General features: G+C 72.0%; 95 protein-coding genes, 1 tRNA gene and 1 other RNA gene (2 of these 97 running past the window's edge). 39 read left to right on the plus strand and 58 right to left on the minus strand.

Annotation, left to right across the window (positions count from 1 at the left end):
- Positions 1-1,568, plus strand: partial view of a penicillin acylase family protein gene (locus KZ813_RS08285; RefSeq protein ID WP_308461825.1) — the 3' portion only. The gene continues 637 nt to the left of window position 1, outside the view; the window shows 1,568 of its 2,205 coding nt (coding positions 638-2,205); the start codon falls outside the window, past its left edge; it ends in the stop codon at positions 1,566-1,568.
- A 78-nt stretch (positions 1,569-1,646) separates the two neighbouring features.
- Here KZ813_RS08285 and KZ813_RS08290 read toward each other — a convergent pair whose 3' ends face one another.
- The 6 genes from KZ813_RS08290 to KZ813_RS08315 all read right to left on the minus strand — a co-directional run bounded on the left by KZ813_RS08290 (position 1,647) and on the right by KZ813_RS08315 (position 11,138).
- A complete protein-coding gene (locus KZ813_RS08290) occupies positions 1,647-2,939 on the minus strand; it encodes an MFS transporter (RefSeq protein ID WP_308461826.1) in 1,293 nt (430 codons plus the stop codon).
- 37 nt (positions 2,940-2,976) lie between these two features.
- Entirely contained in the window at positions 2,977-4,371 is a 1,395-nt protein-coding gene (locus KZ813_RS08295) for a mannitol dehydrogenase family protein (RefSeq protein WP_219754492.1), read from the minus strand.
- Positions 4,368-5,780, minus strand: coding sequence for a glucuronate isomerase (gene uxaC, locus KZ813_RS08300; protein ID WP_219754493.1), 1,413 nt, complete (start codon positions 5,778-5,780; stop codon positions 4,368-4,370). The genes KZ813_RS08295 and uxaC overlap by 4 nt, the downstream gene beginning before the upstream one ends.
- On the minus strand, positions 5,777-6,973 hold the full coding sequence (gene uxuA / locus KZ813_RS08305) for a mannonate dehydratase (RefSeq protein ID WP_219754494.1): 1,197 nt from the start codon (positions 6,971-6,973) through the stop codon (positions 5,777-5,779). The genes uxaC and uxuA overlap by 4 nt, the downstream gene beginning before the upstream one ends.
- A gap of 67 nt (positions 6,974-7,040) precedes the next feature.
- Positions 7,041-10,112: a TonB-dependent receptor gene (locus KZ813_RS08310; protein ID WP_219754495.1), complete on the minus strand. Its 3,072-nt coding sequence runs from the start codon at positions 10,110-10,112 to the stop codon at positions 7,041-7,043.
- Between the two features lie 291 nt (positions 10,113-10,403).
- Positions 10,404-11,138: a FadR/GntR family transcriptional regulator gene (locus tag KZ813_RS08315; RefSeq protein ID WP_219754496.1), complete on the minus strand. Its 735-nt coding sequence runs from the start codon at positions 11,136-11,138 to the stop codon at positions 10,404-10,406.
- A gap of 234 nt (positions 11,139-11,372) precedes the next feature.
- On the opposite strand from KZ813_RS08315, the gene KZ813_RS08320 reads away from it, so the two are divergent.
- The 5 genes from KZ813_RS08320 (at position 11,373) to KZ813_RS08340 (ending at position 17,843) form a co-directional block, all read left to right on the plus strand.
- Positions 11,373-12,773, plus strand: coding sequence for a 3-keto-disaccharide hydrolase (locus tag KZ813_RS08320; protein WP_258046544.1), 1,401 nt, complete (start codon positions 11,373-11,375; stop codon positions 12,771-12,773).
- Positions 12,774-12,929: 156 nt separating this feature from the next.
- Positions 12,930-14,246 carry a Gfo/Idh/MocA family protein gene (locus tag KZ813_RS08325; protein ID WP_219754497.1) on the plus strand — a complete coding sequence of 439 codons (1,317 nt, stop codon included), beginning with the start codon at positions 12,930-12,932 and terminating at the stop codon, positions 14,244-14,246.
- Positions 14,247-14,256: 10 nt separating this feature from the next.
- A complete protein-coding gene (locus tag KZ813_RS08330; RefSeq protein WP_258046589.1) occupies positions 14,257-15,378 on the plus strand; it encodes an FAD:protein FMN transferase in 1,122 nt (373 codons plus the stop codon).
- Positions 15,375-16,637, plus strand: a complete 1,263-nt coding sequence (locus tag KZ813_RS08335; RefSeq protein ID WP_219754499.1) for a Gfo/Idh/MocA family protein — start codon at positions 15,375-15,377, stop codon at positions 16,635-16,637. The genes KZ813_RS08330 and KZ813_RS08335 overlap by 4 nt, the downstream gene beginning before the upstream one ends.
- Before the next feature lie 27 nt (positions 16,638-16,664).
- Complete coding sequence (locus KZ813_RS08340) at positions 16,665-17,843, plus strand: Gfo/Idh/MocA family protein (RefSeq protein WP_219754500.1); 1,179 nt, start codon at positions 16,665-16,667, stop codon at positions 17,841-17,843.
- 185 nt (positions 17,844-18,028) lie between these two features.
- Here the strand turns inward: KZ813_RS08340 and KZ813_RS08345 are convergent, their stop codons facing one another.
- The 3 genes from KZ813_RS08345 to KZ813_RS08355 all read right to left on the minus strand — a co-directional run bounded on the left by KZ813_RS08345 (position 18,029) and on the right by KZ813_RS08355 (position 23,357).
- Entirely contained in the window at positions 18,029-21,397 is a 3,369-nt protein-coding gene (locus tag KZ813_RS08345; RefSeq protein WP_219754501.1) for a glycosyltransferase, read from the minus strand.
- Positions 21,398-21,741: 344 nt separating this feature from the next.
- Complete coding sequence (locus KZ813_RS08350) at positions 21,742-22,533, minus strand: metallophosphoesterase family protein (RefSeq protein WP_219754502.1); 792 nt, start codon at positions 22,531-22,533, stop codon at positions 21,742-21,744.
- The gene (locus KZ813_RS08355) at positions 22,530-23,357 is read right to left on the minus strand and encodes a diacylglycerol/lipid kinase family protein (RefSeq protein ID WP_308461827.1); all 828 of its coding nucleotides are present in this window, start codon (positions 23,355-23,357) and stop codon (positions 22,530-22,532) included. Before KZ813_RS08355 ends, KZ813_RS08350 begins: the two co-directional genes overlap by 4 nt.
- Before the next feature lie 170 nt (positions 23,358-23,527).
- Between KZ813_RS08355 and KZ813_RS08360 the strand changes: the two genes are divergently transcribed.
- Positions 23,528-23,869, plus strand: a complete 342-nt coding sequence (locus KZ813_RS08360) for a hypothetical protein (RefSeq protein ID WP_219754503.1) — start codon at positions 23,528-23,530, stop codon at positions 23,867-23,869.
- Positions 23,870-23,902: 33 nt separating this feature from the next.
- Here the strand turns inward: KZ813_RS08360 and pncB are convergent, their stop codons facing one another.
- The 4 genes from pncB to KZ813_RS08380 all read right to left on the minus strand — a co-directional run bounded on the left by pncB (position 23,903) and on the right by KZ813_RS08380 (position 27,458).
- A complete protein-coding gene (pncB, locus tag KZ813_RS08365) occupies positions 23,903-25,210 on the minus strand; it encodes a nicotinate phosphoribosyltransferase (RefSeq protein WP_219754504.1) in 1,308 nt (435 codons plus the stop codon).
- A 265-nt stretch (positions 25,211-25,475) separates the two neighbouring features.
- Entirely contained in the window at positions 25,476-26,120 is a 645-nt protein-coding gene (locus tag KZ813_RS08370) for a DUF1190 domain-containing protein (protein WP_219754505.1), read from the minus strand.
- 7 nt (positions 26,121-26,127) lie between these two features.
- Positions 26,128-26,544 carry a DUF350 domain-containing protein gene (locus KZ813_RS08375; protein WP_219754506.1) on the minus strand — a complete coding sequence of 139 codons (417 nt, stop codon included), beginning with the start codon at positions 26,542-26,544 and terminating at the stop codon, positions 26,128-26,130.
- A gap of 272 nt (positions 26,545-26,816) precedes the next feature.
- Positions 26,817-27,458 (minus strand): DUF2491 family protein, encoded by a 642-nt coding sequence (locus tag KZ813_RS08380; RefSeq protein WP_219754507.1) that lies wholly within the window; start codon positions 27,456-27,458, stop codon positions 26,817-26,819.
- A gap of 88 nt (positions 27,459-27,546) precedes the next feature.
- On the opposite strand from KZ813_RS08380, the gene KZ813_RS08385 reads away from it, so the two are divergent.
- From KZ813_RS08385 to KZ813_RS08395, 3 genes are read left to right on the plus strand one after another with little or no spacing between them, the layout of a single operon-like run.
- On the plus strand, positions 27,547-27,987 hold the full coding sequence (locus KZ813_RS08385) for a YjfI family protein (protein ID WP_219754508.1): 441 nt from the start codon (positions 27,547-27,549) through the stop codon (positions 27,985-27,987).
- Between the two features lie 28 nt (positions 27,988-28,015).
- Complete coding sequence (locus KZ813_RS08390; RefSeq protein WP_219754509.1) at positions 28,016-28,756, plus strand: PspA/IM30 family protein; 741 nt, start codon at positions 28,016-28,018, stop codon at positions 28,754-28,756.
- A gap of 8 nt (positions 28,757-28,764) precedes the next feature.
- Positions 28,765-29,934, plus strand: coding sequence for a glutathionylspermidine synthase family protein (locus KZ813_RS08395; RefSeq protein WP_308461828.1), 1,170 nt, complete (start codon positions 28,765-28,767; stop codon positions 29,932-29,934).
- 219 nt (positions 29,935-30,153) lie between these two features.
- Here KZ813_RS08395 and KZ813_RS08400 read toward each other — a convergent pair whose 3' ends face one another.
- From KZ813_RS08400 to KZ813_RS08410, 3 genes are read right to left on the minus strand one after another with little or no spacing between them, the layout of a single operon-like run.
- Complete coding sequence (locus tag KZ813_RS08400; RefSeq protein WP_219754510.1) at positions 30,154-31,935, minus strand: methyl-accepting chemotaxis protein; 1,782 nt, start codon at positions 31,933-31,935, stop codon at positions 30,154-30,156.
- Positions 31,936-31,961: 26 nt separating this feature from the next.
- A complete protein-coding gene (locus tag KZ813_RS08405) occupies positions 31,962-34,007 on the minus strand; it encodes a TonB-dependent receptor plug domain-containing protein (protein ID WP_219754511.1) in 2,046 nt (681 codons plus the stop codon).
- Between the two features lie 2 nt (positions 34,008-34,009).
- The gene (locus tag KZ813_RS08410; RefSeq protein ID WP_219754512.1) at positions 34,010-34,528 is read right to left on the minus strand and encodes a YfiR/HmsC family protein; all 519 of its coding nucleotides are present in this window, start codon (positions 34,526-34,528) and stop codon (positions 34,010-34,012) included.
- Positions 34,529-34,690: 162 nt separating this feature from the next.
- Here KZ813_RS08410 and KZ813_RS08415 point away from each other — a divergent pair, with 162 nt between their 5' ends.
- Positions 34,691-35,371: a response regulator transcription factor gene (locus tag KZ813_RS08415; protein ID WP_219754513.1), complete on the plus strand. Its 681-nt coding sequence runs from the start codon at positions 34,691-34,693 to the stop codon at positions 35,369-35,371.
- Positions 35,372-35,373: 2 nt separating this feature from the next.
- Positions 35,374-36,705 (plus strand): sensor histidine kinase, encoded by a 1,332-nt coding sequence (locus tag KZ813_RS08420; protein ID WP_219754514.1) that lies wholly within the window; start codon positions 35,374-35,376, stop codon positions 36,703-36,705.
- Between the two features lie 206 nt (positions 36,706-36,911).
- Here KZ813_RS08420 and KZ813_RS08425 read toward each other — a convergent pair whose 3' ends face one another.
- From KZ813_RS08425 to KZ813_RS08440, 4 genes are all read right to left on the minus strand, one after another.
- Positions 36,912-39,464, minus strand: coding sequence for a TonB-dependent receptor (locus KZ813_RS08425; RefSeq protein ID WP_219754515.1), 2,553 nt, complete (start codon positions 39,462-39,464; stop codon positions 36,912-36,914).
- Between the two features lie 172 nt (positions 39,465-39,636).
- Positions 39,637-40,041, minus strand: coding sequence for a winged helix-turn-helix domain-containing protein (locus tag KZ813_RS08430; RefSeq protein WP_219754516.1), 405 nt, complete (start codon positions 40,039-40,041; stop codon positions 39,637-39,639).
- A 26-nt stretch (positions 40,042-40,067) separates the two neighbouring features.
- Positions 40,068-41,387 carry a cystathionine gamma-synthase family protein gene (locus KZ813_RS08435; protein WP_219754517.1) on the minus strand — a complete coding sequence of 440 codons (1,320 nt, stop codon included), beginning with the start codon at positions 41,385-41,387 and terminating at the stop codon, positions 40,068-40,070.
- Between the two features lie 20 nt (positions 41,388-41,407).
- Entirely contained in the window at positions 41,408-41,800 is a 393-nt protein-coding gene (locus tag KZ813_RS08440; protein ID WP_219754518.1) for a hypothetical protein, read from the minus strand.
- A gap of 427 nt (positions 41,801-42,227) precedes the next feature.
- Between KZ813_RS08440 and KZ813_RS08445 the strand changes: the two genes are divergently transcribed.
- Positions 42,228-44,558, plus strand: coding sequence for a TonB-dependent receptor (locus KZ813_RS08445; protein WP_219754519.1), 2,331 nt, complete (start codon positions 42,228-42,230; stop codon positions 44,556-44,558).
- 93 nt (positions 44,559-44,651) lie between these two features.
- Here KZ813_RS08445 and KZ813_RS08450 read toward each other — a convergent pair whose 3' ends face one another.
- Positions 44,652-47,861 carry an efflux RND transporter permease subunit gene (locus tag KZ813_RS08450; protein WP_219754520.1) on the minus strand — a complete coding sequence of 1,070 codons (3,210 nt, stop codon included), beginning with the start codon at positions 47,859-47,861 and terminating at the stop codon, positions 44,652-44,654.
- A 15-nt stretch (positions 47,862-47,876) separates the two neighbouring features.
- Positions 47,877-49,046 (minus strand): efflux RND transporter periplasmic adaptor subunit, encoded by a 1,170-nt coding sequence (locus KZ813_RS08455; protein ID WP_219754521.1) that lies wholly within the window; start codon positions 49,044-49,046, stop codon positions 47,877-47,879.
- 208 nt (positions 49,047-49,254) lie between these two features.
- Between KZ813_RS08455 and KZ813_RS08460 the strand changes: the two genes are divergently transcribed.
- Positions 49,255-49,944 (plus strand): SIMPL domain-containing protein, encoded by a 690-nt coding sequence (locus tag KZ813_RS08460; RefSeq protein ID WP_258046546.1) that lies wholly within the window; start codon positions 49,255-49,257, stop codon positions 49,942-49,944.
- 274 nt (positions 49,945-50,218) lie between these two features.
- Here the strand turns inward: KZ813_RS08460 and KZ813_RS08465 are convergent, their stop codons facing one another.
- The 3 genes from KZ813_RS08465 to KZ813_RS08475 form a co-directional block, all read right to left on the minus strand.
- Positions 50,219-50,476, minus strand: a complete 258-nt coding sequence (locus KZ813_RS08465) for a GlsB/YeaQ/YmgE family stress response membrane protein (RefSeq protein WP_219754523.1) — start codon at positions 50,474-50,476, stop codon at positions 50,219-50,221.
- Positions 50,477-50,585: 109 nt separating this feature from the next.
- Positions 50,586-50,885 (minus strand): CtrA inhibitor SciP, encoded by a 300-nt coding sequence (gene sciP / locus KZ813_RS08470; protein ID WP_219754524.1) that lies wholly within the window; start codon positions 50,883-50,885, stop codon positions 50,586-50,588.
- A 109-nt stretch (positions 50,886-50,994) separates the two neighbouring features.
- The gene (locus tag KZ813_RS08475; RefSeq protein ID WP_219754525.1) at positions 50,995-51,177 is read right to left on the minus strand and encodes a hypothetical protein; all 183 of its coding nucleotides are present in this window, start codon (positions 51,175-51,177) and stop codon (positions 50,995-50,997) included.
- Between the two features lie 108 nt (positions 51,178-51,285).
- Between KZ813_RS08475 and mnmA the strand changes: the two genes are divergently transcribed.
- Together mnmA and KZ813_RS20360 are read left to right on the plus strand one after the other, a co-directional pair.
- Positions 51,286-52,383: a tRNA 2-thiouridine(34) synthase MnmA gene (gene mnmA, locus KZ813_RS08480; protein WP_219754526.1), complete on the plus strand. Its 1,098-nt coding sequence runs from the start codon at positions 51,286-51,288 to the stop codon at positions 52,381-52,383.
- Between the two features lie 106 nt (positions 52,384-52,489).
- Complete coding sequence (locus KZ813_RS20360) at positions 52,490-53,197, plus strand: FadR/GntR family transcriptional regulator (protein WP_219754527.1); 708 nt, start codon at positions 52,490-52,492, stop codon at positions 53,195-53,197.
- Positions 53,198-53,522: 325 nt separating this feature from the next.
- Here KZ813_RS20360 and KZ813_RS08490 read toward each other — a convergent pair whose 3' ends face one another.
- Positions 53,523-55,253, minus strand: coding sequence for a class I adenylate-forming enzyme family protein (locus KZ813_RS08490; RefSeq protein ID WP_219754528.1), 1,731 nt, complete (start codon positions 55,251-55,253; stop codon positions 53,523-53,525).
- 65 nt (positions 55,254-55,318) lie between these two features.
- Between KZ813_RS08490 and lgt the strand changes: the two genes are divergently transcribed.
- Genes lgt through pgeF form a run of 4 tightly spaced genes read left to right on the plus strand, consistent with a single transcriptional unit; the run spans position 55,319 to position 58,504 of the window.
- Positions 55,319-56,221 (plus strand): prolipoprotein diacylglyceryl transferase, encoded by a 903-nt coding sequence (gene lgt / locus KZ813_RS08495; RefSeq protein ID WP_258046547.1) that lies wholly within the window; start codon positions 55,319-55,321, stop codon positions 56,219-56,221.
- Positions 56,218-57,237, plus strand: a complete 1,020-nt coding sequence (locus tag KZ813_RS08500; protein WP_444547596.1) for a class I SAM-dependent methyltransferase — start codon at positions 56,218-56,220, stop codon at positions 57,235-57,237. Before lgt ends, KZ813_RS08500 begins: the two co-directional genes overlap by 4 nt.
- Positions 57,234-57,749, plus strand: coding sequence for a GNAT family N-acetyltransferase (locus KZ813_RS08505; RefSeq protein WP_258046548.1), 516 nt, complete (start codon positions 57,234-57,236; stop codon positions 57,747-57,749). The genes KZ813_RS08500 and KZ813_RS08505 overlap by 4 nt, the downstream gene beginning before the upstream one ends.
- Positions 57,746-58,504, plus strand: coding sequence for a peptidoglycan editing factor PgeF (pgeF, locus tag KZ813_RS08510; protein WP_219754530.1), 759 nt, complete (start codon positions 57,746-57,748; stop codon positions 58,502-58,504). The genes KZ813_RS08505 and pgeF overlap by 4 nt, the downstream gene beginning before the upstream one ends.
- Before the next feature lie 111 nt (positions 58,505-58,615).
- Here pgeF and hslU read toward each other — a convergent pair whose 3' ends face one another.
- Both hslU and hslV read right to left on the minus strand, forming a co-directional pair.
- Positions 58,616-59,917 carry an ATP-dependent protease ATPase subunit HslU gene (gene hslU, locus KZ813_RS08515; RefSeq protein WP_219754531.1) on the minus strand — a complete coding sequence of 434 codons (1,302 nt, stop codon included), beginning with the start codon at positions 59,915-59,917 and terminating at the stop codon, positions 58,616-58,618.
- A 66-nt stretch (positions 59,918-59,983) separates the two neighbouring features.
- A complete protein-coding gene (gene hslV, locus KZ813_RS08520; RefSeq protein ID WP_219754532.1) occupies positions 59,984-60,550 on the minus strand; it encodes an ATP-dependent protease subunit HslV in 567 nt (188 codons plus the stop codon).
- Positions 60,551-60,674: 124 nt separating this feature from the next.
- Here hslV and KZ813_RS08525 point away from each other — a divergent pair, with 124 nt between their 5' ends.
- The gene (locus KZ813_RS08525) at positions 60,675-60,863 is read left to right on the plus strand and encodes a hypothetical protein (protein WP_219754533.1); all 189 of its coding nucleotides are present in this window, start codon (positions 60,675-60,677) and stop codon (positions 60,861-60,863) included.
- A gap of 159 nt (positions 60,864-61,022) precedes the next feature.
- Here KZ813_RS08525 and KZ813_RS08530 read toward each other — a convergent pair whose 3' ends face one another.
- The 5 genes from KZ813_RS08530 to folE form a co-directional block, all read right to left on the minus strand.
- Positions 61,023-61,430 carry a holin family protein gene (locus KZ813_RS08530; protein WP_183945288.1) on the minus strand — a complete coding sequence of 136 codons (408 nt, stop codon included), beginning with the start codon at positions 61,428-61,430 and terminating at the stop codon, positions 61,023-61,025.
- A gap of 12 nt (positions 61,431-61,442) precedes the next feature.
- Positions 61,443-61,979 carry a glycoside hydrolase family 108 protein gene (locus KZ813_RS08535; RefSeq protein ID WP_219754534.1) on the minus strand — a complete coding sequence of 179 codons (537 nt, stop codon included), beginning with the start codon at positions 61,977-61,979 and terminating at the stop codon, positions 61,443-61,445.
- A gap of 369 nt (positions 61,980-62,348) precedes the next feature.
- Complete coding sequence (locus KZ813_RS08540; RefSeq protein ID WP_219754535.1) at positions 62,349-62,693, minus strand: dihydroneopterin aldolase; 345 nt, start codon at positions 62,691-62,693, stop codon at positions 62,349-62,351.
- Entirely contained in the window at positions 62,686-63,435 is a 750-nt protein-coding gene (locus KZ813_RS08545; protein ID WP_219754536.1) for an SDR family oxidoreductase, read from the minus strand. The genes KZ813_RS08540 and KZ813_RS08545 overlap by 8 nt, the downstream gene beginning before the upstream one ends.
- Positions 63,432-64,058: a GTP cyclohydrolase I FolE gene (gene folE / locus KZ813_RS08550; protein WP_219754537.1), complete on the minus strand. Its 627-nt coding sequence runs from the start codon at positions 64,056-64,058 to the stop codon at positions 63,432-63,434. Before folE ends, KZ813_RS08545 begins: the two co-directional genes overlap by 4 nt.
- A 175-nt stretch (positions 64,059-64,233) precedes the next feature.
- Between folE and KZ813_RS08555 the strand changes: the two genes are divergently transcribed.
- From KZ813_RS08555 to KZ813_RS20365, 3 genes are all read left to right on the plus strand, one after another.
- Positions 64,234-64,506, plus strand: coding sequence for an SWIB/MDM2 domain-containing protein (locus KZ813_RS08555; protein ID WP_219754538.1), 273 nt, complete (start codon positions 64,234-64,236; stop codon positions 64,504-64,506).
- A 112-nt stretch (positions 64,507-64,618) separates the two neighbouring features.
- The gene (locus tag KZ813_RS08560; protein WP_219754539.1) at positions 64,619-65,164 is read left to right on the plus strand and encodes a hypothetical protein; all 546 of its coding nucleotides are present in this window, start codon (positions 64,619-64,621) and stop codon (positions 65,162-65,164) included.
- Between the two features lie 261 nt (positions 65,165-65,425).
- Positions 65,426-66,025, plus strand: a complete 600-nt coding sequence (locus KZ813_RS20365) for a cell wall hydrolase (protein ID WP_308461829.1) — start codon at positions 65,426-65,428, stop codon at positions 66,023-66,025.
- Between the two features lie 99 nt (positions 66,026-66,124).
- Here KZ813_RS20365 and KZ813_RS08570 read toward each other — a convergent pair whose 3' ends face one another.
- The 4 genes from KZ813_RS08570 to KZ813_RS08585 all read right to left on the minus strand — a co-directional run bounded on the left by KZ813_RS08570 (position 66,125) and on the right by KZ813_RS08585 (position 70,740).
- The gene (locus tag KZ813_RS08570; RefSeq protein WP_219754541.1) at positions 66,125-67,960 is read right to left on the minus strand and encodes a glycoside hydrolase family 15 protein; all 1,836 of its coding nucleotides are present in this window, start codon (positions 67,958-67,960) and stop codon (positions 66,125-66,127) included.
- A complete protein-coding gene (locus KZ813_RS08575) occupies positions 67,953-68,765 on the minus strand; it encodes a glucose 1-dehydrogenase (protein ID WP_219754542.1) in 813 nt (270 codons plus the stop codon). Before KZ813_RS08575 ends, KZ813_RS08570 begins: the two co-directional genes overlap by 8 nt.
- A gap of 7 nt (positions 68,766-68,772) precedes the next feature.
- On the minus strand, positions 68,773-69,906 hold the full coding sequence (locus KZ813_RS08580) for a Gfo/Idh/MocA family protein (protein WP_219754543.1): 1,134 nt from the start codon (positions 69,904-69,906) through the stop codon (positions 68,773-68,775).
- 261 nt (positions 69,907-70,167) lie between these two features.
- Complete coding sequence (locus KZ813_RS08585) at positions 70,168-70,740, minus strand: uracil-DNA glycosylase family protein (RefSeq protein ID WP_308461830.1); 573 nt, start codon at positions 70,738-70,740, stop codon at positions 70,168-70,170.
- A gap of 95 nt (positions 70,741-70,835) precedes the next feature.
- Between KZ813_RS08585 and KZ813_RS08590 the strand changes: the two genes are divergently transcribed.
- A complete protein-coding gene (locus KZ813_RS08590; RefSeq protein ID WP_219754545.1) occupies positions 70,836-71,483 on the plus strand; it encodes a sulfite oxidase-like oxidoreductase in 648 nt (215 codons plus the stop codon).
- A 14-nt stretch (positions 71,484-71,497) separates the two neighbouring features.
- Here the strand turns inward: KZ813_RS08590 and KZ813_RS08595 are convergent.
- The 5 genes from KZ813_RS08595 to ssrA all read right to left on the minus strand — a co-directional run bounded on the left by KZ813_RS08595 (position 71,498) and on the right by ssrA (position 73,956).
- Positions 71,498-71,574, minus strand: a tRNA-Arg gene (locus KZ813_RS08595).
- A 36-nt stretch (positions 71,575-71,610) separates the two neighbouring features.
- Positions 71,611-71,997, minus strand: a complete 387-nt coding sequence (locus tag KZ813_RS08600) for a hypothetical protein (protein ID WP_219754546.1) — start codon at positions 71,995-71,997, stop codon at positions 71,611-71,613.
- A gap of 10 nt (positions 71,998-72,007) precedes the next feature.
- Complete coding sequence (nth, locus tag KZ813_RS08605) at positions 72,008-72,673, minus strand: endonuclease III (RefSeq protein WP_219754547.1); 666 nt, start codon at positions 72,671-72,673, stop codon at positions 72,008-72,010.
- Entirely contained in the window at positions 72,670-73,398 is a 729-nt protein-coding gene (gene dapB / locus KZ813_RS08610; protein WP_219754548.1) for a 4-hydroxy-tetrahydrodipicolinate reductase, read from the minus strand. The genes nth and dapB overlap by 4 nt, the downstream gene beginning before the upstream one ends.
- A 217-nt stretch (positions 73,399-73,615) precedes the next feature.
- Positions 73,616-73,956: a transfer-messenger RNA gene (ssrA, locus tag KZ813_RS08615) on the minus strand.
- 45 nt (positions 73,957-74,001) lie between these two features.
- Here ssrA and KZ813_RS08620 point away from each other — a divergent pair.
- Positions 74,002-74,433, plus strand: a complete 432-nt coding sequence (locus KZ813_RS08620) for an RrF2 family transcriptional regulator (protein ID WP_219754549.1) — start codon at positions 74,002-74,004, stop codon at positions 74,431-74,433.
- Between the two features lie 271 nt (positions 74,434-74,704).
- On the plus strand, positions 74,705-76,846 hold the full coding sequence (ligA, locus tag KZ813_RS08625) for an NAD-dependent DNA ligase LigA (protein WP_219754550.1): 2,142 nt from the start codon (positions 74,705-74,707) through the stop codon (positions 76,844-76,846).
- 374 nt (positions 76,847-77,220) lie between these two features.
- Here ligA and ftsH read toward each other — a convergent pair whose 3' ends face one another.
- From ftsH to ptsP, 5 genes are all read right to left on the minus strand, one after another.
- Positions 77,221-79,203, minus strand: coding sequence for an ATP-dependent zinc metalloprotease FtsH (gene ftsH / locus KZ813_RS08630; protein WP_308461831.1), 1,983 nt, complete (start codon positions 79,201-79,203; stop codon positions 77,221-77,223).
- A gap of 64 nt (positions 79,204-79,267) precedes the next feature.
- Positions 79,268-80,269 carry a tRNA lysidine(34) synthetase TilS gene (gene tilS, locus KZ813_RS08635; RefSeq protein ID WP_308461832.1) on the minus strand — a complete coding sequence of 334 codons (1,002 nt, stop codon included), beginning with the start codon at positions 80,267-80,269 and terminating at the stop codon, positions 79,268-79,270.
- A 7-nt stretch (positions 80,270-80,276) separates the two neighbouring features.
- Complete coding sequence (locus KZ813_RS08640; protein ID WP_219754552.1) at positions 80,277-81,155, minus strand: YbgF trimerization domain-containing protein; 879 nt, start codon at positions 81,153-81,155, stop codon at positions 80,277-80,279.
- A gap of 290 nt (positions 81,156-81,445) precedes the next feature.
- The gene (locus KZ813_RS08645; protein ID WP_219754553.1) at positions 81,446-82,327 is read right to left on the minus strand and encodes a helix-turn-helix domain-containing protein; all 882 of its coding nucleotides are present in this window, start codon (positions 82,325-82,327) and stop codon (positions 81,446-81,448) included.
- A 114-nt stretch (positions 82,328-82,441) separates the two neighbouring features.
- A complete protein-coding gene (gene ptsP / locus KZ813_RS08650; RefSeq protein ID WP_219754554.1) occupies positions 82,442-84,709 on the minus strand; it encodes a phosphoenolpyruvate--protein phosphotransferase in 2,268 nt (755 codons plus the stop codon).
- Positions 84,710-84,886: 177 nt separating this feature from the next.
- Between ptsP and KZ813_RS08655 the strand changes: the two genes are divergently transcribed.
- Both KZ813_RS08655 and KZ813_RS08660 read left to right on the plus strand, forming a co-directional pair.
- Positions 84,887-86,167: a dicarboxylate/amino acid:cation symporter gene (locus tag KZ813_RS08655; protein WP_219754555.1), complete on the plus strand. Its 1,281-nt coding sequence runs from the start codon at positions 84,887-84,889 to the stop codon at positions 86,165-86,167.
- Positions 86,168-86,235: 68 nt separating this feature from the next.
- Complete coding sequence (locus KZ813_RS08660; RefSeq protein ID WP_219754556.1) at positions 86,236-86,622, plus strand: glycine zipper 2TM domain-containing protein; 387 nt, start codon at positions 86,236-86,238, stop codon at positions 86,620-86,622.
- 174 nt (positions 86,623-86,796) lie between these two features.
- On the opposite strand, the gene KZ813_RS08665 is transcribed toward KZ813_RS08660, so the two are convergent.
- Positions 86,797-89,766 (minus strand): L-glutamate gamma-semialdehyde dehydrogenase, encoded by a 2,970-nt coding sequence (locus KZ813_RS08665; RefSeq protein WP_219754557.1) that lies wholly within the window; start codon positions 89,764-89,766, stop codon positions 86,797-86,799.
- Positions 89,767-89,879: 113 nt separating this feature from the next.
- Between KZ813_RS08665 and KZ813_RS08670 the strand changes: the two genes are divergently transcribed.
- Positions 89,880-90,314, plus strand: a complete 435-nt coding sequence (locus KZ813_RS08670) for a MaoC family dehydratase (RefSeq protein ID WP_219754612.1) — start codon at positions 89,880-89,882, stop codon at positions 90,312-90,314.
- A gap of 258 nt (positions 90,315-90,572) precedes the next feature.
- Positions 90,573-91,751, plus strand: a complete 1,179-nt coding sequence (locus KZ813_RS08675; protein ID WP_219754558.1) for an acetyl-CoA C-acyltransferase — start codon at positions 90,573-90,575, stop codon at positions 91,749-91,751.
- 396 nt (positions 91,752-92,147) lie between these two features.
- On the opposite strand, the gene KZ813_RS08680 is transcribed toward KZ813_RS08675, so the two are convergent.
- A complete protein-coding gene (locus tag KZ813_RS08680) occupies positions 92,148-94,184 on the minus strand; it encodes an alpha/beta hydrolase family protein (protein WP_258046549.1) in 2,037 nt (678 codons plus the stop codon).
- 120 nt (positions 94,185-94,304) lie between these two features.
- Between KZ813_RS08680 and KZ813_RS08685 the strand changes: the two genes are divergently transcribed.
- From KZ813_RS08685 to KZ813_RS08705, 5 genes are all read left to right on the plus strand, one after another.
- Positions 94,305-95,957: a M28 family peptidase gene (locus KZ813_RS08685; protein WP_219754559.1), complete on the plus strand. Its 1,653-nt coding sequence runs from the start codon at positions 94,305-94,307 to the stop codon at positions 95,955-95,957.
- 15 nt (positions 95,958-95,972) lie between these two features.
- A complete protein-coding gene (locus KZ813_RS08690; protein ID WP_219754560.1) occupies positions 95,973-96,938 on the plus strand; it encodes an agmatine deiminase family protein in 966 nt (321 codons plus the stop codon).
- A 597-nt stretch (positions 96,939-97,535) separates the two neighbouring features.
- Positions 97,536-98,876 (plus strand): metal-dependent hydrolase family protein, encoded by a 1,341-nt coding sequence (locus KZ813_RS08695; RefSeq protein WP_219754561.1) that lies wholly within the window; start codon positions 97,536-97,538, stop codon positions 98,874-98,876.
- 352 nt (positions 98,877-99,228) lie between these two features.
- Positions 99,229-99,471 (plus strand): DUF2312 domain-containing protein, encoded by a 243-nt coding sequence (locus KZ813_RS08700; protein WP_219754614.1) that lies wholly within the window; start codon positions 99,229-99,231, stop codon positions 99,469-99,471.
- 80 nt (positions 99,472-99,551) lie between these two features.
- Entirely contained in the window at positions 99,552-100,100 is a 549-nt protein-coding gene (locus KZ813_RS08705; protein ID WP_258046551.1) for a PilZ domain-containing protein, read from the plus strand.
- 114 nt (positions 100,101-100,214) lie between these two features.
- On the opposite strand, the gene KZ813_RS08710 is transcribed toward KZ813_RS08705, so the two are convergent.
- The 5 genes from KZ813_RS08710 to KZ813_RS08730 all read right to left on the minus strand — a co-directional run bounded on the left by KZ813_RS08710 (position 100,215) and on the right by KZ813_RS08730 (position 105,605).
- Positions 100,215-101,927, minus strand: a complete 1,713-nt coding sequence (locus tag KZ813_RS08710) for an AMP-binding protein (RefSeq protein ID WP_219754562.1) — start codon at positions 101,925-101,927, stop codon at positions 100,215-100,217.
- A 40-nt stretch (positions 101,928-101,967) separates the two neighbouring features.
- Positions 101,968-102,183 carry a hypothetical protein gene (locus tag KZ813_RS08715; RefSeq protein ID WP_219754563.1) on the minus strand — a complete coding sequence of 72 codons (216 nt, stop codon included), beginning with the start codon at positions 102,181-102,183 and terminating at the stop codon, positions 101,968-101,970.
- A gap of 364 nt (positions 102,184-102,547) precedes the next feature.
- Positions 102,548-104,212, minus strand: a complete 1,665-nt coding sequence (locus tag KZ813_RS08720) for a GGDEF domain-containing protein (protein ID WP_219754564.1) — start codon at positions 104,210-104,212, stop codon at positions 102,548-102,550.
- A gap of 211 nt (positions 104,213-104,423) precedes the next feature.
- Positions 104,424-105,116 (minus strand): HAD family hydrolase, encoded by a 693-nt coding sequence (locus KZ813_RS08725; protein ID WP_219754565.1) that lies wholly within the window; start codon positions 105,114-105,116, stop codon positions 104,424-104,426.
- Positions 105,117-105,254: 138 nt separating this feature from the next.
- Positions 105,255-105,605 carry a hypothetical protein gene (locus KZ813_RS08730; protein ID WP_219754566.1) on the minus strand — a complete coding sequence of 117 codons (351 nt, stop codon included), beginning with the start codon at positions 105,603-105,605 and terminating at the stop codon, positions 105,255-105,257.
- A gap of 213 nt (positions 105,606-105,818) precedes the next feature.
- Here KZ813_RS08730 and KZ813_RS08735 point away from each other — a divergent pair, with 213 nt between their 5' ends.
- Positions 105,819-106,157: a hypothetical protein gene (locus KZ813_RS08735; protein ID WP_219754567.1), complete on the plus strand. Its 339-nt coding sequence runs from the start codon at positions 105,819-105,821 to the stop codon at positions 106,155-106,157.
- Positions 106,158-106,307: 150 nt separating this feature from the next.
- Here the strand turns inward: KZ813_RS08735 and KZ813_RS08740 are convergent, their stop codons facing one another.
- Positions 106,308-108,830, minus strand: a complete 2,523-nt coding sequence (locus KZ813_RS08740; RefSeq protein ID WP_219754568.1) for a hybrid sensor histidine kinase/response regulator — start codon at positions 108,828-108,830, stop codon at positions 106,308-106,310.
- 165 nt (positions 108,831-108,995) lie between these two features.
- Between KZ813_RS08740 and KZ813_RS08745 the strand changes: the two genes are divergently transcribed.
- A complete protein-coding gene (locus KZ813_RS08745) occupies positions 108,996-109,424 on the plus strand; it encodes a GAF domain-containing protein (protein WP_219754569.1) in 429 nt (142 codons plus the stop codon).
- A 112-nt stretch (positions 109,425-109,536) separates the two neighbouring features.
- Here KZ813_RS08745 and KZ813_RS08750 read toward each other — a convergent pair whose 3' ends face one another.
- Positions 109,537-111,132, minus strand: coding sequence for a tetratricopeptide repeat-containing sulfotransferase family protein (locus KZ813_RS08750; RefSeq protein ID WP_219754570.1), 1,596 nt, complete (start codon positions 111,130-111,132; stop codon positions 109,537-109,539).
- On the opposite strand from KZ813_RS08750, the gene KZ813_RS08755 reads away from it, so the two are divergent.
- Positions 111,131-112,441 carry an amino acid permease gene (locus KZ813_RS08755; RefSeq protein ID WP_219754571.1) on the plus strand — a complete coding sequence of 437 codons (1,311 nt, stop codon included), beginning with the start codon at positions 111,131-111,133 and terminating at the stop codon, positions 112,439-112,441. The two genes, KZ813_RS08750 and KZ813_RS08755, sit on opposite strands and share 2 nt — an antisense overlap.
- On the opposite strand, the gene KZ813_RS08760 is transcribed toward KZ813_RS08755, so the two are convergent.
- Together KZ813_RS08760 and KZ813_RS08765 are read right to left on the minus strand one after the other, a co-directional pair.
- Complete coding sequence (locus KZ813_RS08760) at positions 112,413-114,041, minus strand: phytoene desaturase family protein (protein WP_219754572.1); 1,629 nt, start codon at positions 114,039-114,041, stop codon at positions 112,413-112,415. The genes KZ813_RS08755 and KZ813_RS08760 overlap by 29 nt on opposite strands.
- Before the next feature lie 198 nt (positions 114,042-114,239).
- On the minus strand, positions 114,240-114,553 hold the end of the coding sequence (locus KZ813_RS08765) for an aromatic ring-hydroxylating oxygenase subunit alpha (protein ID WP_219754573.1). 862 nt of this gene lie beyond the right edge of the window; the window shows 314 of its 1,176 coding nt (coding positions 863-1,176); the start codon falls outside the window, past its right edge; its stop codon occupies positions 114,240-114,242.

Here is a 114,553-nt window from a genome sequence, read left to right on the forward strand (position 1 = left end):
CGCCGCGGCTCACCCGCGACGGCCACGCGCTGCTGCTGATCAACCCGCACACCAGCTTCTACTTCCGCTCCGAGGCGCAGCTGACGAGCGACACCGGGCTGAACGTCTACGGCGCGAGCACCTGGGGGCAGTTCTTCGTCTACCAGGGCTTCAACGCGCACGCCGGGTGGATGCACACCTCGTCGACCGTGGACAACGTCGACGAGTTCGCCGAGCGGGTCGAGCGACGCGGCGCCGGCTGGGCCTATCGCTACGGCGCGGCCTGGCGACCGGTCAGGGCGCGCGCGGTGACGCTGCGCTACCGCCGCGCCGACGGCACGATGGGGCAGCGGCGCTTCACGACGTGGCAGACGCACCACGGACCGGTCACCGCGGCGCGCGACGGCCGCTGGATCGCGACCGCCTTGATGTGGCGCCCACGCGCCGCGCTCGAGCAGAGCTGGCTGCGCACCCGCGCGACCGACCTCCCCGCTTACCTCGAGGTGGCCGAGCGGAAGGCCAACTCGTCCAACGACACGATCTTCGCCGACGACAGGGGCGAGATCGCCTTCCTCCTGCCGCAGTTCATGCCGCGCCGCGACGACCGGTTCGACTACACCCGCCCGGTCGACGGCAGCGACCCGCGCACCGACTGGCACGGGCTGCACGCGCTCGACACGCTGCCGAGCGTCCTCAGCCCGCGCACCGGCTGGGTCCACAACACCAACGACTGGCCGTGGAGCGCCGCGGGTACCGACAGCCCGCGCGCGGCCGATTACCCGCGCTACATGGACCAGACCGGCGGCAACGCGCGTGGCGAGCACGCCGACCTGCTGCTGCAGGGCAAGAGCGGCTGGACCGCGGAGACGCTCCGCGCCGCGGCCTACGATCCCTACCTTCCCGCGTTCGCGCGACTGCTGCCGCCGCTCGTCGCGGCGTGGCGCGCGCTGCCCGTCACCGACCCGCGCCGTGCCGCGCTGGCCGAGCCGGTCGCCGAGCTGGCGCGCTGGGACCATCGCTGGGGCGCCGACTCGGTGGCGACCAGCCTCGCGGTGTTCTGGGGCGACGAGCTGTGGCGCGAGGTCGGCGACGCGGCGCAGGCCGAGCGGGTCAACGTGCCCGACTATATCGCCACCCGGGTCACCGCACCCGACAAGCTCGCCGCGCTGGAGGCGGCGGTGGCGCGGCTCACGCGCGACTTCGGCACGTGGCGGACCCGCTGGGGCGCGATCAACCGGTACCAGCGGCTCGACGACTCGATCGCGCCGCACTTCGACGACACGCGCGCCTCGCTGCCGGTGCCCTTCACCTCGGCGCAATGGGGCAGCCTCGCCTCCTTCGGCGCGAGACGCTGGCCCGACACGCGGCGCTATTACGGGACGAGCGGCAACAGCTTCGTCGCGGTGGTCGAGTTCGGGGAGCGGGTGCGTGCCAGCGCGGTGATGGCGGGCGGGCAGAGCGGCGACCCGGGGTCGCGCCACTTCGCCGATCAGGTGGGACGCTATGCCAGCGGCGCGCTGCGGCCGATCTATTTCTACCCCGACGAGCTCGCCGGCCATGTCGAGCGGCGCTACCGGCCCGGGGAGTGAGCGCCCGCGCCTAGCGGCCTCCCCTCTCCCTGCCGTCATCCGCGTGAGTGAAGGCTGCGCTCAGGCGACAAGCCCGCCCTACGCCTTCACCTCCAAGCGCGGCACCAGCAGGTGCACCAGCAGCAGCGCCAGCAGATAGGCGCTGCCCGCCCAGACGAAGACCGGCAGATAGCTCCCCACCCGCTCCAGCACCTCGCCGACGTAGCGCGCCATGATCATGCCGCCGACCGCGCCCGCGGCGCCGCCGATCCCCATCACCGAGGCGACCGAGCGCGACGGGAAGGTGTCCGACACCATCGTGTAGAGGTTGCTCGACCAGCCCTGGTGCGCCGCCGCCGCCACGCCGATGATCGCCACCGCCGCCCACAGGCTGGATACCGTGGTGGCGAAGAAGATCGGCAGCACCAGGATCGCGCTCGCCAGCAGCGCCAGCTTGCGCCCGGCGTTGACGCTATAGCCGCGCTTGATCAGCCACGACGAGAGCCAGCCGCCGCCGATGCTGCCGACGTCCGCGAGCAGGTAGACCGCGATCAGCGGCGGGCCGAAGGTCTTGAGGTCGAGCCCGTGGCGCTTGGCGAAGAAGTCGGGCAGCCAGAACAGGAACAGGTACCAGACCGGGTCGGTGAGGAACTTGGCGACGACGAAGGCCCAGGTGCTGCGGTGGCGGAACAGCGACGCCCAGGAGGGGCGCGGCGCCGTCGCGTTGCGCTCGTCGGCGTGCTGGTCCGAGGTGATATAGGCGAGCTCCTCGGGCGTGACGCGCGGGTGCTGCGCGGGCGCGCGATAGAAAGCGAGCCACGCCGCCAGCCAGGCGAAACCCAGCAGCCCGGTGATGATGAAGGCGGCCTGCCAGCCGTAATTCAGCGCGATGACCGGCACGACGATCGGCGTCGCGATCGCGCCGACGTTGGCGCCGGCGTTGAGGATGCCCGCGGCGAGCGCGCGCTCCCTCTTCGGGAACCACTCGGCGACCGACTTGATCGCGGCGGGAAAGTTGGCGGACTCGCCCAGCCCGAGCGCGAAACGCGCCAGCGCGAAGCCGCTCGGGCTGCGCACCAGCGCGTGGAACAGCGCGGCGAGGCTCCATATCGTGATCGCGACGGCATAGCCGATCTTCGAGCCGACCCGATCGATCACCACGCCGGACGCGAGCAGGCCGATCGCGTAGGCCGCCTGGAACCAGGAGACGATCATGCCATAGTCGACCTCGCTCCAGCCGAGCTCGGTCTGCAGCGTGGGCTTCAGGATGCCGATGATCTGGCGGTCGATATAGTTGATCGTGGTGGCGAAGAAGAGCAACGCGCAGATCGTCCAGCGCACGCGCCCGCGCGGCCTGACCGCCGGCGGACTCACCTCAGCTGCTGCCCTCACTCGACCCTCCCGCGGCGGCGCGTGCCGCCCTCTCGTTTCAACCTTCGCGCAGTCTCGTGTCGAGGGCCGCGCGGTCTTCCGCGTCGGCCTGCCAGTGATCGGCGAACAGCCCGCGCTCGCCGAAGAGCGCGGCGACGATCCCGCTCTCGCCGACGTCGCGCCACAGCGCCGCGAGCCGCTCCGCCATGGGGTCGTTGACCGGCGCGCCGTCGCCCCGCACGTGGCGCAGCCACGCTGCCAGCGCGGTCAGCGTCGCGGGGCAGCGCCGGCCCTCCGCGGCGTTGGCGCGCAGGGTCGCGAGCCAGCGCTGCGGGATCTTCTGCGAGCCGTCCATCGCGATCTGGATCAGCGCGTGCGGCAGCGCCGGATTGGCGAAGCGCGCGAGCAGGGCGTCGGCGTAGGCGCCCAGGTCCTGCCCCGGCGCGGCGGTGAGGCTGGCGGCGGCCTCGTCGCGCATCAGCCGCTCGACCGTGGCGCGGACCGCCGCGTCGGCCACCGCCTGGTGGACGAACTGGTGCCCGCGCTCGAGTCCCAGATAGGCGAGCGCCGAGTGCGCCCCGTTGAGCATCCGCAGCTTGGCAAACTCATAGGGAGCGACGTCGGCGACCAGCTGCGCGCCGGCGAGCTCCCAGCGCGGGCGGCGCGTCGCGAACCGGTCCTCGATCACCCATTGCATGAACGGCTCGGTCGTTACCGCGGCGGCGTCGTGCAGCCCGATCGCGGCGGCGGTGCGCGCCAGGTCGGCGTCGCGCGCGGCGGGGACGATGCGGTCGACCATCGTCGACGGGCAGGCGCATTCCGCGTCGAACCAGCCGCGCAGCCCGGGGTCGGTGCGGTCGAGCCAGGCGCCGAGCGAGGCGGCGAGCGCGGCGCCGTTGTGCGCGAGATTGTCGCAGCTCACCAGCGTCAGCCCGCCCGCGCCGGCGTCGCGACGATCGGCCATCGCGCGCGCCAGATGGTGGTAGATCGTGCCGCCCGCCGCCTCGACCGAGACGACATCGAGCGCGCCGTCGGGGCCGCGGTGATAGCCTTTCTCGGTGACGGTGAGCGTCACGAGCGACGTCGTCGGCGCGGCGAGCACCGCCCGCAGCCGCTCGCCGTCGCGCGGCGCCACCAGCATCTCGCGCAGCGCGCCGACCAGCGCGACCCGCTCGCCCGCGGCGGAGCGCTGCGTCACCGTGTACAGCCCGTCCTGCGGCAGCAGCGCCTCGGCCACCGCGGGCGAGCGCAGCGACACGCCGGTGATCGCGAAATCGCGGTCGCCCGCCGACATGGCCGCGTCGGTGTAGACCGCCTGGTGCGCGCGGTGGAAGGCACCGAGCCCGAGATGGACGATCCCGGTTCGCTGCGCGGCGCGAGCGTAGCCCGGGCGCGCCACGCTCGCGGGGAGCTGATCGACGGTGGCGGGCGACAGCCGCTCGGCGCCGCTCACAGCTTGTACGCCTGGCGCACGAGGCCGACGGTGAGGTCGCGCGCCAGCTCGGCCGCCTCCCCCTCCTCGAGCCGATGCTCGGCGACGAGCCGCGCGAGATAATGACAGTCGATCCGTCGCGCGACGTCGTGCCGCGCCGGGATCGAGAGGAAGGCGCGCGTGTCGTCGTTGAAGCCGACGGTATTGTAGAAGCCCGCGGTCTCGGTGGTCATCTCGCGATAGCGCAGCATGCCCTCGGGCGAATCGTGGAACCACCACGCCGGCCCCAGCCGCAGGCAGGGGTAATGGCCCGCGAGCGGCGCCAGCTCGCGCGCGTAGGTGGTCTCGTCGAGCGTGAAGAGGATCAGCGTGAAGCGCGGGTCATTGCCGACCGCGTCGAGCAGCGGCCTGAGCGCTTCCACGAAGTCGATCCGCAGCGGGATGTCCGCGCCCTTGTCGCGGCCGTGGCTCTCGAACAGCGCACGGTTGTGATTGCGGTACGAGCCCGGGTGAAGCTGCATCACCATCCCGTCCTCGACGCTCATCTTCGCCATCTCGGTGAGCATCTGCGCGCGGAACAGCTCGGCGTCCGCCGCGTCCCAGCCACCGCTCGCAATGCGGCCGAACAGCGCCTCGGCCTCGCCGGCGGAGAGGTTGGCGGTGCGCGCGGTCGGGTGGCCGTGGTCGGTCGCGGTGGCACCCGCGGCGCGGAAGTCGGCGCGGCGCCGGCGGTGCGCCGCGAGATAGCCCCGCCAGCTCCACACGTCCTCGCCGGTCAGCTCGGCGAAGCGCGCCATCGCGGCCTGGAACTGCTCGTGCTCGACGTCGATCACGCCGTCGGGGCGATAGGTCGTGACGACGCGCCCACCCCAGCCCGATTCACGGATGCGGCGGTGTGAGTCGAGCGGGTCGTCGGCGCCCTCGGTGGTGGCGAGGAACTCGATCCCGAACCGGTCGAACAGCGCGCGCGCGCGGAAGGCGGGTGTCGCCAGCTGCTCGTTGATCCGGTCGTAATAGAGGTCGGCGGTGGCCGCTTCCAGCGCGAGGTCGAAGCCGAACAGCTCGGCGAAGACATGGTCGAGCCACAGCCGCGACGGCGTGCCGCGGAACAGCTTATAATGCTCGGCGAAGACGCGCCACGCCGCGCGCGGGTCGGTCGCGGGGGTGCCGGCGCGCGACGGTATGGCGAGATCGTCGAGCGCCACGCCCTGCGAGTAGAGCATGCGGAAGACGTAATGATCGGGCGCGAGCAGCAGCTCGGTCGCGTTCTGCCAGCGCGAGTCCTCGGCGAACCAGCGCGGGTCGGTGTGGCCGTGGGGGCTGACGATCGGCAGGCCGCCGATCTCGGCGTAGAGCGCGCGCGCGATGCCGCGCTGGGTCGGGTCGCTCGGGAACAGCCGGTCGGGGTGGAGGCGGAGCGGGCGCGTCATGCCAGCGCCTCCGCGCGCGCGCCCGCGGTGGCGTGGGCGACGCCGCGCTCGACGCCGCGCAGCTCGGCCAGCCCCCGCATCCGGCCGAGCAGCGAGTAGCCGGGGTTGGTCACGCGCGAGAGGTCGTCGAGCATCTGGTGCCCGTGATCGGGGCGCATCGGGATCGAGCGCCCCTCGCGCTGCTGGAGCCGGTGGACCGCGGCGACGATCGCGGTCATGCCGGCGTCGCCCTCGAGATGCGCCGCCTCGTGGAACGTTCCCCCGCGGGCATCGCCGCCCTCGCGCTGGACCGAGCGGAGGTGGAGGAAACCGATCCGCTCGCCGAGCCGCTCGACCATGCCGGGCAGGTCGTTGTCCGCGCGCGCGCCGAACGAGCCGGCGCAGAAGCACAGGCCGTTGGCGCGGCTCGGCACGCGCGCGAACAGGTCGGCGACGTCGGCCTCGGTGCTCACCACGCGCGGCAGGCCGAACAGAGCGAAGGGGGGGTCGTCGGGGTGGACCACCAGGTGCAGCCCCAGCTCCTCCGCCATCGGGCAGACCGCCTCGAGGAAGGCGACGTGGTTGGCGTGGAGCGCGACGGCATCGACTCCATCATAGGTGGCGAGCGCGGCGCGGAAGTCCTCGATCGAGAAGCTCTCCTCGCTGCCGGGCAGCCCGGCGATGATGTTGCGCTCCAGCTGGCGGCGCGCGTCGGCGTCCATCGCGGCGAAGCGGCGCTCGGCGCGCTCGATCACGTCGGCGGCATAGTCGCGCTCGGCGCCGGCGCGGCGCAGCAGGAAGAGGTCGAAGGCCGCCGCCGCCTCATGCTCGTAGCGGAGCGCGCGCGCGCCGTCGGGCAGTTCCCAGCCGAGATCGGTGCGGGTCCAATCCAGCACCGGCATGAAATTATAGGTGACGACGCGGATACCCGCGGCGGCGAGATGGCGCAGGCTCGCGCGATAGGCGTCGACCAGCTCGTCCCAGCGCGGTCCCCGCGTCTTGATCTCCTCGTGGATCGGCAGGCTCTCGACCACGGTCCAGCCCAGCCCCGCCGCGGCGATCATCGCGCGTCGCTCGGCGATCGCCGCCGCGCTCCAGACCGCGCCGTTGGGCACCTCGTGGAGCGCGGTGACCACCTCGGTGGCGCCGGCCTGGCGGATGTCGCGCAGCGCGACCGGGTCGGACGGGCCGAACCAGCGCATCGTCTGCGTCATCCATCGCATCCGCCCGTCCTCTCGCGCCATCCGCCCGCCCTCGCTATCGCCTCGAAACATCCGCGGCTCAGAACACGAAATTGACCGCCAGCGCAAAGGTGCGGCCGAAATAGGCGGTGTAAAGCGGGTCCTTGCGCACGGTGTCCACGGTGAGGCGGTTGGTCTCGTTGGTGATGTTCTGCACCTCGGCGATCAGCTTCACGTTCTCGGTCAGGTTGTACGAGGCCGAGGCGTCGACGAAGATCGAGCTGGCGTTCGAGGTGGAGTCGGCGTCGACGGAGCCGCTCGGCACCGCGGTGAGGAACGAGGCGCGATAGTTCACCGTCGAGCGGATGCTGAAGCGGCTGTCCTCATAATAGAGCGTGCCGCTCGCGGTCTCGGGCGACAGGCCGACCAGCGGCGCGGTGCGCGAGAGCGTCGGCGAGATGATGTAGTTGATGTTCGAGCGCACGCGCGTGAAATTGCCCAGCGCGCCGAAGTTCTTGAGGACGCCGGGCAGGAAGGTGAAGGGCAGCTGCACGTTCACCTCGAAGCCGCGCAGCGGCCCGCCCGGCGTGTTGTTGCTGCGCTGGACGGTGAACTGGTCGCCCGGGCGCAGCTGCGTGCCGTTGAGCAGCGACAGCGGCAGGCCGATGTCCTGGAAGGCGACGCTGGTGCTGGTCGTCTGGATGTAGGTCTCGATGTTCTTGTAGAAATAGGCCACCGACAGCAGCGAGCCCGGGCGGAAATACCATTCCAGTGCCGCGTCGAAGGTGTTGGCGCGGATCGGATCCAGGAACGGGTTGCTGAACGAGGCGGTCTGGATCACCAGGTTCGCCGAGCCCGAGGGGATCAGCTGGCCGTACGCGGGGCGCGACATCACCCGCGCCGCCGAGAGGCGCGCGATGAGGTCGGGCGTGACGTCCAGCGCCAGGTTCATCGACGGCAGCCAGTCCTCGTAGGAGCGGCTCACCTCGGAGATCACGTAGCGCGACGGATAGGCCGATCCCGCCGGCGCGGCGGTGGTGATCGGGCCATAGGTGTCGAGGCTGGTGTGGACGTAGCGCACGCCCGCGTCGCCGCGCAGCGTCACCGGCAGGATGTCCTGCGTGTCGAACTTCACCATGGCGTAGCCCGACTTGTACTTCTCGTCGACGCCGCCGTAGGTGCCCTTGGCGCACTCGATGCTGCAATAGACGTAGCTGTCGAGCCCGACGGCGTCGCGGAACTTGTCCGGGTCGACCGAGACGAAGTCCTGCAGCTGGCCGTCGAGATTCTTGCCGATGCCGGTCGTGGTGAAGGTGATGTCGGCGAGCGACACGCCGGTCGGCAGCGCCAGCGGGTTGTTGGTGGCGAGCTGCCGCTCGCGCGCGGTATATTTGTTGGTGCGATACTGGCCGCCGAACTGGACGGTGAAGCCCTGCGCGGGCTTCCAGTCGCCGTTGAGCTCGAAGGTCTTGCTGACGATCGTGTTGCGGCGGATGAAGTTGCTGAGCTGGCCGCGCTGGTCGCCGTTGGCGAGCGGCGGGCCGTACTGGAACAGCGTCGGATCGGTGGTGTCGATGCCGTAGCCGATCTTGGGGATGTCGGGATTGTCGCGGAAATCGATTGACCAGTCGCGCGTGTCGTTCGAGTCGATCGCCACCTGCAACCGGTTCACGTCGAGCCGCGACTCGTTGATGCCGGCGAGGCCGAAGACGCGGAAGCTGTCCGAGAAGCGGTGGTCGAAGTTGAGGTTGGCCTGCTTATACTCGGAGGTGAAGCGCTCGCTCTGCATCTCTGAGCGCAGGTCGACGCCGTCGAACAGGCCGTGGACCAGCGAGCCGTTGTCGTTGACCTCGATCTCGCGCACCGAGGTGAGCGGCTGGCCGTTGTTCGAGATCGCGCGACCGAAGGAGCGCGCGTCGAAATAGGTGTCGAGCCGGTCGACCTTGAAGCGCGAGTAGAGCCCGTCGAGCGAGATGTCGGTGTTGTCGCTCGGCTTCCACTGGAAGGTCAGCGAGCCCGCGATACGCTGCTGATCCTGGCTGCTGCGCACCGGGCGCGGCAGGCGCGGCAGGTAGACGCCGCCGCCCGGCCGCCCGTTCACACCGGTGCGGCTCATGATGTAATCATAGGCCGCCTGGGTGCCGGTACGCGGGTTGTTGGTGCTGCAATTGTTGGCGTCCGAGCCGATCGCGGCCCCGCTCGGCTGGGTATAGCCGACCCCTGGGCTGGTCACCGCGCCGCCCTTATAGGTGTAGCCGACGGGGGTGCAGAAGGGGAAGATCACGCCCGCGTTGGCGCTGCCATTGGGCTGGGCCAGGCCGTAGACCGTGGTCGGCACGACGTCGACCGCCGAATAGGCATATTCGTCGATGCGGCGCTTCGAATAGGCCACGCTGGCCAGCACGCCGAACGTGTCGCCGAACTGCTTCGAGACCAGCGCGGAGAGGCGCGGGTCGACGTCCTTCTTGATGTCGTTGTAGATCCCGCGCGCGGTGCCCGAGAAGACGAACGACTTCTTCTGGTCGAACGGCTTGGGCGCGCGCAGGTCGACCGTGGCGCCCAGCGAGCCCTCCTCCACGTCCGCGGAGGTCGTCTTGCGCACCGACAGCGCCGAGAAGATCTCGGTCGGGAAGGTGACGAAATCGAACGAGCGGCCGGTGGCGACACCGCCGCGGATGTCGCTGCCGCTGACCTGCGACACGCCCTCCATGCCGTTGATGCGGACGCGCGTGAACTGCGCGCCGAGGCCGCGCACCGAGATGTTGCGCCCCTCGCCGCCGTCGCCGCGCGACAGCGCCACGCCGGGGATGCGCTGCATCGACTCGGCCAGGTTAGAATCGGGGAACTTGCCGATGTCCTCGGCGACGATGCTGTCGACCGCGGCGGTCTCGGCGCGCTTCTGGTTGAGCGCGCTGTTGAGCGAGGCGCGGAAGCCGGTGACGACGATGTCGTTGATCTGCGCCTCGCCGCCTTCCTGCACCGGCGACTGCGCGCCCTGCGCGTCGGTCGCGGGCGGCGCGGCGGGGGCGCCCGCGGAGACGACGTCGCCGGTGGCGGAGGGCGGCGGCTGGTCCTGCGGCGCGGTCTGTGCCGCTGCAGTGGTCGCGATCAGCGCGGCGAGCGCGCTCGACGACGCGAACAGAGCGCATTTGTGGCGACGATAGATGCCCACATCCCCTCTCCCATAACGCGCACGCTCGTCTACGGCTCGCTGTGCGCCGGTGGCACCGTCGCCGTCTGTGCGGCATACGGTTCGATAAGGGAGAGCTAACAGCTGCAAAGCTGCCTGGCAACTGGCCTGACCAGATTGTAGGAAACAATCCTCCCCGCTCGCGGGGGGGGGGACCATGCGCAGCACGGTGGAGGGGACTTCCGCAGACGAGACGGCTCGCCGGTGGAGAGCCCGCTCCACCACCGGCTTCGCCGGCGCCCCCCCCCCGTGCCGGGGAGGAGTGAAGTCGTCTCACACCGTCCGGCGTGCCAGTGCGCGACGGCGCTGGTCGGTCTCCTTGCGCGCGCGCTCCACCGCCTCGGTCTCGGTGACGTCGAGCAGATAGTCGATCACGCGGCTGAGATGGTCGCGCATCGCGTTGCGCGCGTCGACCGGCGAGCGCGCCTCCAGCGCGGCGAGGATGCGGCCGTGCTCCGCCAGCCGGCTCTCGGTGCCGAGGCTGCCCGCCTTCAGGAGCACCTCGCGCGCCAGCGGCGAGCGGAAGCGCATGTCCCAGAAATCGGTCACCGCCGAGATGATCACCGCGTTGCCGGTCGCCTCGGCGATGGCAATGTGGAAGCGGCGGTCGGCGTCCTCGGCGACGTCGTCGCGCGCCATGTCGCCGAGCAGCGCGCGCAGTTCGGCGAGCTGCTCGGCGTCGATCTCGGTCGCGGCCACCGCCGCCACCTCGCCCTCGAGCAGGCGTCGCGCCTCGGTGATCTCGAACGCGCCGATGTCGAGCTCCTGCTCGACGTGCGGGGTCGCGGCGGCGAGCACGAACACGCCCGAACCTTTGCGCGCCTCCACCAGCCCCTGCATCTCCAGCGCGATCATCGCCTCGCGGATCGTCGGCCGACTCACCCCGAACCGCTCGGTGAGATCGCGCTCCGCGGGCAGTCGCGCGCCGACCGGATAGACGCCCGCGGCGATGTCGGCGACGATCGACTGTACGATCCTGCGGTACAATTTGCCGCCATGCTCGGCCACGCGCGTCAGCTCCTCAGCATCGCGACGCGCCCGTTCCGTCGCCCCCGGCTCGCGCTTGTTCCTCCTCTCCCCTGCCCCTCCCGTCAAGCCTTGTCAGCCTGTTATCGCGTGAAAATGCCTGACAACACCCTTGCATGTGGCCCGACCACGATCTACGCCAATGTCGCGAGAGCGTCTCGACGATCGCCTATGATGGGCCTGGATCGAGCGCCCGCGGCATGGATGAGGGGAGAGATGGTGGTTCGCACACTCGCACTGCTGGCGTTGGCCGCACTGCCATCGAGCACCCTCCCCCTCGCCGCCGCGGCGCAGGCGCGCGACGCCGCCGCGCCGTGGCGCGACCTCATGCCCAAGCCCGGTCTCGCCGGATGGCACCGCACCGGCGGCAACGCCACCTATGAGGTCGTCGGCGACGAGTTGGTCGGGCGCGCGGTAGTCGGCAAGGGCAACAGCTGGCTCGTCTCGGACCAGCTGTACGGCGACTTCATCATCGAGTTCGACGCCAAGACCGACCCGGCGCTCAACTCGGGGATGATGATCCGCGGCCAGAGCCGCCCCGACTACCGCAACGGCGTGGTGTTCGGCTATCAGGCCGAGATCGACCCCTCGTCGCGCGCTTGGAGCGCGGGGCTGTACGACGAGCAGCGCCGCCAGTGGCTCTACACGCTCGGCCGCAACGAGGCGGCGCGCAAGGCCTTCCGCTCCGGCGACTGGAACCACTATCGAGTCGAGGCGATCGGCGACCGCCTGCGCACCTTCATCAACGGCGTGCCCGCCGCGGACATCGTCGACGACACCGACGCGCGCGGCTTCCTCGCCTTCCAGGTCCACGCGTTGCCCGACGCGGTCGCCGCGAAGGGCCCCGAGGTGCGCTTCAAGGGCCCGCGCATCATCACGCAGGACCCGAGGCGCTATGCCATGCCCGAGACGCGGCTCGAGCAGCAGGGCTGGCAGTCGAACGCGCTCACCGCGGCCGAGCGCCGCGCCGGCTGGACGCTGCTGTGGGACGGGCGCTCCGCCAAGGGCTGGCGCGCGGCCAAGGGCGGCGGCTTCCCCTCGCACGGCTGGAGCATGGCCAACGGCGTGCTGACGGTGGAGAAGAGCGCGAGCGAGGCGGCGCGCGGCGGCGACATCGCCACCGCGGCGACCTATCGCGACTTCGAGCTGTCGGTCGATTTCCGCCTCTCCGAGGGCGCGAACAGCGGGATCAAATATCTGCTGCCGCCGGGGCCGAACGGCGGCGTGTCGAGCGTCGGCTTCGAGTATCAGCTGCTCGACGACGCGCGCCATCCCGACGCCAAGATGGGCCGCGACGGCAACCGGACGCTCGCCTCGCTCTACGACCTGATCCCGGCGCGTAATCTCTCGGACCCGGACAGCCCGGGCAAGCGCGCCAACCCGCCGGGCGAGTGGAACCGCGCGACGATCCTGGTGCGCGGCAACCATGTCGAGCATTGGCTCAACGGCTTCAAGGTGGTGGAGTATGAGCGCGGCTCGGCCGAGCTGAAGGCGCTGATCGCGCAGAGTAAGTTCGCGCAGATCGCGGGCTTCGGCGAGACCGCCGACGGCGCCATCCTGCTGCAGGACCACGGCGACAAGGTCGATTTCCGCTCGATCAAGCTGCGCACGTTCTAATGGTGGCGGAGCGCCTGCCAGGCGGTGCCCCGGCGAAGGCCGGGGCCCAGTCGGGGGACGCGGGTGAGTCTCACAGCGGCTTTCCCAACTGGACCCCGGCCTTCGCCGGGGCACAGAAGAAGTTCAGATCACAAGCATCCTAGGGGAGGCACCACGATGTTCGACCGCCGGACGATGATCAAGGGCGGCGCCGCGACGATCGGCGCGCTGGCGTTCACCGCCAAGAGCTACGCGCAGATCAAGGGCGCCAACGACCGCATCCGAGTCGGCATCGTCGGCGTCAACGGCCGCGGCCAGGCGCATATGAGCGCCTTCTCGAAGCAGCCGAACGTCCAGGTGACGCATTTCGCGGACGTCGACTCGACCGTGCTCGCCAAGCGCGCCGCCGAGTTCGCCGAGCGTAGCGGCACCAAGGTGAAGACCGTCGGCGACTATCGCAAGCTGCTGGACCGCAAGACGGTCGACGTGATCACCGTCGCCACGCCCGACCATTGGCACGCCAAGGTCGCGATCGACGCGATGGACTCGGGCCGCAACGTCTATATCGAGAAGCCCGTCGGCATCGCGCCGGCCGAGGGCGAGGCGCTGATCGCCGCGCAGAAGCGCACCGGGCGCGCGCTCCAGGTCGGCAACCAGCAGCGCTCCAGCGTCGAGACGCGTCAGCTGCTCGACCTGATCCGCGCCGGCGAGCTCGGCGACGTCTACGAGGCGCAGACCTGGTACGCCAACAATCGCAAGTCGATCGGCAACGGCCAGGATGTGCCGCCGCCGCCCAACCTCGACTGGAACATGTGGCAGGGGCCGCGCCCGCGCGGGCCGTATCGCTCCAATCTCGTCCACTATAATTGGCACTGGTTCTGGAAGTACGGCACCGGCGAGATCTGCAACAACGCGCTCCACGAGCTGGACGTGGCGCGCTGGCTGATGGGCGTCACCTATCCCAAGACGGTCAGCGCGCGCGGCGACCGACGCTTCTATCGCGGCGACGACTGGGAGATGTATGACACGCTCGCTCTGACGCTCGGCTATGACGACGGCCGCGTGATCCGCTGGGACGGCGAGAGCTGCAACGGCATGCTGCGCTACGGCCGCGGCCGCGGCACGCTGCTGCTCGGCACCAAGGGCTCGGCGATCGTCGATCGCAACGGTTTCGAGCTGTACGACCTCGCCGGCAAGATGCTGCGCGAGGTGAAGGCGCCGGCCGCGTCCGAGACGACCGGCACCGTCGGCGAGGGCGCGCTCGACGTGCTCCACGCCGCCAACTTCCTCGCGGTGGTGCGCGGGCAGGAGCAGGCGCTGCACTCGCCGATCCAGGAAGGGCATGTCAGCACGACATTGTGCCACCTCGGCAACATGGCCTATCGCACCGGCGGGGCGATCACGGTCGACCCGGCGACCGGCCGGCCCAACGAGGCGGCGGCGCAGAAGCTCTGGTCGGTCGACTACGAGCCCGGCTGGGAGGTACGCGCCTGAGGTGAGCGAGATGGAGGCGAGCGTCGCGCGGTTCGCCGCGATGGGCACGCGGGTCGAGCTGCACCTGTTCGGCCGCGCCGCCCCCGACGCGCTCACCGCCGCGCGCGACGCGGTGCTCGCGGTGGAGGACTCGCTGACATTGCGGCGCGAGTCGCCCGCGGTGGCACTCAACCGGGTGCTGGCGGCAGGCGGCGAGGCCGTGGTGGCGGATCCGCTGCTGTGGGAGGCGCTGCTCGCGGTGGACGCGATGTGGCAGGCGACGCGCGGGCTGTTCGACCCGTGCGTGGGGAATGGCGTGCCTGCTCGCGACTTGCGCGATGGCGTCTCCGCTCCCCACAAGCCTGTTCCCCGGCGAACGCCGGGGCCCAGTTGGGTAGGCCTCGGTGGCTCTTGCGAGACGTTCCCCACCTGGACCCCGGCGTCCGCCGGGGTGGAGCGTGAGGGGGAGGAGACGATCTCCCGCCAGCGTTTTTCCAGCGATGACGTGGCCGGCGTCGCGTCGTCATCACGGCCGCCTTCCCCACTGGGCCCCGGCCTTCGCCGGGGCACAGGCGCGCACGGCGCCAGCGACACCGCCCCCCTCCCCCGCTGGACCGCGCTCACCATCGACCGCGCCACCCGCCGCGTCGCCGCCGCGCGCCCGCTCGCGCTCGACTTCGGCGGCTTCGGCAAGGGCTACGCGCTCGATCGCGCCGTCGCCGCGCTGCGCCCCGCGGGCGTGGCGTCGGCCTTCCTCTCCGCCGGCGAGAGCTCGATCGCGGTGGTCGGCGAGCACCCGCTCGGCGGCGGGTGGCCGCTCGCGATCCCGCACCCCGAGATCGACGGCGTCTGGCTGACCGAGCTCGAACTCAGCGATGCCTCGCTCTCGGTCTCGTCCACCGTCGGCGCCGGCGCGGCCAAGCCCGGTCGCGCCGCGATGGTCCGCCCCAGCGACGGCGCGATCGTCACCCGCCGCGCCACCGCGGTCGCGGTCGCCGCCAGCGGCGCCGCGGCGGAGGCGCTCAGCACCGCCCTCCTCGTCGCCGAGGCCGCCGATGCCGCCCGGCTTCGCGCCGAGGCACCCGATCGTCGCTTCCTCTTCTCCCATGACGCGCCGCGGCGCGCCGACCGACCGATGGAACTCACCGCATGACCGACGACGATTTCGCACTCTCGCGCCGCTCCTTCCTCGATCGCGTGCTGGTCGCCTCCGCGGGCGTGGGGATGAGCGTCGCGGCGCCGTGGACCGCGCTCGCGGCGGCCGAGCCCGCCAGCGGCCCGCGCGTCCGCCTCGGCGTGATCGGCACCGGTGATCGCGGCCGCGCGCTGATCCAGAACATCAACAAGACGCGCAACTGCACCGTCGCCGCGCTGTGTGACCCGTTCGCGCCGCACATGGCCAAGGCGCGCGCGCTGGTGCCCGCCGGCACGCCCGTCTTCACCGATCACCGCGCGCTGCTGGACGCCGAGGGGGTCGACGCGGTGGTGATCGCCACCCCGCTCGACCTGCACGCGCGGCTCACGATGGACGCGCTCGACGCGGGCTATCCGGTGTTCTGCGAGAAGGCGATGGCGCGCACGATCGCGGACTGCGGCGCGATGGTCACGCGCGCGCGCCAGTGCGGCAAGGTGCTCCAGATCGGCCACCAAAGGCTGTTCAACCCGACCTATCTCAACGCGCTCAAGCGCGCCAAGTCGGGCGAGATCGGCACGATCACGCAGATCCGCGCGAGCTGGCACCGCAACCGCAGCTGGCGTCGCGACATCCCGCCCGGCGGGCAGGAGCGCGAGATCAACTGGCGGCTCTATCGCGCGCGCTCGGCCGGGCTGATGACCGAGCTGGCGACGCACCAGCTCCAGGTCGCCAATTGGTTCATGGACGGGCTGCCGACCCGCGTGATGGGGTCGGGCAGCATCTGCTTCTGGAAGGACGGGCGCGAGGTCTACGACCAGGTCGCGCTGATCTACGATTTCTCCGAGGGGCGGAAGGTGATCTACACCTCGATGCTCAACAACGCGCGCTACGGCTGCGAGGAGCAGATCCAGGGCAGCAAGGGCACGATCGAGCCCGAGCTCGGCCGCATCTACCAGGAGGTGCAGCCCGCCGCGGTCCCCGCGCTCGCCAAGATGCGCAAAGACGTCCAGGCCGGGCGCAAGAACACCGTGCCGATCGGCGGCGCCACCTGGTTCCCCGAGCTGCCCGTCACGACGCCCGGCGACTCGCTCGGCTGGGGCGAGTATGACGAGACGATGCTCCAGTTCGAGGGCTTCGGCGAGGCGGTGCGCCGCGGCAAGGAAGTGCCCGGGCTGCTCGCCCAGGCCTATTATGCCAGCGTCGCCTCGCTGCTCGGCGAGCAGGCGATCGACACCGGCCGCGCGCTCGACTGGCCGACCGACCTCGTCACCGTCTGACCTTCCTTCTCCTGAGGACCTGCTGCCATGGACATGATCGATCGCCGCCTCCTGCTCGCCGGTGCCGGGCTCGTCGGCGCCGGACTCGCCGGCGCGGCGGGGGCGCAATCGACCGCGGCGGGCAACGGCGTCTCCGCCGAGGGCGCGCCGACCGGGCCGGACCCGAGCGCCAAGAACCGCCTGCGCTTCGCGGTGATCGGGCTCGACCACTCGCACATCTACGCCATCACCGACGCGCTGATCCGCGGCGGCGGCACGTTGGTGGCGGTCCACGCGGGCGACCCCAAGCAGCTCGTCCCCTTCCGCAAGCGCTACGGCGACGTGAAGGTGGCGCGTACCGAGGAGGAGATCCTCGCCGACAAGACGATCCAGGTGGTCGCCAGCGCCTCGATCCCGAACCTGCGCGCGCCGCTGGGCGTGCGCGTGATGCGCGCGGGCAAGGACTTCCTGTCGGACAAGCCCGGCATCACCAGCCTGGAGCAGCTCGCCGAGGTGCGCCGCACGATCGCCGAGACCAAGCGCAGGTTCGCGATCATGTATTCCGAGCGGCTGGAGGTGCGCGCCGCGGTGAAGGCGGGCGAGCTGGTGCGCGCGGGCGCGATCGGGCGCGTGGTGCAGACGATCAACATCGCGCCGCACCGCGTCAGCGCGCCGAGCCGCCCCGAGTGGTTCTGGGACGTGAAATATTACGGCGGGATCCTCACCGACATCGGCAGTCACCAGGCCGACCAGTTCGTCTTCTACACCGGCTCGACCGAGGCCTCGGTGGTGGCGTCGCAGGTCGGCAATTTCGCCACGCCGCAGCACCCGCGCTTCCAGGACTTCGGCGACATGATGCTGACCGGCAACGGCGGCGCGGGCTATGTCCGGGTCGACTGGTACACGCCCGACGGGCTGCCGACCTGGGGCGACGGGCGCGTCTTCATCCTCGGCACCGAGGGCTATATCGAGCTGCGCAAATACGTCGACATCGAGGGGCGGCCCGGCGGCAACCACCTGTTCCTCGCGGACAAATCCGGCACGCGCTACATGGACTGCAGCAAGGTGCCGCTACCGTTCGGGCCGCAGTTCGTCACCGACGTGGTGGAACGCACCGAGGTGGCGCAGAACCAGGCCCAGGCGCTGCTCGCCGCCGAGCTGGTGCTGACCGCGCAGGACAAGGCGCGCACGCTGTCGGGCGCCCGCCCGCCGGTGCAGGGGGGCTGAGCGGGGGGCGGACGTGACATCATTCCTCCCCGCTCGCGGGGAGGGGGGACCGCCGGCCGTCAGGCCGGTGGTGGAGGGGGCTCTCCGCACAGCGCAGCGCTTGCGGTGAACCCCCTTCACCATGCTGCGCATGGTCCCCCTGCCCGTACCGGGGAGGATCTAGCGTGACACGAGACCCCGTCCCCTCACGCCGCCTTAGGCAGCACCTCCCTCACCGTCGGCCGCTCTACCACCGGCATCGCCACCGGCGCCGCTGCGGCATCGACGCTGCCGGTGCGCTCGAGCTTGCCCCAGCCCACCTTGGGTCCGGTCAGCGCGGCATAGACCGCGCGCAACACCACCGCGTAGAGGATCTGGCGGTAGCCGAAGCGCTGCAGCAGCAGCCGAACCGCGGGGAAGCGCGCCTCGCGACGGTCGAGCCGGAAGGCGATCCAGCCGCACGCGAGGTCGATCGCGGTGAAGGCGAGCCAGAAGGCCGCCACCGTGGCCGCGTCGCCCCCCGCCGCATCCCAGCCGCGGTCGTACACCCGCCATGCCGTCCCGCCGACGCCGGCGACCAGGCCGAGGTCGATCAGCGGCGCCACCAGGGTGAAGCCGAACTGGAACAGCAGCGCCTGCGGCAGGCCGATCCAGGCGAGCCCGCGCGGCCGCCCGCGCCCGATCAGCGCGCGATGCTTCCACAGGCACTGAAGCGTGCCGAACGCCCAGCGGAAGCGCTGCTTGAACAGCGCGCGCACCGTCTCGGGCGCCTCGGTCCATGCCACCGCCTCATTGTCGCAGGCGACCCGCCAGCCGGCGCGCTGCACCGCGATGGTGAGGTCCTGGTCCTCCGCCAGCGTGTCCTCGGGATAGCCGCCGACCTGGTCGAGCGCGACGCGGCGCCACGCCCCGACCGCGCCCGGCACCACCGTCACCGCGCCGAGCGCGGCGAGCGCGCGCCGCTCGAGCTGCTGCGCGGTGACATATTCCAGCGCCTGCCAGCGCGTGATCAGGTTGACGCGATTGCCTACCTTGGCGCAGCCCGCCACCGCGCCGATCGTGGGATCGCCGAACCAGCGCGTCAGCCTCGCGATGGTGTCCGCCTCGAACTGGGTGTCGGCGTCGAGCGCGATCACCACGTCCCCGCGCGCCTGCGCCAGCGCGGTGTTGAGCGCGCGCGCCTTGCCGCCGTTGGTCAGCGTCAGCAGCCGCACCCGCGGGTCGATGGCGAAGGCGGCGCGGACGACGTCGGAGGTGTTGTCGGTCGAGCCGTCGTCGATCACGATCACCTCGACGCGCACCGCCTCGCTGGCGAGGATGCGGCGCACCGAGGCCTCGATCACCCGCGCCTCGTTGAAGGCGGGGATCAGCACCGAGACGAAGCCCGGGACGCGGTGCGGCGCCGCGATCGGGGCGGCGTCGCGGCGTCGCCACAGCGCCAGCGCGGTGAGCGACAGCGAGCGCGCGATGCCCAGCGCGATCGCCGCCGCGAAGAGCCAGCCGAGCGAGTCGCGCAGCCACGCCGCGCTGTCGAACAGCGCCCGCGCCCCCGCGGCGCGCACGCCGGTGCCGGTGGCGAGCCGCGGCATGACCGCCTCGCGCGACAGCCCGGCCAGCGCCGAGACGGGCACCAGCTCATAGCCGCGCGCGCGCAGCCCGCGGATGATCGCGGGCAAGGCCGCGAGCGTCTGGGTGCGGTCGCCGCCCGAGTCGTGCAGCAGCACGATCTGCGCGGGGCGATCGGCGGTGCCCGCCGCGACCCCGGCGATCACGCGGCGCGCGATCGTCGCGGCGTCGGGCTTCTCCCAGTCGAGCGGGTCGACGTTGAGGCCGACGGTGAGATAGCCCAGCCGCGCCGCGACCCGGCTGGCATGGAGCTCGTCGCGCCGGTCGGGATCGGCGTCGCCGAGAAAGGGCGGTCGGAACAAGGTCATCGCGCGCCCGGTATAGGCCTCGACCAGCCGCTCGGTGGCGCGCAGCTCGAGCGCGATGTCGGCCTCGGAGCGGCGCCCCAGGTCGGCATGGGTGGTGGAATGGTTGCCCAGCTCGCTCCCCTCGGCGACGATGCGACGCAGCAGCGCCCCCTGCCCCAGCGCGTTGGCGCCGGTGACGAAGAAGGTGGCGGGCGCGCGCTCGCGGCGGAGCACGTCGAGCAGCCGCGGCGTCCAGCGCGGGTCGGGGCCGTCGTCGAACGTCAGCGCCACCAAGCGGCGGCGCGCGCCGGCGCGCTCGACCACGTCGGGGCCGGGCAGCCGCCCCCAGCGCACGTCGCGCACCAGCCCGTCGCGCGTGAGGAAGCCGCGCTCGCCCGGCGACGCCGCGGCGGCGAGGCGGAGCAGCTCGCCGTTGCCCTCGACCGCGACCGCGTTCTCCGCGGGCAAGCTCTGCCGCGCGGGCAGCGCGCCGCCGGCGAGCAGCGGCCACACGCCCGGGTCCTCGCTGCCGAGCCGCCACAGCGCCACGCCCGCGGCACCGGTGCGGCGCACCGCGGCGAGCTGGTTGGTCGCGCTGGCGGCATCGAGCAGCCAGACGTCATGCCTGGCCGCGCCGAGCTGGTAAGAGAAGTGGCTGTTGCCGCTGGCGGGGTCGAACACCGGCGCGGTGCCGGCGCGCCGCGCGATGGCCCAGGCGTCGGCGACCGAGCGCGGCTCCGTGCTGCGCCGCGTCCAGTCATAGGCGTAGCTGCCGATCGCGACGATCGCCCGGTCCGCGCCCGCGCGCGCCACCGCCTGCGCGACCACGCGCGCGAACCAGGGCTGCGACGCGATCGGCCCGGCCGCGCCGCCCATCCAATGCTCGTCATAGGCCATCAGCACGACGCGATCGGCGGCGCGCGCGTAGGCGGCGAGGTCCCAGTCGGGATCGGCGACCGGGGCGGCGAGCATCACCACCCAGCCGCGCGGCGCGAAGCGCGCGCGCAGCTCCCCGAGGAAGCGGAGATAATCGGGGTGCGCCGCCGCGGGCAGGCTCTCCAGGTCGAGCATCACGCCCGCGCCGTGCTGCGCCGCGACCAGGGTCTCGAGCCGCGCGGCGAAGGCGCGGCGCGCGCGCGCGTCGGCGAGCAGGGTGGCGGTGGCGGCGCCGTCCCACTGGCCGTCCGCGCGCGCGTTCTGCACCATCGGCAGCAGGCGCGGGCGGCGCTGGGCCGCGGCGAGCAGCGAGGTGAGCGCGGGATCGTCCTCGACGGTCACGCGATGGTCGGCGCCGGTGACGGTGGCGACGCCCGGGACGAGCCAGTCGATCTCACCCACGTGCGCGGCGAGCGAGGCGCGCGAGGGCGCGTCCCACGGCATGTAGAAGCCCATCGTCTCGCGGCGCAGCGCCGCGCCGGTCGCGGCGGGCAGCCACGCGCTGGGCACGGCGTCGACGCTGGCAACGGGAACGGCGGGGACGGCGGGCGCCAGCGCGCGCGGCGTCGTGGCGGCCGCGGCGAAGCGCGGCGCGGCGCGGTCGAGCGGCTGCACCAGCAGCGCGACGAGCAGAGCGAGCGCGGCGAGCGGCACCAGCGCCGCGAGCGCCAGCGTCGCGCGGACGCGGCGGCCGCGTCGCCCGCTGGCATCGTAGAAGATGGACACGCTCGCTGTGGCTCCCGATAGCTCGGGGCGGCGCCTAGCGATTTAGGGTAAACAAGGGGTTGCGGCGGGAGAAGGGGATGGCCGTACCGGGTGAGACGGGGAACGCTGCCACCATCCGCCCCGATCGGCGTGACAGGCTGCGCCACGGCATGAGACGGTCACGCTTCATGTCATCTCGACACGGTTCGGGATGACGGTGGAGAGCGGCACGGCTGCGACCTTGGTACATGATCCGTCCCATCTGCCGCGAGAGCGTGCTCCCGCGCGGGCAGGAGTCCCGTCATGCCGGCGGCCCTGGGCTTCGGCGTCCGCCGGAGCACGGATTCATGGCGGTGGATCAGACTCTAGCGGCCCCGTTGCCCCCGCCCCGCCGCGACCGTGCTGCTGATCGCCCGCTCGGGCTGCGGCGATAGCGTGCGCACGATCGTCTCGAAGCGATCGCCCGTCACGCGGATCTCGTTGAAGGCCGGGGGAGTCGCGCGGGTGCGCTTCGACAGGGTGCCCGCGCCGATCAGCCGCAGCGTCCAGCCGTCGCGCTCATAGGGGACGTCGAACGGATCGTGGACGTGCCCCGACAGCACCGCATGTACGCCCGCCTCCGCGAGCGCCTCCAGCGCGACGTCGCCGTTCCTGGTCTTCGCCGTGCCCCGCGTGCCGCCCTCGATCAGCGGGTGGTGCCCGGCGACGAAGATGAGATGGTCCTTGGGCACCTCCGCCACCAGCGCCAGCGTGCGACGCAGCGACCCGCGGCTCACCCGGCCCTTGGACCAGTTCCAGCGCCACTGCGCGCGCGCGGTGGTCTTGAGCGGCACCACGGCGATCCCCGCGATATCGAGCGGCTTCTCGATCATCCGCTCCACCGCGGCGTAGCGCGAGTAGGGCGAGAACAGGCGTCGGATCGGATCCCAGTAATAGGGCAGATCGTGGTTGCCGACCTCGAGCGTGACCGGCACGCCGAGCGAGCGCAGCCAGGCGCCGCCCGCTTCGAACTCGCCCGGCGTGGCGCGCATCGTAAGATCGCCGGTCATGATCACGGCGTCGGGCTGTTCCTGCGCGACCAGGTCGCGGAACCACGCCACCGCCTCGGGATCCTCGGCACCGAAATGGACATCGCTCACATGGAACAGCTTGGTCATGCCTCGGCCTTGGTCGTCAGGAAGATAGGGCGCGAACGCGCCACGCGGAGTTCGGCTGCGGCGGGTAGCTGTACCGGCTCGCCGTCGACCAGCGCGGTCACCGGGCGGCGCCCGCGCACGCGCAGCCGCGTGCGCTCGACCCGAGTCGCCGCGGACGCGGCGGACCAGTCGCCGCCGAGCCACGCGCGGCCGAGACCCGCGAGCGCGCCCCAGCCGCTCGCCTCGACCGCGACCACCACCAGCCGCTCCGCCTCGGCGCGGACGAACACCGCCTGCGCCGCGCCAGGCACGCCGTCGAGCCGCACCCGGTCGCGCCACGAGCGCTGCCACGCGTGCGAGATCGCGCGCGCGAGCGTGCGCCAGCGCCCTTGCCGCAGCCGCTCGCGCGCGGCGTTCCAGCTCGCCGCCGGGCCGAGGATGAGCCCGACCAGCGCGCGATGCTCGCCGGCCGCGACCATCGACAGCGCGACCCGAGATGCCCGGGGCGCGGCGGCGACGATCGTGGCGGGATCGGCCTCGCCGTGAAGCGCGCGGGCGAGCAGGTTCATCGTGCCGCCGGGGAGGATCAGCAACGCGCCGTCCCATTCGGCATAGGCGCGCGCGGCGGCGTTGATCGTGCCGTCGCCGGCGAGCACCGCGAGCGTGTCCGCGTCCGCGGCGTCCAGCGCGGCGGGCTGTGGCAGCGACGAGGCGGGGAAGTCGGTGCGACCGACCAGAATGGCATGGCGGTCGAGCGCCGCGAGGGTCGCTCCGAGCGCGGCCTGCGCCGAGCCCGATGCGGCGTTGACGACGAGCCAGACGCGGGGCAGCGGCGGCTCAGTCACGGCGTGATGCTCGCATCACGCGGGGCTATCGCTCCTATGCGTCACCGGCGTGACAGGAGCCAGTTCGGGTCGACGGTGTCGCCGCTGACGGGCCAATCTGCCCGGTGTCTCGGCTATACAGGGTGCGAGGTTTTTATCTTGCGGGGGCTCATGTGATGGGACGATCGGTCGTGACCCTGTTCGCGTCGTCGCTCGCCCTGACGTGCGCCGCCGCCCCCTGCGAGGCGACCGGTCTCTCTATCATGTCTTCCAAGATCATCGCCGTTCAGGTGGAAAGCGGTGTTCCCTTCATCACCTTCGACAAGGCGCTCGCCAATCCGGACAAGTGCGCCGGCGCGGGCGTGCTGACCCTGCCAGACGAGATGAAGAACCAAGCCTATTATCTCAGCCTCGCGATGACCGCGCTGGCGACGGGCAAGCCGGTCGACGCGTGGGTCGACGGGTGCGGTTGGGCACCGTGGACGGCATCGCCGACCGTGCCCAAGATCTACTCCCTCCGCATCGACGATTGAGCCGGCTCTCCCGCGACCACCGACGGCCGTCACTCAGACCCGCACCGGCTGCGCGAGCCGGCCGCTCGCGCCGAACACGCGCAGGTAGCGTTCGATCTCCACGCTCGCCCCGGTCGCCTTGGCGGGATTGTCGCTGAGCTTGACCGCTGGGCGGCCCTCCGCCTCGGTCACCTTGCACACCAGCGAGATCGGCTCAAGCCCGCCCGCGCCGTCTGGGTCGCAGCCGCGGAAATCGTTGGTCAGGTTGGTGCCCCAGCCGAAGCTCAGCCGCACGCGGCCGTGGAAGTGGCGGTACACGCGCTCGATCGAGCCGACGTCCATCCCGTCCGAGAAGATCAGCAGCTTGGAGCGCGGGTCGCGGCCGTGCTGCTGCCACCAGCGGATGATCTGCTCGCCCGCCTCGATCGGCGGCGCGCTGTCGGGGCGGAAGCCGGTCCAGTCCGCCACCCAGTCCGGCGCGGCGCGCAGGAAGGCCGCGGTGCCGAAGGCGTCGGGCAGCGCGATCAGCAGGTTGCCGCCATAATGCTGGCGCCACTGCGCGAGCACGCGATAGGGCGCGTCCGCCAGATCCGCGTCGTCGGCGGAGAGCGCCGCCTCGACCATCGGCAGCTCGTGCGCGTTCGTCCCGATCGCCTCCAGGTCGGCGTCCATCGCCAGCAGCACGTTGGAGGTGCCGATGAAGCGATCGCCCAGCCCCTCCTTGAGCGCCTCGACGCACCAGCGCTGCCACAGGAAGCCGTGGCGCCGGCGCGTGCCGAAGTCGGAGATGACGAGGTCGGGCAGCTGGCGCAGCCGGTCGACCTTGTCCCACAGCTTCGCCTTGCCGCGCGCGTAGAGCACGTCGAGCGCGAAGCGGTCGTGGTCGCGCGTCGCGGCGCGGGAGCGCAGCTCGTTGATGATGGCGAGCGCGGGGATCTCCCACATGGTCGTCTCGCACCACTTGCCCGCGAAGGTCAGCTCATATTGGCCGTCGACGCGGCGCAGCTCGTACTCGGGCAGGCGGAACGCGGCGAGCCAGGCGAGGAAGTCGGGCGCGAACATCCGCGCCTCGCCGTAGAAGCTGTTGCCCGCCAGCCAGATCAGCTCCTTCTTGGCGAAGCGCACCGTGCGCGCGTGATCGAGCTGGGCGCGCAGCTCGGCCTCGTCGATCACCTCGGCGAGGCGGACGGTGCGCGTTCGGTTGATCAGCGCGAAGGTCGCCCGCGTCTCCGGGTGGAGGCGGCGGATCATCTGCAGCATCAGCAACTTGTAGAAGTCGGTGTCGAGCAGGCTGCGGACGATCGGGTCGAGCCGGAAGCTGTGGTCGTAGGTCCGCGTCGCGATGTCGGTGACGGTGGTCATGCCGCTGGCATAAGCGGTGCGGGGTCGGCGATGAAAGGGGGTGCCTGGAAGGCGCGCCCCTTTGCCGCCGACCGCGGTCGTGGGACGCCGCGGCGCCGCCCCCTCCTCCGTCGTCCCCGACTTGTCCCGGGATCCAGCCTAACGCATGCGCCGATGCCGCTGCTCTCGCGGACCGGTGGATCCCGGGACACGTCCGGGACGACGGAGGGCAGAAGCGACCGCGCCCGTCATAGACGATCGGCCGGCGGCCCGTCTCTCGGTCACGTCACCCCCCGAACGACCGCCCCCCGCCCCAGCCCCCGCTCGACCGTGCGGAGACGCGCCCGCCGAAGCCGCCGCGCGACACCACCGAGCTGCGCGTCTGGATGCGCTGCGTCGTCACCGGCGCGGTCACCGCGCGCGAGCCGACCTGGTAATTATACCCACGCCCGCCATAGCCGCCGCCGTACAGCCACGCGCCGCCCGGCGTGTAATAACGGTCGTCGCGTCCGCTGCGGTACAGGCCCGAGTAGCGGTAGCCCGGCGCGTTGAGCAGCCGCCCGATCATGAAGCCGGTCAGCAGCGGCACGAAGAAGCTCTGCCCGCCCTCGTTGCGGACGAGGCAGTTGCCCGAGCCGAACTGGTCCTCGCACACGTCGCGGTCGGCGAAACGCGGCGCGGTCTTGCCGTCCTCCGCGGCGGCGTTCCGGGCGGCCTCCTCGCAGGTCACCTGCGCGAAGGCGCCGCTCGCCTTGCACTCGTCGACGCTCTTGAACGCGGCGACCTCGGTGGGCGCGCCGTAGCGCTCGCGCGAGACCTGCTCGTCGCTCGGCTGCGGGTCACAGGCGGAGAGCATCGCCAGCGCACTCGCGGCGGAGAGGCCGGCCGCGGCGGAGCGCAGGCGACGGCGCGGGGCGATCGAGTCGGTCATGACGACCTCAATAGGTCATGCTGGCGGCGTTGAGCAGCCCGACCGAGATCGACGTCGCGGCGGCATAGACGCCGCTGGCAACATTGCCTTCCTCGAGCCGGCGGACCATGTCGCGCACCACGACGCGGCGCACCACTAGGCTGGCGAGCACCTGGATCGCGCCCGCGAGCACCCCCCAGGCGACGAACTCGATCGGGTCGCTGGTCTCGCTCAGCGCCGAGGCGAGCGGGAGCGCGAAGCCGAGGATCGCGCCGCCGAAGGCGAGCGACGCGGCGACGTTGCCCTGCGCCACCAGCGCGCCTTCGTCGTAGGGCGTCGATCTCTGGTAGATCGCCTTGAACAGTGCGAGCAGCACGCAGGCCAGCCCGAAGGCGAGCAGGAAATGGCCCGCGCCGGCGAGATAGGCAGGAAGGTCGAGCGTCACGATGGCGTCTCCCGGGTCAGTGGCGGGGCGGAAGGTGGAAGGAGAGGCTGAGCGAAGTGCCGGAGACTAGCCCCGCACTCTCCCACCCACGTCATCCCCGCGCAGGCGGGGATCCATAAACGCTGACGGTGCGGCTCCATCGCGGACGTCCGCGCGTCTGGATCCCCGCCTTCGCGGGGATGACGGGAGGGAAGCGAGGATGACGAAAGGGAAGCGGGGATGACGAAAGGAAGCGGGGATGACGGAAGGGTAAAGGGAAGGAGCGGCCCCGCTCACGCGCTGAACTCCGCCGGCGACAGCGGCAGCCCCACCATGATGTCGTGGGTCGTGTCGCCGCCCTCGGGACTGGTCGCCACCGTGAGCAGCAGCTCCTGCCCCTCGGGCGCGAGGTCGCGCGCGTAGAGCATGCACTGCTGGCGGATATGCTTCACCGGCGCGCCGTCGCGCTCGTAGTACAGCGCCTCCCACAATTGCACCGGCGGCTGGACCCGGTCGTCGCCCTCGTACCAGTAGCGGCGGAACGGCGGCAGCCCGCCCTCGACCCACTCGGGCCGGGTCATCCGCTCGCGGAAGGCGGCGTCGTCCCAGCCGCCGCTGGCATAGGTCGACGACCAGGGGCGGAAGAGCGTGAAATCGTCGGCGTCGCTGCCGTCGGGCTGCTGGCTCACCGCCTGGAGCATCAGCTCATCGTCGGTGTAGAAGCGGTGGACATAGCCGCCGTCGTCCAGCTTGATCAGCCCCTGCGCGGTGATCTCGAGCGTGTCGCGGTCGAGCGTGAACACGCCGCCCGACAGCCGCCGCCACGCCAGCGGGTCGAGCCGCACCATCCGCCCGATCGTGATGTCGCGCACCACCGCCACGCTGGGTCGCGCCGCGTCGTCGCGCCCGCCGCCGAAGAGGCTGCCGAAGATCATGCCCTCACCCGTCGCGCCTTTCCTTGCCCACGGGTGCGGGCTATTGCGGGGGGTGTCAAGCAGGCGACAACGGCAGGAGCAGCGATCGGTGAGCGACACGGCGCGGGTATGGACGATCGGTCGCCTGGCGGACGCGCTCGGCGCGCACGGCAAGAACTCGGGCGAGGAACTGAGCGTCGAGCGGATCGAGTCGGCCGAGCCGGTCTTGCGCGTGACGATGCACGACCACGGCGATCTCGCGGTGTTCGTCAGCTGCGCGGGCGAGCAGATCGTCGTCTCGACTCTGTTGTGGCCGGTCGACGAGCAGCCCGAGGCGGACAAGTTCAACCGCTTCCTGCTCAAGGCGCAGAAGATGGTGCCGCTCTCCAACTTCGCCATCACCGAGCTGGACGGGCGCGAATATTACGAGCTGATCGGCGAGCTCTCGATCGAATCGAGCGAGCGCGAGATCCTGATCGAGCTGCGCGTGCTGGCGCAGAACGCGCTGGACGCCGCGGCCGACCTGCGCGACGCCTTCGCCGCCGCCTGACCCTCATTCCCTCAAGGACCGATACGTCATGTCGATGTGGAAGCAGTTCGTCACCCTGGTACGCGGCAGCGCGCACGAGGCGGGGCAGTCGGTGGTCGACGCGCGCGCGCTGACGATCCTCGACCAGCAGATCCGCGACGCCGGCGCGGCGCAGGCCAAGGCGCGCGACGACCTCGCCACGCTCACCGCCAAGCGCCGCCTGATCGAGAAGGACATCGAGGCGCTCGCCGCGCAGCAGGAGAAGTACGAGGCCTCGGCGCGCGCCGCGATGGCGCGCGGCGACATGGACCTGGCGCGCGAGGTGGCGCAGCGCCTCGCCACCATCGAGCAGGAGCTCGGCGGCAAGCGCCCGCAGGTCGAGGAGATGCGCGCCGCCGAGAACCGGATGCGCGGCATCATCAAGTCGGGCGACGGCAAGATCGAGTCGCTCCGCCGCGAGGTCGACGTGGTGCGCGCCAACGAGAGCGTGCAGCAGGCGCAGGCGGCGATCGCGGCCAACACCAGCGGCGCCTCGTCGCAGCTCGGCTCGGCCGCGGACAGCCTCAAGCGGCTCAAGGAGCGGCAGGCGGTGCGCGAGGAGAAGTTCCGCGCCTCGGCCGAGCTGGAGGACATGCGCACCGGCGCGGACCTCGACGCCAAGCTCCAGGCCGCGGGCCTGCTGCCCGGCTCGAGCAGCGCGGACGACATCCTCGCGCGACTGGCGGCGCCGAAAGACGGCGGCACGCCGCTGCGGCTCGATGACCGCAGCCGCGACACGTCGCGCGACTGAGCGGCGGGGTGGAGCGGGTCCTCAGCGGCGAACGTCCCGGGTGGGAGGACACCGCGCGCGCGATGGGCTTCACCTTCCATCATCTCGACGGCCAGCGTTACTGGGACGAGCGCGCTTACTACCGCTTCTCGCTCGACGAGATCGAGGCGCGGATCGAGGCGCCCTCGGGCGAGCTGCACCAGCTCTGCCTCGCGCTGGTCGAGGAGGTGGTGGCGAGCGACTCGCTGATGCAGCGGCTCGCCATCCCGGCGGCGATGCGCGACGTGGTCGCGGCGTCGTGGCGCGCGAACGCGCCCTCGCTCTACGGCCGGTTCGACTTCGCCTATGACGGGCACGGCCCGGCCAAGCTGCTCGAATATAACGCCGACACCCCGACGAGCCTGTACGAGACCGCGCTGTTCCAGTGGCAGTGGCTGGAGGATCGCGTCGCCGACGGTACGCTGCCGGGCGACGCCGACCAGTATAACCGCCTCCACGACGCGCTGCTGGAGCGGTTCGCGACGCTGTTCACGCCGCGCAGCCTGGTCCATTTCAGCAGCGTGCCCGACTCGATCGAGGACCGGCAGACGGTGCGCTACCTCGAGGAGGTCGCGCGCCAGGCCGGGCTCGACCCGCAGTTCGTCGCGATCGACCGGATCGGGGTCGATGCCGAGGGCGCGTTCGTCGACGAGGAGTCGGTGGTGATCGGCGCCCTGTTCAAGCTCTACCCATGGGAGGACATGCTGCGCGAGCCCTATGCCGCGCAGCTGCCGACGACCAAGACCTTGTTCCTCGAGCCGGCATGGAAGGCCTTGCTGTCGAACAAGGGCATCCTGCCGCTGCTATGGGAGCGCCACCGCGGCCATCCCAATCTCCTCCCCGCCGCCTTCGCCGACGACGCGGCGGCCGTCGCCGCGATCGGCCCGCGCCACGTCCGCAAGCCGCTGTTCTCGCGCGAGGGGTGGGACATCGCGCTGGTCGGCGCCGGCGACGGCGACGCGACGGCGCCGCTGGCCGGCGGCTACGGCGAGGAGGGACACATCCTCCAGGCCTATCAGCCGCTGCCGGTGTTCGACGGCCAGCACGCGGTGGTGGGCTCGTGGATCGTCGGCGACGAGCCGGTGGCACTATCGATGCGCGAGGACGACGGCCCGATCACGCGCGACCTCGCGCGCTACGTGCCCCACGCGATCACGTGAGCGGCGGGTGGCGGGAGGCCGGGCGGCAGGGTGTACCGGGCCTCGCCCTGCATAGTCTCCCCCTCATCCCCGCCCCGTCCCGTCATTCCCACGACGGTGGGAACCCAGATAGGCCGGCGTTCGCGAGGGAGCCCTATGGGCCGCGCGGCTGGATTCAGCTCAAACCGGTGCCTTGTCCCCCACCGCCCAGTCCGACGCCCCGCGTCGCCTCCCGCCCCCTCACCCCGCCAGCAGCGTCTGCGTGAAGCGCTGCGCGTCGGTCGCCAGCAGCGACAGCGTACGGTCGAGCGTACTTGAGGCGTCGCGGAAATGCTCGACCGAGGCGAGGCTGCGCTGCACCGAGGTGCCGATCCGCTCGCTCGCCGCCGCCAGCGCCTGGCTGCGCTCGCGCACCTCGCCGATCCGCGCGTTGAGCTGGTCGATCGAGCGCGCCTGACCGCGCGACATCAGCGCCACTCGCCCCGCTCCCTGGTCCAGCCCGGCGATCAGCGCGCCGAGGCTGTCGGTGTTCGACACCATCGTGCCGATCGTGCCCTGCACCGCCTCGATCGTGCGCCGCACGTCGCTGGTGGAAGCGCCGGTGCGGCTCGACAGCGACTTGATCTCCGCCGCCACCACCGCGAAGCCGGTCCCCGCGGTGCCGGCGCGCGCCGCCTCGATGGTGGCGTTGAGTGCGAGCAGGTTGGTCTGCTGCGCGATCGCGTCGATCACGTCGACGATCTGCTCGATCGTCGCCGCCTGCTGCTGCGACTGCGCCACCGCCGCCTGCGCCTCCTGGGCGTGACGGTTGATCGAGCGCGCCGCTTGGCTGGTGCCCTCCACCTCCTGGTCGATGTCCTCGAACGCGCCCGCGAGCGAGCGCGTTGCCTCGCTGGCGTCGCGCATCTCCTCGCTGAACTGATGCGCGATCGTGTCGAGTTCGACCGCGAGCGCGCGATTGCCGCCGGCCGAGTCGGTCAGGTCGCGCGCGCTGCGGTCGAGGTGCGCCATCGCCTCCTGCGCCTCGCGGATCGCGCCCGCCACCTGCTCCTCGAAGGTCTGCGCCAGCGCGCGCAGCGTCTCGCGCCGATGTGCCTCGGCCGCGCCCGTGGCGCGCGCCAGCTCCTCGTCGCGGCGGCGCTCCTGGCGGCGTGCCTCCTCGTGCAGCCGCGCGGTCTCGCGCGCCAGCCGCTCGGCCTCGCCGCGCTGCTGGTCGAAGCGCGCCAGTGCGGTCACCATCTGCCCCAGCTCGTCGCGGCGTCGCAGCGCGGCGAGGTCGGGCGTGTCGCCCGCGAGCACCGCTTCGGTCGCCGCGGCGATCCGCGTGATCGAGCGCACCGTGGAGCGGCTGATCAGATAGGCCATCGCCAGGCCCAACGCGGCCGCCAGCGACGACACCAGCACGATCGCCAGCAGCGTCGCGCGCGTGGCCAGCACCGCGCTGGCAGCGCCCGCGTCGGCGCGCGCGACCCCGGCGCGGGTCATCGCGCGCAGCCGCTGCTCCACGCGGTGCGCGTTGTCGCGGAACGGCGCCACCATCGCCGCGCTGCTGGCGAAGTCGATCTCCAGCATCGAGGTGATCACACCGACGGTGGCGCGATACTCGCCCAGGTCGGCGAGCATGCCGTCCAGCGCGGCGCGCTCGCCGGGGTGGCGATCGCGATAACGGAGCAGCTCGGCGCGGACGCCGTCGAGGTCGCGCTCCACCTTGGCGGCACGCGTCGGCACGTCGGTGGCGGGCGCGGCGGCCTTGGCGATCAGCAGGCGGTAGAGCTCCGAATCCGCCATCTCGAAGCGCAGCGCGATCGCGTTCAGCTGGCCTAGGTCGCGCATGTCGACCTGGACGATGCGGCTGACGCTGCGGTCCGCGACCACCAGCGCGGTGGCGCTCAGCACCGCGATCAGCGCGAACAGCACCAGCATCAGCAGCGGAGTCGCGGCGACCTTGGCGGTGATCGGACGGTCGGCCAGCCGCACCCGTCGCTCGACGCGATCGGCGAGCGCGGAGAGAGGAGCCAGCACGCCGGGACGGTCGCCGCGACCGCGGCTCACAGCGTCACGCGCAGGCCACCGCGCAGGCGGCGGTCGGCCGGGATCGGCGAGCCCGCAGCCCCCTTCGCGAGCGACAGATTCTCGCCCGCGACGAACAGCTCGACCGCGCGGCTCAGCCGATAGCCCGCGCGCGCGTCGAGCGCGACCGCGTCGTCGACGCGGAAGAGCAGCAGCTGTTGCATGGCCGAGAAAGCGAACTGGCGCGACGCCGAGGTGTAGCGTGCCAGCCCACTCGCGTACCAGCGCCCACCGTCGTAGCCGAGCGCGACATTGGCCTTGTGCCGCGGGGTCGTCTCGCGCGGCGACAGCGCGTAGGGGATCGGCAGCGCGGTACCGGCGAGGTCGCCGTCGGTCTGCGTCCACGTGTAGTTGACGCGCCAGTCGAGCGCCGCCACGCGCCCGCTCGCCTGCCACTCGGTGCCGTAGGTGGCATAGTCGCCGACCGCGGCGAAGCGCGCCGCCAGCACCGGCGCGGGCGTGAGGAACAGCTCCAGGTTGGGCTCCAGCCCGTCGCCGGGCGAGGCGATCGCGTCGCTGGTGTGGGTGTAGAAGGCGGTCGCCTCCAGCCGCGTCGCCCCCAGCGCGTGGGTATAGCCGAGTTCGCCGCTCCACACCGCCACGGGGCGCATGCGCGGCGAGCCGGTGACCACGATCGGCACCGGTGTGGGTACCGCCAGCGGCAGCCGGAGCCCGAAGCTGACCAGCGACGGCAGCTGATAGCCGCGGCCGCCGTTGAGCCGCACGCGGCCGTTGGCGCTGGTCTGTACCACTAGTGCGGCGTTGAAGCTCAGCCGCGTGAAGGCGCGATCGAAGGCGGCGGGGTCGTCCAGCGCGGGCTGGACGATCGCGCCGGACTGGCCGAGCCACAGCCGGTCGACCCGCGCCGCGGCGCTGATGCCGACGCGGTCTAGCGGGTGGAGGTCGAGCATGGCGTCGAGCGAGCCGACGTCGTAGGCGATCGTCTCGGCGAACTGCGCGGGACCGCGCATCCGGCTGCTACGATACTCGCCGCCGACGCGCAGCGTGTTGGCGGTGTCGAGCCGATAGAGCACCGCCGCCTTCGCCGCCACCAGCCGGTTCTCGAACGGCGCGCCGACGGAGTAGCGGCCGTCGCTGCCCTCGACGCCATAGTCGGCGTTCAGCCAGTTGACATAGCCGTTGAGCGACACGCCGCCCCAGGCGGTATCCTGGGTCAGGCCGGCGTGCACGTTGCTGCTGCGATAGCGCTGGTTGGAGAGCAACTGGCTGGGCAGATACTCGATCTGCTCGTTGCTGGCATAGCCGCCGCCGACCACCGCCTCGCCGCTGCCGACGCGTGCGCTGACCTCGCCCGAGACCTGGTCGGCACTGACGTCGGCGATCGGCGTGGGCGCGAGCAGCGACGCGGGCACGCGCCGCTCGTCCTCGCGCAGCCGCCCCGCGGTCAGCTTGGCGCGCACCCCGCCGCCGAGCGGCAGCGACGCGGTGCCCGCCAGTCGCGTGACACCATGGTCGCCCGCCGCGGCGGTGACGCGCGCCGAGGCGGCGTCGCCGCCGCGCTTGGTGATGATGTTGACGACGCCGCTCGCCGCGTTGAAGCCGAACAGCGCCGCGGCGGGGCCGCGCACCAGCTCGATCTGCTGGATCTCCTCGAGCTGGACGCCGAGCAGGTTCCAGTCGGTCAGGCCGTAATGGTCCAGATAGACCTGGCGCCCGTCGACCAGCACCAGCAGGCGCGCGTTATAGGTCTGCACGCCGCCGCGGACCGCGACGTCGCTCTGCCCCGCGGTCCAGCGGTTGACGTCGACGCCGGCATAGCCCTTGAGCAGCCCCGGCACGTCGCGCGCGGGTGAGCGCGCGATCTGATCGGCGGTGATGATCGTGACCGAGGCGGCGACCTCGGAGGCGCGCTGCGGCTTGCCGATCACGCTGGTGGTGACGGGCTCGCCGACCATCGCCTCGAGCGCGGAATAGTCGACGGCCTGCGCCGCCGCCGGAGAGACGATGGCGAGCGGCGCGAGCGCGGCGCCGAGCGCGAGCGCGCGGCGAAAGAGCGCGGTCACGCTCAGATCTCCTTGACGAGCATGAGGAAGGCCGAGCCGAAGCGGGCGTTGGCGGCGCGCGCCGCGGCGCGGTTGACGGTGATCTGGACGCGGGCGCCGCTGCCGATCCCGACGACGCAGCGCGCCGCCTGGACGCAGGCGTCGTCCGAGGTGATGGTCACGACCGAGCCGCGCGCCGCGGCCGCGGCGATGGCGCCCTGGTCGTCGCGCGTGCCCGCGGTGACGAAGGCGACTCGATAGCCGGCGAGTGAGTCGAGCGCGGTGACGGGCACGCGCTTGGTGCGCAGCGTCGCCTTGCCCGCGGCGGCGCCGCCGCCGAGCGCGCGCTCGATCGCGGCGGCGTCGGCCAGCGAGGCGGCGTTGCCCGGCGCGACGACGATCGCGGCGGGCATGATGCCGCTGGGCGGCGGTTGCAGGAACGACACGACGCGCACCGCGATCGGCACGTTCAACTCCGCCTGCAGCGGCAGCGGCGCGACCGCGCTGCCCGCCACCACCGCCGCCCCGATCAACTGTCTCACGCGACCTTATCCCCAAGCCCGAGAGCGGGAGTAGCCGCGCGGAGTCACCATATGATTAACGACGCGGTGAGGACACGATCGGCCTGGTCTCCCCGACCCACCTTCCCCGTGAGTTTCCCCCGCGGCTCGCCTAAGAGAGAGAGGCCGGGCAACGAGGACGCGATGAAGCTGCTGATCGTCGAGGACGACCGTGACTATGCCGCCGCGCTGGGCGAGGACCTCGCCGCGCTCGACCATGAGGTGACCGTGGCCGACAACGGGCGCGACGCGTTGCTGGCGCTCGAGCGCGACCGCTATGACGCGGTAATCCTGGACCGCATGTTGCCGCAGATGGACGGCGCCGCGGTGGTCCGCCACGCGCGCGAGCGCGGCCAGACGCTGCCGGTGCTGATGCTCTCCGCGCTGGGCCGCTCGGTCGAGAAGGTCGACGGGCTCGAGGCGGGCGCGGACGATTATGTCGTCAAGCCGACCCCCGCGAGCGAGATCGACGCGCGGCTGCGCGCGCTGCTGCGCGCGCGCGGCTGGCAGCAGCAGGGCGGCGAGGGCGACACGCTGCGCGCCGGCGACATCGTCGTCAGCCCCGGGCAGCACCGCGCCTGGCGCAACGGCCGCGCGCTCGATCTCGCCAAGCTCGAGTTCGGCCTGCTCGCCGAGCTGGCGCGCCACGCCGGCAGCTACCTGACGCGGGCGATGCTGATCGAGCGGGTCTGGGGCTATGATTTCGAGCCCAGCACCAACATCGTCGACGTCCAGGTACGCTCGCTGCGGCGCAAGTTATGTGCGCCGGGCGAGGTCGACCCGATCGTGACCAAGCGCAGCGTCGGCTACATGCTGCGCGCCTGAGCATGTCGTCGCTGCGCGCGCTGACGCTGTTCTTCCTCGCCGCCTTCGCCGCGGCGGCGGTGCTCGCGGGCTATGTCACTTATGCCGCGTCGCGCGCCGCGGTGGTGAGCGCGGTGGACCGGCGGATCGGCGAGGTCGGCGACGCCATGCTCAGCGCGGTGGCGCCCGGCGACTCGGGCGCGATCCTGCGCCGCATCCAGGCCTTCTCCCGCCGCCGCGACACCGGCGACATCGGCTTCGAGCTGGAGGACGCGCGCGGGCGCCGGATCGGCGGCAACGTCGTGCTGGAGCGCGCGGTGCCGCTCGGCTTCACCACGCTGCGGCGGCGCGACGGCATCGTCGGGCTCAGCGCCGGCCGCGCCCAGGCGCGCGACGCCGGCGACGGGCTTCGACTGATCACGATCGCGGAGACCGAGCCGATCGACGGCTACGGCGCGATGCGCGTGCGGCTCTACCTGATCGGCTTCGGCGCGCTGCTCGCGGTGGTGCTCTTGGGCACGGCCAGCTTCGGCTGGCTCGTGCGCCGCCGGATCGGCGAGGTGCGCGCCACGGCCGCGGCGATCATCGACGGCGACCTCGGGCGGCGGGTCCCCGTGCCCGCGCGCGGGGGCGCGTTCGCCGCCCAGGCCGAGGCGTTCAACCGCGCGCTCGATCGGATCGCGGCGCTCGTCGAGCAGCTGCGCGAGGTGAGCAGCGACGTGGCGCACGACCTGCGGACGCCGCTCGCACGGCTGCGCGCGCGGCTGGCGCGACTGGCCGAGCGCGACACCGTTCCGGGCGAGGCGCTCGAGGCGGCGCTGGAGGAGTGCGACTCGCTGCTCGCGCTGTTCGCCGCGATCCTGCGCATCGCCGAGGTGAGAGCGGGCGAGCGCCGCGCCGGCTTCCGCCCGGTCGACCTCGCCGCACTGGCGGAGCAGGCGTGCGAGACGCTCACCGACGTCGCCGCCGAGCGCGACCAGCGGCTGAGCGGCGGCCCGTTCGCGCCGCTGACGGTGCGCGGCGACCCGCAGCTGCTGAGCCAGGCGCTGCTCAATCTCATCGAGAACGCGCTCCACCACACACCCGCGGGCACGAGCGTGGCGGTGACGTTGGCGCGCGAGGGCGAGGTGGCTACCCTGCGCGTACGCGACGACGGGCCGGGCATCCCGCCGGCGGCGCGCGCGCTGGCGCTGCGCCGCTTCGGCCGGCTCGAGGCGAGCCGTCATCGGCCCGGGCACGGCCTGGGGCTGCCGCTGGTCGACGCGGTGGCGCGGCTCCACGGCGGGACGCTGACGCTCGCCGACGCCGCACCGGGGCTGGAGGCGGTGATGACGCTGCGGGTGGCGGCGGCGTAGCGCGCGGGGCTCGGGCTGAGCCGGGCGCGCGCTCGCTCGTATCGCGGGCATGCGAGCATCCTGAGCTCGTCTCAGGATCCAGGCTGCCTCACACTCGGGGCGCGGGCATATGGGGCACGGCGGATCCTGAGACGCGCTCAGGATGACGCCGGGCCGTGGGAGAGTGGTGTCGCGCCGCCCTCAGCGCACTCCGCCGGTGCCCCTACTCAGAAGTTCAGCAGCGCCTCCAGGCCGAAGGTCCGCGGCGCGTTGAAATTGCCATAGTCGCCGAGCACGTTGTTGATGCTGCCGGCGCTCACGCTGCTGGTCGGTGCGGCCGGCAGGCTGTTCGACGGGTCACGGCGATAGACATATTGCTCGTCGAACAGGTTGCGACCCCAGAGTGCGACCTCGAGCTTCTGCTTGCCCTCGCCCAGCGCGATGTCGGCCAGCGCGATCCGCCCGTTGAAGATCAGCGAGGCGTCGGCGCGGGTCGCGAACTGGTCGAACGCCTGGGTCGACTGCGCGTAATTGCCGTCGAAGTGGACACGGAAGGTGGTGCTGCCCTCGCCCACCGGCACGCGATAGTCGATCGAGCCGCTGGCCGCGTTGCGCGGCGTGAAGACGATGTAGAAGTTCTGGTCGACGCTGCTCGTCACCCCGCCCGCGGTATAGTTGATCAGCACCGGCGGGATCTTGGTGTAGGTATAGGCATAGGAGCCGTTGAGCGTCAGCCCCTCGACCGGGTTGAGCGTCAGATCCGCCTCGATGCCCCTGATCTTGGTCGTGCCGGGCGCGTTGATCGTCACCAAGTTGTTGAAGTTGCTGCCATTGAACGGCTGGATCGAGCTGATGTCGACCTGGCTGTTCTTGCGGTCCATGATATAGCCCGCGAGGTTGAGCCGCGCGCGATGATCCCAGAAGTCGGACTTGAGCCCGATCTCATAGGACTTGATGTCCTCCGGCCCGAACGACTGGTAGTTGGCCGTGCGCGAGCTGGCGCCGCCGGCGCGATAGCCGGTGGCATATTTGGCATAGGCATGGACGTCCTGGGTGACGTCGACCGCCGCGGTGAGCGCGGGGTTGAAGCGATCCCACGTGCGGTCGAGCGGCTGATAGCCCGCCGCGGTCGCCGCCGCGGTGTTCACGTCATAGTTCACGTTGCGCGAATAGTGCAGCACGCCGCGCTTGGTGTCGTGCGTGTAGCGGCCGCCCGCGGTGAGGTGGAGCACGTCGAGCGGGTTCCAGGTGATCTGGCCGTAGGCGGCGTAGCTCTTCGACCACACCTCCGAGGCGCGATCGATCGAGCGGCAGCCCGGCTGCGAGCCGAAGCCGCCCGAGCCGCGGCAGGGGTCGAGGATGACGTAATTGGCGCCGGTCACTTGGCCCGTATTGTTGAGCACCGCGACCGCGCCGTTCGAGTTGGGGGTCGCGGCGTCGTCGGTGACGTGCTCGTTGAAATAATAGAGGCCGGCGACATAGTCGAACCGGTCGATCGTGCCGACCGCCTGGAACTCCTGGCTGAACTGGTTCTGGTGCAGGTCGGCGAGGCTATAGCGGCTGAAGCCGCACGGCGCCGCGGCGGTGCACGAGGCGGTGAGGTTGACCACGGGCACGCGGTGCGCGCCGCCCGAATTGTCCCACTGCGTCGCGTTGACGCCGCGCCACGCCGTGATCGAGCGCAGCTCCACCTCGGGCGAGGCCTTGTACTTGAGCAGGTTGGTGAAGCCATGCGTCTGGTCGACGCTGGGCTGCTGCGGCACGCCGATATCGGCCACCTTCATCCGGCTGGTGCCGTTGACCACCACACCGGGCAGCAGCGGCTTCACCGTGCCGGTGAGCGTGCTGTAGCTGGTGCCCGGCAGCACGCACTTGGGCGCGTTGCTCACCGGCCCGGCGGTGCAGCCGTTCGGGTTGTAGTTGAGCAGCTGGCTGTAGAAGGGCGAGTTCTTGTCGAGCCCGTAATCGTAGGAGAAGTCGTTGGTCAGCCCCTCGAACGGCTTCCAGCGCGCCGCGATGCGCCCGCCGCGACGATCGTAATAGTTGAAGCCGGTCTGGCCGGCGAGCGGGTTCCTGGTGGTCGGACCCTGATATTGGACGACGCCGTCCACCTTGACGCTGACATCATGATATTCGGGCAGGTCGAGGTGGAGCTCGCCGTTGTAGGCGCCGTAATTGCCGATGCCGGCGCGGATACGTCCTTCGAACTCACCCGACGGCGCGCGCGTGACGATGTTGAGCGCGCCGCCCTCTGTGTTGCGCCCGAACAGGGTGCCCTGCGGGCCCTTGAGCACCTCCACTCGCTCGACGTCGAACAGCGCCGCGTTGAGCCCGTGCTGGCGGCCGAGATAGACGCCGTCGATGTAGATGCCGACGCCCTGCTCGCGCGCGGGCTGGTTGGCGTCGAGCGGGACGATGCCGCGGATACCGACGGTCAGCGCCGACTGGCGCGCCTCGAAGGTGGCGACGCGCAGGCTGGGCACCGCGCCGTCGGCGAGATCGTACAGGCTCTGCACGTGGCGGTCCTGCAGCGCCTGGGTGCTCAGCACGTTGATCGCGACGGGGGTCGACTGCAGGTTCGTCTCGCGCCGCGTCGCGGTGACCACCACCTCGTCGAGCCCGGGCTGCGCCGCCTCGGGCGCGGCGGCGTCCGGCGCGGCGGTCGGGTCGGCCGCGGCGGCGGGGGCGGCACCGCCGGGCGCCGCGAGCGCGTGACCCGGGACGGCGAGCGCGGCCATGCCGGCGAGCAGATGCAGGCGGCGACGCGAGATACATGACATGAACTTCAACCCCTCTATGGCCCTTGGCCTTGCCAGGGCGGATAGGAAGGTTGCGCGGCGCTATCGTGACAATGCGATGACAGCGCGCGACTTCTTCATCTCATCTTATTTTCATCTTTCTACATCTAGCATCGCCGCTACCGCAACTTCACCACGACCAACTATATTAGGGTCAGGCGCCGTCGCCCCCTCGCGTCATCGTCGGCTCGGCCCCGCTCGGTAGCGGCGCGTCGCGCAGCCCTCGCCCCAGCCGCGCGAAGGCCGCGGTCGATTCCACCGCGGCGTCGATCGCCGCCTCCAACGCACGATAGGCCGCGAGCACCTCGCGCCCGGCGTCGGTCAGCCGCGCCCCGCCCCCGCCGCCGCGTCCGGTCGCCACCAGTCGGTCGTGCCAGCAGCGGTTCATCTCGTCGACCAGCAGCCAGGTGCGGCGGTAGCTCATCCCCAGCGCGCGCCCTGCCGCCGAGATCGAGCCGTGCGCGTCGATCGCGTCGAGCAGGTCGGCCTTGCCCGGCCCGAACGCGATCGAGTCGCCGCACAGCAGCTGCGCCTTCAGCTTGAGCGGGCCGTGTCGCACGCGCGCGAGGGGGAGGCGCCGGCGGCTCAGATCGCCGCCAGCGCCTGCTCCATGTCGGCGATCAGGTCGTCGGCATCCTCCACGCCGATCGAGATCCGCACCAGATTGTCGGTGATCCCCAGCGCCTGCTTGCGCGCGTCGGGCACCGAGAGGTGGGTCATCGCCGCGGGATGGCTCGCCAGCGTCTCGGTGCCGCCCAGGCTGACCGCCAGCTTGGCGATCTTGAGCGAGTCGAGGAAGCGGAACGCCTCCGCCTCGCCGCCCTTGAGGTACAGCGAGAAGGTCGAGCCGCCGCCGGTGCAGTGGCGCCGATAGATGTCGGCCTGGCGTCCCTCCGCCTCGGCGAGGAAGCCGAGATAGCCGACATGCTCCACCTTGGGGTGGTCGCGCAGATAGGCGCACACCTTGGCGGCATTCTCGCCGGCGCGGCTCATCCGCAGCTCCAGCGTCTCGAGGCTGCGCAGCAGCATCCACGCGGTGTTGGGGTCGCAGATCGTGCCGATCGTGTTGCGCATCGCGCGGATCGTATCGATCACCGCCTTGGACCCCAGCACGCCGCCCGCGACCAGGTCGGAGTGGCCGCCGGCATATTTGGTGAGGCTGTAGACCACCACGTCGGCGCCGTGCTGGAGCGGCTGCGACCACAGCGGGCCGAGGAAGGTGTTGTCGATCGCGATCGGCGGCTTCTCCGCGGCGCTGTCCCAGATCGCGTCGCGGCTGGCGGCGACCGCCTCGACGTCGACCAGCGCGTTGGTCGGGTTCGCCGGGCTCTCCAGGTAGATCAGCGCGACGCGGCCGGAGGCGGCCTTGGACAGCACCGAGTCGATCTCCTCGCGCGTCGCGCCCGCGGGGAAGTCGAGCCAGTGGACGCCGAAGCGGCCGAGCACGCGCGCGATCAGCGTCTCGGTCGCGGCGTAGAGCGGGCCCGAGTGGACGATCGTGTCGCCCGGCCGCACCAGCGAGAGGAACAAAGTGGCGATCGCGGCCATGCCGCTGGAGAAGGTCAGCGCGTCCTCGGCGCCCTCCCAGATGCCCAGCCGGTCCTCCAGTATCTCCTGGTTGGGGCCGTTGAAGCGCGAGTAGACCAGGCCCGCCGCGCCGCCGGGGCGCTTGCCGGTGACGCCCTCGAAATGGCGCTTGCCCGCCGCCGCGTTGGGGAAGACGAAGGTGGAGGTGAGGAACACCGGCGGCTTGAGCGCGCCCTCCGACAGCGTCGGGTCGTAGCCGTGACCCATCATCAGCGTCGCGGGCTTGAGCTTGCGGCCGCCGATCGCGTCGACCTCGGGCTTGGGCGAGACGCGGGTCTCGACCCCGGTCAGCTCCTGCTCAGTGGGTTCGTCGGCCATGCGATCGTCTCTCCTGATACTTACGGCGCCCGATAGGGCACGAAAGCGCCGAGCGCGCAACTGCCCGTGGGGATCCGCGCGGGCAGATCGACCGTCTGCGCGATGTCGCCGCGGCACAGCCGTGTCTGGAACTGGCGCGTGACGAGCGCGTCGCCGCGGCGCACCCGCTCGCAGCCGCCGCCGGTCTCGCTGACATAGACCAGCTTGTTGCTCACCCGGTAGACCAGCTTGGTGCCATAGGCGGAGAGGTCGGGGCGCGTGAAGCGCGTGTCGATGCAATCCTGCGGCTTGCCCGCGGTCTTGCCGGCGACGAGCTTCTGATAGTCGGCGTCGGGGGCACGGTCGCGCGGGGCGGCGGCGATCGCGCCCGCGCTAAGCAACGCCACCGCGGCGAAGGTGGGGAGGAAACGCATGACCTTACCTCGTTCGTCTCAGAAGCCCCCGCGGTCAGTATAACGCACGGAGCGGCGAGTCGGGAACAGCCCCGGCATGGCGCCAGTAGATCGCATCGCGCCGCTCCCTTGTCGCCATCGCGCCGAACCGTGCTCCGGCGAACGCCGGAGCCCAGCGCCGCGGGGGCGGCACTCGTTGCCCTGGGCTCCTGCTCGCGCAGGAGCACACGGGCGGTCTCAGCGACGGCGCAGGAGCGAGCGCCTCCGCCGAGAAATAGACCGCAACATTTCACGATGCCGACACAATCGCGCCCTAGCGCGAGGCTGGCGGGGGGAGCCGCATGGATCGAGGGGCCGCCAGGGGGCCTCGTGCGACGGTGAACCGGTGCGCCGACAGCGCCGCGGCGTCGCCCCATGCCTCTTGCCGCGAACAGACAAGAGGGAAGCCATGCGTTCATCGTCCAAGTCGATCCTGCTCGCCACCGCCGCCACCGGCCTCGTCGCGCTGGCCCAGCCCGCGCTGGCGCAGAACGTGCCCGCCGCCGCGACCGATACCACCGGCGCGGGCAGCGACGCCGACGATGGCCTGGGCGAGGTGGTCGTGACCGCCGAGCGCCGCAGCGAGAACATCCAGCGCGTGCCCGTCTCGGTCGCGGTGGTCGACGGTGACTCGCTGCGCACCTTCCAGGCCGGCGGCGAGGATTCGCTGGCGCTCGCCGGCCGCGTCCCCGGCCTCTACGCCGAGACCACCACGGGCCGCATCTTCCCGCGCTTCTACATCCGTGGCCTGGGCAACATCGACTTCTACCTCGGCGCGTCGCAGCCGGTGTCGATCATCCAGGACGACATCGTGCTCGAGCACGTCGTGCTGAAGTCCAACCCGGTCTATGACGTCGCCAACGTCGAGGTCCTGCGCGGCCCCCAGGGCTCGCTGTTCGGGCGCAACACCACCGCCGGCATCATCAAGTTCGACACGATCCGCCCGGGCCAGACGTGGAGCAGCCGCTTCAACGCGTCCTACGGCAGCTACAACACCGTCACCTTCGACGGCGGCGTCGGCGGCCCGATCGTGCAGGACAAGATCGCGATCCGCCTCTCCGGCCTGTACCAGCACCGCGACGATTGGGTCGACAACACCTTCACCGGCACCGGCGCGGACGGCACGCGCGGCGGGCGCGATCAGCTCGGCGGCTTCGACGAGCGCGACGCGCGGCTCCAGCTGCTGTTCACCCCGACCGAGGACCTGTCGGTCAACGTCTCGGGCCACGTCCGCTCGTACGAGGGCACGTCGACGATCTTCCACCGCGGCGCGCTGCTGCGCGGGCAGAACAACATCAACCGGGAGCCGCGCGACCGCATCGCGCTCGACGAGGCCGACGGCAACCCGCAGGCCTACAAGACCTATGGCGGCTCGGTGAACGCCGCCTGGGATTTCGGCGCGGCGACGCTGACCTCGATCACCGGCTATGAGACCACCTCGGGCTACAGCCGCGGCGACACCGACGGCGGGGCGGCGGTGAACTTCGGCGGCGTCGGCTTCGGCGAGAGCGAGGGCCGCATCCGCGACCTCGACCAGTGGACCCAGGAGCTGCGCCTCGCGAGCAGCGGCGACGGCGCGTTCAAATGGCAGTTCGGCGGCTTCTACTTCGACAGCCGCGACGTCACTGACTTCTACCAGCGCGGCTATTTCCTGCTGCCGACCGCGGCCGGCTACAACCCGAACAACTGGGTGCGGCTGCACAACGTCAACACCAGCTGGGCGGTGTTCGGCCAGGCGAGCTACCGCCTCGCCGACCGGCTGACGCTGACCGCGGGCGCGCGCTACACCGAGGACGACAAGCGCACCGAGCTGGTCCGCTCGGGCCGCAACGCCGCGGGCACCACCGAGACCTTCCCGGCGAGCGCGCCGCGCACGGTCAAGCTGACCGGCAAGGAGCCGAGCTGGGACGTCTCGGCGCTGTACGAGCTGGACGACGCCACCAGCGTCTACGCCCGTGTCGCGCGTGGCTTCCGCGGGCCGACGATCCAGGGGCGCTCGGCGGTGTTCAACACTCCCTTCACCACCGCCGACTCGGAGACGATCATGTCGTACGAGGCGGGCGTGAAGACGCGGCCGACGAGCAACCTGCGCCTCAACGCCACCGCCTTCACCTATCGGGTGAGCGACATCCAGCTCAACGGCAACGACGCCAACGGCAACGGCGTGCTGTTCAACGCCGACCACGCCAACGCCTATGGCATGGAGGCCGAGCTGGAGTGGCGGCCGATCCGCAACATCACCTTCTCGCTCGGCGGCAGTGCGATCCACACCGAGATCAAGGACAAGCGCGTCTACGCCCAGGTCTGCGCCTTCGGCGGCGCGGTGACCTGCACGGTGCAGGATCCGACGATCACGCGCACGATCTTCGGCGCGCCCGCGGTGCTGGCGCAGATCGACGGCAACCCGCTGCCCAACGCCCCGCGCTGGCAGCTCGACGCCGCGGTTCGCTACGACATCCCGCTGACGAACGAGGGCAATCTGTTCGTCTCGAGCGATCTCAACGTGCAGGGCTACACCAACCTGGTGCTGTACAAGACGCGCGAGTTCTATGCCGACGGCAACCTCGAGCTGGGGCTCAAGGTCGGCTACACGACGGCGGACGGCAAATATGAGATCGCCGCCTTCGCGCGCAACATCACCGACGAGAAGAACCTGAAGGGCGTGATCGAGAACTACAACGCCGCGGTGTTCAACGAGCCGCGCGTGGTGGGCGTGTCGATCGCCGGCCGCTTCAACTGAGGGTCACGCGGGCGGGGGCGGCCGCGCCCCCGCCCGCGCCACGGCGGTCTCACCGGCGCGCGGCGGCCGCGACCCCGCTCGAACTCCGGCCCCTCACTCTGCGGGGCTGGTGCCGTCCTCGTGGAAGCCGATGCGCCCCGGCGGCGCGGGGATGGCGGGGTGCGGCGCGTGCTCGATCAGCGTGCCCTCGTCTCCGGGGCGATAGGTGAGCAGGCGCCGGCCCAGCCACGGGCCGACGCGGCGCTCCACCCCGATCGCCAGCGAGAAGGCGGCGGGCACGATCAGCAGCGTCAGCATGGTCGAGACGGTCAGCCCGCCGATCACCACGATCCCCATCGGCGCGCGCCACGCGCCGTCGCCCGAGAGCGACAAAGCCGTCGGCACCATGCCCGCGACCATGGCCACCGTCGTCATCACGATCGGCTGCGCGCGCTTCCGTCCGGCGTCGACGATCGCGGCATAGGGCGCCACGCCCGCGGCCATCTCCTCCAGCGCGAAGTCGATCAGCAGGATCGAGTTCTTGGCGACGATGCCGAGCAGCATCAGCAGCCCGATGAACACCGGCATCGACAGCGCGTCGCCCGAGATCAGCAGCGCGAGCAGCCCGCCCAGCGGCGCCAGCAGCAGCGAGCCCATGTTGACGAGCGGCGGCAGCAGCCGGCGGTACAGCAGCACCAGCACCGAGAAGACCAGGAACACGCCCGACACCACCGCGGTGACGAAGTTCATCAGCATCTCGAGCTGCCACTTGGCCTGGCCGACGTTGAGCTCCTGCACGCCCACCGGCAGCGACTTCATCGACGGCAGCTGCTTGATCTTGGGCAAGGCGACGCTGGTCGCGACGCCCGGCTGGAGGTCGGCGCCGATGGTGAGCTGGCGCTGCTGGTTGATCCGCTGGATGCGGGTCGGGCCCGAGCCGAAGCCGATCTCGGCGACGAGATTGAGCGGCACCGAGCCGCCGCTCTGCGTCTGCACCGGCAGGTTCTCGATCGTCGCCAACCGCGAGCGCGAGCTCTGCTCGAGCGCGACGCGGATCGGGATCTGCCGGTCGCTCAGCGAGAAGCGCGCGCTGTTCTGATCGATGTCGCCGATCGTCGCGATGCGGATCGCGCTCGACAGCGCCGCGGTGGTCACGCCCAGGTTGGCGGCGAGGTCGAGCCGCGGCTTGATGATGATCTCGGGCCGGTTGAGGTCACCGGCGATGCGCGGCGCGATCAGCCCCGGCATCTTCGCCATGTCCTGCACGACGCGGTCGGCGGCCTGGCGCAGCACGACCGGGTCGTCGCCGCCGAGCGTCACCGAGATGTCGCGATTGTTGTCGCCGAAGCCGAACTGCGACTGGAAGTTGACCCGCGCGTCCGCGATCTTGGCGAGCTCCGGCGCGAGGGCGCGCTCGAACTCGGTCGAGGTCTTCTCGCGCTTCTCGCGCAGCTGCGCGGTGACGCGGCCCGATCCCACCAAGGTGCGGGTGTAGACGCTCTCCACCTCGGGCTGTTTGCGGATCAGCTCATAGACCTGGTCGACCACGCCCTGGGTGGTCTCCAGCGTGCTGCCCGGCGGCATGGTGATCGTCACCGTGCTGCGCGGCTGGTCCGACGCGGGCTGGAACGACATCGGGATCTGCGTGAACAGGAAGAGCGTGAAGAGGAACGCGCCCACCCCCATCATCACCACCCACAGGCGATGATCGCGCCAATAGCCGAGCGCGCGATGCACCCCGCCCCTGGCGCGCGCCGCGGGCGCGCCGCCCTCGTCGAGCGTCCAGGCGAGCACGCGCTGGTAGAAGCTCATCACCGGCCCGCCGCCATGCTCGACATGGCCGCCGGCGCGCAGGAAATAGGCCGCGATCATCGGCGTGATCAGCCGCGCGACGGCGAGGCTCATCAGCACCGCCACCACCACGGTGAGGCCGAAATTCTTGAAGAACTGGCCCGAGATGCCGGGCATCAGCCCGACCGGCAGGAACACCCCGACGATCGCCATCGTCGTCGCCAGCACCGCGAGACCGATCTCGTCGGCGGCGTCGATCGCCGCCTGATAGGCCGTCTTGCCCATGCGCATGTGGCGGACGATGTTCTCGATCTCGACGATCGCGTCGTCCACCAGCACGCCCGCCACGAGGCTCAGCGCGAGCATCGTCATCTCGTTGAGCGTGAAGTTCATGAGCTCCATGAACCAGAAGGTCGGGATCGCCGAGAGCGGGATCGCCAGCGCCGAGATCACCGTCGCGCGCCAGTCACGCAGGAACAGGAACACGACGACGACGGCGAGGATGGCCCCTTCCAGCATCGCATGGATCGCCGACTTATACTGCTCCAGCGGGTATTTGGAGCCGTCGACGCGGAGCCGGAACTTGACCCGGGGGTTGCGCTTCTCGAGTTCCTCGAGCTTCTTCTTGCCCTCGCGGAAGACGGTGACGTCGGACGACCCCTTGGCGCGCTTGAAGTCGAAGCTCAGCACCGGCTTGCCGTCGACCGCCGCGGCGGAGCGCTGCTCGGCGTAGAGGTCGCGTACCGTGGCGACGTCGGCGAGGCGGATGGTGCGGCCGTCGCCGACGTTGATCTGGGTCTGGCCCAGGTCATAGGCGGTGCGCGCGTTGCCGAGCACGCGGACCGACTGTTCGGCGCCCGCGATCTCGGCGCGGCCGCCCGGCGCGTCGAGGTTCACCTGGCGCAGCTGCTGGTTGATCTGGCTCGCGGTCAGCCCCTGCGCCGCCAGCCGCGCGGGATCGAGGATCACGCGGATCTCGCGGCTGACGCCGCCGTTGCGCTCCACCCCGCCCATACCGGGAACGGAGAGCAGCTCCTTAGTCACCGTATTGTCGATGTACCAGCTGAGCTGCTCGATCGTCATGTCGGTGGCGATCGCGCTGTAGCTGCCGAGATCATTGTCGTTGATCTTCACGCGGCTGACCTGGGGCTCGAGGATACCCTCGGGCAGGTTGCCGCGGATCTGCGTGATCGCGTCGCGCGACTCGTTGACCGCGCGGTCGACCGACTGGCCGATCGCCATCTGCACGATCGTGGTGGAATTGCCCTCGGACACGAACGACTGGATCTCGTCGACCCCCTCGAGCGTGCGCACCGCGGCCTCGACCCGCTGCGTCACCTGGGTCTCGAGCTCGCTCGGCGCCGCGCCCGGCTGGGTGATGGTGATCGACACCGCCGGGAAATCGATGTCCGGCGAGTCGTTGATGTCCATGCGGATGAAGCTGACGATCCCCGCGACCGTCAGCATCACGAACAGGACGATCGCCGGCACCGGGTTGCGGATCGACCAGGCGGAGATGTTGCGAAAGCCCATGGACCTGATCTCGCTCTACTGGGCCGCGACCCGCGCCCGCACCGGTTTGACCTTCTGGCCCGGGTTGAGGAACGCGCCCGCCGACTGCACCACGCGCTCGTCGCCCTTGAGCCCGCTGGCGATCGCGACCCGATCCTCGGTCACCGTGCCGAGCTTCACGTCGCGCCGCTGCGCGCGATTCTCGGCATCGAGGACGTACACGTAATTGCCGCGGTCGTCGCTCAGCAAAGCGGACTGCGGCAGCGACGGTTCGCTCTCCGCTCCCGCGGTGATCGTCGCCGAGGCGAAACCGCCCGGGCGCAGCGCGGGGTCGTAGCTTAGCTGGATGCGGGCGATGCCCTGCCGCGTCTGGGTGTCGATCACCGGCGCGATCTGCCAGACGAACCCGGCGAAGGAGCGCGAGTCGCCGACCGGCGTCACCTTGGCCGCGGAGCCGACGCGGACGCCCTGCAGGTCGTTCTCGGCCAGCTGCGCGCGCATCTCCATCTCGCCGTCGCGCGCCATGCGGAACAGCGTCCCCGAGGCCGAGCTGACGATCTGCCCCGGCTCGACGCCGCGCGTCAGGATCAGCCCCTTGGCGGGGGCGCGGATATCGAGTCGGGCGTTGCGCGCGCGCTGCTCCGAATAGGTCGCGCCCGCCACCTTGAGCCGTGCCGCGGCGGCGTCGCGCGTCGCGATGCGGCGCTGCACGTCGGCCTTGGAGATGAAGCCGCGGTCGACCAGGCTCTGCGCGCGCTCCAGCTCGGCCTGCGCCAGCACCAGATCGGAGCGCGCCACCGCGATCTGCGAGGCGAGCGACTCGGCGGTCTGCACCTGGACCGAGCGGTCGATCGTGGCGAGCACCTGCCCGGCCTGGACCCACTGGCCGGGCTCGACCAGCACGCGGCTGACCATGCCGCCCTCGCCCGCGACGCCGACCGGCATCTCGCGCTTGGCGGCGAGCGAGCCCGTCGCGCTGACCTGGCGCGCCACCGCCGCGGCGCCCGGCACCAGCACGGTCACGGTCGGCGCCTGGTCGGCCGGCGCGGCGTGCGGCGCGTCCTTGTGGCGGGTGAGGAAATAGCCGGCGAGCGCGGCGGCCAGCAGCGCGATGCCGGCGATCAGGATCCAGCGGCGGCGACGCCGCGGCGTGCCATCCTCGATCATCAGCTGCTCGCCCTGCAGAGTACCAGCCTCGTACGTCATCCAACCCCCTCCGGCCGGCGTGTATTACCTGCATACATCACCGCGTACAAGTCCGGCGCTGCCCGAGCGCGACATTTTGTGCAAGCGACAACGTAGTTTATCGCGTTCAGCTTGCGTTCCATCGCGGTCCAACACAGCGCAAGTCGTTGAACCACGGGAGACTGAGAAGATGAATCGGGCATTGGTTAGCTTGGCGCTATCGGTCGCTATGCTACCCGTTACGGCGAGCGCGCAAACGCCGCTGCCGATGGCGACGGTGGTGCCCGAGGGCACGATCCTCGACGTCACCGCGGTCGGCAAGGTGTCGCGCGTGCCCGATCTCGCCACCGTGCGCGCCGGGGTGGTGACGCAGGACGCGGTCGCCGCGACCGCGATGCAACAGAACGCCGATCGCATGGCCGCGGTGGTCGCCGCGCTGAAGAAGGCCGGGATCGCACCGCGCGACATCGCCACCAGCCGCGTCGCGCTCTCGCCGCAATATCGCTACGCCGAGAACCAGCCGCCCGCGATCACCGGCTATCAGGCGAGCAACGCGGTGACGGTGCGCTTCCGCGACGTTGCCCAGGCAGGACCGGTGCTCGACGCGTTAGTGCGCGCCGGCGTCAACCAGATCGACGGGCCGACGCTGTCGCTCGCCGACGCGGCGGGGGCGCTCGACGAGGCGCGCGCCGACGCGGTGGCGCGCGCTCGGGCACGCGCGACGCTCTATGCCAAGGCGGCGGGGCTGACCGTGACGCGGATCGTGTCGATCGGCGAGGCCGGCGAGAGCGACGGTGAGCCGCCGCGGCCGTTCGCGCAGATGCGCATGGCGGCGGCACCCGCGGCCGCGGACAGCGCGGTCCTGCCGGGCGAGAGCGAGCTGAGCGCGACGCTCAACGTGCGTTTCCTGCTGAAGTGAGGGGTGCTTGAGGCCAGGGCGCCACACGATCCTCCCCCGCACGGGAGGGGGACCACCGGCCACAGGCCGGTGGCGGAGGGGGGCCTCTACGAGCGCTGCGCTGCGTGGCGAGCCCCCCCTCCACCGCCGCGCTAGCGCGCTGCGATCCCCCTCCCCGCCATGCGGGTAGGATCTAGCCGTTCTCCTACGAAAGAGGCGGCCGCCCCGCGTGGGGCGACCGCCTCGGTCAGCTCAGCGCGCGCCGCAGGTGCGGCGCCGGTTCAGCGTCGTCCGCTCAGCGCACCCGGCCGCGACGGACCAGGTTGACGATCGCGAGCAGCACGATCGCGCCGACCAGCGAGACCAGGAACGAGTAGATCGTCAGCGGCGCGTTGTTGATCGAGCCGCCGGTGAACAGCAGGCCGCCGAGGAACGCGCCGACCACGCCGACCACGATGTTCAGGAAAATGCCCTGCTGCGCGTCGGTGCGCATGACGATGCTGGCGAGCCAGCCGATCACACCGCCGATGACGAGCCAGATGATGATACCCATGATGTTACTCCCCTGCGATGCGCCCACACGGTGACGGGCTCTGCCGGGGAATACTCACGAGGCCGGCGCATTGTTCCGGCCCCGTAATTCTGAAAATGGGACGAACGAGTTAGAAGTTCTGCTGCCGCTCGTAAAGCGACTTATAGTGCTGGATCCGCGTCACGCGCAGCCCCGGCATCCCCGAGCGGTCGATCGCGCGCTGCCAGCCGGCGAACTCCTCCACCGTCAGGCCATAGCGCTGGCACACCTCGTCGACGGTCAACAGCCCCCCGTTGACCGCGGCGACGACCTCGGCCTTGCGCCGCACCACCCAGCGGGTGGTGTCCGCCGGCGGCAGCGAATCGAGCGTGAGCGGCTCGCCGAGCGGTCCGATCACCTTGGCCGGACGGATTTTCTGGTTCTCGATCATTCCTTACCTCGGTTCCGGGGGTGTTCCCCCTCGCCACGCTGGACCCTTGTTGTGTCTCATCCGTAACGGACGCTGGTTGAACGGGTCCTAAAGTGGACCGGTAAACGGGCTATTCACGTCTGCTCCAATCGCTCAGCGCCGCCGCGGCGGTGGCGTTGAAGGTGCCGCTCGCGCCGCGCTCGCCCTGCGCCGTGTCGAGCGCGCGTGCGACCTGGGCGGTGCGCGACGCGAGCTGGCGCTGGCGGAGCGCGGTGAGCAGCGGCGGGTCGTTGTGGGTCGGTTCGAGTGACATGGCGCGTGCTGTAGCGCCGATGGTCTGAAGGTCGCGTAAAGTGCGGCGCAACGCTTCGTTCATCTGGGTTTACGCCACCGGCCCGGAGGGAGTATCCGGGGCCGCATCATGGACAGCGTGGATTTCCAGCTCGCGCCGGGTACGCGGCGCATCGTCGTGGCGATGTCGGGCGGGGTCGACAGCTCGGTCGTGGCCGCGCTCGCCGCGCGCAGCGGCGCCGAGGTGATCGGCGTGACGCTCCAGCTCTACGACCACGGCGAGGCGACCAAGCGCGCCGGCGCCTGCTGCGCCGGGCGCGACATCCGCGACGCGCGCGCGGTCGCCGACCGGCTCGGCATCGCGCACTACGTCTTCGATCACGAGAGCAGCTTCCGCGCCGGGGTGATCGACCAGTTCGCCGACGACTATCTCGCCGGCCGCACCCCGATCCCGTGCGTCCAGTGCAACATGGGGCCCAAGTTCACCGACCTGCTCGCGCTGGCGCGCGACCTCGGCGCCGACTGTCTCGCCACGGGCCATTACGTCCGCCGCGTCGTCGGCGCGAACGGCGCCGAGCTCCACCGCGCCACCGACCCGGCGCGCGATCAGAGCTATTTCCTGTTCGCCACGACGCAGGCGCAGCTCGACTATCTGCGCTTCCCGCTCGGCGCGCTGCCCAAGCCGCGCGTGCGCGCGCTCGCGGCCGAGATGGGGCTGCTCGTCGCCGACAAGCCGGACAGCCAGGACATCTGCTTCGTCCCCGACGGCGACTATGCCACCCTCGTCAAGCGGCTGCGCCCCGCGGCGGCGATCGGCGGCGACATCGTCGACCTCGCCGGGCGCAAGCTGGGCGAGCATCGCGGGCTGGTCCATTACACCGTCGGCCAGCGCCGCGGGCTCGAGATCGGCGGCAGCGCCGAGCCGCTCTACGTCGTGCGGCTGGAGCCGGCGGCGCGGCGCGTCGTCGTCGGCCCGCGCGTCGCGCTCGCGGTCGCGGCGGCGCGGCTCGAGCGGATGAACGTGCTCGGTCCGCTCGGCGGCGCGCTCACCGCCAAGGTGCGCTCGATGGCCAGGCCGGTGCCGGCGCGGCTCGACGGCGACCGGCTGGTGTTCGACTCGCCCGAATACGGGGTCGCGCCGGGCCAGGCCGCGGTGCTGTACGAGGGCGACCGCGTGCTGGGTGGCGGCTGGATCGCCGCGACCGAGGCCGCGCTCGCGGCGGCGTGAGCTCCGCGCGGCGGCGCCCGGCGCGATCTCGACGGAAATTGTTAGACAATTAACTTGCCGACCGGTCGCGACCGCCTAGACTGCCGGTCCGGGAGGGAGACGTGCGGTGGTGAACGGAGAGCGTCGAGGGCCCGCGCATGTCACGCTCGCGCGCACGCTCGGGGTCGCGATCGTCACCGGCGACTATCCCAGCGGTACGGTGTTGCCGGGCGAGCTCGAGCTGGCCGGCCAGTTCGGCGTGTCGCGCAGCGTCATCCGCGAGTCGCTGCGGATGCTGAGCGCGAAGGGGCTGGTCGAGAGCCGTCCCAAGGCCGGCACGCGGGTGCGCGAGCGCGCGCAGTGGAACCTGCTCGACCCCGAGCTGCTCGCCTGGATGTTCGAGGGCGCGCCGTCGCTCGGCTTCGTGCGCAGCCTGTTCCAGCTGCGCATGATCGTCGAGCCCGCCGCGGCCGAGCTCGCCGCGGTCCAGCGCAGCGCGGCGCAGCTGTCGCGGATGGGACACGCGGTCGAGGTGATGGCGCAGCAGGGGCTGCGCACGCAGGACGGGCAGACCGCCGACCAACGCTTCCACGCCGCGATCCTGGAGGCGACCGGCAACGAGCTGCTGGTGAGCCTGTCGAGCAGCATCGCCGCCGCGGTGCGCTGGACTACCTTCTTCAAATATCGCGTGCCGCTTCAGTATCGCGACCCGATCCCGCTCCACCGCGAGCTGTTCGAGGCGATCGCCAACGGCGACGCCACGGCGGCGCGCGTCGTCACCGAGCGGCTGATCGCGCAGGCGGGGCTGGATACCGAGCGCGCGCTGGGGGCGTGAGGCGATTGATCCTCCTCCCCCGGCCAAGGGGAGGTCGCTACGCGTCAGCGCTGACGATGGGTGACCCGGCGCGCCAGGATCGACGAGCTTGCCGGCGGCGACACCCCTCCATCACCCGCTGCGCGCGGCGCGCGCTCTCGAGGCTGATCCATCTGAGGTGAACCGGCGGGGTGCTCCTGCGGACGCAGGAGCCCAGAGCCACGAGCGTCACGCCTCACGCCTCACGCCTCACGCCCGCGGCCCTGGGCTCTGGCGTTCGCCAGAGCACGGATCCATGGAGGTGGATCAGGCCGTAGCTTGCCCCCGGCAAGCCAAATTCGTCCGCTCACGCCGCCGCGGCGGCCTCCGCCTCGGCGACGGCGCGGTAGCGGCGGCGGAGCGCGATCTTGTCGATCTTCTCGGTGCCGAGCCGCGGCAGCGGCGCGTCCTCGATCCACAGCCGCGCGGGCACCTTGAAGGCGGCGACGTGCTGCGCGAGGAAGGCGAGCAGGTCCTCGCACGCCACGCCGCCGGGCTCGCTCAGATGCACCGCCGCACCCGGCACCTCGCCGTAGCGCGCGTCGGCCAGCCCGAAGACCGCCGCCTCCGCCACCAGCGGGTGCGCGTACAGCGCCGCCTCGACCTCCTGGCAGCTGATATTCTCGCCGCCGCGGATGATGATGTCTTTCTTGCGGTCGACGATGAAGAGATAGCCGTCCGCGTCGAGATAGCCGAGGTCGCCGGTGCGGAAGAAGCCGTCGGCGGTGAAGGCCGCCGCGGTGTCGGCGGGGCGGCCCCAATATTCCTGGAAGTTGGCGGCCGAGCGGATGCCGATCTCGCCGGTCGCGCCCTGCGACAGCGCGGTGCCGTCCTCGGCGAGGATGGCCAGCTCGACCAACGGCGCGGAGGCGCGCCCCGCGCTGTCGGGCTTGGCGAGATAGTTGCTGCGCCAGTTGCCGGTGCCGATCGCGTTGGTCTCGGTGAGGCCGTAGCCGATCAGCGGCGCGCCGGTCAGCTCGGCGTCGAGCCGGCGCACGTGCTCGACCGGCCGCGGCGCGCCGCCCGCGGCGAAGTCGGTGACGGTGGAGAGGTCGTAGCGCGCGCGCTCGGGATGATTGACCATCTCGTAGCTCATCAGCGGCACGCCCACGAAATAGGTCACCTTCTCGCGCTCGATCAGCCGCATCGCCTCCTCGGCGTCCCATTTGGGCATCAGCACCAGTCTGCGCCCCATCGCGAAGCTCTGCAGCAGCGTCGGCACCATCGCGGTGACGTGGAACAGTGGCAGGTTGAGCAGCGTCGCCGGCTGCAGCCCGGTGAGCGTGCCGTCCTGCGCCGCGATCCCCATCATCATCAGCGCCGAGGCGAGGAAGTTGAACGTGCCCTGCAGCACCTGCGCGTGGGTCGATAGCGCCCCCTTCGACTGGCCGGTCGAGCCCGAGGTGAAGAGGATGGTGGCACGGTCGTCGCCGCTCAGCTCGGGCAGCGCGGCACCCGCGCCGTCGCCGGCATCCTCCTCCGCGTGCGCCAGCAGGTCGGCCAGCGCGGTCTCGATCGGCTGGAGATCGTCGAAGGTCTCGACGCGGACCGCGGCGCCGCCGGGGATGGCGGCGAGCCGGCGCGCGCGCGGCGCGTCGGCGAACACCAGAGCGACGTCGACCTCGCCGAGCGCGGCCGCCATCTCCTCGGCCTGCCACCAGCCGTTGAGCAACGTCGCCACGCCACCCGCCATGATGATCGCCATGTAGAGCACGATCCACGACGGCGAGTTGCGCGCCGCGATCGCCACCCGGTCGCCGCGGCGCACGCCATAGCCCGCGACCAGCGCGCGCGCGGCGCGAGTCGCGAGCGCGTGGACGGTGCCGAAGCTCAGCCGCTCGTCGCCCGCGACCAGGAACTCGGCGTCGCGATGCTGCTGGCAGAAATGCGCGAAATAGGCCGGGAGAGTCGGCGGCGCGGCGGCGATCATCGGCAGCGTCCGGCCGAAACGCTCGACGCTTCCGAGCGGTAGCTGGCCGCCGCTGCCGGTCAGCGCCGCCATCACCGCGTCCATCCGCCGGTCGAGCTCGGAAGCCATCATTCTCTCCGCTTGGTTCTATGCTTTCCTCCCCTTATGCAGGCGCCGTTGAGAAGGGGAAAGCCTTGATCCTGTCCGCCCTCGCCGCCGCCGCTCCGGGTGCCGGCCCCGCCACCGAGTACGTCCGGTTCGCCGATCTCGGGCTGCATCCCGACGTCTTCTCGATCGGTGTCTTCACGCTGCGCTGGTACAGCCTCGCTTATATCGCGGGCATCGTCGTCGGCTGGTGGTATCTGCTCAAATTGCTGGCCCAACCCGGCGCGCCGATGGCGCGGCGGCACGCCGACGACCTCGTCTTCTACGCCACGCTCGGCATCATCCTGGGCGGACGGATCGGGTACGTGCTGTTCTACGCGCCCGAGATGCTGACGCGGCCGCTGTCGATCCTGCGGCTGTGGGACGGCGGCATGTCGTTCCACGGCGGCGTGATCGGCACCTCCCTGGGGATCATCTGGTTCGCGCGGAAGAACGGGCTGAATTGGCTGCGCGTCCACGACTATGTCGCCTGCGCCGTGCCGTTCGGGCTGTTCTTCGGGCGGCTCGCCAACTTCGTCAACGGCGAGCTCTGGGGCAAGCCGGCGAGCGTGCCCTGGGCGATCGTGTTCGAGCGTACCGTCCCTTACGGCGTGCCCGAGCCGGCGCGCCACCCGAGCCAGCTGTACGAGGCGGGGCTCGAGGGCATCGCCTTGTTCCTGCTGCTGTGGTTCTTCTTCTGGCGCACCGACGCGCGCTACCAGCCGGGCAAGTTGGTGGGGATCTTCCTGGCGGGCTACGGCGTGGCACGCTTCACGGTGGAGTTCTTCCGCGAGCCCGACGCGCAGCTGCGCGCCTTCGCCGAGCACACCGGGCTGCACATGGGGCAGTGGCTGTGTGTGCCGATGATCCTGGCGGGCGTCGCGCTGATCGTCACCGCGCCGCGTCGGCGCCAGCGCGTCGAGCCCACGGTCGGGCTGGACAGCGTGGCGTGAGCGAGCCGCTGCTCGCCGAGCGGCTGGCGCGCGCGATCGCGCTGGGCGGGCCGATCCCGGTCAGCCAGTTCATGGCCGCCGCCAACGCGCATTATTACGCGACGCGCGACCCGCTCGGCGCCGCCGGCGACTTCACCACCGCGCCCGAGATCAGCCAGATGTTCGGTGAGCTGATCGGCGCCTGGGCCGCCGACCTGTGGGACCGTGCCGGCCGCCCTTCGGTCGCCTGGGTCGAGCTCGGGCCGGGCCGCGGCACGCTCAGCGCCGACGCGCTGCGCGTGATGGCGCGCGCCGGGCTGACTCCGCCGGTCCACCTGGTCGAGACCAGCGCGACGCTGCGCGCCGCCCAGGCCGAGCGGTTGCCAAGCGCGACCTGGCACGACTCGCTCAACACCTTGCCCGAGGACGTGCCGCTGCTGGTCGTGGCCAACGAGTTCTTCGACGCGCTGCCGATCCGCCAGCTCGTCCGCCGCGCCGGTGCCTGGCACGAGCGGCTTGTGGCCTGCCAGGACACGTTGTTCGTGCCCGTCGCGGGCACCTCGGTGCCCGACACGATCGTGCCGCCGGGCTTGCGCGACGCCGCCCCCGGCGCGGTGATCGAGACCTCGCCCGCGAGCGTCGCGGTGATGGCGGACCTCGCCGCGCGGATCGTCGCGCAGGGCGGCGCGGCGCTGGTGATCGACTATGGCTATGAGGGCCCGGCGATCGGCGACACGCTCCAGGCGGTGCGCGCGCACGCCTTCGCCAACCCGTTCGAGGCGCCGGGCGAGCAGGATCTCACCGCACACGTCGACGTGGCGACCTTGGGGCTGGTCGCCACCGCCTCGGGCGCGCGGCTCGACGGGCCGGTCGGCCAGGGCGCCTTCCTGCGCGCGCTCGGCATCGACCAGCGCGCCGCGGCGCTCGGCGAGCGGGTGACACAGGATCGCGACCGTTTGGTCGAGCAGATGGGGGAGTTGTTCAAGGTGATCGCCGTGACTCACGACCAATGGCCGCGCCCGGCGGGCTTCGCATGATGCCGCGCCCGACGCTCCGCCCCGCGACGGTGGAGGACGCCGCCAGCCTCGCCGGCGTGGCGCGCGCCACCTTCACCGAGACGTTCGGCACGCTCTACTCGGCCGCCGACCTCGCCGTCTTCCTCGAGCAGCACACGCCCGAGGACTGGGCGCGCGAGGTCGACGACCCGGCCTATGCGGTGCAGATCGTCGAGATGGGGCATGTCGCGGTCGGCTACATCAAGCTCGGTCCGCCCAAACTGCCCTTCACCCCGCCCGAGGGGGCGATCGAGCTGCGGCAATTCTACCTGCTGAAGCCGTGGCAGGGCTCGGGGCTCGGGCCCGAGATGATGGAATGGGCGCTGGCCGAGGCGCGCGCGCGCGGCCACCAGGCGATGTACCTGTCGGTCTTCACCGACAACCTGCGCGCGCGGCGCTTCTACGCCAAATACGGCTTCGAGGACGTCGGGCCGTACCAGTTCATGGTCGGCACCCACGCCGACGAGGACATCGTGATGCGCCGCGCGCTGTGACCGGGCCCCAACCCTTCCGCGCGCGACTGCTCGGCGCGGTGCCGCACGGCTTCCTCGGGCGCGAGGACGGCGCGTCGGAAGGGCTGTATGCCGGGCTCAACTGCGGGATCGGCTCGGAGGACGATCCCGCCGCGGTCGCCGCCAACCGCGACGCGGCGCTGGCCGCGGTGGCGCCCGGCGCGCGCCTGGTGACGCCCTACCAGGTCCACTCCGCCGACTGCGCCACAGTCGACGCCCCCGTCGCCGAGCGGCCGCGCGCCGACGCGCTCGCCACGTCGACCCCGGGGCTGGCGCTGGGCGTGGTCACCGCCGACTGCGCCCCGGTGCTGCTCGCCGACCCGGTCGCGGGCGTGGTCGGCGCCGCGCACGCGGGGTGGAAGGGCGCGCTGGCGGGCGTGACCGACTCCACCGTCGCGGCGATGGTGGCGCTGGGCGCGGTGCGCGAGCGGATCGTCGCCGCGGTCGGCCCCTGCGTCGCGCGCGCGAGCTACGAGGTGGACGCGGGCTTCCGCGATCGCTTCCTCGACGACGACGCCGCCAACGACCGCTTCTTCGCCGACGGCCGCGCCGGGCACGCGCGCTTCGACCTCGAGGGCTATGTCGCGCACCGCCTCGCCGCGGCGGGGGTGGTGCGGGTCGAGACGCTCGGCCTCGACACCTACGCCGACGAGCGCCGCTTCTTCAGCTACCGCCGCTCGACCCACCGCGGCGAGCCCGCCTACGGCCGCCAGATCGCGATCATCGCGGTCGGTTAGGCGCTGGCGATATGCTAGCCCTATAGCCGAGCACCACCCCGGCAGACGCCGGGGTGAGGCTTCGAGGACAAGATCCGTGTTGCTGCGCCCGCACCCCGCCGCACCACCTCCTCACAGCACGAAGCGGCTGAGGTCCGAGTTGCGCGCCACGCTCGCCAGCTGCCGGTCGACATAGGCGGCGTCGACCACCAGCGCCTCGCCGGCGCGGTCCTCGGCGTCGAAGCTCACTTCCTCGAGCAATTTCTCCATCACCGTCTGGAGCCGGCGCGCGCCGATATTCTCGATCTCGCCGTTCACCTCGGCCGCGATCCGCGCCACCGCGCGGATGCCGTCCTCGGTGAAGCTCACGTCGACGCCCTCGGTCGCGATCAGCGCGCGATACTGCGCCGGCAGCGACGCCTTGGTGTCGGAGAGGATCGCGACGAAATCGTCCTCGGTCAGCCCCTTGAGCTCGACGCGGATCGGCAGGCGGCCCTGCAGCTCGGGCAGCAGGTCGCTCGGCTTGGCGACGTGGAAGGCGCCCGACGCGATGAAGAGGATATGGTCGGTCTTCATCGGGCCGTATTTGGTCGAGACCGTCGTGCCCTCGATCAGCGGCAGCAGGTCGCGCTGCACGCCCTCGCGGCTGACCGAGCCGCCGCGCACGTCGCTCACCGCGATCTTGTCGATCTCGTCGAGGAAGACGATGCCGTTGGCCTCGGCGTCCGCCAGCGCGACGCGGCTGACCTCGTCCTGATCGAGGCGCTTGTCGGCCTCCTCCTCGACCAGTTTCTCCCACGCCGCCGGCACCAGCAATTTGCGGCGCTGCTTCGGCCCGCCGCCGAACGCCTTGCCCATCATCTCGGACAGGTTGATCATGCCCACCGACCCCTGCCCGCCGGGCAGCTCGAACGGCATCGCCGGTGCCTGCTGGAGCTCGAGCTCGATCTCGGTCTCGGCGAGATGGCCGTCGCGGAAGCGCTGCTTGAAGCTCTCGCGCGTCGCCTGGCTCGAGTCCTTGCCCACCAGCGCGTCGAGCAGCCGATCCATCGCCGCGGCCTCGGCCTTGTCCTTCACCGCGAGGCGGCGGCGCTCCTTCTCCAGCCGCACCGCCTCCTCGACCAGGTCGCGCGCGATCTGCTCGACGTCTCGGCCGACATAGCCGACCTCGGTGAACTTGGTCGCCTCCACCTTGACGAAGGGCGCGTCGGCCAGCTTGGCGAGACGGCGGCTGATCTCGGTCTTGCCGCAGCCGGTCGGCCCGATCATCAGGATGTTCTTGGGCGTCACCTCGTCGCGCAGGTCGGGCGACAGCTTCTGCCGTCGCCAGCGGTTGCGCAGCGCCACCGCCACCGCGCGCTTGGCCTCCTTCTGGCCGATGATATGCGCGTCGAGCGCGGCGACGATCGCCTTCGGGGTGAGATTATCGTTCATGGGAAATCAAAGCCTTCGTCGGCGAATGTTGAGTAAGTTGAGTCGCTGGGAGATGGCGCGCGCGGCTCAGCCCGCGCTGTCCAGCGTCTCGATCGTCAGCCGGTCGTTGGTGTAGACGCACACCTCGGCGGCGATCGCCATGGCGCGGCGGCAGATCGTCTCGGCGTCCTGCTCGTAATCGACCAGCGCGCGCGCCGCGGCGAGGGCGTAATTGCCGCCCGAGCCGATCGCGGCGATGCCCGCCTCGGGCTCGAGCACGTCGCCGTTGCCGGTGAGGATCAGCGTCACCTCCTTGTCGGCGACGATCATCATCGCCTCCAGGTTGCGCAGGTATTTGTCGGTGCGCCAGTCCTTGGCGAGCTCGACCGCGGCGCGCATCAGGTGGCCGCCATGGCGCTCCAGCTTGGCCTCGAGCCGCTCGAACAGGGTGAAGGCGTCGGCGGTGGCGCCGGCGAAGCCGCCGATCACCTTGCCGTCCCCGAGGGTGCGCACCTTGCGCGCGTTGGGCTTCATCACGGTCTGGCCCATCGAGACCTGGCCGTCGCCGACCACGACGACCTTGCCGCCGCGTCGGACCGATAGGATGGTGGTGCCGTGCCAGACCGGCGCGGCGTGTGGATCGTTCCCGCTCATGGCGCGCGATATGGGGAGCGCGGCGGGGTGTCGGCAAGTGTACCTGGAAAGGACGAAATCCACGACCCACCCGTAGCGGGGCGGCGCCGACCGCGGCATAGCGGGCGCCGGAGAGTGAGTAGCGATGATCACCGACAGGGACCGGCTGTATTTCCAGGGCCGCGCCGAAGCCGAACTCAAGCTGGCCGCCGAGGCCCGGGACCACGCGGTCTGCCAGGCGCATTACGAGATGGCGACCCAATATCTCGAGGCGGCGCACGGCGCGCACATGCGCCTGCCGCCGGACCCGCAGCGGATGGCGCGACACGGGTGAGAAAATCCTCCCCGCTTGGCGGGGAGGGGGACCGCCCGGCGCAGCCGGGTGGTGGAGGGGGCTCTCCCCGCAGCGCACCGCCTGTGGCCGCCCCCCCTCCACCAGCCTGCGGCTGGTCCCCCTCCCCGCCATGCGGGGAGGATCTAGAGGATTTTCACGTCACCGCCCCTTGGCCTTGCCCCACTCGCGCGCCACGGTGTAGCCGAGGTAGCCCGTGGCGAAGAGCGTGTAGAGCGGCTCGGGCAGGCCGGCGAGATAGGCGTTCATGCCGCGCGCGATCGCGCTCGCCATGTCGGGCCGGGTCGCCGCGATCAGCCCCATGGGGATGCTCCACAGCAGCAGCGCGTACATCACGTAGAGGAAGCTCGGCCGCGCCCGGCTGGTCCAGGGATCGGCCGACTGCGCCTCCGCCACCACCGCGGCGAGCTGCGCCTTCACCTGTTCCAGCTCCTGCGTGCCCTGCAACCGCAGCAGCTCCAGCTTGGCGGCCTCGCGCGCGCGCGGGTCGGGGATCAGCTTGTCGAGCAGGCCAGCGACCGGGGCGACCAGTCCGTCGAGAAGTGCCATGTCGCCCTCCCCTCAGCCGACGCGCTGGGCGAGCCAGCCGTACAGGAACGCCTCGTCGGCGGGACGTTTCTCCGCGAGCGACAGGTATCGTTCGCCCTGGAGCGAGTCGATCGCCTTGACCAGCACAGCCTGCGCCGCGGCGCCGCGCGTCGCGAGGAAGCGGTCGAGCGCGGCGAGCGTCGCCGGGCCGACGCGGCCGTCGAGCGGCAGGTCGGGATAGTCGCTGGCGCCGCGATTGAGCGCGTTGAGCGCGCGCTGGAGGAAGGTCACCGCGGTCGCGGGGCCCATGTTGACCCCTGTGTCGAACAGCTCGGCGGCGAGCCGGGGCGCGCGCGTCGCGATCCGGTCGAAGCCGGGCTGCTGCCAATAGGCGCGGCGGTAGATCGCGACCGCGGCGGGGCGCGCGAACTGGCGCATGTCGCCGCAATAGCCGTTGGCGCGCGCCACCGCCTCGGTGATGCCGTAGCGGGTCGCGCCGCCGCGGTCGGCGGGGTGGCGGACATAGCCGCCCTCGCGGTCGATCACCGCGTCGATGAGCTCGTCGATCATGGGTCCTCCTGGCTTGGTCGGAGGAGGGAACATAGCGGGAACGCACGTGTGTAGGACAGCGAGAAGATCCTCCCCGCATGGCGGGGAGGGGGACCAGCCGGAGGCTGGTGGAGGGGGGCTTCCACGGGCGCTGCGCTGGGTGGAGAGCCCCCTCCACCATCGCGCTACGCGCGGCGGTCCCCCTCCCCGTGCCGGGGAGGATCTCGGTTCGACTCAGCGGCGACGATCCCAGACCAGCCACGTCGCCGGCTGCGGCCCGCGACACCTCCCCACCCACCGTCGATCGTTTATCTACCCGCCGAGGCGCCGCCGCCGCGCGCCCGCGACGCCGGGATCGTGAGTGCGTGCCCCCCCCCCCCCGCCACGCGCTCACCGCGCGCGCACGATCTCGCAGCCGACGCGCGCGTCGGGGTACACGTCCGCCTTCACCGAGCGCACCCGCACCTGGCGGACGCGGGTATCCGCCAGGCACAGCGCGGCGACCCGCTCGACCAGCGTCTCCTGCAGCGCGAAGCCCTCGTCCGCCAACGCGCGGATCCCGTCGTGGACGCGATCATAGTCGAGCACCGCCTCGATCGCGTCGGCGGGCACGCCGGGATAGTCGACCGTGAGCCACACCGACAGCAGCACCCGCTGCGGCGCGGCCTCGTGCGGGTGGATGCCGAGCCGCATCGCCACCGCCATGTCCTCGATCAGCGTGGTGTACTCAGCCATCGCCGCGCCCCGGCGCCGAGTCCCGGCCAGCGAACATGACGTCGCGGTCGCTCGGGCAGAAGCGCTGGCCCGCGTCGACGTACAGCGTCTGCCCGGTGACGCTCTCCGCCTCGAGCAGATACATCACCGCCGCGGCGACGTTCTCGGCTCCGACCGGGCGGCGCAGCAGGTTGGCGCGCGCGACCGCGTCGAACTCCTCGTCGCTCTGGTCGCCGCTCGGCAGCGTCAGCCCCGGCGCCACCGCATTGACCCGGACGCGCGGCGCGAAGGCCCGCGCCATCAGCTCGGTCGCGCTCGCCAGCGCCGCCTTGGAGAGCGTGTAGCTGAAGAAATCGGGGTTGGGGTTGGCGAGCTTCTGATCGAGCAGGTTGACCACCGCACGCGCGCCGGCGCGCTCGGCCAGCGCGGCGGCGAGCATCGCCGGCGCCACCGCGTTGACCGCGTGGAGCCGCGCCGCCAGCGCCGGGTCGACCGCGCGGGGCGAGTCATAGTCGAACTGCGACGCGCTGTTGACGAGCGAGTCGACGTCGCCGGCGCGGTCGAGCAGCGCGCGGAGGTCGCCCAGATCGGCGAGGTCGCCCTGCACCGTCGCGCCGCCCAGCTCGGCGGCGAGCGCCTCGGCGTCGTCGCGCGAGCGGCCGTAGTGGATCACCGGCACGTGCCCCGCCGCGGCGACCGCGCGCGCGATCGCGGCGCCCAGCCGCCTGGCGCCGCCGGTCACCAGCACGCGCCGTGCGGTCACGACAGGCCCATCAGCGCCAGCACTTCCTTGCGGCTGCGATCGTCGTCGCGGAACACGCCCATCATCCGGCTCGTCACCATCGCCACGCCGGGGGTGCGCACGCCGCGCGCGGTCATGCAGGCGTGGCTCGCCTCGATCACCACCGCCACGCCCTGCGGGCGCAGGTGGTGCCAGATGCAGTCGGCCACCTCGGCGGTGAGCCGCTCCTGCACCTGCAGCCGCCGCGCGAAGCCGTGCAGCACGCGCGCTAGCTTGGAGATGCCGACGACATGGTCGCGCGGCAGATAGGCGATGTGCGCCTTGCCGATGATCGGCGCCATATGATGCTCGCAGTGCGACTGGAACGGTATGTCCTTGAGCAGCACGATCTCGTCATAGCCGCCGACCTCCTCGAACACGCGCGCGAGATGCACCTCGGGGTGCTCGGCATAGCCGGCGCAATATTCCTTCCAGGCACGCGCGACGCGCTGCGGCGTATCGCGCAGGCCCTCGCGCGCGGGGTCGTCGCCGGCCCAGCGCAGCAGCGTGCGTACCGCCTCCGCCACCTCGTCGGGGACGGGGATCTTGCCCGTCGCGGCCACCAGGTCGCCGTCGTCGGGCGTGTGTCGCGTGTCGTCGCTCATGCTTTTTCCCCTAGACGGCGCGGCGACGGCGATCCAGTGCGCGGCGCACCGTTACGCTCGCGCATCGTCGATGCGTGACAAGCGGCGCGGGTCGGCGCACAAGCGCCGCCGCGTCGCGACGGCGTCAGCTTTGCAGGGCCGGCCCGCTCGGCCGGCACGAACAGGAAGGAAGAACATGGCGACCACCACCACCACCGGCACCAAGACCGGCGGCATCCACGCGCCCGTCCAGCCCTCGCCCGAGCTCGGCGCGATCGTCGGCAACGAGAAGCTGCCGCGCAGCCAGGTGATCAGCAAGGTGTGGGACTATATCAAGTCGAACAACCTGCAGAACCCGGAGAACAAGCGCGAGATCGTCGCCGACGAGAAGCTGAAGAAGGTGTTCGGCCGCGACAAGGTGACGATGTTCGAGATGAACAAGTACATCTCGCAGCACGTGAAGGCCTGAACCCGACGCGCGTCGGCCGCGCGACCGGCCGGCGTGACGTGGAGCGCGCGGCGCGCGACCCGATCAGGCGAGCGCGTGCGCGCGTCGCGCCGCGGCGCGGCTAGGATGGAGAATGATGCTCCACCGCGCCGCGCCGCTCCCCGACCCGGATCCCGCGCTCGTGCCGCTGCCCCCCGGCGAGCGCGCCGGCCGGTACCCGCGCCGGTGCCGCGTCGCCGCCGCGGTCCTGGCCGCGGCGGCACTGCCGCCGCTGGCGCGCGGCGCCTCGCTCGCCGCGGCGATCATGATCACGGTGGCGGCCGCGCTCCTCGGCGTGGCACGCCGGCTCGACCGGCGGCGCGCGCGCGCGCTCGCGGCACGGCTCGCCGCCGGCTGCCAAGCCGCCGTGGCGCACGGCTGGTGCCGCACCGGGCCGGGCGCCGTCGCGCTGGCGGAGGGACGGCGCGTGTGGCTGGCCGACCGCTCCACCGCCTATCATATCGTGCGGCTCGCGCCCGAGCAGATCGCGGCGGTACGGACACGGCGCGACTGGCGCGGCTGGCGGGTCGCGCTGTTCTACCGGCTCGACCCGCACGAGGTGGCGCGGCGCTCGTCGATCTGCTTCGGTCGCGACCGCCTCGCCGCCGACACCTTCGTCGCGCATCTCACGCGGCGCTGAGGCCCGACCATCGGTCCGAGCCGTCGACATGCTGCCGCGCAAGGGCAGCCCAGGGTGGCGGGCGCCGCGCCCACGACTCTGCGCGCCGACGTGCGCCGGAGCGCGCCACGGCTCGTCCCGATGGGGCCGAGCGCGCGATCCGGCCGGCCACCGCTTCCCCGGCGCGGCGCGGCGCGGTACAGCGCGGCGATGGCGCAGCGACGCTCCCGTTCTCCCGCGCGGCGGCGGCCGGCACGTCGGCGCGGCCGGCGCGGCGCGCGCGTGCGCTTCACCTGGCCGCTGGTCGTCGCCGCCTTCGCGCTCGCCGCGGTGACGCTCGGCTGGCTCGACAGCTGGCACCCGCGCGCGCCGCGCGCCGCGGCGGTGCCGATGAGCGCCGAGGCCGCGCGCGTGTCCAACGACGCCTTCCCGCTCCACGCCGAGCGCCGCCGCGCCGCGCCGCGCTACCGGTTCCGCGGCGGCGAGGCGGCGCGCGCGCAGGCGGTGGAGTGCCTCGCGACCGCGGCGCTGTACGAGGCGGGCGACGACCGCCGCGGGCAGCGCGCGGTGATGCAGGTGGTGCTCAACCGCGTCCGCGCGCCGGGCTATCCCAAGACGGTGTGCGGCGTGGTCTATCAGGGCGCGACGCGCGACACCGGCTGCCAATTCTCCTTCACCTGCGACGGCTCGGTGGCGCGCCGCCCGGTCCGTGTCGGCTGGACCGGCGCGCGGCGGATGGCGCGGCGCGCGCTGGCGGGCGAGGTCGACACCGAGGTCGGGCGCGCGACTCACTACCACACCGACTGGATGGTGCCGTACTGGCGCAACTCGCTGGTGAAGGTCGCGCGGGTGGGGACGCATCTGTTCTACGTGCGGGCGTGAGCCGGGCGCGACGGGCGTAGGGCGGCGGCGCGGGGGGAAGCGGCGCGAGCGATCCGCTGCCCCAGCGAGCCCGGAGCGCCCCGGCGCGTCCGCTCCCCCTCACGGCTGCCAGTTGGGCCGATATCCGGGATCGAGCCGGCGATCGAGGAAATAGGCCGCGCTGATGAAGGCCAGGTGGGTCAGCGCCTGGGGGAAGTTGCCGAGCGCCTCGCCGCGGCGGTCGAGCTCCTCGGCGAACAGGCCGAGGTGGTTGCCGTAGGCGATCCCCTTCTCGAGCATCAGCTGCGCCTCCTCCAGCCGCCCCGCGCGCGCGAGGCACTCGGCGTACCAGAAAGTGCAGGTGGTGAAGGCGCCCTCGCCACCCTCCAGCCCGTCGTCGTCGCGGTAGCGATAGACCAGGCCGTCGTCGCGCAGCTGCTCGCCGATCGCGTCGAGCGTCCTCAGCCACACCGGGTCGGTGGACGAGACGAAGCGCACCAGCGGCAGCATCAGCAGCGCGGCGTCGAGCGCGGTGCCGCCGCGCTCCTGGACGAAATAGCCGTGCACCGGGTGGCGGAAATTGGCCCAGACGTCCGCGACGATCGCGTCGCGCGCCTCCGCCCAGGCGACCAGCGGCGCGGGCAGCGAGCGCTTCTTGGCGAGGCGGATCGCGCGATCGAGCGCGACCCAGCACATCACGCGCGAGTGGAGGAAGTGGCGCGGCGCGCCGCGCATCTCCCAGATGCCGGCGTCGGGTTCCTGCCAGTGCGCGATCACGAAATCGACGATGCCGCGGACGTGCTGCCAGCCCGCGTGGCTCATCGCCGCGCCGTATTTGTTCGACAGGTACGTGCTGTCGAGCAGCTCGCCGAAGATATCGAGCTGGGTCTGCGCGTGCGCGGCGTTGCCGATCCGCACCGGGCGGCTGCCGGCGTGGCCGGCGAGATGGTCGAGCTCGCGCTCGTCGGCCGCCTCGGAGCCGTCGATCGCGTACATCACGCGGATCGGATGCTCCTCATCCGCCTGCATCACGCGCTCGCCCGCCCAGCGGCGGAAATGCTCGGCCTCGTCGACGAAGCCGAGCCGCATGAAGGCGTAGACGGTGAAGGAGGCGTCGCGGATCCAGGTGGCACGATAGTCCCAGTTGCGCCCTGCCCCGGTCGCCTCGGGCAGCGCGAAGGTCGCCGCCGCGGCGATCGAGCCGTGCCGCGCCGAGGTCAGCAGCTTGAGCGCGAGCGCCGAGCGCAGCACCTGCTCGCGCCAGCGCCCCTTGTAGCTCGCGTGGCCGAGCCAGCCGCGCCACGCCCGCGCGGTCGCCTCGACCGCGGCGTCGACCGCCTCGGCGTCGGGCGCGGCGAGCGAGTCGTCGCCGAGCACGAACCAGGCGCTGTCGCCCGCCGCCAGCGTGAAGTCGGCCGCCGCCTCGCCCCCGCCCTCGCCCTCGCCCGCGACGAGCGGCATCGAGGCGTGGAGCCGCATCGCGAGCCCGGCACCGACGAACCGCGCGGTCCGGCCCGCGGCCTCGACCCGCGGCACCTCGCGCGCGTAATCGAAGCGCGGCGCGCAGCGCGCGTCGAAGCCGACCGTCCCCTGGGTCACCGTGACACGGCGGATCACGCAGCGACCGCCCAGCGTCCCGACCGCGTCGGGGTGCGGCATCAGGTCGATCACCTCGGCGCTGCCCGCCTGCGCCATCCAGCGCGTCACCAGCACGTTGGTGTCGGGCAGGTAGAGCTGCAACCGCCGCGCGTCGGCGAGGCGGGGGGCGAGCCAGAAGCCGCCGCCTTTCCCGTCGTCGAGCAGGTCGGCGAAGATCGTGGGGCTGTCGAGCGCGGGCCAGCACAGATAGTCGATCGTGCCGTCGCGCGCGACCAGCGCCGCCGTCTCCAGGTCGCCGATGATGCCGCGGTCGCCGATCGAGCGGGGCGGCACGCGCCGGCCGGCGCGCTCAGCCATTGTCGCGGAACTCGGGGTAGAGCGTCATCCCGCCGTCGACGAACAACGTGGTGCCGGTGACATAGTCGGCGTCGTCGGAGGCGAGCCACACCGCCGCGCGCGCGACGTCCTCGGGCTCGCCGATCCGCCCGTAAGGGATCAGCCGCAGCAGCTTCGCCAGCGCCTCGTCGGTCTCCCACGCCTCCCTGTTGATCGGGGTGCGGATCGCGCCCGGGGCGATCGCATTGACCCGGATGCCGTCGCCGGCGACCTCCTGCGCGAGCGAGCGCGTCAGCATCCGCACCCCGCCCTTGGCGGAGGCGTAGTTGACGTGCCCCGCCCAGGGGATCACCTCGTGGACCGAGCTCATCGCGATGATCGTTCCCGCGCTCCGTGCCGGGCGGCGGTCGCGCGGCTGCGCGCGGAAACGGCGCACCGCCTCGCGCGCGCAGAGGAAATGGCCGGTGAGGTTGACGCCGATCACCGCGTTCCACTGGTCGAGCGAGAGGTCGGCGACGGCGGCGTCCTGCTGCACCCCCGAGTTGGCGACGAGCACGTCGACGCGGCCGAAGGCGGCGGCGGCCTCGTCGAACAGGCGGATCACCTCCTCCTCGCGCGCGACGTCGGCCGCGATCGCGACGGCGCGGCCGCCCGCGGCCTCGATCCGCCCGACGAGGTCCTCCGCGGGCGCGCGCTGCGAGCGATAGTTCACCGCCACCGCCGCGCCGGCACCGGCGAGCGCCTCGGCGACCGCGAGTCCGATCCCCGAGCTCGCCCCGGTGACGATCGCGCTATGGCCGGCGAGCGGCCGTGCGGGGTCGGTCATCGCCGCCTCAGTCGCGCGTCGGGGAGGAGGCGTTGACCGGCTCGGGCGCCGACACCGCGCGCAGCGTCTGCAGCTGCGACTCCGGGTCGATCCGGCGTGTCCGCTGCATCACCTTCACCGGTTCGGCCTTGCCGCTGCGCATCGCCGCGACCACCGCCTCGATCACCGCGAGGTCGGCGAGCCCCTCCTCGCCGTCGGGCTCGGGGTCGCGGCCCTCGAGGATGCAGTCGGAGAAATAGCGCAGCTCGCCGCCGAACTGGTCGGTCGCGGCGAAGGTCTCGTGCGAGTCCTTGCCGCCGACGCTGCGGAACTGCTCCAGCCCCTGGCCGAAGCCATAGGCGGGATTCATCTCGATCGAACCCTTGGTACCGACGATGATGAGGCTGTCGACCGCGTCGGCGGCGTAGCTGACCGTGAACTGCGCCAGCTTGCCGCCGGGCAGCCGCAGCGTCGCGGCGACGGTGTCGTCGAGGTCGCCCAGCCCGGCGGACGGGTGGCGCACGCCGACGGCGGACACCACCTCGACCGGCTCGGCCCCGAACAGATAGCGGATCGCGTTGATCGGATAGGCACCCATGTCGAACAGCGGGCCCGCCTCGATGCCGTGATGCGCGCGGTGGTTGGCGGGATCGAGCGGCTGCGCGAACAGCGAGGTGAAGGCGATCGGCTCACCGATCTCGCCCGCGCGGATGCGGCGGATCGCGTCGAGCGTGGCGGGCTCGAAGTGGAGGCGATAGGCCGTCATCAGCTTCGCCTTGCCGCGCTTGGCCGCGTCGGCGATCCGCTGGGCCTGCTCGCTCGATACCTCGAGCGGCTTCTCGCACAGCACGTGGATGCCGGCCTCGAGCGCTGGCACCGCGAACTCGGCGTGGCGCCAGTTGGGGGTGGCCAGATAGATCGCGTCGATCGCGCCGGTACCGAGCAGCGCCGCGAAATTCTCATAGCCGTAGAGGTGCTTGACACCATAAGCCTTGCCGAGCTTGGTGAGCTTGACCGGATCGCCCGAGACCAGCGCGGTGATCTCCGAGTTGCCGGTGTGCTTGACCCCGGGCATCAGCGCCTCCTGCGCGATATCCCCCAGACCGACGACGGCGTAGCGCACCTTGCGCCCGCCGAGCCCCAGTGCCGACGCGATGCTCATGCCTGTCTCCGCTGCTTCCGTTCGAGGAAGGCCGCAACCGCGCGGGAGGGCGGGTTGGTTCCGTCCCTGGAGGGAGGACTTCCGGGGAGAGAACGGGGGCGGCGTACCGCAGCGGCGCCGCGTCGCTCGGGTGCCGACGTCGCGATCACCGCTTGCGGCGCCCACCCGTCACCATCCGATCGCCCGTCATCCTCGCCGGCGCGGGGAACACGGGGGACGTGACGCGGATCCTGCCGCCCCTCGCGGGAGGCAGGCGGTGACCTACCCCAACGCCCCCGCCACCGCCGCGCGGAGCGCCGGCAGCACCTCGGCCTCGAACCACGGGTTGCGCCGCATCCACGACTGCGAGCGCCAGGACGGGTGCGGCAGCGGGAACAGCGCGGGCAGGTGCGCGCGATAGGCCGCGACGCGCGGCGTCAGTGCGCCCGCGCCCAGCACGTGCGCCTGCGCGTACCCGCCGACCAGCAGCGTCAGCCGCACCTCGGGCATCGCCGCCAGCAGCGACTCACGCCACCGCGCCGCGCAGCCGCGCGGCGGCGCGCGGTCGCCCCCGGCGCCCCGGCCGGGGTAGCAGAAGGCCATCGGCAGCGTCGCCACGCGGCGGGCGTCGTAGAAGGTCGCCGCGTCGATCCCCATCCACGCGCGCAGCCGGTCGCCCGAGGCGTCGTCGAACGGGCGGCCGCTGGCGTGGACCTTGCTGCCCGGTGCCTGGCTCGCGATCAGCAGCCGCGCGTGGGGCGAGACCTGGATCACCGGCCGCGCGCCGAGCGGCAGCTCCGCCGCGCAGGCGGTGCAGGCGCGCACCCGCGCCACGAGCTGGTCGAACGTCTCCACCGTCTCCGAGGTAGGGTTCGCGCACCGCGGCGCAAGACAGCGGGGCTTGGCCGCGACCGCCGCGCGCGCCATCTTGCGCGGAGGAGTCGCGCGCGATGGATGACCTACCCCCCGACAGCAAGCTCACCCGCTCGAAGCGGCGCTGGGCCGAGGAGCACAAATTCGCCGACGCTACCCCACCCACCGGTCGCGAGCGGCTGCCGCCCGGCCAGCACCTCGTCACCGGCTGGCCGGTGCTCGACCTGGGCGAGACGCCGGACATCGGCACCGAGCGCTGGCGGCTGGAGATCGGCGGCCTGGTCGAGCGGCCGGTCGCGCTCGACTGGGCCGGCTTCACCGCTTTGCCCCAGACCCGCTCGCGCTCGGACATCCACTGCGTCACCACCTGGTCGCGCTACGACAACGACTGGACCGGGGTGCGCGCGCGCGACCTGCTCGACCTGGTCACGCCCCTCCCCGAGGCGCGGGCAGTGATGCTGCACGGCTATGACGGTTACACCACCAACGTGCCGCTCGCGGACGTCGCCGCGGCGGACTCGCTGGTGGCGCATGCCTGGCAGGGGAGCCCGCTGTCGCGCGAGCATGGTGGACCCGCGCGGCTGATCATCCCGCACCTGTATTTCTGGAAGAGCGCCAAGTGGATCCGGCGAATCGAGCTGCTCGGCCGCGACGCGCCGGGCTTCTGGGAGGTCAACGGCTATCACATGCGCGGCGACCCGTGGCGGGCGGAACGCTACGGATGATGGCGGCGGGAAGCTGGCGCACCCGACAGGATTCGAACCTGTGGCCTCTGCCTTCGGAGGGCAGCGCTCTATCCAGCTGAGCTACGGGTGCCGGTCGGCTGCGACTAGCAGGGTGCGCGGCGTCGCGCTACCCGCTTTTCGCGGGGCGGCGCGCGATCGTCACCGGCTGGAACGGCGCCAGGCCGCAGCTCGCGCCGCGCATCCCGCCGGTCGTGTAGAGCACGGTGATGATGTCCTGCGCGCACAATTGCCCGATCGACGTGGCGTAGCCGAAGCGCCGCTCGAAGCCGAGCCCGGGGCAGGCCTGGGGCAGCGTCACCCGGTAATAGCGGTCGCCGACGGTATGGAAGTCGATCACGCGGTCGCTGCGCACCAGGCTCTCGCGCAGCGCGCTGATCGGCACGCAGGTGCGCGGCGCGCCCGCGGGTACCGCCTCGGGCACCGCCGGCCCGCGGTCGCGCGCCAGCGCCGCGCCGGACAGCATCAACACCGTCATCGCCAAGCCCAAGCGCATCGCCGCCTCCTCAGCCCGCGCGCGCCGCGGCCCGGTCGGGCGGCGGCGGCGTCTTCGGCGTGAACGCGCAGAGGTCGTGCTCGATGCAGCGCCAGCACTCGGGGCGACGCGCCTTGCAGACGTAGCGGCCGTGCAGGATCAGCCAATGGTGCGCGTGCACCCGGAACGGCGCGGGAGTCACCGCGTCGAGCCGCTTCTCCACCGCGAGCACGGTCCTGCCGCGCGCCAGCCCGGTGCGGTTGCCGACGCGGAAGATGTGCGTGTCGACCGCGAAGGTCTCCTCGCCGAAGGCGACGTTGAGCACGACGTTGGCGGTCTTGCGCCCGACCCCGGGCAGCGCCTCCAGCGCGGCGCGGTCGCGCGGCACCTGCCCGCCGTGCCGCTCGATCAGCGCCTGGCTCAGCGCGATGACGTTCTTGGCCTTGGTGTTGAACAGCCCGATCGTGCGGATATGCCGCTTGAGCCCGTCCTCGCCGAGCGCGACCATCGCCGCGGGGGTGTCGACCTCGGCGAACAGCGCGCGCGTGGCGCGGTTGACCCCGGCGTCGGTCGCCTGGGCGGAGAGCACCACCGCGACCAGCAGAGTGTAGACGTTGACCGACTCGAGCTCGGTCTCGGGATGCGGGTTGTCCTCGGCCAGCCGCCGGTAGAATTCGGCGACCTCGCGCCGGGTCACAGCCCGAGCACCTCCGCCATGGCGTAGCGCCCCGGCGCGCGGCCGGCGAGCCACAGCGCCGCCTTCACCGCGCCGCGCGCGAAGATGCTGCGGTCCTCGCCGCGATGGCCGAGCTCGACCCGCTCGCCCTCGCCCGCGAAGACGACCGAATGGTCCCCCACCACCGAGCCGCCGCGCAGCGAGGCGAAGCCGATCGTCCCCTCGGTGCGCGCGCCGACCAGCCCGGCGCGGCTGTCGACCCGCACCTCGGCGAGCCGGGTCGCGCGCCCCGCCGCGGCGGCCTCGCCGAGCAGCAGCGCGGTGCCCGAGGGCGCGTCGACCTTGTGGCGGTGGTGCATCTCGACGATCTCGATGTCCCAGTCGGCGCCGAGCCGCGCCGCCGCCTCGCGCACGAGCGTCTGCAGCAGCGTGACGCCGAGCGAGGTGTTGCCGGTCTGGAGCACCGGGATCACCGCGGCCGCCTGCTCGATCAGCGCGTGATGGGTGGCGCTCAACCCGGTGGTGCCGATCACGATCGGGGTGCGCGCCGCGACCGCCGCGGCGAGATGCGGCTCGAGCGCGGCGGGGGTGGAGAAATCGACCAGCACGTCGGCGGCCTGGGCGAGCGGCAGCGGGTCACCGCCGGCATCGACCCCGCCCGCGACGGTGCAGCCCTCCTCCTCCGCGATCGTCGCGATCGCGCGCCCCATGCGACCGTTGCTGCCGTAGATGCCGATGGCGGTCATGTCGCGTCACTCGTTCGGAGAGAGGGGTGAGCCCCGACGCGCCTTGCCACGCGGGACGCGGGAAAGACAGTCGCGCGATGCTCGGCATGGGACGGTCAGGTCGCCGGGCCGAGGCCGCACCCGGGCGACCGAGCGCCCGCCGCGCGCGGGCGGGTCCGAGGTGCATGTTCTATCGGGAGAGTGGGAGGCTTCTGTTGCCCGGTGCCTCCCGTACCGCTGGATTCCCCTTCTGTTGCCCGGTGGGGTCCGACCGCGCTTTTTTGGTGTAACGTCAGGCCGTTAGGCCCTCAATTACGCCGCAATCGCGAGTGCTTCGTTGTCGTTGGCACTTGTGTGATGGGCCGTCGCGGTGGTCCCATTCCGAGCGAAAACAGCGCTTTTCAACACACGTCGATCCTGGTTCGGCCCCGTCAGCGCGGCTGCGCGCAGCCGCGGTGGTGGAGCCGCCGGGTACTGCCCCCGGGTCCGCTGCGCCTATTGTACGCCGCAGTTTATCGCCATAGCCGGGTGAAACCCGACGCGAGTCATATAGGCGGGCGCGCGGCGCGGGAAAAGCCCCGCGCGGCCATTTGCCCGCCACAATATCCCTGTATATACTGCGTTATGCTCACCCAGCGGTCCCGTTACGCCCTTCGCTCCATGCTGTTCCTGGCGGGCGCGCCGGCCGGGTCGCCGCCGATCCCGATGACTCGGATCGCCGCCGAGGCCAATGTCCCGCGCAAGTTCCTCGAGCTGATCCTCGCCGACCTGCGCGACGCCGGCCTGCTCCACAGCCATCGCGGCAAGATGGGGGGCTATGTGCTGTCGCGGCCGGCGCACCTGATCTCGCTCGGCGAGGTGATCCGCGTGATCGAGGGGCCGCTCGCGCTGGTGCCGTGCGTCAGCCGGACCGCGTACCGCTCGTGCAAGGACTGCAAGAGCGAGGCCGAGTGCGCCATCCGCCACGCGATGATGCGCGTGCGCGACGAGACCGCGCGCATCCTCGACGGGACCAGCCTGGCCGACGCGACCGCGAACCAGCTCGTCGCGGCCTGAGGCGAGGCGGCGCGCGTTGATTGACACGGTACACACGAGCTTGGCCGATCTCGGTTCCGCCTCGGCCCTCCGTCAATACACTGCCTCATGTTCGTCATCCCCACAAACGCGGGGATCCGGACACGCCGACGTCTCTCCTCTCGCCGCAGCGTCAGCGCGTCCGGGTTCCCGCCTGCGCGGGAATGACGAAGTCAGTGCGACGCGGCGGTGATGACGGGGCCACTCGCCGTCCCACTAGACCCATCGCCGCGCCCCGCTTACCCATCGCGGGATGATCGACGCGCCGCTGCCCAGCACCGAGACCGACGCCGCCGCCGAGCTCGAGCGGCTCGCGCGCGAGATCGCGCACCATAACCGGCTCTACCATACCGACGACGCGCCCGAGATCAGCGACGCCGACTATGACTCGCTGGTCCGCCGCAACGCCGCGATCGAGGCCGCCTTCCCCGCGCTGGTCCGCGCCGACTCCCCCAGCCGCCAGGTCGGCGCCGCGCCCGCCGCGCACCTCGCCAAGGTCGCGCACGCGCGGCCGATGATGAGCCTCGACAACGCCTTCGCCGAGGAGGAGGTGGAGGAGTTCGTCCGGCGCGTACGCCGCTTCCTGCGACTGGCCGACGACGAGCCCGTCGCGCTCACCGCCGAGCCCAAGATCGACGGCCTGTCCTGCTCGCTGCGCTACGAGGACCGCCGGCTGGTCCAGGCGCTGACCCGCGGCGACGGCACCACCGGCGAGGACGTCACCGCCAACGTGCTGACGATCGACGACATTCCCCGCACTCTTCCCGATGACGCACCCGCCATCTTCGAGGTGCGCGGCGAGGTTTATATGGAGAAGGCCGCCTTCGCCGCGCTCAACGCGCGGCTCGCCACCGAGGCCGAGGCGAGCGGCAAGGAGGCGCGCCGCTTCGCCAACCCGCGCAACGCCGCCGCGGGCTCGCTGCGCCAGAAGGACGCCGCGGTCACCCGGGCGCGCCCGCTGCGCTTCCTCGCGCACGGCTGGGGCGAGGCCAGCGCGGTGCCCGGCGAGACGCAGGACGCGGTGGTCGCGGCGCTGCGCGGCTGGGGCTTCCCGATCGCCGACGCCTTCGCGCGCTGCGACGACGCCGCGGCTGCGCTGGCGCGCTATCGCGCGATCGAGCACCGCCGCGCCGACCTCCCCTTCGACATCGACGGCGTGGTCTACAAGGTCGACCGGCTCGACTATCAGCAGCGGCTCGGCAGCGTCGGCCGCGCGCCGCGCTGGGCGATCGCGCACAAATTCCCCGCGGAGCGCGCCGAGACCGTGCTGGAGGCGATCGATATCCAGGTCGGCCGCACCGGCAAGCTCACCCCGGTCGCGCGGCTCATCCCGGTGACGGTCGGCGGCGTCGTCGTCACCAACGCCACGCTGCACAACCGCGACGAGATCGCGCGCCTCGACGCGCGCGTCGGCGACCGCGTGCTGCTCCAGCGCGCCGGCGACGTGATCCCGCAGATCGTCGAGGTGCTGCCCCGCGACGCCGAGCGCGCGCCCTACGTCTTCCCGGACCATTGCCCGCGCTGCGACAGCGAGGCGGTGGCGGAGGAGGGCGAGGTCGACGTGCGCTGCACCGGGGGGCTGATCTGCCCGGCGCAGCGGCTCGAGCGGCTCAAGCATTTCGTGGGCCGCGGCGCGCTCGACATCGACGGGCTGGGCGAGAAGACGCTGGTCGAGTTCGTCGCGCTCGGCTGGATCGCCGAGCCCGCCGACATCTTCCGCCTCGCCGCGCACCGCGAGGCGCTGGTCGGGCGCGAGGGCTGGCAGGCGAGATCGGTCGACGCGCTGCTCGCCGCGATCGAGGCGCGGCGGCGGCCCGACGCGGCGCGGCTGCTGTTCGGGCTCGGTATCCGCCACGTCGGCATCGTCACCGCGCGCGACCTGCTCAAGCATTACGTCACCCTGCCAGCGGTGGCGGCGCTGGCGGACGAGCTGATCGCGCTGCGCGAGCGCACGATCGCCGCGCTCGGGGAGGACGAGGGCAAGCTGCGCACCCGGCTGGACAAGGCGATCGCCGAGCTGATCGGGGTGGAGAATGTCGGCGCCGCGGTGGGCCACGCGCTCGCCGATTTCTTCCACGAGCCGCACAATCGCGCGGTGTGGGACGACCTGCTCGCCGAGGTGTCGCCGCCCGACTTCCGCGTCGAGACGGTGACGTCGGAGGTGTCGGGCAAGACCGTCGTGTTCACCGGCACGCTCGAGACACTGAGCCGCGACGAGGCCAAGGCGCAGGCGGAATCGCTCGGCGCGCATGTCTCGGGCTCGGTGTCGAAGAAGACCGACCTGCTGGTGGCGGGGCCGGGCGCGGGGTCGAAGGCGAAGAAGGCGGCCGAGCTCGGCATCCGCGTCGTCGACGAGGCGGGCTGGATCGCGATCGTCGCCGCCGCGGCGGGCTGAGGAGGTCAGGGCGCGGGCGCGGCACACCGCTGCCGTGCTCCCGCGGACGCAGGAGCACAGGTCTCAGGCGGTGTCGCTCGAAGCCCATGGCCCCCGCGTGCGCGGGAGCGCATCGCCTTCGGTGAGCGGCTGCGCTCTCGGGCGAAGGGAGAACGCGGTCCTCGCCTGATCGCCCCCTCCCTCTCTGCCTAACGTCACCCCGGGCTTGTTCCGGGATCCACTCATCCGCGTACCCACCGGTCGAGGAGTATGCGGCCGGGTGGATCCCGGACCAAGTCCGGGATGACGGGTGGTGGGGACCCAGGCTCCAGCTCTCCAAGAAGAAAGGGCGACCCGCAGGCCGCCCTCCCCTATCTTCCGGTCGGAGTGTCGCCTCACGCCCCGGCGGGCGAGGCGCTCCCGAACGGGCCCGACGGGCGCTTGGTCTTCGGGATCGACGTCCCCGCCGCGGGCACTGCGGATGCCTTCGGCCCCTGGTCCGCGCGGCCGATGTCATCGCCCGCGATCAGGCGCTTGATCTCCTCGCCGGTCAGCGTCTCATATTCGAGCAGCGCGCCGGCCAGCGAGTGAAGCTGATCGAGATGATCGGTCAGCACCTGCTTGGCGCGGTGCAGCCCGCCCTCGACGATCGCCTTGATCTCGTCGTCGATCAGCTGCGCGGTGGCGTTCGACATCCGCACCGGCTGGCTCGACGAGTAACCCAGGAAGCTCTCGCCCTCGGGCTGGGCATACTCGACCGGCCCGACCTTGTCCGACATGCCCCATTTGGTGACCATGTCGCGCGCCAGCCCGGTGGCGTACTGGATGTCGCCGCTCGCGCCGCTCGACACCTTGTCATAGCCGAAGATCACTTCCTCGGCGATGCGGCCGCCCATCGCCACCGCGAGGTTCGCGTACATCTTGTCGCGGTGGTAGCTGTAGCTGTCGCGCTCGGGCAGGCGCATCACCATGCCCAGCGCACGGCCGCGCGGGATGATCGTCGCCTTGTGGATCGGGTCCGACGCGGGCTCGTGCAGCGCGACGATCGCGTGGCCCGCCTCGTGATAGGCGGTCATGCGCTTCTCGTCCTCGGTCATGACCATCGAGCGGCGCTCGGCGCCCATCATGACCTTGTCCTTGGCCTCCTCGAACTCGGCCATCGCGACCAGGCGCTTGCCCTTGCGCGCCGCCATCAGCGCGGCCTCGTTGACGAGGTTGGCGAGGTCGGCGCCCGAGAAGCCCGGCGTGCCGCGCGCGATCACCCGCGCGTCGACGTCGGGCGCCAGCGGCACCTTCTTCATGTGGACCTCGAGGATCTTCACGCGGCCGTCGATGTCCGGCCGCGGCACCACCACCTGGCGGTCGAAGCGGCCCGGGCGCAGCAGCGCGGGGTCGAGCACGTCGGGGCGGTTGGTCGCCGCGACGATGATGATCCCCTCGTTGGCCTCGAAGCCGTCCATCTCGACCAGCAGCTGGTTGAGCGTCTGCTCGCGCTCGTCGTTGCCGTTGCCCAGCCCCGCGCCGCGGTGGCGACCCACCGCGTCGATCTCGTCGATGAAGACGATGCACGGCGCCGACTTCTTGGCCTGCTCGAACATGTCGCGGACGCGGCTCGCGCCGACGCCGACGAACATCTCGACGAAGTCGGAGCCCGAGATGGTGAAGAAGGGGACGCCCGCCTCGCCCGCGATCGCGCGCGCCAGCAGCGTCTTGCCGGTGCCGGGCGAGCCGACGAGCAGCGCGCCCTTGGGGATCTTGCCGCCCAGGCGGGCGAACTTGGTGGGGTCCTTGAGGAAGTCGACGATCTCGGTGAGCTCGGCGCGCGCCTCGTCGATGCCCGCGACGTCGTCGAAGGTGACCTTGCCTTCCTTCTGCGTCAGCATGCGCGCGCGGCTCTTGCCGAAGCCCATCGCGCCGCCAGCGCCGCCGCCCTTCTGCATCTGGCGCAGCACGAAGAAGGCGATGCCGAGGAAGAGCAGGAACGGCAGCGACTGGTAGAGCAGCACCATCCAGATCGACGGGCCCTCCTCCGGCTTGCCCGCCACCTCCACGCCGGCCTTGCGCAGCCGCTCGATCAGGCCGGAGTCCTGCACCGGATAGGTGCGGAACTTGTCGCCGTTCGAGAAGCTGCCGGTGATGATGTCGCGGCTGACGTTGACGTCCTTCACCGTGCCCTCGTCGACCTTGTCGAGGAAGGTGGAATAGGCCACGGTATTGCCCTGCGCCGTGGTCGTGCGACCGTCGAACAGCGTCACCACCACCGCCAGCGAGAGCAGCACGCCGACCCAGATCAGCAGGCTCTTCATCCAGGGGTTAGGGTTGCCGCCGCCACCATTGTCGCCGCCGCCGTTCCCGCGCTGCCTGTCGTTGTCGTTCATCGGGTACCTTTCCAACGAACGCAATGTAAGGCACGACGGGTTAATGGCAATGGAACAGCGTCGGTCAGAGTGATCGACGCGGCGGTGTTGGGCGAAAAATCCAGCCTTCCCCGTACACTTCCACCTTCACCCCGGCGTGGGTCGCGCCGCGGCGTGCCGCGAGCGCGTCGAGCAGTGGCTCGATATTGGACGAATCGGTGAAGAGCGGCAGCACGATGACGTGCTGCGCCCGAGTCGCGTGGAGCGCGCGGCGGAGCAGGCGCCGGCGCAGCTCGCGCGGCGCGTCATCGACGGCGAAGGGCCGGTCGGGGCCGTGCCAGCGCTCGGCCCACAGCCGGTCGGCCAGCCCCGCGATCACATCCTCGGCCTCGGCGAGATAGCCCGCCGACGCCGCGAGCCCCGCCGGGTCGAGCGCGGGCGCGGCGGCGGCGAGCGCGGCGCGGACGCGGGTTCGATCGTGCCGCGGGTCCGCGTTCGACGGGTCGTCGACGAAGGGCGCCCCCGCCGCCTCCACCAGCGCGCGCAGCTCGGCGCGGCGCCACCCCAGCAGCGGGCGCAGCAGCAGCGTGCCGAGATCCCATCGCACCGCGCGGATCGCGCTCAGCCCGGCCAGCCCGGAGGCGCGGTTGAGCCGCATCAGCAGCGTCTCGGCCTGATCGTCGGCGTGGTGCGCGGTGAGCAGCGCGTCGACGCCCTGCTCCCTCGCCCAGGCGGTCAGCAGCGCGTAGCGCGCCTCGCGCGCGCGGCGCTGGAGCGAGCTGCCCGCGATCGGCACCGCGGGGACGAGTGTCGCGTGCGGCACCCCCCTCCGCTCGCACAGCGCCGCCACCATCGCCGCCTCCTCGGCCCCCGTGGGGCGGAGCCGGTGATCGACCGTCGCCGCGACCACGTTCCCCGGGAAGGCCGCGGCGGCGAGCAGCAGCAGCGCCACCGAATCGGGTCCACCCGACACCGCCACGCCGACCCGCGCCGCGTCGCCGACCGCCGCCAGGTCGTGCGCGCGCGCCAGCCCGCGCCGCAGGTCGTCGGCGAAGCGCGCCACCGCCGCCGCGGGCAGCGGCGCCACGCTCAGCTCACTTGCACTTGGCGGCCGTGCGCGCCTTGGCGACATCGGCCTTGAGCCCGGGCGAGATCTTGCCGCCATAGACGTCGGTCAGCTCGCCGTAGACCTTGCAGGCGTCGTCGGGCTTGTCGAGCTTCAGCAGCGCGGTACCGAGATAATAGAGGCTGTCGGGGGCGCGCTCGCCGTCGGGGAACTTCTTGTAATTGTCGTAGAAGGCGATCGAGGCCAGGCTCGGCTTGCCCTCGTCGAGATAGGACCGGCCGAGCAGGTTCTGCGCGAAGCTGGCGCGGCGGTGCTTGGGATACGTGGCGACCACCTTCTTGAGCTGCACCTCGGCGGCGGGATAGTCGCGCGCCTGCCACAGGCGATAGCCGGCGAGATAGCCGTCCTCGGCCGGGTCGCCGCTGCTCGGGGCAGCGCTCGCCGCCGCCGCGCCGCCCACGGGCTCGGGGGCCTGCGGCACGGTCACGTCGGGCCCGCCCGCGGCGTCCGCGCCCGGCACCGGCGCGGGCGCGACCGGCTGGGTCAGCTTGGCGTCGGTGGCCTTGCGATAGTCCTCGAACTGCTGCTCGAGCTGGCGCAGCTTGTACTGGGTCTGCTCGATCTGCCCGGTCATGCTCGCCATCTGCTGCTCGAGCGAGGTGACCCGCGCGGTGATGTCGGTGAGCGCGCTGGTCGCGGGCACGCCCGCGGCGTCGACGGGCGCGGTCGGGGGCGCGATCTGCGGCTCCACCATCGCGCCCGCGCCGCCGGGGAACACCTTGCGCTGCACCGCGCGCATCTCCGCCTCGAGCTTGCCGACGCGGCCCTCGATCTGCGCCGCCGCCGGCGCCGCGGCCGATCCCGCCACCACCAGCGCCAGCGCGCTCCCCACCATCCACTTGGTCATCATGTGTCGTCCCCGGTGCGCACCTTCCGCACCTCTCTATAGAAAAGAGCTGTCGCCAGGCTGAAGCGCGGCGCGGTCAGGTCCCTGGCGCGACGGCCCACGCTCCCATAACGCATATCCATCGCGACCGTCCCACCGTCATCCCGGGCGTGCTCCGGGATCGATCCGTCCGCGAGCGCCGCCGTCCCGGTGCGCGCGCTCCCCGGATCGAGTGCGGCGTGACGAACGGGCGGCGGGGCTGCACCCCGTCCCCGTCACGTCACCCACGCGCCAGAGTGAGCCCGCTGCCGTCACCGCGCCACGTCGCGGAAGGCCGCGAGCTGGCCCGCGTCGCCCGGCGCCGTCGCCGCGTTCGATGCGGTCGCCGCCGGCGGCGCGCTCGCGCTCGGGGTCGGCGCGGGCAGGCCGCGCGCGGCGAGCGCCTCGGCGCTGATGCCGACGTCCCTGATCGCGCGCTTGCCGTCGCCCAGCGGCGCGACCTCGCGGCCGTCGACCGTCACGGTGAGCTGGTCGGGGCGGCCGACGTTGATCATCGGCCGGTCGGTGCCGGCGGGCACCTCGAACGCCTGGCCCGGCTTCATCGTGCCCTCGAACAGTCGCTGCTTGGCGCCGTCGTACACGCGCATCCACACCTCCGTGCGCGCGGTCAGCACCACCTTGCCGGCGGCGGCGGGGGTCGGCGCGGGCGGCGGCACCTCCTTGCTGGAGGCGACCTGCGCGCTCGGCGTCGCCTCGGGGGCCTGCTCGGTCGTGCCGCGGAACATGCCGGTGGAGAGCCACAGCACGCCCAGCACCAGCACCGCCAGCGCCAAGCCGGCGGCGACGATCACCAGCCCGCGCGACGGCGCGCGCGACGGGTCGGCGATCTCCTCGATATGATGCTGGCGCAGCGGCATCGCGCCGCGCGCGAGCTCGCCGCGGATGGCGCGACCGACGTCGGCCTGGTCAAGCCCGACCGCGCGGGCGTAGGCGCGCGCGAAGCCCGACGCGTAGGTCGGCGAGGGCAGCAGGTCGAGCCGGTCCATCTCGAGCGCCTCGAGGAAGCGCTGCGTCACGCGCGTGCGCGCCGCGACCTCGGCGAGCGACAGACCCTGCGCCTCGCGCGCCGCGCGCAGCCGCGCCCCGATCGAGCCGGGCATCGGTGCCTGTGCGGGTAGCTCGCCGTCGCTCATTCTTCTCTCCGCCCCGCGCCCGCAGCGATCATGCGGGCGTGCGTTCGTGTTTCAAACACGAGCAACAGTGTCAACAGAGGGGCTTCACACGATCCGACTCGGTTCGTCGCGGCCTCACGCCAGCTCGACCCCGTGCTCGGTCGCCCAGGCCGCGAGCGCGCCGCGCATGTCGCGCGGCGGGTGCACCAGCAGCTCGTCCATGTACGCGGTCAGCGCGGCGCGATCGAGCGTGCGGATCATCGCCTTCACCGGCCCGACCGCCGCGGGCGTGATCGACAGGCGATCGAGGCCGATGCCGATCAGCGCCATGGCCTCGAGCGGCCGCCCGCCCATCTCGCCGCACACCGCCACCGGCACGCCCGCCTCGCGCGCGGGCACGATCACGCGGCGCAGGAAGCGCAGGATCGAGCTCGACAGCCAGTCGTAGCGGTCGGCCAATTTGGGGTTGGCGCGGTCGGCGGCGAAGAGGAACTGCGTGAGATCGTTGGTGCCGATGGAGAGGAAATCGACGTTGGGCAGCAGGATGTCGAGCTGATAGGCGAGCGCGGGCACCTCCAGCATCGCGCCGTAGCGCACCTCCAGCGGCAGGCGCTTGTTGCGCTGGTGGAGGAAGGCGCGCTGCGCCTCGAACAGCGCCTTGGCCTCGTCGAACTCCCACGGCTCCGACACCATCGGGAACATCACGTTGAGCGTCCGGCCGGCGCCGGCCTCGAGCAGCGCGCGCGCCTGCGCCTTCATCAGCCCGTCGCGCTCCAGCGCCAGCCGCAGCGCGCGCCAGCCCATCGCCGGATTCTCCTCCTCGCCGGTGTGGGTCAGATAGGGCAGCGCCTTGTCGCCGCCGATGTCGACGGTGCGGAAGATCACCGGGCGCGACCCCGAGGCGTCGAGCACCTCGCGGTACAGCCGCTGCTGCCGCTCGCGCTGCGGCAGCGTCGCCGAGACGAGGAACTGGAACTCGGTGCGGAACAGACCGATCCCGTCCGCGCCCGTCAGGTCGAGCACGGCCACGTCGTCGCGCAGCCCGGCGTTGACCATCACCGTCACGCGATGGCCGTCGCGCGTCTCGGGGGCGAGGTCACGCAGCGCGGCATAGGCCGCCTTGCGCTTCTGCCGCGCCGCGACCTTGGCCTCGAACGCCTCCTCCATCGCCGCGGTCGGGCGCACGGTCAGCGTTCCCTCGGTGACGTCGAGCAGCAGCGCGTCGCCCTCGGCGATCAGCCGCCGCACGTCGCGCACGCGGCCGAGCACCGGCACGCCCATCGCGCGCGCGACGATCGTGACGTGCGCGGTGAGCGAGCCCTCCTCCAGCACCACGCCCTTGAGCCGGCGCCGGTCGTACTCGAGCAGCTCGGCCGGCCCGAGGTTGCGCGCGATCAGGATCGTGTCCTGCCGCAGCCCCAGCTGCGCCGCCGTCCCCATCTGGCCCGAGACGATGCGGAGCAGCCGGTTGGAGAGGTCCTCCAGGTCGTGCATGCGGTCGGCGAGCAGGGGATCGTCGATCTCGCGCATGCGCTGGCGGGTGCGCTGCTGCACGCGCTCGATCGCGGCCTCCGCGGTGAGGCCGCTGTCGATCGCCTCGTTGATGCGGCGCGCCCAGCCCTCGTCGTAGGCGAACATCTTGTAGGTGGCGATCACCTCCTGATGCTCGTCGCCGACGCCGAACTCGGCCTCGCGCGCGATGCGGTCGATCTGCTCGCGCATCTTGTCGAAGGCGGCGTAGACGCGGTGGCGCTCGGCCTCGGTGTCCTCCGCCACGGTATGCTCGATATGGATGCGCGGCTGGTGGAACACCGCGCAGCCCACCGCCATGCCGTCGACCAGCTTCTGCCCGCCGATCCGGGTCGAGCCGGTCGACTGCGGGCGATCGCTCGGCCCGCCCTGGTCGATCAGCCCGGCGTTGGCGATCAGCTCGGACAGCACCATCGCCACCGTCTGCAGCGCCTCGATCTCGACGTCCTCGTACTTGCGCGGGTCGGCGTGCTGCACCGCGAGGACGCCCACCGCGCGCTCGCGCCGGATGATCGGGACGCCGGCGAAACTGTGATAGCGGTCCTCGCCGGTCTCGGGCTTATAGGCGAAATCGGGGTGGCTCGTGGCCTCGTCGAGGTTGAGCACCTCGTTGTGCTGCGCGATCGTGCCGACCAGCCCCTCGCCCAGCGCCAGCTTGGTGACGTGCACCGCCTCGGGCGCCAGCCCGCGCGTGGCGAACAGCTCGAGCACGCCCTCGCGCAGCAGGTAGATCGAGCACACCTCGCTGTCGAGCGCCTCGCCGATGATCTCGACCACCGAGTTGAGCTTGGCCTGCGCGTTGGAGCGCGCCGCCATCACGTCGTGCAGGTTGACCAGGATCTCGCGGGCGGAACGGGCGGCAGACACGGGCATGCCGAGGGGCTAACAGACCGGCGGCCTGGGTGCCACGCAGCATTTTCTTGGGTGCGGCGCGGCGAGCCGCGGCCACCCACCGCGGCTCCGTCGCGAACGACGCGACGAAAGGCCCGCTCGGCCGATTGAAACGGAAAGTTGCTGGCGAAGCGCGGCGCGGGATCGCACCTCCGGGCGATGAAGACCCCCTCCTTCACCGTGCAGGTGTTCGCCGGCATGGCGATCGGCGTCGCGCTCGGCTTCGCGGCGCGTGACCTGCCCGCGCTCGCCGAGGCACTGCGCCTCACCGGCGAGAGTTTCGTGCAATTGCTCAAGGCGCTGGTGGTGCCGCTGGTGTTCACCGCCATCGTCGCGTCGATCGCGGCGCTGCGCGACCTCGGCAACGCGGCGCGGCTGGTCGGGCAGACGCTGCTGTGGTTCGCCGTCACCGCGCTGATCGCGGTGACGATCGGGCTCACGCTCGGCACCCTGCTCGAGCCGGGCCTGCGCAGCGGGGTCGACCCGTCCGCAGCGGCGCTGCCCGCCACCACCGGCTCGTGGCTCGACTTCCTGCGCGGGCTGATCCCGGGCAACGTCCTCGGCCTGGAGGCGAGCACCAAGCTGGCCGAGGGCGGTGCCGCCACCAAGCTGTCGTTCAACGTGCTCCAGCTGATCGTCGTCGCGATCGCGGTCGGCGCGGCGGCGGTCAACGTCGGCGAGGCCGGCAGCGCCTTCCTCGCCACCAACGCCTCGCTGCTCGCGATCTTCCGTCGGCTGCTGCGCTGGGTGGTGAAGCTCACCCCGATCGGCACCGCCGGGCTGATCGGCACCGCGATCGTGCGCTACGGTTGGTCCTCGCTCGCCGCGCTCGGCAGCTTCGCGGGCGCGGTGTACCTCGGGCTCGCGCTGGTGCTGTTCCTCGTCTACCCCGCGCTGCTCGCGCTCAACCGGCTGTCGGTGCCGCGCTTCTTCGCCACCGCCTGGCCCGCGATCCAGCTCGGCTTCGTGTCGCGCTCGTCGATCGCGACGTTGCCCGTCACCGAGGATGCGGCCGAGCGCGCGGGCGTGCCGCGCGACTATGCCGCCTTCGCGGTGCCTTTCGCCGCGACCACCAAGATGGACGGCTGCGCCGCGATATACCCGGCGGTGGCGGCGCTGTTCGTCGCGCAATATTACGGCATCGCGCTGCACGCCTCGGACTATGTGCTGGTCGTCCTGGTCTCGGTGATCGGCTCGGCGGCGACCGCGGGGCTGACCGGCGCGCTGGTGATGCTGACGCTGACGCTCACCACGCTCGGCCTGCCGCTCGAGGGCGCCGGGCTGTTGCTGGCGATCGACCCGATCATCGACATGGGACGCACCGCGGTGAACGTCGCGGGGCAGCTGCTGGTCCCGCTGATCGTGGCCAAGCGCGAGAACATGCTCGCGCCCGAGGGCACGATGGCGCCGCTGCCCCGCCACGATACGGTGCCGGCATGATCGCGCCGGCGCGAAGTGAACTCCTGATCGCCTGCGACGTTCGTGGGCGACAGAAGGAGACACATGCCATGAACAAGGCCCTGCTCGCCGCGCTGGCGCTCGCCACCGCCACCACCCCGATGCTCGCGCCCGCCGCCCAGGCGCAGCGCAGCGACCGTGACCGCGACTATCGCTGGCACGGCGACGACAAGGACTGGGAGCCCTCGCGCGACTATCGCCGCGGCAGCAGCCGGCGCGAGCGCGCGCTCGGCCGCGACGACCAGATCTACCGCGGCCGCGACGGCCGCGCCTATTGCAAGCGCAACGACGGCACCACCGGCCTGGTGATCGGCGGCGTCGGCGGCGGCGTGCTGGGCAACCTGGTCGGCGGCGGCACGCTCGGCACGCTGCTGGGCGCGGGCGGCGGCGCGCTGCTGGGTCGCTCGATCGATCGCGGCAAGGTGAAGTGCCGCTGAGGTGACGAGGTCCATCCCCGACCCCTCGCCTTCGGGGGGGGGGGGCGGGGGTGGGGCGCTCCCACGGGGGCGGCGTCCGCGGAGACGCCCCTCCCCAACCCCTCCCCTGAAAAGGAGGGGCTCGTTTATCTTAAGGCTCCCCTAAGCGCCCTGATCGCGCGCTATCGCTTGCCCTCAGATCCCGCCCTCTTCCAAACTCAGCAGCGTGGCGTTGCCGCCCGCGCTGGTCGTGTCCACCGACACCGCGCGCTCGGCGCAGAAGCGATAGAGGTACAGCGGGCCGCCCGCCTTGGGCCCCGTCCCCGACAGCCCCTCGCCGCCGAACGGCTGCGACCCCACCACCGCGCCGATCATCGAGCGGTTGATGTAGAGGTTGCCCACCGCCGCCGCGGCCTCGGTCACCTCGGCCGCGCGCGCGATGCGGCTGTGCAGCCCCATCGTCAGCCCGTAGCCCTTGGCGTTGACGCGCGCGATCGTCTCCTCCAGCGCGCCCGCCTTCCACGTCGCGACGTGGAGCAGCGGCCCGAACCACTCGCGGTCGAGCGACTCGACCGAGTCGAGCCGGATCAGCGTCGGCGGCACGAACAGCCCGTCCGCGGGCGCCCCCACCGTCTTCACCCAGCGCGCGCGCGCCTGCTCGCGATACGCCATCAGCCGATCGTAGGCGGCGCGGTCGATCACCGGGCCGACGTCGGTGCGCGGGTCGCCCGCGTCGCCGAGCGTCAGCAGGTCCATCGCGCCCGCGAGCATCTCGATCAGCCCCTCGGCGATATCCTCCTGCACCAGCAGCAGCCGCAGCGCCGAGCAGCGCTGCCCGGCCGAGCGGAACGCGCTGGTGACCACGTCGGCGACGACCTGCTCGGGCAGCGCGGTCGAGTCGACGATCATCGCGTTGATCCCGCCGGTCTCGGCGATCAGCGGCACGATCGGGCGATCGTCGTCCGCGAGCAGCGCGCGCGCGATCGAGCGCGCGGTCGCGGTCGAGCCGGTGAAGGCGACGCCCTGCACGCGCGAGTCGCCCACCAGCGCGGCGCCCACCTCGGGCCCACCCGGCACGAGCACGAGCGCGTCGCGCGGCACCCCCGCCTCATGCGCCAGCGCCACCGCCGCGGCGGCGATCCGCGGCGTCTGCGGCGCGGGCTTGGCGACCACGGTGTTGCCGGTCACCAGCGCGGCGACGGTCTGGCCGAGGAAGATCGCGAGCGGGAAGTTCCACGGCGCGATCGTCGCCCAGACGCCGCGCCCCTCCAGATGGAGCGTGTTGCGCTCGCCGGTCGGCCCGGGCAGCTCGACCGAACCGAGCGTGGCGCGCGCCCGCGCCGCGTAATAGCGGCAGAAATCGGCGGCCTCGCGCACCTCGCCGATCGCGTCCGGGATGGTCTTGAACGCCTCCTGCACGCAGATCGCCATCAGCCGGTCGCGGTCGCGCTCCAGCAGATCGGCGAGCCGGTCGAGGCAGGCGGCGCGCGCCGCCACCGGCGTCGTCTGCCACGCCGGGAAGGCCGCGCGCGCGCGCGCCACCGCGGCGGCGACGTCCGCTGCCGGCGCAGGGACCGGCTCGGTCATCGGCCGGTTCACCGCGGCGCGCGTGTCCTCCAGCACGACGCGGTCGCCGAGATCGAGCCCGCGCGAGTTGCGCCGCTCGGCGCCGAACAGCTCGACTGGCAGCGGGATACTCGGGTGGCGCGAGCCACCGACCGCGGCGATCTTGGCGACCGGGTCGGCGAGGATGTCGGCCTCGCTCAGCCGAGCGTCGGCGAGCTGGTGGACGAAGCTGGAGTTGGCGCCGTTCTCGAGCAGCCGGCGGACCAGATAGGCGAGCAGGTCGCGGTGGCCGCCGACCGGCGCGTAGATGCGGCAGTGATAGCCCTGGTCGCGCACCAGCCGCTCGTACAGGCCGTCGCCCATGCCATGGAGCCGCTGGAACTCGAACTCGCGCCCGTTGCCCGCCCACTCGACGATCGTCGCCACCGTCAGCGCGTTGTGGCTGGCGAAGGCGGGGCGGATGTGGCGCGCGTCGAGCATGTCGCGCGCCACCGCCAGGTAGCTCACGTCGGTCGCGGCCTTGCGCGTGAACAGCGGGTAGTCGTCGAGCCCCTCGACCTGGGTGCGCTTGATCTCGCTGTCCCAATAGGCGCCCTTCACGAGCCGGACGTTCATCAGCCGCCCGAGCGAGCCGGCCCAGGCGACGACCGGGCGCGCGCGCTTGCCATAGGCCTGCACCGCCATGCCGAACCCGTCCCAGTCGCGCAGGCGCGGCAGGGCAGCCACGGCGCCGATGATGTCGAGGCTCATCTCCAGCCGCTCGCTCTCCTCCGCGTCGACGGTGAGCGCGATGCCGCGCGCCGCCGCCTGGAGCGCGAGCGCCTCGAGCATCTCGGTCAGCGCGGGGACGCACTCGTCCCAGCGCGCCACCTCGTAGCGCGGGTGGAGCGCGGAGAGCTTGACCGAGACCGAGTGGCCCGCGCGCGGGTCGCTGCCGACCGCGTCGATCGCGTCGACATAGGCCTGGAAGTAGCGCTCGGCGTCGGCGCTGGTGCGCGCCGCCTCGCCGAGCATGTCGAAGCTGGCGGTGAAGCCGCGGTGATCGGGACGGCGCATCCGCTTCATCGCCTCGTCGATGGTGCGGCCCATCACGAAGATCTCGCCCATCATCCGCATCGCCGCGCCCACCGCCTGGCGCACGAACGGCTCGCCGGCGCGGCTCAGCAGCCGCTTGAGCGGCCCGGTCTCGCCCTCGCCCACCAGCGCGCGGCCGACCACCAGACCCCAGGTGGCGGTGTTGACCAGCCGCGAGTTGGACTGGCCGGCATGCGCGCGCCAGTCGGCGTCGCCCAGCTTGTCGGCGATCAGCAGGTCGGCGGTCTCGGGATCGGGCACGCGCAGGAACGCCTCGGCCAGGCTGAGCAGTGCGACGCCCTCGGACGAGTTGAGGCGATATTCCTGGAGGAACTGGTTGACCCAGCCGCGCGCCTGCGCCGCGCGCAGGTCGGCGAGCAGCCCCGAGGCGGTGTCGACGATGCGAGCGCGCGAGTCGGCCCCCGCCGCGGCGCGCTCCAGCAGCGGCTTTAGAACATCGGGTTCGCTGGCGCGGTGGAGCGCGCGGAGCTGGGCGAGAGTGGATGACGGTACGGCAGCGGCCATCTTCGTGCTTTCGGTTCGTTGTGTCTTGCGGGCACGGCGGCGCCGCGCCTAGACAGATGCGCGCGCTGTAGCGCGTCGCATGGCGGAGGGGAATCGCGGTGACGGCCGAGGAGATGAGCCAGGCGGTCGGGCGCGAGAGCGTCTCCGACTGGGTCGAGGTGACCCAGGCGATGATCGACCGCTTCGCCGAGGCGACGGGCGACCACCAGTTCATCCACGTCGACCCCGAGCGCGCGGCGCGGACGCCCTTCGGCACGACGATCGCGCACGGTTTCCTCACCCTGTCGCTGCTGCCGCTGCTGGCGGCGCGCACCCCCGACGCGCCGCGGCTCGACGGCGTCACGATGGGGGTGAATTACGGGGGCAACAAGGTGCGCTTCCTCGCGCCGGTGCCGTCAGGGTCGCGAGTACGCGCGCGCTCGGTGCTGGCCGATTTCGCCGAGAAGCGGCCGGGGGTCTATCAGTACACCACCGCCACGACCGTGGAGATCGAGGGGCAGGACAAGCCCGCGATGGTCGCGGAGTGGATCACGCAGGTGTTCGTGTGAGGGGTGAGCGGCGTGCCGGTCGTGTCGAGTCGGGCCGTTCGCGAGCAACGCCACCCTCTCCCCTTCGTCCTCCCGGACTTGGCCCGGGATCCACTGTGCCGCGCGCTCATCCGCCGCTTGGTTCGCGGACGGGTGGATCCCGGATCAAGTCCGGGATGACGGCAGCTAGTGAAAGAGGCGTCCCGGACCGCGCGCTCGGGCCGACCCGATCCTCCGGCTCGCACCTCCTCCCCTGACCCTCACCGAAGGACTCCTCTTATGCGCTCCGCCGTCATCGTCTCCACCGCGCGCACGCCGATCGGCCGCGCCTATCGCGGCGCGTTCAATGACACGCCCTCGCCGACGCTGGCCCACCACGCCATCGCCGCCGCCGTCGAGCGCGCCGGGGTCGACCGCGCCGAGATCGAGGACGTCGTCCTCGGCGCCGCGCTCCAGCAGGGACATCAGGCGAGCAATATCGCGCGCACCAGCCTGCTGCGCGCCGGCCTGCCGACCAGCGTGCCGGGCATGTCGGTCGACCGCCAGTGCGCCAGCGGGCTGATGGCGATCGCCATCGCGGCCAAGCAGATCGTCGTCGACGGGATGGACGTGACGATCGGCGGCGGGGTCGAGAGCATCAGCCTGGTTCAGACCCCCGCGATGCGCGTCGCGCCCGACCCCGAGCTGCTGGCGATGCACCGCGACATCTACATGCCGATGCTCCAGACCGCCGAGATCGTCGCCGACCGCTACGGCGTGGATCGCGAGGCGCAGGACCAGTACGCGCTCCAGTCGCAGCGGCGCACCGCGGCGGCGCAGGCGGCGGGCAAGTTCGACGACGAGATCGTCGCGGTCACCGCCACCAAGGCCCATGTCGACAAGGAGACCAAGGCGGTCAGCCACGAGGAGGTGACGCTGGCGCGCGACGAGGGCAATCGCGCCGACACCACGATCGAGGGGCTGCGCGCGCTCAAGCCGGTGGTCGGCCCCGACCGCCACGTCACCGCGGGCAACGCCTCGCAGCTGTCGGACGGCGCCTCGGCCAGCGTGCTGATGGAGGAGCGGCTCGCCGAGCGGCGCGGGCTCACCCCGCTCGGCCGCTACGTCGGCATGGCGGTGCAGGGCACCGCGCCCGACGAGATGGGGATCGGCCCGGTCTATGCGGTTCCCAAGCTGCTCGAGAAGAACGGGCTGACGATGGACGACATCGGCCTGTGGGAGCTCAACGAGGCGTTCGCGGTGCAGGTGCTCTACTGCCGCGACACGCTCGGCATCCCCGACGAGCTGCTCAACGTGAACGGCGGCGCGATCTCGATCGGCCATCCCTATGGCATGTCGGGCGCGCGAATGACCGGCCACGCGCTGATCGAGGGCAAGCGCCGCGGCGCGAGATATGTCGTCGTGACGATGTGCGTCGGCGGCGGCATGGGCGCGGCGGGGCTGTTCGAGGTGCTGTGAGGGGGCCGCACGTTCCCGACCTCTGAGCGCTAGAATCTGCTCCACCTCCATCGATCCGTGCTCCGGCGAACGCCGAAGCACAGGGCCGCAGCGGTGACGCTCGTGGCTCTGGGCTCCTGCGTCCGCAGGAGCACCCAGTGGTTCACACCAGATGGATCAGACTCTGACGCGGTGCGCACGTGAGGTCGGGAGCCGCGGAGCGACCTTCGCGGCACCGGGCCTCGGCGAAGAGGAGTGAACCACCCCGGCGCACGCCGGGGCCCAGGTGGGAGAGCGTTGTTTGTCATTCATCACGCGTCGCCCAACCGGACCCCGGCGGGCGCCCGGGTGGTATCGCGATGGCGGAGGGTCAGCTGGACCGACCATCACAGGAGAATAAAAAGCCCCCGCCCTCCGTCACTTGCCCGCGAAGGCCGCGCGCAGGAAGGCGTCGCTCTGGCGCAGCATCTCGGCGCGCGCGCGCTCGTCGTCGAGCTGGTGATCGAGCCCCTCGAACACCACCAGCGTCGAGGCCTTGCCGGCGCCGCGCAGCCTCTTGTCCATCAGCCGCGACTGGCCGACCCCGACGTTGAGGTCGCGGTCGCCGTGGAACAGCAGCACGGGCGCCTTGAAGCGGTCGGCGTGGCGCGCGGGCGAGCCCTTGCCGATATTCTCGCCCGAGCCGATCTGACGCTCCACCATGGCGCGGTTGCTGAAGCCCTCGGCCTCCTGCTTGGTGCGGCCGAGGTCGGTCACCGGCGCGATCGCCACCACCGCCTTGAACAGGTCGGGGTCGACGACGTTGCTCTGCAACGCGGCATAGCCGCCGTAGGACCAGCCGACGATGCCGAGCTTGGCCGGATCGGCGATCCCCTGCTTGACCAGCCAGCGGCCGGCGTCGCTGACGTCGCCGATCGCCAGCTCCCACGAGCGGAAGCCGTTGTTGGCGAACCAGGCGTCGCCGTAGCCGGTCGAGCCGCGGAACTGCGGCTGCAGCACCGCATAGCCCGACGCGGCGAAGAACTGGACGAGCCAGTCGAAGCCCCATTCGTCGCGATAGGCCGGCCCGCCGTGCGGCATCACGATCGCGCGCAGCCCCTTGGTCGCGCCGCCGGGCGGCAGCGTGAGATAGCCGGGCACCATCGTGCCGTCCGCCGCGGGGAACTTGACCGACGTCATCTGCCCGAGCGGCACGCCCTCCAGCTCGGGCCGCGCCGCGATCAGCGGGTCGAGCGTGCGCCTGGCCTTGGTGTAGAGATAGTACATGCCGGGATCGACGTCGCTGCCGGCATAGACCAGCAGCCGGCTCTCGTCCGCGGTGGCACCGACCAGGCCGATCAGCGGCGCTTTCGGCAGCGCCTTCGCCAGCTTGGCCGCGAGCGTCTTGTATTCCGGGTCGAAATAATCGGTCTGGCGGCGATCGGTCACGTACGTGGCGCCGATGACGCGGCCGTGCCGGCCGATCCGCGCGATGCCGCCGACATCGACCTCGGGATTGCTCCACACCAGGCTGGCCTTCATCGATCCGTCGAGCGCGACGCTGTACAGCGCGAGCCGCCCGTCGAGCCGCTGGGTCGCGAAGGCCATGTCGCGCGTGCCGTCCACCGCGAGCGGCTCGAGCACGCTCGGCCCGTCCTGGCGGGCGGTGCTGAACGGCTTCCACGCGGTCTGGCCGGTCGGGCGATAGCTGTAGACCGTGTCGCCCTTGAGCTCGCCGTCCTCGCGCCGCGGCATCGTCTCGCGGACGCGGATATGACCCTGGCCGTCGGCGAGCCAATCCTCGGCGTCGGACACCGGCCGCTCGATCAGCTGCGCCTTGCCCGTGCTGCTGTCGACCAGCTCGACGCCGAGCCCGTCGCGCGACACCGAGCTGGCGTTGAAGCCCGAGTCACCCCGCTCCGGGATGAAGTCGCGCTGCATCAGCACCCAGCCGTCACCCCCGCGCCAGTCGATCACGTCGCCGTCGAACTGGTTGAGGCGGGTCGCGCCGATCCGGCTCTTGCGGCCGAGATACAGCGGGTGGCCGCCGTCCGCGTCGAAGGCGAACAGCCGCGAGAAGCCCACCCGCTTGTCGAGATAGTCGGCGACGCCGTGGAACTTGCAGATCAACCGCGCGGAGGAGGCCCATCCACAGGACGAGGGCGTCAGCCGCTCGCCGTTGCCCAGGTCGACCATCTCCTCGCGCTGCTTGGCGACGTCGATCAGCCGCACCGCGCTGCCGCGCCCCAGCGTCGCGCTGATATAGGCGATATGCGCGCCATCCGGCGCCAGGCTGATCTGGCCGACATGCTCGCGCGCGCCGAAGCGGCTCGCCAGGTCGCTCGTCGCGGGTGTCGTTCCCGCGGGCGTCGTCGCCGCGGGCGCGCCGTCCGTCCCGAGCGGCGCCGCCATCGCGGCATGGCCCGCGAGCCCCGCGAGCAGCGCGCACAGCGCCGCCCCCGCCTTCCCCCTCATCCCGTCGTCCCCCTGTTTCCCCGTCTCAAATCTATCCGGCGCCGCGCGCGCCGCAAGGCCCGCGTGGACAGCGGTGACCCAGCTTGGCAGAAGGCGCCGGCATCCTCCCGGAGTCCGTCCATGCGTCTGCGTCTCTCCTCTTTGTCCCTGCTCGCGCTGGCCGCGGCGAGCGCCGTCTCGGCGCAGAAAGTGCCGACCGCGCCGATCTCCGAGCAGACACTGAAAGAGGTGACGAAAGAGTTATCGTCGGACGCCTATGAGGGCCGCGCGCCGGGCAGCGCGGGCGAGGAGAAGACGGTCGCCTATCTGGCCAAGCGCTTCGCCGCGGCGGGGCTGAAGCCGGGCAACAAGGGCAGCTGGTACCAGGACGTGCCGCTGGTCGAGCTGACCGCGCATGACGTCTCGCCGCTCGTCTTCACGGGCGCGGGCGCACCGCTCAGCCTGCGCTATGGCCCGCAGATGGTGGTGGGCAGCTACCGCGTCGCGCCGCGCGAGGAGGTGAAGGACAGCCCGGTCGTGTTCGTCGGCTACGGCGTCAACGCGCCCGAGAAGGGCTGGAACGACTATGCCGGGATCGACGTGCGCGGCAAGACGGTGCTGATCCTCGTCAACGACCCCGACTGGCGCACGCCCACGGTCGGCGGCACCTTCAACGGCCGAGCGATGACCTATTACGGCCGCTGGACCTACAAGTTCGAGGAGGCGGCGCGGCAGGGTGCCGCGGCGGCGCTCATCGTCCACCAGACCGAGCCCGCGGCCTATGGCTGGAACGTCGTCCAGTCGAGCTGGACCGGCGCGCAGCAGGTCGCCGACGCCGCCGACGGCCATGCCGACCAGAGCGCGGCGGTCGGCTGGATCCAGTACGACCAGGCCAAGGCGCTGTTCGCGCGCGCGACGCTCGACTTCGACGCGCTCGCCGCCGCAGCCTCGCGCAAGGGCTTCCGCGCCGTGCCGCTGAAGGGCGTCACCGCCTCCGTCTCGTTCGACGAGACGGTGCGCAAGCACATGTCGCGCAACGTGGTCGGCGTGCTGCCGGGCAAGACCCGCCCCGACGACTATGTCCTCTACAGCGCGCACTGGGACCATCTCGGCCACTGCGAGGCCGCGCCCGACGGCGACGACATCTGCAACGGCGCGATCGACAATGCCAGCGGCACCGCCGCGCTGGTCGCGCTCGCCGAGGCCAATGCGAAGGCCGGGCCGGCGGCGCGCAGCCAGGTCTTCGTCGCGGTGACGGGGGAGGAATCGGGGCTGCTCGGCTCCGAATATTACGCCGCCAACCCGCTCTACCCGCTGGCGCGCACCGTCGGCGGGGTCAACATGGACGCGCTGTCGCTGGCCGGCCCGGCGAAGAACGTCGTGGTGGTCGGCAAGGGCAAGTCCGAGCTCGACTGGTATCTCGATGCCGCGCTCGGGGCACAGGGCCGCTACGCCTCGGACGAACCGACCCCGGAGAAGGGCTTCTACTATCGCTCCGATCATTTCAGCCTGGCGAAGCGCGGCGTGCCGATGATCTACTTCGACGCGGGCGACGATCTCGTCGCGGGCGGCAAGGCCGCGGGTGCGGCGGCGGCGAAGGATTACGAGGAGCATCGCTACCACGGCCCCAAGGACGAATATGATCCCAATTGGAACTGGGCGGGAACGGTGCGCGACGTGCAGCTCTATTACTCGATCGGCCGCGCGCTCGCCGAGAGCGACGCCTGGCCCAACTGGGTCGCCGGCGACGAGTTCCGCGCGATCCGCGACCGCAGCCGCGCCGCGGCGCGCTGAACAGGAGTGACGAACGTGCCCCGTACCCCGCTGCCCGAATGGGCACCGCACCAGGCGGTGTGGATCGGTTTCCCGAGCCACCCCGAGCTGTGGCAGGACGATCTCGACCAGGCGCGCGACGAGGTGGTCGCCTTCGCGCGCGCGGTCCACGCCGAGGGGCGCGGCGAGCAGGTGCTGCTCGTCGCCGCCGACGCCGAGGCGGCCGCGGCGGCGCGCGCGCTCGTGCCGTTCGCCGAGGTGCTGGTGCAGCCCTTCGGCGACATCTGGCTGCGCGACACCGCCCCGATCGTCGACGGCGACGGGCGCGCGCGCGACTTCCAGTTCAACGGCTGGGGCGGCAAATACGACCTGCCCGGCGACGAGGACATCGGCGCGCGGCTGGCGCGCGCGCGTGGGCTGGTGGTGCTGCCGTGCGACTGGGTGCTCGAGGGCGGCGCGATCGACGGCGACGGCACCGGGCTGGTGGTCACCACCGAGCAGTGCCTGCTCAACCCCAACCGCAACCCCGCACTGACGAAGGAGGTGGTGGAGCGGCGCCTCGCCGCGGACCTCGGCTATACCCGCGTGCTGTGGCTCGGCGACGGGCTGCTCAACGACCATACCGACGGCCATGTCGACAATCTCGCGCGCTTCGTCGGGCCGAACCGGCTGGCGCTGCCGGTCGGCGCGGAGAATGACCCCAACTGGCGGGTCTACCAGGACGCCGCGGCGCGCGCCCGCGCGGCGGGGGTGGAAGTGGTCGAGATCCCCTCGCCCGGCCGCGTGCTGCGCGACGAGGAGGTGGTGCCGGCGAGCTACATGAACTTCTACGTCGGCAACGCCGCGGTGGTGGTGCCCGTCTACGGCACGCCGCAGGACGGGGCCGGGGTCGCCGCGATCCGCGCGCTCTTCCCCGATCGCGAGGTGATGGGGCTGCGCGCCGACGCGATCCTGACGGGCGGGGGCAGCTTCCACTGCATCTCGCAGCAGATCCCGGCGTAAAGGGGGACCGGGGCGGCGCGCGGAAGGCGGCGGGAGCCGCGTCCCGCTGGCTACCAGGCGGCCCGCCCTGCCCGCCCCCTCCCGCTCGTCATCCCCGCCCGGTCGTCATCCCCGCCCGGTCGTCATCCCCGCTTTTCGCGCCATCCGCGCCTCCCTCCTCATCCCCGCCGCCCCTCATCCCGCCTCCCTTCATCCCGCCCCCCTCGTCCCTCATCCCGCCCCCCTTCATCCCGCCCCCCTCGCCCCTCATCCCGCCTCCCCCCTTCGTCATCCCCGCGGAGGCGGGGATCCATAGGCGCTGACGTTCCGGCTCGTGCCCGAGCGTCCGCGTGTCTGGATCCCCGCCTCCGCGGGGATGACGAAGGCAGGTGGCGATGACGATGTGAGGGCGGCGATGACGATGTGGAGGCGGGGCTGACGATGAGGCGGGGCTGACGATGTGGACCGCGGCCACGACGAGGTGAGGCGCGGCTGAGGAGGCACGGCGCGGATGACGAGGCAGGGCTCGGATCAGGCGTCGCGTCGCTCACCCACCATCACCCCCGTGACGAACGCCCCGCGCCAGCCTAGCCTCGCCCCACGATAACAGGGGGCCTTATGCTGAGAACACTCGCCGTCACGCTCGCACTCGCGCTCGCCGCCGGCGCCGGCGCGCAACAGCCGGCTCCGGCCGCGACCCCGACCGCGTCCACCCCCGCGCCCGCGCCCGTGCTGATCTACGTCCACGCCGGCCAGCTGCTCGACCGGCCCGGTGAGCGCCCGCGCGGGCCGAGCACAGTGATCGTGCGCGACGGCGTGATCGCCGAGGTACGCGACGGGCTCGTCCCGCCGCCCGCCGGCGCGCGGCTGATCGACCTGTCGCGGCGCTTCGTCCTGCCCGGGCTGATCGACATGCACGTCCACCTCTGGGGCATCGGCGGCGACCCGCTGCGCGAGCGGCTCACCCGGCTCAACACCGACTCGGCCGACGACCTGATGACCGCGTTGGTCAACGCGCGCCGCACGCTGGAGGCGGGTTTCACCACGGTCCGCGACCTCGGCGGCGACCCGCGCGGCATCCGCGCGCTGCGCGACGCGGTCGAGCGCGGCGACGTGGCGGGGCCGACGATCGTCAACGCCGGGTCGATGATCTCGGTCACCGGCGGCCACGGCGACGCGGGCAACGGGCTCGCCGAGGAATGGGCCGAGGCGGTCCACGCGCATCAGGTCAACGTGTGCGACGGGCCCGACGACTGCCGCCGCGCGGTCCGCGCGCAGGTCGGGCTGGGCGCGCAGGTGATCAAGTTCGCCGCGACCGGGGGCGTGCTGTCCAACGTCGCCGGCGGGCTCGGCCGCGCGATGACGCCCGAGGAGATGCGCGCCATCGTCGAGACCGCGCACGCGCTCGGACGCAAGGCGACCGCACACAGCCACGCCGCCGAGGGGACCAAGGCGGCGCTGGAGGCGGGTGTCGACTCGGTCGAGCACGCCACCTATCTCGACGACGAGACGATCCGGCTGTTCAAGGCACATGACGCCTATCTGGTGCCGACCGAGATCGCCCCGCTCGCCGCGCTGGCGCAGGCGCGCGCGGGCGCGCTGCCCCCTGCCACCATCCCCAAGGCAGAGGCCGCGGCGGCGGCGCTCCATGCCAACCACAAGAAGGCCTGGGCGGCGGGGGTGAAGTTCGCGTTCGGCACCGACAGCGGCGTCTCGCGCCACGGCGACAATGCCACCGAGTTCGCGCATCTGGTCGACCTCGGCATGACCCCGGCGCAGGCGATCCGCAGCGCTACGGTGGCGGCGGCGGACCTGCTCGGCCGCGACGACCTGGGCGTGATCGCGCCGGGCAAGCGCGCCGACCTGATCGCGGTCACCGGCTCGCCGCTGGACGACGTGCGCCGGCTCGAGGCGGTCGCCTTCGTCATGCACCGCGGCGTGGTGGCGAAGGGCGAATGAGCGCAGCGGCCCGCTCTCCCCTGTCTATTCGAGTCGAGTAGCCGCCGAGCCTATCGAGATGGCGTGGCGGGAAGGTGCCGCCGACGGCGCGCTCCCGCCGCGCGTTCCCGACCGGCTCGATCGCTGCTAGAGCCGGACGGGAGGGGGAGAGCGAACCGCATGCGACGCGGGCGCCCTTACCGACTGCGTCCTCACCGCCACACTTGAGCCGGCGCGCGCGCGCGGATAGAGGCGCCCCCTCACCCGATCGGGGTCGAACCTCGCCGTCCGCCGCAGTGCGATTCGCCTGCGCCCGCGGGCGGCGTCATCTCTCAAGGAATACAGCGACATGGCGGAAGAGCGGGGCGAGGGCATGGGCGGCGGCGCGGTCGCGGCGGACGAGCTGCGACTGCTGATCGAGCGCGCCGAGCGGCTCGAGGAAGAGAAGAAGGGCATCGCCGACGACATCAAGGACGTCTTCGCCGAGGCCAAGAGCCGCGGCTATGACGCCAAGGCGATGCGCAAGATAATGCAGATCAGGAAGAAAAAGCGCGAGGAATATCAAGAAGAACAGTCGATCCTCGAGGTATATATGCAGGCGCTCGGCATGATCTGATCGCCGAAACGGGTCATGATCGCTGTCGCGTTAACGCCTTCTTCGCCCGGCCGGTGCCATAGCGGCCACCTGGTTCAGCGATGAGGAATGCGACGACGGTGCTCGCGGCGCTACAATCTGGCCTTCGCCCCCGCGAGGAGCGGATCACGGTCCTGATCCCGTCGCGGATGCGGCTGGGGGCGAAATGGGTCGACGTCGTGATCCACAACGTCTCGTCGCGCGGGCTCATGGGCGGCAGCGACGAGGCGCCGCAGCCGGGCAGCTACATCGAGATCCGCCGCGGCACGATCGTGATCGTCGGCCGCGTGCAATGGGCCAAGGGCCGCTTCTTCGGCGTCAAGTCGCAGGAGCGGCTGTCGGTCAAGGCGCTGGTCGACGAGCCGCGGCTCGCCAGTCGCCCGCAGCAGAAGAGCGAGCCGGACGCGGGCGAGCGCCGCGCCGAGCGCCGCCTCGCGCATGAGGCGCAGATGGCGCGCAAGGTGGAGCGCTCGCGCGCCTTCGCCTCGGCGTTCCAGTTCATCGTCATGGCCCTGGTCGGCGTGACGCTCGCGGTGATCGCGGCGCAGGGCGTCTACGGCCTGCTCTCGCGCCCCGCCGACGCGATCGGCGCGGCGCTCGGGGGGAAGTAAGGGAACCGACCCTCTCCTACGCGCGGGAGCGCGCGATGTTGCTCGAGGCGCTGGGCCCCCGCGTGCGCGGCAACACGTCCTTCCTCGATGCCGCCTCGCCCAGGTAGCGATCGCTCAGCTCGGCGTGATTGGCGGCGACTCCATCTCGGCGCGGATCTCCGCCACCAAGTCCTTGCGGCTGAGCTTGCCGATCATCGTCTTGGGCAAAGCGGCGCGCACCACCACCCGGTCGACCCGCTCGTGCTTGCCGAGTTGCGGGTTGAGCCAGTCGCGCAGCGCGGCGCCCTCGACCGCGCCCGCCGCGTCGGTCAGCGTGACATAGGCGCGCGGCACCTCGCCGCGATAGGTGTCGGGCATGCCGATCACCAGCGCCTCGCGGACCGCGGGGTGGTGGTAGAGGATCGCCTCGATCTGGCTCGGGAACACCTTGAAGCCGCCGACCGAGATCATGTCCTTGAGCCGGTCGACGATGGCGATGAAGCCGTCGGCGTCGATGGAGCCCACGTCGCCGGTGCGCAGCCAGCGCCGCCCCTGCGCGTCGAGCGCGAAGGTGGTGTCGTCGGCGTCGGGCCGGTTCCAATAGCCCGCCATGATCTGCGGCCCGAGCGCGACGATCTCACCGGGCTCGCCCGCGGGCGCCGCGCGCGTCGGGTCCTCCTTGTCGACCAGCCTTATACGGGTGGAGGGCAGCGGCTGCCCGATCGTCCCCGGCTTCTGCGGCGGATCATAGGGGTTGGTGGTGAGCACGCCGGTGCTCTCCGACAGGCCATAGCCCTCCACCAGCGCCGAACCCGTCGCCGCCTCCCAGCGCGTCTTCAGCTCGGCGTTGAGCGGCGCCCCGCCCGAGATGCAGACGCGCAGGCTGGTGAGGTCGGTCTTGCCCAGCGAGGGATGGTCGAGCAGCGCCTGGTACATCGTCGGTACGCCGGGCAGCGAGGTCGGCCGCGTCCGCGCGATCGCCGCCAGCGCCTGCGCCGCGTCGAAGCGCGGCAGCAGCACCATCTCGCCGCCGGTCACGATCGTCCGGTTCATCACGCAGGTGTTGGCGAACACGTGGAACAGCGGCAGCACGCCGAGGATCCGGTCGGTCTGGTCCGGGTGCGGGTCGAGGCAGGCGACCTGGCGCGCGTTGGCCGAGACGTTGGCATGGGTCAGCATCGCGCCCTTGGGCACCCCGGTGGTGCCCCCGGTGTATTGGATCAGCGCGACGTCGCGCTCGGGCGCGATCGCGGCGGGGGGCAGCGCGCCGTCGTTGGCGATCAGCTGCGAGAAAGCGAGCACGCGCGCGTCGGCGGGGCGCGGCGCTACCTCGCGGTGCTTGAGCAGGCGGTAGGCGACCGACTTGGCCGCGGGCAGCACGCCCGCGACCGAGCCGACGACCAGCCGCTCCAGCCCGCTCCTGTCGAGCACCGCGAGCGCGTTGGGCAGCAGCGCCGTGGCGGAGAGCGTGAACAGCAGCCGCGTGCCAGAATCCTCGACCTGGTGGCACAGCTCGTCGACGGTGTAGAGCGGCGAGAAATTGACGACCGTGCAGCCGAGCCGCAGCGCGCCGTGATAGGCGGCGAGATAGTGCGGCGTGTTGGGCAGGAACAGCCCGATGCGATCGCCCTTGCCATAGCCGAGCGCGGCCAGGCCGGTGGCGACCCGGCGCACGCCGTCGGCGAGCTCGTCGTAGCTGTAGTGGCGACCGAGGAAATCGATCGCGCGCCGCTGCCCGCGCTGGCGTACCGAATCGTCGAACAGGTCGATCATCGACCGCGGCGCGAAGCCGGTGGCCCAGGGCACCGGGTGGCGATAGGCGTCCTGCCAGGCGTGCTCGTCCGTCATTGACATCGCTGTAAGCAACCGCGCCGCCAGCGACAAGCGGTCAGCGTACCAGATAGTCTCCGAGCAGCACGACCGCGGCGGCGAGCGGGCGCAGCGCCGGGGCCACGTCGGCCGAGACGCGCGGCAGGTGCGCGCCCTCGGCGTGGATCGTGATCGAGCCGATCAGCGGCGTCTCCCGCTGCGCCATGGCGAGCAGCAGCAGCGCCAGGCCGCCGATCACGGCGCGGCGACGGCGTAGGTCGGGCGGCTGGCTCATCTCGGGACTCTCCGTCGTGCGGTGGGAGTTTAGCGCGAGTGTGCCCGCGCGGGAAGCGGGGGTGTAAGGAAGCGTCGGGTGCGAGGGTCTCGCCGTTTGGCGATCGCCTTCTCGTCGGAAGCTGTCCTGCCTTACCCGGCCGCCCTTCTTCCCGCCCGCTCGTCTTGGCCGAACATACTCCTCGCCCCATCCGGCCTTCGCCATTCGTCGGCCCACGGCCCGTCATCCCCGCGCAGGCAGGGATCCAGGTCCGCGGAACCATGGCATAGAGCCCGAACGTCGGCGTTCATGGATCACCGCCCCGCGCGAATGAGGATCGGAGCCGTGTCGAGCCGGGGCGTCAGGAAGGCGCCGCTGCCTCTCCCTACGCCGCCGCGGCCCAGCGCGCGCGGTCGCGGCCGGCGGTCTTCGCCGCGTAGAGCGCGTCGTCGGCGCGGCGGTACAGCCGCTTCCACTCCGCCTCGGTCGCGATCGTGCCGCGCTCGCTGCCGAGCGAGGCGGTGACGGTGAGGTCGAAGGGCATCCGCGCGGCGCGCACCGCGCCCAGGATCTGGTCGGGCAGCGCGTCGAGGCCGGCGCGCGCCAGCACCGCGAATTCCTCGCCGCCGACGCGCGCCACCAGCGCGTCGTCGGGCACCACCGCGAGCAGTGCGCGTGCGAAGGTGCGCAGCACCTCGTCGCCGCCGTCGTGGCCGAGCGTGTCGTTGACCAGCTTGAAATGGTCGATGTCGATCAAGACGAGCAGCTGCGCGTCCGCGCGGCCGATCGCCTCGCGCAGGAAGCTGCGGCGGTTCATCAGCCCCGTCAGCGGATCGCTGTCGGCGAGCAGCCGCGCCAGCATTTCCTGCTCGCGCGCGGCGTCGCGCTCCTCCACCACCAGCTTGATCCGCCACGCGATCACCAGCGCGCTGCACGACGCCTCCAGCGCCATCGCCAGCAGCGTCGAATTGTCGATGAAGAAGTTCCAGCGCACCAGCCCCGCCGCCTGCGCGATGCGCAGCCCGGCGAGGACGAAGGGTGAGCCCCAGGCGAGCATGAACACGCGCGCGTGCGGCGTATCGGCGCGCCAGCCGCGCCACAGCAGCGGCAGTGCGAGTGCCGCCGCGGCGGCGAAGCTGGCGGTCAGCGCGGCGTCTAGCCAGTGCGCCGCCCAGGGCATCAGCGCGCAGTAGAGCGTCGCCGTCACCAGCACCGCGCCGACCGCCAGGGTCGCGGCGCGCCCGACCCAGCCGGCGAACACGCGCGGGTGGAAGAAACGCCGCGCGAACAGGATCGCGAAGCTCAGCGCGAGCGACAGCAGCGCGGTGTTGAGCCGCAGCCGCAGGTTGTTGTCCATGCCGGTGAGCTGGCCGAGCAGCCCCGAGGAGCTGACGCCATAGGCCAGCAGGCACAGCACCATCGCGCAATAGGGTGGGTGGAAACGCTGGCGCAGCGCCGCGCCGAGCGCGAGGTTGGACATCAGCAGCGCGACGCACAGCCCGGCGAAGGCGGCGTAGAAGCCGGCCATCGCCACCTCCATCCGGGTCGACTGCGCCGGCGTGGCGACGCGCGGGTCGATGACGATGCCGCGGGTCACCGGCGCGCCGCGGACGTGCCACAGCAAAGCGGTCGCGCGCGCGGGGTGCGGCGGCAGCGCCAGCTCGAACACCGCGCCGAGCTTGAGCCGCTGCCACGCGGTGGCGCTGGTGAAGCCGGTCGATCGGACCGCCCCGTCGGCGTAGCGCACGTGGAGCGTCGCGGCGTCCTGCCACACGCTGGCGGAGCGGATCAGCGAGTCGGTCGCCATCGCGGGCAGCCGCGGCGCGAGCACCCAGTAATCGCCCGGTCCGGCGGCGCGCTGGTCGCCGGTGCAGTCGAAGCCGCGCGGGTGCGAGAGCACCGCGGCGGCCCGCTCGTCGGGGAGCGCGCGGCGGTAGCAGGTGGTGAGCGGCGCGCCCGCCAACGCCGCCGCGGGCGGCGCGAGCGAGACCCAGGCGGCGAGCAGCGTGAGCGCGCGCGCGATCCAGCGAATGACGTTCCCCCCGTCCATGCGCGGTGGCCTAGCAGCGCGAACCCGAAGGGAAGGTTAACGGCGCGATCATAAGTTGCGGCAGGAGCGGCGACGAGGCGCGGCGCGTGTCGCCGGCGGTGCGCGCCGCGACATCGCGCGTCGCCATGACGGGTGGGGCGAGCGACGCGTTGGGGTTCAGCGGACCGCCGGCCGGGACGGGACGACGCGCGACGCGACCCCTCGCCCGCTCTCAGAGCGACGCGATCCAGTCCGGCAGCTCGCCCAGTCGTGCGAGCTGGCGGAAGCGCGGGTGCTCCACCGGCGCGGCTGCGGCCTCGTGGCTCCATGCCAGCGGCTGCGGGATGTACGCCCCCCACGCCCCCGCCTCCAGCGCGGGCAGCACGTCCGAGCGCATCGAGTCGCCCGCCATCACCGCGCGCCCGGGCGCGCAGCCGTAGCGATGGAACACGCGCACGAAGGTGTCGGCGCGCTTGTCGCTGACGATCTCCACCCCGGTGAACAGCTGCCCCAGTCCCGAGGCGGCGAGCTTGACCTCCTGGTGGAGCAGGTCGCCCTTCGTCACCAGCACCAGCCGCGCGGTCGCAGCGAGACGCTCGAGCGTGTCGGCGACGCCGTCGAGCAGTTCGACCGGATGGTCGAGCAGCGTCCGCCCGATCTCGAGCAGTCGGCGCACGCTGGCGGCGGGCAGGTCGTCGCCGGCGAGCTCGAGCGCGGTCTCGATCATCGAGAGCGTGAAGCTCTTCGCGCCATAGCCGTAATGCTGGAGGTTGCGCACCTCGATCGCCTCCATCCGAGCGCGCGCCGCCGGCGCCTCGGCGAAAGGCGCGACCAGTTCGGCGAACGCCCGCTCGGCGGCGTCGAAGAAGCGCATATTGTGCCACAACGTGTCGTCGGCATCGAGGCACACGAGGTCGATCGTCATGTCGCAGGGCTCATCGGCGGGTCTCCGCCACCGCGCTTAGGCCAGCGCGGCGCGCGAGTCAGCCGGGCGCGCGGGCAAGCCGCGTGCGCGTCAGGTCGAGCGGCAGCGCCCCTCCCCGAGCGGCACAAGACGCCGCGGTCATGCCAGCGAGGCCATCACCCGTGCCGAGCTCAACGCCCCGGCGAACAGGTCGCGCCGACCAAGGCAGCAGGGCAGCCGGTCGAGCCGCGCGGGGTCGGCCAGCAATGCGCACAGCAGCGCCTCGTCGCCGTCCGGACCGAGCGGGCAGCCGCGGCACAAGGGGCGGCCGAGGCAGGCCTCGCCCAGCGTCATGACGCTGTCGATCACGGGCGCCATCATCTCATAGCCGAGCGGCGCGAGCAGCGCGTGAAGCCGCTGCTGCACCGGGTCGTGCGAGTCACGTGCCCGTCGCCAGCAGCGCGCCGCCCGCACGATCAGCACGGCCGGAAGCGGGACCGCCTCGCTCACGACCGCCGCTCCCACGACCCGCCCAGGCGTGATAGCCGCCTCGCGTGTCGCCGCGCCGTAGACGTCGGCGGGAGAGTCGCGTCGCTCATGTTACTTCCTCGTATCGCTATTGCGAGTCTCTAGCATCATTGCCGAGCGATGAACATGGGGCTGGCGTCACCCATGTCGCGTGACCCGGCGGATCGCCGCGCATAGGCGGTGCGTTATGCCACCATGACCGACGACCGCCACACCGATCCCCACCATCGCCGCCAGCCCGCGTTCGACAAGGACGAGGGCAAATTCGGGCAGGGCTACAGCCGTGAAGACGAGCGCGCGCTCGGCGAGCAGATGCCGGCCGGCTCGGTCGCACCGCAGGGAACACGCGTCGACGAGGACGACCTCGCGCTCCCGCCCGAGAACGGGCGGCGTGCCTCGTTCGACCCCGCGACCGGCGCGGTGCACGGCAGTGGCGCCGGCGCCGGCGGCGGGAACCCGGGCGAGGACTTCGACGAGGACCGCAGCGGCGGCGACGGGCACCCGGTCACCGGGACCGACGACGGCGATCACTAGAGACTGATTCACCTCCATCGATCCGTGCTCCGGCGAGTGCCGGAGCCCAGGGTACAGGCGTGACACTCGCGGCCTTGGGTTCCTGCGCCCGCAGGAGCGCCCCGTCTGTTCAGAATCCCGTCCGCCAGCGCGGACGCGCGGGAACAGCGTTCAGGCCGCCCGCCGCAGGTCCGAGAGCGCCGACCGGAGCTCCTCCTCGCTGATCGCCCCTCCCGACAGCCGTTCCTCCAGCGCGGCGGCGAGCTCGCCGAGCCGCTCCAGGCCGAATAGCCGCGCCGTCCCCGCCATTTTGTGGAGCCCGTCGAGCGCCTCCGCCGTGCTGCCCGCGCCGCCGACGACCGCCTCCAGTGCGGCGAGCGTCTCCTCGGTGCGGGCGGCGAAGCGCGCGCGCAGCGCCGGGCTGATCGCCGAGTGCATCGGCGGCGTCGGCGTCGTCGGTGCCGCGACGAAGCGGCGCACCGTCTCGGCCAGCTCCGCGGCGCGCAGCGGCTTGGCGACGTGCGCCTGCATCCCCGCGGCGCGGCAGGCAAGGATGTCGTCGGCGAAGGCGTTGGCGGTCAGCGCCACCACCGGCAGCGTCGCGGCGTCGTGGCCGGCGGCGCGCAGCCGGCGGGTCGCCTCGAGCCCGTCCACGCGGGGCATCTGCATGTCCATCAGCACCAGCGCATAGGGCCGCCCCGCCGCCGCCGCGTCGGCGACCGCGGGCAGCACCTCGTCGCCGTCGCTCACCAGCGTCGCGTCGAGCCCGATCTGGCGCGCCACCGCGAGCACCAGCTCCTGGTTGATGTCATGGTCCTCGGCGATGAGCACGCGTGCCGCGCGCACCGGGCCGGTCCCGCCGGGCATCGTCGCCGGCGCGGCGCGCTCCTCCGCCGCCTCCGCCGCACGCAGCGGCACGTCGAGCGTGAAGGTCGCGCCCTGCCCCGGCACGCTCGCGACGTCGAGCGCACCGTCCATCAGCGCCGCCAGCCGCGCGCTCACCGCGAGGCCCAGGCCGGTCCCGCCATACTGCCGCTCGGTGGTGCGATCCGCCTGCGCGAACTCCTCGAAGATCGCGCCCAGCCGCTCGGGCGCGATGCCGATCCCGGTGTCGGCGACGCTGACCCGCAGGCGCCCGCCCGTGACCGCGGCGCGCACCACCACCTCCCCCGCGGCGGTGAACTTGATCGCGTTGCCGAGCAGGTTGAGCACGATCTGGCGGTAGCGCAATGGGTCGCCGAGCAGGCGCGGCGGCAGCTCCGGCGCCAGCTCGAGCCGCAGCACCAGCCCCTTCTGCTCGGCCACCGCGGTCATCAGCCCGACGCAGCGGCGCAGCACGTGACGCAGGTCGAGCGGCTCCTCGCTGAGCCGCATCTCCCCCGCCTCCACCTTGGCGAGATCGAGGATGTCGTTGAGCAGCCGCATCATCGCGCGGCCCGAATCGGCCATCAGCTCGAGGTAGCGCCGCTGCTCCTCGGTCGGCGCGGTGGCGAGCAGCAGGTCGGTGAAGCCGAGCACGCCGTTCATCGGCGTACGGATCTCGTGGCTCATGTTGGCGAGGAAGCTCGACTTGGCCTGGGTCGCGACCTCGGCGCTGGCGCGCGCCGCCTCCAGTGCCAGCTCGAGGCGCTTGCGCGCGGTGATGTCGCGCACCGCCGCGATCACCCCGCGCGGCGGCCGCCCCGGCACGTCGACGATGGCGCGGACGCTCGCCTCGAGCCACCGCGGGGGCTGGTCGTCCCCGCCCTCGCGCGGGGTCTGGCGGCACGTCACCACGTCGCGCACCGCCTCGCCCGCGACCAGCCGCGCGAAACTGGCCGCCACCGCGGCGCGGTCGTCGCGGTGGACGAAGCGATGGAGCGGCTCGCCGATCAGCGCCGCCGGCGGCGCGCCGAACGTCTCCTGCGCGGAGGGCGAGGCGTAGAGGCACACGCCGTCGCGCCCGAGCCGGATCACCGCGTCGGTGGCGTTGGCGGCGAGCAGGGCCAGCTCGGCCTCGGCGCGCTCGCGCAGTCGCATGTCGCGTTCGAGCCGGACGTGCGCGCGCTCCAGGTCGGCGAACTGGCGGCGGCGCTCGCGCGACACGAAGGCGGCGAGCGCGAGCAGCAGCGTGGCGCTGGCGAGCCCGGTGGCGATGCCGAGCCGCTCGAGCCGCGCGGTGCGCGCCCGACGCGCCACCAGCAGCCGCTGCTCGGCGTCGCGCACGCGGTCGAGCGCGGCGACCACGGCCGCGGTGTCGTGCTTGCCCGCCGCCGAGCCGGTGAGCGCGACCGCGTCGGCGGTGCGGCCCGCCGCGCGCCAGCGCACCGCCAGCGCCATCTCGTCGAAGCGGCCGCTGAGCTGGCCGCGCAGCGCGGCAACGTTGGCGCGCTGGGTCGGATTGTCCGCCACCATCCGCTCGAGCCGCGCCAGCGCCGGTCGCGCGCGCGCGACCGACCGCGCGTACAGCGCGCGCTGCGCCGAATCGCCGGTCATGACATAGCCGCGCCGGTTGATCTCGGCCCGCATCGCCTGGATCTGCACCGTGTCGAGCGTGGCGCCGACCTCGTACGTGTGCTGCACCCAGCCGAACGCCGAACGGCTCTGCACCGCCAGCAGCGCGGCGCTGCAGCCGCAGCTGACCAGCAGGGTGAAGCCGGCGACGAGCGAGGGTCCCGAGCCCTTGAGCGAGGCGAGAGCGGGCGAGCGGCGCATGGCGGCCGGCGTAACGGCACGTGGTTAATTTCCTGATAGCGACGCGGGAACGGCTTGTTCACGCCCGCGCGCTACGCCGGGGCGATCCTGCTCAGGCGAGTGAACATGCGTCTCTGGTCGCCCCCGCGTGCCCCTTCGCCTTCGCCGACCGCGGTCGCACACCCAATGCGCGCCGACTGGGAGGGCGTCGCCGAGGAACTCGACGAGATCGCCGCCGCCGCCGCCGGGCTGATCGGCACGCCCGCGGCGCTCGTCACCATCGTCGACGAGCGGATGTGGGTAGCGGGGCGCTTCAACACGCGGCTGCACGGCCTCGAGCGGCAGGAGTGCGTCTGCGCGCACGGGATCGCCCAGTCCGACCGGGTGCTGTGCATCCCCGATCTCCAGGCCGACGCGCGGTTCGCCGCCATGCCGATCGCGCAGGGGCCCGAGGCGGTGCGCTTCTACGTCGGCGCGCCGCTGGTCGGCGGGACCGGGGCCGCGTTCGGCATGCTGTGCGCGGTGGACCAGAGCCCTCGCGCCGCGCCGCCCGAGCAGCAGTGCCGCGCGCTCCAGCGACTGGCGCGCGCGGCGGCGGCGCGGCTGGCGGCGTAGCGGACGGTGCCTCGTCGAAGCCCCTTCCCGGCGTCGACCTGAACGCGTGGCAGCGTCCGCGAGGGCGCGCGCGCTGCCCTGACACGGGTAGGTGACGCCTGACCGCCGCCGCTCACCATCCCGCCGGCGCCGCGGGATAGGACGTCACCACCTCTCCCAAGGCGCGCTCCAGCGGCGCGAGATGCGCCGCGAAGGGCCGCCACGCGCGGTCGCCGCCGCGGAAGATCGGCTGGCGCACCTGCTCGGACGAGGCGGTGCGGACCGCGCGCTCCGTGGCGTGAGAGCTGAGGCACGCCGCCTCGAAGTCCAGCCCGCACGCCGCGAGCAGCGCTCGGATCGCGGGCTCGGGCGACTCGACCAGTCGCTCGTGGATCACCCGATGCACCGCGCCGGGCTGCGCCGCGTCGACGCGCGCCATCAGCCGCACGTAATCACGGTAATAGCGTCCCATGTCGTCGAGGTCGTAGCTGAACCCCTGACCGCGCGCGAAATGCTGCTTGTAGTTGGAGAAGCAGCAGGCACGCGGCTCGCGGCGCGCGTCGATGATCGTGGCGTTGGGCAGGATCAGCCGGATCAGCGCCACATGCGCCCAATTATTGGGAAGCTTGTCGACGAAATACGGCCGATCGGTGCGGCGCTGCACCGCGGCGCGCCGCAGATAATCCTCGCCGAGCGCGCGCGCGCGCTCGGCAGTGAGCGAGGCGAGGCCGTTCGGATAGTCGGCGACGCGGCGCGCCACCGCGGGCAGGTCGGGCAGCTCGGTCGTCCCCTCGACCTGGCTGTGCGAGGCGAGGATCTGCTCGACCAGCGTCGAGCCCGCGCGCGGCATGCCGAGCACGAAGATCGGGTCGCGCGCCGGGCAGCCCCAGCCGGCGCGCGCGGCGAAGAAGTCGGGCGCGGCGAGCGCGACACCGGCGTCGACGAAGGCCGTGGTGGCGTCGGCGTCATAGGTGATCCCGCGCCGCCGCAGCGCGTTGCCGGCGGCGTAATGCGCGAAGGCGCGATCGGGGTCGCCGCGCTCCTCCCACGCCTTGCCGAGCGCGAAGTCGAGGTGGAAGCGGTCCTCGTCCTCGCTCGCCTCCGCCAGCGCTCGCTCCATCGCGGCCACGTCGGTGTCGTCGAAGCGCACCGTCTTGAGATTGGCGAGGCTCCACCACGCCTCACCCAGCACCGGCCGAAGCGCGATCGCTCGCCGATAGGCGGCGACGCCGTCCGCCTGGCGCCCCACCGTCTTGAGCATGTGGCCGAAGCTCATCCACACCTTGGGCTGCGCGGGGGCGGCGGCGAGCACGCGCTCGTACAGCGCGATCGCCTCCTCGAAGCCGCCGAGCCGGCCCAGCGCCGCGGCCTTGAGATTGGCATGGCCGAGATGCTCGGGCTCGGCCGCGAGCAGGGAGTCGAGCTCGGCGAGCGCCTCGGTCGGGCGATTCTGGCGATACAGCACGATCGCGAGATTGGCGCGCGCCGCGGTGAAGCCCGGCGCCAGCTCGAGCGCTCGGCGCAGCAAGGTCTCGGCGTCGCGGTTGCGCCCGAGCCGTCCTGCCAGCTCGGCGAGCATGCGGATCGCGCGCGCGTCGAACGGATCCTGCTTGAGATAGCGGCGGAGCAGCGGCTCGGCGATCTCCAGCCGATTGTCGTGGAGCGCCAGCGCCGCGTCGACTAGCAGGGGCGGCAGGCGCCGGGGTTCGCGGACAGACACGAGGGACATGGAAGACCGAGACAATCACGGCGACGACGCGCGATCAAGCCGCACGCTCACCTTCTGGGGGCTGCTCGCGCTGGTGATGGGCAATCTGATCGGCTCGGGCATCTTCCTGCTGCCCGCGACGCTGGCACCGCTCGGCGCCAACGCCACGCTCGGCTGGATCGTGACGATCGCGGGCGCGATGGGGCTGTCGTTCGTGTTCGCGCGGCTCGCCGCCGCGATCCCGCGCGCGGGCGGACCCTATGCCTATGCCGACGCCGCCTTCGGCCCCGTGATCGGCTTCGCCACGGCGTGGAGCTATTGGACGCTCGTCTGGGCCGGCAATGGCGCGGTCGCGGTCGCGGCGGTCAGCGCGCTCAGCCTCGCCTTCCCGGCGCTCGCGCCGCACGCCGCGATCGCGGCGGTGGGGCTGGTATGGCTGGTCGTGCTGATCAACGTCCGCGGCGTGGGCGGTGCGGTGAAGCTGCAGATGGCGACGATGCTGATCAAGCTGGTCCCGCTCGCCGCGGTGGTGCTGCTCGCCGGCTGGCTGCTGCTGACCCGGGGCAACGCGGCGGTGGCGCACGAGGTCGCCGTCCCCTTGAGCGTGACGGGCGTCGCGGGCGCGGCGGCGCTGACCTTCTGGGGCTTCCTCGGGGTCGAGTCGGCGACCGTGCCGGCCGACCGCGTCGCCGACGCGCGCCGCACCGTGCCGCGCGCCACGCTGATCGGCACCGCGGCAGTGGGCGTGATCTACCTGGTCGTGTCGAGCGCGATCACCGCGCTGATGCCGCGCGCGGCGGTCGCGGCCTCGCCCGCGCCGATCGCGGCGTTCCTGGGGATCGCCTTCGGGGACGGCGTCGCGCAGGTCGTCGCGCTGTTCGCCGCGATCAGCGCGCTGGGCGCACTCAACGGCTTCGTGCTGCTCCAGGGCGAGGTGCCGCTGGCGATGGCGCGCGGCGGGGTGTTCCCGCGCTGGTTCGCGCGAGAGACCGCGCAGGGCACGCCCGCGCGCGCGCACCTGGTCGCCGGACTGCTCGTCACCGCCGTCACGCTCGCCAATTTCACGCGCGGCATGGGCGACCTGTTCGCCTTCGTCGCCTCGGTCTCGCTCGCCTCGGGCATGCTCGCCTATCTCGCCAGCGCGCTCGCCGCGGTGAAGCTGCTGCGCGACGATCCCGCCGCGCGCGTCGTGGGCGCGGTCTCGGCGGTGTTCGTCGGCTGGCTCTCCTATGGCCTCGGCGCGGAGGCGAACGGCTGGGCCTTGGTGCTGCTGCTCGCGGGCGTGCCGGTGTATCTCGCGGTCAGGCGCGGCGGCGCCAGCGCGCGCTGAGCCGGCGGTCGGCGAGGATGGCATGCGCGGCATTGTGGCCGGGCGCGCCGGTCACCCCGCCGCCCGGGTGCGCCCCCGAGCCGCACAGGTAGAGGCCGCGGATCGGCGCGCGATAGTCGCCGTGGCCGAGCACCGGGCGCGCCGACCACAGTTGATCGAGGCTCATCCGCCCGTGGAAGATGTCGCCCCCGATCAGCCCGAACTTGCGCTCCAGGTCGAGCGGCGAGTGGATCTGGCGCGCGATCACGCTCGCCTTGAAGTTGGGCGCGTGCGCGGTGACGGTGTCGATGATGTGGTCGGCCACCTCCTCGCGCACCGCGTCCCAGCTCCGCGCTTGCCCGTCGGGACCGGGGGGCAGCTCGGGCGCGAACTGCTGGCAGAACAGGCTCGCGACGTGCTGCCCCGGCGGCGCGAGGCTGTCGTCGACGGTGCTGGGGATCTTCATCTCGACGATCGGCTGGCGCGACCAGCCGTGGACGCGCGCGTCGTCATAGGCGCGGTCCATATAGTCCATGCCGGGGGCGATGATGATCCCGGCGGTGTGATGCTCGGCTCGCTTGCGCCCGGGCAGCACGGTGAAGTCGGGCAACTCGCTGAGTGCTACGTTCATCCGGAACGTGCCCGAGCCGGTCTTGAACCCAGCGATGCGGCGGCGGAAATCCTCGGGCAGCTCGTGGCCGGCGACCATCTGGCGGTACAGCATCGCCGGCCCGACATTGGCGGCGACGACCGGCGCGGCGATCTCCTCGCCGCTCTCCAGCACCACGCCGGCGGCGCGTCCGCCGTCGACCAGCACGCGCGCGACCGGCGCGTCCAGGCTGATCTCGACGCCCTCGGCGAGGCATGCCGCCGCCATCGCCTGGGTGATCGCGCCCATGCCGCCGACCGAGTGGCCCCAGGCGCCGTACTTGCCGTTCACCTCGCCGAAGACGTGGTGGAGCAGCACATAGGCCGAGCCGGGCGTCGACACGCCGGCGTAATTGCCGACCACCGCGTCGAAGGCGAAGGCGGACTTGACGTGATCGTCCTCGTACCAGCCGTCGAGGAAGTCCCGCGCCGACTTGGTGAAGACGTCGAGCAGGTCGCGCTGCGCGGCGATGTCGAGCCTGGCGAGCGGCCAGGCCTGGCGCGCCGCGCTGACCAGCTCGAGCAGCCCGCCGCCCGCGTTGGGTGGGATCTCGAGCGCGAGGTCGCGCAACACCTGCGCGACGCGCTCCAGCGCGGCGTCATAGGCGGGATAGGCGTCGGCGTCGCGCTGGCTGAAGCGCGCGAACTGCGCCTGGGTGCGCTGCGTGCCCCCGCCCAGCGTGAGATAGGTGTCGGGGAAGGGAAAGAAGTTGCTGATCGTGCGCTCGATGATGCGATAGCCGCGGTCGTGCAGCCGCATGTCCGCGATCACCTTGGGGCGCAGCAGGCTGACGGTGTAGCTGGCGGTGGAGTTGCGGAAGCCGGGGTGGAACTCCTCGGTCACCGCCGCGCCGCCGACGACGTGGCGCCGCTCGAGCACGCGCACCTTGAGCCCCGCGCGCGCGAGATAGAAGGCGCAGACGAGGCCGTTGTGACCCCCGCCGATGATGATGGCGTCGTAGCGCTGCGTCATGGTGCCCCCTCGTTCGTGTCGTACCGACGTCCTCGTCGCCACGCTTCCTTACTCATGGCGTCACCTCGAGCTTGTCTCGAGGCACTGCCCCGCACACTCAGCTGCTTCGGCTCGCGCGGCGCGGTGGATCCTGAAACGAGTTCAGGATCACGCCGCGGATGTGGTGAAGGGCGCCCGTGCCCACCCACGGCAGCCCCCTCACACCCCGCGCACCCGCCGCGACCAGCCCGGCGGCGGGGCGCGGTGCTGGCGCGCCTCGGGGATGCGCGCGCGGATCTTGGCGGCGAAGCTGCGCAGGCACACCTCGCTCGCCCCGATCGGCCCCGCGGTGTAGCTCGACGAGGCCATCCCCTCCTGCACGCGCTCGATCAGCCAGGTGTCCTCGGCGTTGACGGTGCGGTTGATCCGCCAGTTGGCGTAGCGCACCAGCTTCATCTCGCGCCGGGCGTCGGGCAGCGCGAACGCCATCTCGCGCAACAGGCTGGTGGTCGGCGTCAGCGGCAGCCACTGCA

Origin of the sequence: Sphingomonas folli (genome assembly GCF_019429525.1) — a bacterium.
GTDB lineage: Bacteria > Pseudomonadota > Alphaproteobacteria > Sphingomonadales > Sphingomonadaceae > Sphingomonas > Sphingomonas folii.

What these genes read in the sequence shown, in the direction of transcription:
- uxaC (WP_219754493.1), bottom strand. Translation starts at nt 5,780, where the DNA reads ATGACGCGCCCGCTCCGCCTCCACCCCGACCGGCTGTTCCCGAGCGAC.
- uxuA (WP_219754494.1), bottom strand. Translation starts at nt 6,973, where the DNA reads ATGACGCAGACGATGCGCTGGTTCGGCCCGTCCGACCCGGTCGCGCTG.
- KZ813_RS08320 (WP_258046544.1), top strand. Translation starts at nt 11,373, where the DNA reads ATGGTGGTTCGCACACTCGCACTGCTGGCGTTGGCCGCACTGCCATCG.
- KZ813_RS08325 (WP_219754497.1), top strand. Translation starts at nt 12,930, where the DNA reads ATGTTCGACCGCCGGACGATGATCAAGGGCGGCGCCGCGACGATCGGC.
- KZ813_RS08330 (WP_258046589.1), top strand. Translation starts at nt 14,257, where the DNA reads ATGGAGGCGAGCGTCGCGCGGTTCGCCGCGATGGGCACGCGGGTCGAG.
- KZ813_RS08335 (WP_219754499.1), top strand. Translation starts at nt 15,375, where the DNA reads ATGACCGACGACGATTTCGCACTCTCGCGCCGCTCCTTCCTCGATCGC.
- KZ813_RS08340 (WP_219754500.1), top strand. Translation starts at nt 16,665, where the DNA reads ATGGACATGATCGATCGCCGCCTCCTGCTCGCCGGTGCCGGGCTCGTC.
- KZ813_RS08350 (WP_219754502.1), bottom strand. Translation starts at nt 22,533, where the DNA reads ATGACCAAGCTGTTCCATGTGAGCGATGTCCATTTCGGTGCCGAGGAT.
- pncB (WP_219754504.1), bottom strand. Translation starts at nt 25,210, where the DNA reads ATGACCACCGTCACCGACATCGCGACGCGGACCTACGACCACAGCTTC.
- KZ813_RS08370 (WP_219754505.1), bottom strand. Translation starts at nt 26,120, where the DNA reads ATGACCGACTCGATCGCCCCGCGCCGTCGCCTGCGCTCCGCCGCGGCC.
- KZ813_RS08380 (WP_219754507.1), bottom strand. Translation starts at nt 27,458, where the DNA reads ATGATCTTCGGCAGCCTCTTCGGCGGCGGGCGCGACGACGCGGCGCGA.
- KZ813_RS08390 (WP_219754509.1), top strand. Translation starts at nt 28,016, where the DNA reads ATGTCGATGTGGAAGCAGTTCGTCACCCTGGTACGCGGCAGCGCGCAC.
- KZ813_RS08415 (WP_219754513.1), top strand. Translation starts at nt 34,691, where the DNA reads ATGAAGCTGCTGATCGTCGAGGACGACCGTGACTATGCCGCCGCGCTG.
- KZ813_RS08420 (WP_219754514.1), top strand. Translation starts at nt 35,374, where the DNA reads ATGTCGTCGCTGCGCGCGCTGACGCTGTTCTTCCTCGCCGCCTTCGCC.
- KZ813_RS08425 (WP_219754515.1), bottom strand. Translation starts at nt 39,464, where the DNA reads ATGTCATGTATCTCGCGTCGCCGCCTGCATCTGCTCGCCGGCATGGCC.
- KZ813_RS08435 (WP_219754517.1), bottom strand. Translation starts at nt 41,387, where the DNA reads ATGGCCGACGAACCCACTGAGCAGGAGCTGACCGGGGTCGAGACCCGC.
- KZ813_RS08440 (WP_219754518.1), bottom strand. Translation starts at nt 41,800, where the DNA reads ATGCGTTTCCTCCCCACCTTCGCCGCGGTGGCGTTGCTTAGCGCGGGC.
- KZ813_RS08445 (WP_219754519.1), top strand. Translation starts at nt 42,228, where the DNA reads ATGCGTTCATCGTCCAAGTCGATCCTGCTCGCCACCGCCGCCACCGGC.
- KZ813_RS08450 (WP_219754520.1), bottom strand. Translation starts at nt 47,861, where the DNA reads ATGGGCTTTCGCAACATCTCCGCCTGGTCGATCCGCAACCCGGTGCCG.
- KZ813_RS08455 (WP_219754521.1), bottom strand. Translation starts at nt 49,046, where the DNA reads ATGACGTACGAGGCTGGTACTCTGCAGGGCGAGCAGCTGATGATCGAG.
- KZ813_RS08460 (WP_258046546.1), top strand. Translation starts at nt 49,255, where the DNA reads ATGCTACCCGTTACGGCGAGCGCGCAAACGCCGCTGCCGATGGCGACG.
- KZ813_RS08465 (WP_219754523.1), bottom strand. Translation starts at nt 50,476, where the DNA reads ATGGGTATCATCATCTGGCTCGTCATCGGCGGTGTGATCGGCTGGCTC.
- sciP (WP_219754524.1), bottom strand. Translation starts at nt 50,885, where the DNA reads ATGATCGAGAACCAGAAAATCCGTCCGGCCAAGGTGATCGGACCGCTC.
- KZ813_RS08475 (WP_219754525.1), bottom strand. Translation starts at nt 51,177, where the DNA reads ATGTCACTCGAACCGACCCACAACGACCCGCCGCTGCTCACCGCGCTC.
- mnmA (WP_219754526.1), top strand. Translation starts at nt 51,286, where the DNA reads ATGGACAGCGTGGATTTCCAGCTCGCGCCGGGTACGCGGCGCATCGTC.
- KZ813_RS08490 (WP_219754528.1), bottom strand. Translation starts at nt 55,253, where the DNA reads ATGGCTTCCGAGCTCGACCGGCGGATGGACGCGGTGATGGCGGCGCTG.
- KZ813_RS08505 (WP_258046548.1), top strand. Translation starts at nt 57,234, where the DNA reads ATGATGCCGCGCCCGACGCTCCGCCCCGCGACGGTGGAGGACGCCGCC.
- hslU (WP_219754531.1), bottom strand. Translation starts at nt 59,917, where the DNA reads ATGAACGATAATCTCACCCCGAAGGCGATCGTCGCCGCGCTCGACGCG.
- hslV (WP_219754532.1), bottom strand. Translation starts at nt 60,550, where the DNA reads ATGAGCGGGAACGATCCACACGCCGCGCCGGTCTGGCACGGCACCACC.
- KZ813_RS08525 (WP_219754533.1), top strand. Translation starts at nt 60,675, where the DNA reads ATGATCACCGACAGGGACCGGCTGTATTTCCAGGGCCGCGCCGAAGCC.
- KZ813_RS08530 (WP_183945288.1), bottom strand. Translation starts at nt 61,430, where the DNA reads ATGGCACTTCTCGACGGACTGGTCGCCCCGGTCGCTGGCCTGCTCGAC.
- KZ813_RS08535 (WP_219754534.1), bottom strand. Translation starts at nt 61,979, where the DNA reads ATGATCGACGAGCTCATCGACGCGGTGATCGACCGCGAGGGCGGCTAT.
- KZ813_RS08540 (WP_219754535.1), bottom strand. Translation starts at nt 62,693, where the DNA reads ATGGCTGAGTACACCACGCTGATCGAGGACATGGCGGTGGCGATGCGG.
- folE (WP_219754537.1), bottom strand. Translation starts at nt 64,058, where the DNA reads ATGAGCGACGACACGCGACACACGCCCGACGACGGCGACCTGGTGGCC.
- KZ813_RS08555 (WP_219754538.1), top strand. Translation starts at nt 64,234, where the DNA reads ATGGCGACCACCACCACCACCGGCACCAAGACCGGCGGCATCCACGCG.
- KZ813_RS08560 (WP_219754539.1), top strand. Translation starts at nt 64,619, where the DNA reads ATGATGCTCCACCGCGCCGCGCCGCTCCCCGACCCGGATCCCGCGCTC.
- KZ813_RS08570 (WP_219754541.1), bottom strand. Translation starts at nt 67,960, where the DNA reads ATGGCTGAGCGCGCCGGCCGGCGCGTGCCGCCCCGCTCGATCGGCGAC.
- KZ813_RS08575 (WP_219754542.1), bottom strand. Translation starts at nt 68,765, where the DNA reads ATGACCGACCCCGCACGGCCGCTCGCCGGCCATAGCGCGATCGTCACC.
- KZ813_RS08580 (WP_219754543.1), bottom strand. Translation starts at nt 69,906, where the DNA reads ATGAGCATCGCGTCGGCACTGGGGCTCGGCGGGCGCAAGGTGCGCTAC.
- KZ813_RS08590 (WP_219754545.1), top strand. Translation starts at nt 70,836, where the DNA reads ATGGATGACCTACCCCCCGACAGCAAGCTCACCCGCTCGAAGCGGCGC.
- KZ813_RS08600 (WP_219754546.1), bottom strand. Translation starts at nt 71,997, where the DNA reads ATGCGCTTGGGCTTGGCGATGACGGTGTTGATGCTGTCCGGCGCGGCG.
- dapB (WP_219754548.1), bottom strand. Translation starts at nt 73,398, where the DNA reads ATGACCGCCATCGGCATCTACGGCAGCAACGGTCGCATGGGGCGCGCG.
- KZ813_RS08620 (WP_219754549.1), top strand. Translation starts at nt 74,002, where the DNA reads ATGCTCACCCAGCGGTCCCGTTACGCCCTTCGCTCCATGCTGTTCCTG.
- ligA (WP_219754550.1), top strand. Translation starts at nt 74,705, where the DNA reads ATGATCGACGCGCCGCTGCCCAGCACCGAGACCGACGCCGCCGCCGAG.
- ftsH (WP_308461831.1), bottom strand. Translation starts at nt 79,203, where the DNA reads ATGAACGACAACGACAGGCAGCGCGGGAACGGCGGCGGCGACAATGGT.
- KZ813_RS08640 (WP_219754552.1), bottom strand. Translation starts at nt 81,155, where the DNA reads ATGACCAAGTGGATGGTGGGGAGCGCGCTGGCGCTGGTGGTGGCGGGA.
- KZ813_RS08645 (WP_219754553.1), bottom strand. Translation starts at nt 82,327, where the DNA reads ATGAGCGACGGCGAGCTACCCGCACAGGCACCGATGCCCGGCTCGATC.
- ptsP (WP_219754554.1), bottom strand. Translation starts at nt 84,709, where the DNA reads ATGCCCGTGTCTGCCGCCCGTTCCGCCCGCGAGATCCTGGTCAACCTG.
- KZ813_RS08655 (WP_219754555.1), top strand. Translation starts at nt 84,887, where the DNA reads ATGAAGACCCCCTCCTTCACCGTGCAGGTGTTCGCCGGCATGGCGATC.
- KZ813_RS08660 (WP_219754556.1), top strand. Translation starts at nt 86,236, where the DNA reads ATGAACAAGGCCCTGCTCGCCGCGCTGGCGCTCGCCACCGCCACCACC.
- KZ813_RS08665 (WP_219754557.1), bottom strand. Translation starts at nt 89,766, where the DNA reads ATGGCCGCTGCCGTACCGTCATCCACTCTCGCCCAGCTCCGCGCGCTC.
- KZ813_RS08670 (WP_219754612.1), top strand. Translation starts at nt 89,880, where the DNA reads ATGAGCCAGGCGGTCGGGCGCGAGAGCGTCTCCGACTGGGTCGAGGTG.
- KZ813_RS08675 (WP_219754558.1), top strand. Translation starts at nt 90,573, where the DNA reads ATGCGCTCCGCCGTCATCGTCTCCACCGCGCGCACGCCGATCGGCCGC.
- KZ813_RS08680 (WP_258046549.1), bottom strand. Translation starts at nt 94,184, where the DNA reads ATGAGGGGGAAGGCGGGGGCGGCGCTGTGCGCGCTGCTCGCGGGGCTC.
- KZ813_RS08685 (WP_219754559.1), top strand. Translation starts at nt 94,305, where the DNA reads ATGCGTCTGCGTCTCTCCTCTTTGTCCCTGCTCGCGCTGGCCGCGGCG.
- KZ813_RS08695 (WP_219754561.1), top strand. Translation starts at nt 97,536, where the DNA reads ATGCTGAGAACACTCGCCGTCACGCTCGCACTCGCGCTCGCCGCCGGC.
- KZ813_RS08700 (WP_219754614.1), top strand. Translation starts at nt 99,229, where the DNA reads ATGGGCGGCGGCGCGGTCGCGGCGGACGAGCTGCGACTGCTGATCGAG.
- KZ813_RS08705 (WP_258046551.1), top strand. Translation starts at nt 99,552, where the DNA reads ATGAGGAATGCGACGACGGTGCTCGCGGCGCTACAATCTGGCCTTCGC.
- KZ813_RS08710 (WP_219754562.1), bottom strand. Translation starts at nt 101,927, where the DNA reads ATGACGGACGAGCACGCCTGGCAGGACGCCTATCGCCACCCGGTGCCC.
- KZ813_RS08715 (WP_219754563.1), bottom strand. Translation starts at nt 102,183, where the DNA reads ATGAGCCAGCCGCCCGACCTACGCCGTCGCCGCGCCGTGATCGGCGGC.
- KZ813_RS08720 (WP_219754564.1), bottom strand. Translation starts at nt 104,212, where the DNA reads ATGGACGGGGGGAACGTCATTCGCTGGATCGCGCGCGCGCTCACGCTG.
- KZ813_RS08725 (WP_219754565.1), bottom strand. Translation starts at nt 105,116, where the DNA reads ATGACGATCGACCTCGTGTGCCTCGATGCCGACGACACGTTGTGGCAC.
- KZ813_RS08735 (WP_219754567.1), top strand. Translation starts at nt 105,819, where the DNA reads ATGACCGACGACCGCCACACCGATCCCCACCATCGCCGCCAGCCCGCG.
- KZ813_RS08740 (WP_219754568.1), bottom strand. Translation starts at nt 108,830, where the DNA reads ATGCGCCGCTCGCCCGCTCTCGCCTCGCTCAAGGGCTCGGGACCCTCG.
- KZ813_RS08745 (WP_219754569.1), top strand. Translation starts at nt 108,996, where the DNA reads ATGCGCGCCGACTGGGAGGGCGTCGCCGAGGAACTCGACGAGATCGCC.
- KZ813_RS08755 (WP_219754571.1), top strand. Translation starts at nt 111,131, where the DNA reads ATGGAAGACCGAGACAATCACGGCGACGACGCGCGATCAAGCCGCACG.
- KZ813_RS08750 (WP_219754570.1), bottom strand. Translation starts at nt 111,132, where the DNA reads ATGTCCCTCGTGTCTGTCCGCGAACCCCGGCGCCTGCCGCCCCTGCTA.
- KZ813_RS08760 (WP_219754572.1), bottom strand. Translation starts at nt 114,041, where the DNA reads ATGACGCAGCGCTACGACGCCATCATCATCGGCGGGGGTCACAACGGC.